This is a genomic window from Bacteroides sp. OM05-10AA (genome assembly GCF_003439055.1).
In the GTDB taxonomy this organism is placed as follows: Bacteria; Bacteroidota; Bacteroidia; order Bacteroidales; family Bacteroidaceae; genus Bacteroides; species Bacteroides intestinigallinarum.
Map to the genome: position 1 here is coordinate 1 of NZ_QSUR01000016.1, position 115,343 is coordinate 115,343.

Genomic DNA, 115,343 nt, shown 5'->3' on the forward strand with positions numbered 1-115,343 from the left:
AAAAGACTAATGACTAAAAAGGGATCATTAGCCTTTTTATTTTAATATACTATATAGAATCGCGGAGACGCTTACAAAAAGAGTGCATAAAATAGATAGTATTGTTAATTATTTCTTGGTTTGAAAACACAATTAAAGGAATAGCTATACCTTTACACTATCTTTTATAAAACACGTATTGTTATGGAACAACATCCGATAAAAATTAATAAAGTGCAGATACGCAATCTGCAAATAGAAGATTATGTACAGTTATCCCAGTCGTTTACCCGCGTCTATTCTGATGGTAGCGATGTGTTTTGGACTCGTGAGCAGATCCAGAAGTTAATTAAAATTTTTCCGGAAGGTCAGATCGTTACAGTAGTCGATGATAAAATAGTTGGTTGTGCTCTTTCCATCATTGTTGATTATGATAAAGTAAAGAACGACCATACGTATGCACAAGTGACAGGTAAGGAAACATTCAATACACATAATCCCGAAGGAAATATCTTGTATGGCATTGAAGTGTTCATTCATCCGGGTTATCGCGGTTTGCGCCTGGCACGTCGTATGTATGAATATCGTAAGGAACTATGCGAAACATTGAACCTGAAAGCTATCATGTTTGGCGGACGTATCCCGAATTATCATAAATATGCTGACAAAATGCGTCCGAAAGAATATATCGAACGAGTGCGTCAACGCGAGATTTATGATCCGGTATTAACTTTTCAGCTATCGAATGATTTTCACGTGCGAAAGGTGATGACCAATTATCTGCCGAATGACGAAGAATCGAAACATTATGCCTGTTTGCTTCAATGGGATAATATCTATTATCAACCACCTACGCAAGAATATATCAGTCCTAAAACTACGGTTCGTGTAGGATTAGTGCAATGGCAGATGCGTAGCTATAAAACGTTGGACGACTTGTTCGAACAAGTAGAATTCTTCGTGGACGCAGTATCCGATTATAAAAGCGATTTTGTTCTTTTCCCGGAATATTTCAATGCTCCTTTGATGTCGAAGTATAATGATAAAGGAGAATCACAGGCTATTCGCGGATTGGCAAAGTATACCGATGAGATTCGGGAACGGTTTATGAATCTGGCTATTAGCTATAATATTAACATTATAACAGGAAGTATGCCATACGTAAAAGAGGATGGGCTACTTTATAATGTCGGTTTCCTTTGCCGACGGGATGGAACCTACGAAATGTACGAGAAATTACACGTTACCCCCGATGAAATAAAAAGCTGGGGACTGAACGGTGGCAAACTTCTGAACACTTTTGATACGGATTGTGCAAAGATCGGAGTTTTAATCTGTTATGATGTGGAATTTCCCGAACTTTCCCGCCTGATGGCAGATCAGGGAATGCAGATATTATTTGTTCCTTTCCTGACAGATACCCAGAATGCCTACTCCCGTGTTCGTGTTTGTGCACAGGCGCGTGCTATTGAGAATGAATGTTTTGTAGTCATTGCCGGAAGTGTCGGAAACCTTCCCCGTGTGCACAATATGGATATTCAATATGCTCAATCGGGTGTGTTTACCCCATGCGATTTTGCTTTTCCAACGGACGGAAAGAGGGCAGAAGCAACTCCTAACACAGAAATGATTTTGGTATCGGATGTTGATCTGGATTTGCTGAACGAATTGCATACGTATGGTAGTGTACGTAACTTGAAAGACCGCAGGAATGACCTGTATGAGGTTAGATTCAAAAAATAAAAGAGTGACGCTATGCTGTCAAGATAGCGTCACTATGTGCCTTGGATAGCGTCACTATCCGGGGCATATAGTGACGCCCTTTTTATAGAATATTTTTTATTTGGAAGACGTGCCGCTCTCCAATATACTAACGATAGAAAACAGCGTAAAGCATATCGCTCCGAGTCCTGATAAAACACGTGCCGGAATGAAGTAATCTGCATTTACAGTGGCAAGCTCGAATACAAAAGCCGCCAAAAACAGACAAGCCAATGCAGTCAATACCGGAATTAAAGGAATACGATTGGCGAGTTTGAACTCATGTCGCCAGATTTTAGCCAAAAGAATGACTTTACTGGAAATACTGTAACAGACTAAACCTAGTCCAAGCATGATATATCCGGTAGTACCGTTGGCGCTGCCTGAATCGGCTAAGATTATAAAAAATCCCCAGATAAAAGAAATGGAGCCCATCAATAAAACGAGCTTGGGCCATTGTGAACGTTCTTTTTCCGAATATACATTGCGTATCTGACGGGCTATGGTAGCTACCAATGCAATCAGACTGGTACAAATGCAGGCAAGCCCTGCCATTACATGACCAGCTACAAAATAAGCCGGATGCACATGGCTGTTAGCCAATAAAACAAATGCCCATATCCATGCGATAAGAGAAATGAGAATGACAATGATTTCCAATGCCCGTTCCTGACCTAAAGAAAATGCGCCTTCAGGAACTTCATTGCCCGTGCCTCTGGAATTTCCCGGAATCAAAGAAAAACGGGTAGAGGAGGTGGCAGCAGTGGCTACACAACCTGTAATAAAACCTACACCGGTTATTACATGGCCTGCCACAAAAGCTGAAGTACCGTCGGCATTACTGAAAACACAGATACCTCCGATTATAGTCACTATAGCTGCCAGATAACCGAGTATCGGTAAACCGTACTTCGCAGCTTGATTATATGTATGTATGATTTGCCGGATAATAGTGGCAGCCGTGCAGAACAGCGCAATGCATATCATACCTAATGAGAATATCACAGGGCCCGCTACAACACGACCGCCGGCATCTCCATAACCATAAATGAACGCTCCGTATCCGAAGCAAAAAATAGCCATCACCAAAGGGATTGCCCTGAATAAAATACTAATTCCATAATTCATAAGTTAAGTGTTTTTAGGTTTCCCACTAAAACAAGGAGATACCTGTTTTGTTTAGGCCGTAGGCGGTTTATAATCGTTAACTTCACACGAATCCGATTAAAAGTCTTAGCTTTTTGCTCAACTAAACAAATGTTTTTGTAAATTTGCACCCTTAAAAATGGGGATACCCCTCAAATTGTAAATTGTAAATAGTAAAATCGTAGACAGCTATGGGTAAGAGATTTACTGAATATTCGCAGTTTGACCTTTCGCAGGTAAACAAAGATGTGCTGAAGAAATGGGACGAGAACCAGGTTTTCGCCAAGAGTATGACAGAACGTGATGGCTGTCCTTCGTTCGTGTTTTTCGAAGGACCTCCCTCGGCTAATGGTATGCCGGGTATTCACCATGTAATGGCTCGTACCATTAAGGACATTTTCTGCCGCTACAAAACGATGAAGGGTTATCAGGTGAAGCGTAAAGCCGGATGGGATACGCACGGACTGCCTGTGGAACTAAGTGTAGAAAAAGCATTAGGTATCACAAAAGAAGATATTGGTAAGAAAATCTCTGTTGCCGACTACAATGCGGCTTGCCGGAAGGACGTGATGAAATATACCAAGGAGTGGGAAGACCTGACTCATCAGATGGGATACTGGGTGGACATGAAGCATCCTTATATCACGTATGATAATCGTTATATTGAAACACTGTGGTGGCTATTGAAGCAACTGCATAAAAAAGGTTTATTATATAAAGGATATACGATACAACCGTATTCACCGGCTGCAGGAACAGGATTGAGCTCTCACGAGTTGAATCAACCGGGCTGTTATCGCGATGTAAAAGATACAACGGCCGTTGCCCAATTTAAAATGAAGAATCCTAAACCGGAAATGACGGAATGGGGAACTCCTTATTTTCTGGCTTGGACAACTACTCCGTGGACATTGCCTTCAAATACGGCGCTCTGCGTAGGACCGAAAATTGATTATGTGGCTGTGCAGTCTTATAATGCTTATACCGGAGAACCTATAACGGTGGTTCTGGCAAAGGCTTTATTGAATGCGCACTTTAATGCAAAAGCTGCTGATTTGAAGCTGGAAGATTATAAGCCGGGTGACAAGCTCGTTCCATATAAGGTGATTGCCGAATATAAAGGTCCGGATCTTGTCGGTATGGAATATGAGCAGTTGATCCCTTGGGTGAAACCGGTTGAAGTAGCGGAAGATGGTAGCTGGAAGGCTAGTGATAAGGCTTTCCGTGTGATATTGGGAGATTATGTAACTACAGAAGATGGTACAGGTATCGTTCACATTGCACCTACCTTTGGTGCGGACGATGCGAATGTGGCACGTGCTGCAGGAATCCCGTCACTGTTCATGATTAATAAGAAAGGTGAAACTCGTCCGATGGTAGACCTGACAGGTAAATTCTATCTATTGGATGAATTGGATGAAACCTTTGTAAAAGAATGTGTTGATGTAGATAAATACAAAGAATATCAGGGTGCTTGGGTGAAAAACGCCTACAATCCTGAATTCATGGTAGATGGTAAGTTTGATGAGAAAGCTGCACAGGCAGCCGAATCTTTGGATATCGCTCTTGCTATGATGATGAAAGCAAACAATCAGGCTTTCAAGATAGAGAAGCATGTCCATAACTACCCGCATTGCTGGCGTACAGACAAACCGGTACTTTATTATCCGTTGGATAGCTGGTTTATCCGTTCTACCGCTTGCAAGGAACGAATGATGGAATTGAATAAGACCATCAACTGGAAACCGGAATCTACCGGAACCGGCCGTTTCGGTAAGTGGCTGGAAAATCTGAATGACTGGAACCTTAGCCGTTCCCGTTATTGGGGTACTCCATTGCCTATCTGGCGTACGGAAGATAATACGGATGAGATATGCATCGAATCTGTAGAAGAACTTTATAATGAAATCGAGAAATCGGTAGCAGCCGGATTTATGAAATCCAATCCATACAAGGATAAAGGTTTCGTGCCGGGCCAATATTCGGAAGAAAATTATGATAAAATAGATCTTCACCGTCCTTATGTAGACGACATCATATTGGTATCAAAAGATGGCCAACCGATGAAGCGTGAATCAGACTTGATTGATGTATGGTTCGATTCGGGTGCTATGCCTTATGCGCAGATACATTATCCGTTCGAAAATAAAGAACTGTTGGATAGCCGTCAGGTATATCCGGCTGACTTTATCGCAGAAGGGGTAGACCAGACACGTGGTTGGTTCTTTACCTTGCATGCTATCGCTACGATGGTATTTGACAGTGTGTCATACAAGGCTGTTATTTCTAACGGTCTGGTGCTCGATAAGAACGGCAACAAGATGTCTAAACGTCTGAATAACGCTGTCGATCCGTTTACTACGATTGAGAAGTATGGTTCCGACCCGTTGCGTTGGTACATGATAACCAACTCTTCTCCGTGGGATAACCTGAAATTCGACGTTGAAGGAGTGGAAGAAGTGCGTCGTAAATTCTTCGGCACTTTATATAATACGTATTCATTCTTTGCACTTTATGCAAATGTAGACGGATTTGAATATAAAGAAGCGGATGTGCCGATGGCAGAACGTCCGGAAATCGACCGTTGGATCTTGTCTGTATTGAATACATTGATAAAGGAGGTAGATACTTGCTATAATGAATATGAGCCGACAAAGGCAGGACGTTTGATTTCTGATTTTGTGAATGATAATTTGTCCAACTGGTATGTCCGCCTGAATCGTAAACGTTTCTGGGGTGGTGAATTTACACAGGATAAATTGTCTGCTTATCAGACATTGTATACTTGTCTCGAAACAGTTGCCAAATTGATGGCTCCTATATCTCCGTTCTATGCAGACCGCTTGTATACGGACTTGATTACAGCAACAGGACGCGACAGTGTCGTTTCTGTCCACCTTGCCGAATTCCCGAAATATCAGGAAGAAATGATAGACAAGGAATTGGAAGCCCGCATGCAAATGGCACAGGATGTTACATCTATGGTGTTGGCATTGCGTCGTAAGGTGAATATCAAGGTACGCCAACCACTGCAGTGTATCATGGTTCCGGTAGTAGATGAAGAGCAGAAAGCTCATATCGAAGCTGTGAAGAACCTGATTATGAACGAAGTGAACGTGAAAGAAGTCAGATTCGTTGATGGTGCGGCCGGTGTATTGGTGAAGAAAGTGAAATGTGACTTTAAGAAACTGGGTCCGAAGTTCGGCAAGCAAATGAAAGCGGTAGCCGCCGCGGTTGCAGAAATGTCACAGGAAGCAATCGGTGAATTGGAGAAGAACGGAAAGTATACATTAAATCTGGATGGTGCGGAAGCTGTTATCGAAGCATCAGACGTCGAGATCTTTAGTGAGGATATTCCGGGATGGTTGGTTGCCAACGAAGGTAAACTGACTGTAGCACTTGAAGTTACTGTTACCGAGGAATTGCGTCGTGAGGGTATTGCCCGTGAATTGGTGAACCGTATTCAGAATATACGTAAGTCAAGCGGCTTCGAGATTACAGACAAAATAAAAATAACAATCTCGAAAAATACGCAAACAGATGATGCGGTAAATGAATATAATACTTATATTTGTAACCAGGTTTTAGGCACATCTCTGGAACTTGTAGATGAAGTGAAAGACGGAACAATGCTGGAGTTTGATGACTTCTCACTGTTTGTAAACGTGATAAAAGACTAATACTATATTGATTAACCTTTTTAAAATTGTAAAATTATGGCAGAAAAGACTAGATATTCGGATGCGGAACTCGAGGAATTCCGTGCCATTATTATGGAGAAACTGGAATTGGCACAACGTGACTATGAACAGTTGAAAAAAAGTTTGATGGGACTGGACGGTAATGATACCGACGATACATCTCCTACGTATAAAGTATTGGAAGAAGGAGCTAACACGCTCTCCAAGGAAGAAACAACCCGCCTGGCACAACGTCAGCTGAAGTTTATCCAAGGATTACAAGCTGCTTTGGTACGTATTGAGAACAAAACGTACGGCATTTGCCGTGAAACCGGAAAATTGATTCCGGTAGAGCGTCTGCGTGCTGTTCCTCATGCTACATTAAGTATTGAAGCAAAGAACAGTGGTAAAAAATAACAGATAGCAAGTAGGCTACAGGTAACGAGCTACAAGTAGCTGCGCAAAGTTTACGCACGGCACTTGTAGCTCGTTATGTTTAATTTATAATAAACACATGAAGAAACTATTCACGAAGGGGAGAATTGCCCTTCTCGTTATCTTTTCCGTATTGATTATTGACCAGATCATCAAAATCTGGATTAAAACTCACATGTACTGGCATGAAAGTATACGTGTGACAGATTGGTTTTATATCTATTTCACCGAAAATAACGGAATGGCTTTCGGTATGGAGATTTTCGGCAAGCTGTTCCTGACAACATTCCGCATTGTTGCAGTGGCATTGATAGGATGGTATCTTTATAAAATAATAAAGAAAGGGTTCAAAACAGGCTACATTGTCTGTGTGGCTCTTATTCTGACCGGTGCTTTAGGAAATATCATAGACAGTGTGTTCTATGGAGTTTTCTTCAATGAAAGCACTCATTCGCAGATTGCCAGTTTTATGCCCGAAGGCGGTGGATATTCTACCTGGTTTTATGGAAAAGTGGTGGATATGTTTTATTTTCCGATTATAGATACAAACTGGCCTGCATGGATGCCGTTTGTGGGCGGAGAGCATTTTATATTCTTTAGTCCGATCTTTAATTTTGCAGATGCCGCTATCAGTTGTGGTATCATTGCCCTGTTACTTTTTTATAGTAAATATTTGAATGAGTCATATCATTCGCTGGATAAAGATAAAAAGGAAGCTACGGATCATGAAAAGTAAATTTCGGTTTCATCTGTGTCTCATCTGCATGTTCGCTTTTGCAGTAGCCGGGTGTAAAGTGAAAAGGCCCAGTGATGTAATCTCGGAATCGAAGATGGAGAATTTGCTGTATGATTATCATGTGGCAAAGTCTATGGGAGATAATTTGCCTTATAGTGAGAACTATAAGAAGGCATTGTATATCGACGCCGTTTTTAAGAAATACGGGACTACGCAGGCTGCATTTGACTCATCCATGGTTTGGTATACACGTAACACAGAGATTTTATCGAAAATTTATGATAAGGTGAAGAAGCGTTTGAAAGACGAACAGGAACTTGTGGGTGACCTGATAGCCAAACGTGATAAGAAACCGAAAATGACTAAGCAGGGTGACAGTATTGATGTCTGGCCGTGGCAGCGTATGATTCGTTTGACCGGTGAAATGATGAATAATCAATATGTATTTACTTTGCCGACCGACTCTAACTACAAAGACCGCGATACGCTGGTGTGGGAAGTACGCTATCGATTCCTCGAACCGATGCTTGCCGACTCTTTAAGAGGCGTTACGATGGCCATGCAGGTGATTTATGAGAAAGATACGATCAATCATTGGAAAACGGTGACTGAACCGGGTGTGCAACAGATTCGTTTGTTTGCAGATACATTAGGTCCAATGAAAGAGATAAAAGGCTTCATTTATTATCCGGCAGATAGTCTGGAAAAGGGAGGAGCATTACTGGCTGACCGTTTCATGATGACTCGTTATCATTGTACGGACACAGTTTCGTTTGCTGTCCGCGATTCTTTGAACAAGATAAAAGCTTTGAAGGCGGATTCTTTGAAGAAGATATCTGCAAAAGAAAATGCCGACTCTTTGCATAAAATCATAGACAAGGAGAAAGATGATATGCAACGTCTGACACCGGAAGAAATGAACCGTCGTCGTACGGGAACTCATCGCGAGAAGAAACCGGAACAGATTGAAGTGGAACAACATATCCAGAAGGAAAGAATGGAGCAAAGAAAGGAACGTCAGATGAATCAACGCAGGCAGCAACAACAAAGACGCCAAAATCGCTGATCGTAATGAAACGTTTTGCTTCTCATTATTTGCTGATACCTGCTGTAGGATTTATGAAGCAGCAGGTGGTGGAGATCACCGGTGAGGGAATTGTTCGAGATGTATTTCCACTGACTGAAGAGATTGAATCGGTCGAATGGATGCCGGGAGTGATTGCACTGCTTTCTGAAAATCAAATGGAAGAAATAAAAAACACTGGGATGATTTTTAAAAACATCCCAGTGTTTTCATCCAATCTTCCCAATGTTCCGAATCAATCTTCCCAATGTTTGATGGAGTATCTGCATGAAGCGGAAAGGAAGGGGGAAGCCCTATTTCCTTATTTATTTTATCCTTTTGATTTTACTTCCATGCAGCCTGTCGACGGAACTCGGCACAGATTACTGCGGTAGCGATGGCTACATTAAGAGACTCGGATGTCTCTTGACCTTCCGGATAATTGGGAATATATAATTTTCTGTTAATCAATGCAGCGACTTCTTTTCCTATACCATTTCCTTCATTTCCCATCACTATCAGGCCATTGGCAGACAATGGTTGCTCATACATATTTTTTCCGTCCAGGAAAGTTCCGAATATAGGAGTGTCTCCGAGTGAACGGATAAAATCGGGGAGGGAAGTATAATGCACTTTCACCCGGGCAATTCCTCCCATTGTGGCTTGTATGGTTTTAGGGTTATATACGTCTACCGTATTCTGTGAGCAGATAATATGCTCGATGCCAAACCAATCGGCCAAGCGGATAATAGTACCGAGGTTTCCGGGATCTTGCACATCATCCAATGCAAGGCAAAGTGATTGGTGCACGACTTCCGGATTCAACGTATAGGATGGCTGTTCGAAAATGGCAAGTACCTGTTGGGGAGTTTTCAATAAACTGGCCCGTGAAAGATCTTCCTGTGAAACTTCTACCAGTTCACTTGCATCTATATCGGGATGTTCCTGAAGCCAGGAAGAAGTGGCTGCTAAAAAACGACAAGGAAAATGTCCGAGTAAATCACCTACCAATTTAGGACCTTCAGCCAGAAATACTCCTTCTTCTTTGCGTATTTTCTTCAGTTCCAGCGAGTGGATATACTTTATTTTGTTTTTACTTAGTGATGCCATAAATTTGATATTCTTTTGCAAAGCTATAAAGATATTTCCAATCTATCCTTACTTTCCTCTCTTTTTCTTAATTTATTTTTCCCGTCGGAAAATATAATTTATCTTTGTAAGCGCATTTTTTATGCTATCGATGTAAAACCGTATGAGGAGAAATTTTCTTTATTTACTTGCTTCTGCTGCTGTCTTGTCACTTGCTTCGTGTACTACCACTAAGTTTGTGCCGGATGGTTCTTATTTGCTGGATGAAGTTAAAATTCGTACGGACCAGAAAAACATACGGCCTTCTTCCTTACGTATGTATGTTCGTCAAAATCCTAATGCCAAGTGGTTCAGCCTGATAAAGACTCAACTTTATGTCTACAATCTGTCGGGACGTGATTCAACCAAATGGGGAAACAAATTTTTAAGAAGGATAGGGGATGCTCCTGTAATATATAGCGAGGACGAAGCGAAACGCTCTGAAGAGGAGATCACTAAGGCTGTGCATAATATGGGATATATGGCGGCAACTGTGAAGCGTTCGACTAAAATAAAAAAGAAAAAGATTAAGCTGTATTATGATGTAACGGCCGGCAAACCCTACGTTGTTCAATCTATCAAATATGATATTTATGATCCTAAAATAGCCTCTCTTCTCAAACAGGATTCTGCCAGAAGCTTGTTGAAGGAAGGAATGTATTTGGATGTGAATGTATTGGATGCGGACAGACAACGTATCACGAATAAGTTGCTTCGGAATGGCTATTATAAATTTAATAAGGATTATATCGGATATACGGCCGATACGGTTCGTAATACTTATAATGTAGATCTGACTCAACATTTGCAGATGTATAAAGCGCATGCGAGTGATTCGGCAAGGGCACATCAGCAATATTGGATCAATAAGATTAATTTTATTACAGATTATGACGTTTTGCAGTCTTCTGCCTTGAGTAGTGTGGATATTAATGATTCGGTTCATTATAAGGGATATCCGATTTACTATAAGGATAAGCTCTATTTACGTCCTAAAGTGCTTACGGATAACCTCCGGTTTGCTTCCGGTGATTTGTTTAATGAGCGTGATGTGCAACAAACTTATTCCAGCTTCGGGCGTTTGTCTGCATTGAAATATACAAATATCCGTTTTATCGAGACTCAAGTTGGAGATTCAACCATGCTCGATTGTTACGTGATGTTGACTAAGAGCAAACATAAATCGGTATCTTTCGAGGTAGAGGGAACCAATTCTGCCGGTGACTTGGGAGCGGCAGCTTCCGTATCTTTCCAGAATAGGAATCTCTTTCGCGGATCGGAAACGTTTATGATAAAATTCCGTGGAGCGTATGAGGTTATTTCCGGGCTTCAGGCAGGCTATTCAAATAATAACTATACGGAGTATGGGGTGGAAACGAGTATCAACTTTCCTAATTTCCTGTTCCCATTCATTTCCTCTGATTTTAAACGGAAAATCAGGGCTACAACAGAGTTTGGTTTACAGTATAATTATCAGTTGCGACCGGAGTTCTTGCGTACGATGGCTTCTGCTAACTGGAGTTACAAGTGGACACAGCGTCAGAAGATACAACACCGCATTGATTTGATAAATATTGCTTTCCTTTATTTGCCCCGTATCTCTGAAAGGTTTAAAGAAGACTATATAAATAAAGGACAGAACCATATATTCCAGTATAATTATCAGGATCGACTGATTATAAATATGGGATATAGCTATAATTATAATAGCGTGGGAGGATCGATTATCAATAATACGATTGCTTCTAATTCATACTCCATCCGTTTTAATTTCGAATCGGCGGGAAATGTAATGTATGCTCTGTCAAAGGCTGCAAACATTCGGAAGAACAGTAATGGTGAATACGCTATTCTGGGAATTCCTTATGCTCAATATCTGAAAGGGGAGTTTGATTTTGCTAAGAATATCAGAATCGATTATCGTAACTCTTTTGCGTTTCATGCCGGTGTGGGAATAGCTGTACCTTATGGAAATGCGAAGACTATTCCGTTTGAGAAACAATATTTCTCCGGTGGAGCCAATAGTGTCCGCGGATGGAGTGTTCGCGATTTGGGACCGGGCTCTTTTGCAGGAAATGGGAATTTGCTCGATCAATCCGGAGATATTAAACTGGATGCCAGTATTGAATACCGAAGCAAGTTATTCTGGAAGTTTCAGGGGGCGGTATTTATTGATGCTGGTAATATCTGGACCATCCGGAGTTATGCCAATCAACCGGGAGGAGTTTTCAAGTTTGATAAGTTTTATAAGCAAATAGCAGTGGCCTACGGATTAGGTCTCCGCCTGGATTTGGATTTCTTTATTCTGCGTTTTGATGGAGGTATGAAAGCTGTCAATCCTGCCTATGAAACGAGGAAAGAGCATTTCCCCATCATTCATCCTAAATTCAGTCGTGACTTTGCTTTCCATTTTGCTGTGGGATATCCTTTCTAATCAGCCATTTATTATTTACTCTTACTAACTCGAGCGTATCTTGCAGGGAACTTACGTATTCCATTTTTCCTCCGATAGGATGAATGACGAATGCATTTTTGATTTGGCAGACAACCGACGCTTCTTCTAAATTAGCATCTATCTCACTTGAAATAACAGAAACTTTTGCAGCGCCTCGTGTTTTGAGTTGCTCCAGATGGGTTTGACCGACATTGGATGCCAAGAAACTAAGATAAGATTGGGAAGAAGGCGTGCTCCATTCTTTGGCGACCGGATAATTGAAATTATAAAAGGCTTCGCAGAAATCAATGGCTGTCTGTTCTATTTGAGTTTGAGGAGTTTGTTGCTGACAAGATAGACAGGTGAAGATTAGAACAGAATAGATAAGTGTATGTAGTTTATTCATAGTACAAAAGATTCTTGATAGAAGAAGATAAGGTTGAAAAAGGAGATGAAACTCCTATATGATGTTTCATCTCCTTCGTATTTGTTTTCATTTTTAGCGGGCGGCAAACATAAAATTGCTCATTGTAGCCTGGCGTGCTGCCAGCATGCCTTGAGCATCCAGCGTTACATTCATCTTTTCGCCATTTGGCAAGAACAAATCAGCAGTGCCATCATTGTTCATTTTTACTAATTCAGCGCTTTCACCGTTTGCAACGACATTCCATGTGTTGGCTTCTTTGTTGTAGATCAAGTCCATTGAAGCAGTTTCGCCCTCTTTAGTAATGGAATATCCATTCTCAAGAGTTTTCACCATGTAGTTGCCGTTTTCTCCTTTTACTTTCTTTACGTCACCTACATTAGCCATCGGATTGGAGCCACTCCAGAATTCGATTGAGTTGATAACTAAAGCATCAGCCAGGTAAGCTACACCATAAACCGGAACAATGTTGAAAGCAAGGAATACGAGTTCGTTTACAAACTTGTTTCCAACTGATTGATTCCAGGAAGACAGGCGGTTGAATAAACCAAATGATCCTACACAAGAACTGAATAATAAGCTACCACTAAGTACTACTGCGACTAAAGTCAGTTTCCCTCTTTTCATGTTAAAATGTTTTTGATTAATAAAAAATATTGATAATTTCTCTCTTATGTGTATGCAAATATAATATTTTTTAATTAATCGGGGCTATTATTTCTAATTTTTGTATGCTCTTGACTTCCGCCGTGACAATTCGTTTCCTATGATATGGTCTATTGAAAATTTACCGGGACCGGCAATATACATTAATATAAATACAACTAAATAGGTGAAAGCTAGCTCTTTAACTGCAAATACGTCATTTGCATGAACTACAAAGAAGGCTACTATCATTGTGAAAATCATCGGGATCATTGCTAAACGATACAGGAATCCGATGATAAATGCCATCGAACATACAAGTTCGCCAAAAATTGCTAATCCGAGAGATAGGGGACTTCCTATTCCAAGCGGATCAGGAAATACTGCTGACATCTCCTGGAAGTTACTCCATTTCTGGATACCGTGGTTCATTAATAATATACCGAAGATGATCCGGACAGCCAATAGCAACAAAGATACTTTCGTTGTATTCGATTTTGTGGGAAATAAAAAACTATAAATCATAAGTTGTTCTATTTTTAAGTTTATATCTATTTATATAAACATAAAAAATCTTGATTTTGTTCTCTATTGATAGCAAAATTTGTTTAGACCTTATTCTTTATTTAAAACATAATGGTCTGCAAGTTCTCCGGTTATTTCTTGTTTATCCATTGTTAGTTTGCGTAAATGATTTTCTCCTACTTTATAATAAGAAAGTTCTCCGCCTTCTTCTTTAAGAGTCAACAGGTTGTCTTTTAAAGTATATGTACCTTTTTCGTCAAATGAGCTGTCTCTATCGATATATACGGAATGGAGGCTGAATGTTTTGTCCGGATTTAATGTCAGGGTTGTTTCAATGCCCGGACAATCGGCAGCGGGGAAAACTCCTTTATAAGTTCCTTCGTAATCAAGTGAATTTTCCGCATTATGGATATCAGTTACTTCGATTGAGGTACTGTCTGCACCGGCACTCTTGTTTGTTTTCGCGCTATTGTTGCATGCTGCCAAAAGAGCACATGAACATACTAAAATGAAAATTTTCTTCATAATTATTGCTTCTATTAGTTAGTCTAATTGAGTATATTGGACGTAAAGGTATAAATTTAAAATGGAATCTTTATAGTAAAAAGAAACGAACAACTTTATTTATGAATAAATAAACTTTGTATCTTTGCGGAAAATTCTAAAGATATGGCACAACATACTTATGACAATGAAGCTGTTCAGGAATTATTGAACTGGGCAAAAAAGATGATTGAGACAAAGAATTATCCAACAGAAAGATATCAGGTCAATAAATGTACTACCATTATTGATGGTAAATCGTATTTGGAATCTTTGATTGCAATGATTTCCAGAAACTGGGAGAATCCGACTTTTCATCCTACTATTGAGCAATTATGGGAGTTTAGGGAAAAGTGGGAAAATAAAGAAGCGTAGTAAATTGTGATTCAATGTTGAATGTAAATCATTTATGAATATAGAAATGCACTCTAATCATGCCAGATAAGAGTGCATTTTTATTTATTAGTTTGAGATTTATCAGCTTCTTAGAAAGGCAGCCATCTTTTCTTCTTTTTCAGGGATGTTTTTTCTTCTTCTCCGCTTTGGCTATAGATATCTGCAAACGTCTTTTTCTCTTTAATCATTTCGTAAATGACTCCCCAGTCTGGTAAACCACCCAGATTTCGATCGTCAATGAACATGTCGGCTTTCAACTTTCGAGAGAATCCCTGATGGCCTTTCTGCTCTTCAGGATAATCCTTATTAACGGCATAAAATTCTAAACCTCTGGCTTTACACCATTCGACAGCTTCGTCCAGAAGTGCTCCTTCACGCACACTCCACAGTATTAAACGATGCTTTTCTTGTTGCAATAACTTCAATGTGTCAACAGCGAATGGAATCTCTTCACCAATGCGTGGATAACGATGTTCTACAATCGTTCCGTCAAAATCAACAGCTATAATCATAGTTTTTAATTACCTAATTTGGAACAAAGATACGGACAGTAAGCCAAAAAAACGTATCTTTGTCTCAAATTAACATTTTAATAAAAATATAAATACATGAACAATTCCCCTCAGCGTGCTGCTAAAGGCTTTACGAGAGCATTTTGGGTCAGCAACACAGTCGAACTGTTTGAGCGTATGGCATATTATGCCGTTTTTATCGTTCTCACTATTTATCTATCTTCCATTTTAGGTTTTAATGATTTCGAAGCAAGTATGATTTCCGGGCTTTTTTCCGGTGGATTGTATCTGCTTCCTATTTTTTCCGGTGCTTATGCTGACAAGATCGGTTTCCGGAAATCAATGATTATAGCATTTTCCTTATTATCCATCGGATATTTAGGGTTGGGTGTACTGCCCACTTTACTGGAAGCTGCCGGTTTGGTTAGTTATGGTGCCACTACTCAATTTAATGGTTTGCCTGATAGCTATACCCGGTGGATCATCGTGCCGGTTTTGTTTGTGCTTATGGTGGGAGGTTCTTTCATTAAGTCCATTATCTCCGCTTCTGTGGCTAAAGAAACAACGGAAGCAACCCGTGCCCGTGGTTATTCCATATTTTATATGATGGTAAATGTGGGTGCTTTTACCGGTAAAACGATTATCGATCCTTTGCGTAATGTTATTGGTGAACAAGCGTATATCTATATTAATTATTTCTCCGGTGCGATGACAATAGTTGCTTTACTTGCTGTTATTCTTCTTTATAAATCGACGCATACGGCAGGTGAAGGAAAAAGTCTCCATGAGATTGGACAGGGATTTATGCGAATCATCACAAACTGGCGTTTATTGATTCTTATTTTGATTGTTACTGGTTTCTGGATGGTGCAGCAGCAGCTTTATGCCACTATGCCTAAATATGTGATTCGTATGGCTGGCGAGACGGCAAAACCGGGTTGGATTGCCAATGTGAATCCGTTTGTGGTGGTTTGCTGCGTTAGTTTTATCACCCGTTTGATGGCCAAACGCAGTGCGATTACTTCGATGAATGTGGGAATGTTTTTGATTCCTATTTCGGCATTACTGATGGCATGTGGAAATTTGTTGGGTAATGATCTTATTACAGGTATGAGTAATATTACTCTGATGATGATTGCGGGTATAGTTGTACAGGCGCTTGCCGAATGTTTCATTTCACCGCGTTATCTGGAATATTTCTCTTTACAGGCTCCTAAAGGAGAAGAAGGAATGTATTTAGGATTCAGTCATTTGCATTCATTCCTTTCTTCCATTTTCGGTTTTGGTCTGGCGGGGATTCTGCTCACTAAATATTGTCCGGATCCGGCTTTGTTCGAGACGCGGGAAGCATGGGAGGCAGCTAGCGGAAATGCCCATTATATATGGTATTACTTTGCTGCTATAGGCCTGATTGCCGCTGTAGCGCTACTATTATTTGCAAAAATCACCGAATCCATCGACAAAAAGAAGGAGGCTTCTCGGTAATTCTCTGCTTTTTTATGTATATTTGCCGTCACTTTGCTGTAAAAGTTGACGGCATTTTGCATTTTAATAAAGAGGATAAAACATGAAAGTAAAATTTATAAGCCTGGCGAGTGGCAGTAGTGGGAACTGTTATTATCTGGGCACTGAAACCTATGGGATACTGATAGATGCCGGAATCGGCATACGTACTATCAAAAAATCACTGAAAGATTATAATATCTTGATGGATAGTATTCGTGCGGTATTTATAACGCACGATCATGCTGACCATATTAAAGCAGTGGGTAATCTGGGAGAAAAAATGAATATTCCTGTTTATACAACCGCACGTATTCATGCTGGAATCAATCGTAGCTATTGTATGACGGAGAAACTTAGCTCGTCAGTTCGTTATCTGGAAAAGCAAGAGCCTATGACGCTGGAAGATTTTCACATCGAATCTTTTGAAGTGCCACACGATGGAACGGACAATGTGGGGTATTGCATTGAAATTGATGGCAAAGTCTTTTCTTTCTTAACCGACCTTGGAGAGATTACTCCTACAGCTGCTCATTATATCAGTAAAGCCCATTATCTGATACTTGAAGCCAACTACGATGAGGAAATGCTCAAAATGGGGCCTTATCCTCAATATCTGAAAGAACGGATTGCAAGTAAAACCGGCCACATGAGTAACTCTGATACTGCAGAGTTTCTGGCGGAAAATATTACTGAACATTTGCGATATATCTGGTTATGCCATTTAAGTAAAGACAATAATCACCCGGAGCTGGCTTATAAAACGGTGGAATGGAAATTAAAGAACAAAGGTGTTATTGTAGGCAAAGATGTGCAACTACTTGCTTTAAAGCGAAATACGCCTTCCGAGCTTTATGTGTTCGAATAAAGACGAAAAAAAGATAGTAAAAAAGCTGCATGATTGTTTGGTCAAATAAAATAAAAGACCTACTTTTGCAACCGCAAACGAGGAATTAAGCACTCTTAGCTCAGTTGGTAGAGCAACTGACTCTTAATCAGTGGGTCCAGGGTTCGAATCCCTGAGGGTGTACAAATTCAACGTTGCAATAAAAATAAAATGTTGCACTCTTAGCTCAGCTGGTAGAGCAATTGACTCTTAATCAATGGGTCCAGGGTTCGAGTCCCTGAGGGTGTACAAGCCGAAAAGGAAGAACTAAGAAAAGCTCTGAAAATCAATGGTTTTCAGAGCTTTTTCAATTTTAAGACTCCTGCAAAATATAGCGTTTTATAGATATAAGAATGGGCTTATCCGTGGGACTTTTTTTAAGTCCGAAAAAAGCCCACGAATTGCATCATACTTCATTGTTTTTCAATTATTTGCATCGCTTCATTTTTGAGTTTACACATGTATATTTGTAACATCTAAATTGATGCGTTTATGACAAAGATCCAAAGAGAAACAATGAGTATTTTGTTCTTCATTAAAAGAGCTAAATTACTTAGGAATGGAGAAGCTCCTATTTGCGTGCGAGTAACTGTAAACAAGCAGGCGGTGGAAATTAGAATCAAACGGAGTGTTTCTATCGACAGATGGTGCCAAGCTAAAGGATGCGCCAAAGGAAAAGACAGGGAATCAAAAGAGTTGAATAGTTTCTTGGATGCTGTGCGTTTGAAAATACTTCAAATTCATCGTGACATAGAATTAGAAGCCCAATCTCCCGTTTCGGCTACAGCTATCCTAGAACGTTATTATGGTAAAGACAAAAAGATGTTGCTTGAAGTATTTAAGGAACATAATGACAAATGTCGCGCTTTGATCGGAAAAGAATATGTTGAAGGAACAATTCGTAAGTTTGATACATCCCTTTTGTATATGAAGCAATACTTGTTGGCACAATACCGCAAAGAGGATATGCCCCTGCAAGAGATTGATCAGGAATTTGTCCGCAATTTTGAGTTCTTCCTTAAAACTGAAAAACTCTGCCAAAACAATTCTGCCCTGAAACATATTAAAAACTTCCGAAAAGTGATCCGGATTGCTATTGGTAATGAATGGATAAAGAAAGATCCGTTTTATGGATTGCACTTCAAAGAGAAGGAAGTGAATGTAGGCTTTCTCTCTGCTGAAGAGTTGAATGTAATCCGTTCTAAAGAATTCGGAATCCCTCGTCTTGAGTTAGTCCGGGATATATTCGTCTTTTGTTGCCTGACCGGTTTGGCTTTTGTGGATGTTTCACAGCTTACTGCTGATCATTTGGTGAAAGATGCACAAGGTAAATTATGGATTCGCAAGCCGAGGCAAAAGACTAAAGAAATGTGCAATATTCCTTTGCTAAGTGCTGCTAAAGAGATTTTGGATAAATATAAAGAATACGCTTCTTCAAATGGAAAACGATTATTGTTGCCGGTATTAAGCAATCAGAAGACAAATGCCTACTTGAAAGAAATTGCTGATATCTGTTACATAAATAAACGCTTGACCACACATGTGGCCAGACATACTGCGGCTACAATTGTATTTCTAGCGAATGATGTTTCTATGGAAAATGTGGCAAAGATTCTCGGCCATGCAAACATGAATATGACAAGGCATTACGCTAAAGTTTTGGATCAATCCATAATGAAGGATATGGTGAATGTAGAAAAGAGTTTTGCCTAACTCCAACAGTTCTGGAGGCTATATCTCAAAGAAATATAGCCTCCAATTACTAAAATGCTTCTACCCGATTCTTTAAGAGCAACTGTTCAATATCTGATTCTCTATAAAGAATCTTTCCTCCTATCTGATAGAAAGGCAATTTACCGATATTACGATACTCCTGTAAAGTCCTTTTAGTTAACTTTAGATACTGGGATAATTCGGTATCGGTCAAGAAACGCTGTCCATCCAATATGGGCTTGTAGTTTGCCATAAGCAGTTCAATGGATTGGGATAATTGATCTACTTCTTTAAGAAACTGAATGACCTGCTCGTTTTCACATGTGATTATCAAGCTCATATAATACTAAATTAATGGTTTATTCATCGCCTCCAGTAATGCCAGAATATCTTTTTTATTATAGTATATCCTTCTCTCAATCTGTGAATAAGTTATTTTCCTGCTATTACGCAATGATTGCAAAGTACGCGGTGATATATTAAGAATGGAACATACATCCTGATTGTCCATCCATTCACTTAAACCTTTGTCTTGCTGCAAATTGTACAATCGCTGTATTTTCTGATTAAGGGAAGTAAATGCATATTGCATCTTCTCATATGTTTTTAACTCAATACTCAAAATTTCCATAGGCTTTCGTTTTTTTGTTTGATACAAAGATAAAGCGGATAAATATCTGTAACCAACTCTCTGTCAGTAGATGTCGTGAAATGTCATCAGGTGTCAATCCTTAAAGATTGAGGTGTAAACCTTCTTGTCAACTGTAAAGCGACTTTACACCTTTAAAGTTTACACTTGATGATGAGGAATTTATTTATCCAATTTTTATCTAACACATAATCAATTAATTGCAGCATATTGGTAATTTTCGTGAGCTGCTTGGCACACCATTTTCACTATCTATATCATATACTCTTGTAGTGCGCACAGGAAGGGTATCAAAATAATCACCTTTAAAAATAGGAGAATATACTATGTATATAGATAATGAGATACTCGAAAAAATGATTCTCACCATCGTGGAAGGCTTTGACCGCATTGAAAAGAAACTGGATCGTATAAACCGTTTGAAGGATTGTTTGGAAGGCGATACTTTATTGGACAACTGTGATCTTGCTAATCTGCTTGGCGTAACGCAACGTACCATTGCCCGCTATCGGGAGAAAGGTTTGATTCGCTATTACCATATAGATGAGAATGGAAAGAACTTTTATCGTAGTTCGGAGATACAGGAGTTCTTGCAACAGAGAGGTAAAAATAAATAAGGTATAAGAGGAAATAGTGAACCAAAGAAGAGAAACCATGCAGGATATATCAACGGGATATTTCTGCATGGTTTTGCATGATATAGATCATTATACCGGAATCGGATTCACCCGCAACGTATTCAGATTGACATAAGCTCCTCTATACGCAAGCCTCCCTTCCTTGAACATCTTCCACAGAATATCGCATCCCACTTGTGCAAGCATGGAATTGATAAACAAATCCTGTTTCCTCAACGCTTCCGCCAGCGAACAACTCGGACCGGAATCTTTTTCCTTTATTGTGGAATAGCTCACCTCCTCGGTGATTACATTCATCTTTGGTATTGGAATATGTTTGTCGGAAGTAGGCTGACGGATTTTGTTGCGAATTGTCCCGACCAGCACCTGTCCGGTATTTTGCGTATTGCCGAAATCCATCCAGTAAAGAGGAGTCTTTTCATTGTTGATACTTATTTCCCGATGGTTTTTGAGGAATCGCCACAGAGCCAAACGGGACCGGACATTGTCCGTGCAGGTGATAATGATGTTAGCCAGCATGGGACTCTCTTTGTTCCGGCTTCTCCCCAACGGATAGTGGCAGCATTCAGCCCCCCATGTATAACCGAAGAACCGGTTGATACGGGTGACGAGAGCCATTGCCTTGTTTTCTCCAAGCTCCGATTCACTGAACAGTTGCCTTCCGATATTCGCTTCCGTGACAATGTCAGGATCGAATACGGTGACGTGCAACCCCGGATGTCCGATTGCCTGCAATGCCATGTTCATGCGTGCCAGGTTGGTGATGACCTGTGATCCTGTGCCTCCCGCACCGATAACGAATATCGTCACCGGATGTTGGGGGGAAAGCAGGTAAGGTTCCGTATAATGTATCTTGTTCATTGCAGTATCTCCTTTAAGCATTTATTAATAGGTTTGAGTTCCTCTGTATTGAACGGATAATTGCGCGCGTTTTCCGTTACACTGACCAGATTACTGTGAGTGGGATTACCTCTGTTACCCAAGTGCGAGAATTCGCTGAGCCAGAAACGTTTTTCCCAGTACTCTGTCAGTGAGACAAAATCGGGATCTGCCGGTTTTTCCAGTGAGGAATTTCCCAAACAGACACTGGCACCACTTACATTGAAATAAGGGGCATAGTAGAGTTTGGTAGAGTCTTTCGGCTTTTCCCCTATAAAGGCAAAGACATCCAAAAGGCCGCTACGGACGAGGTAGATAATTCCGGGCATACTGAATACTCCATCGGGAATGCCGAGGGACTTTCTAAAATACATCTGCCGCTTCTGTGGCGGATTGTACCAGATATATTTCTCCCGACCTTTTCTGGTGTCGCACCAAATCATATTGGATGGCATACGTCCATGAGGAATCCCGCTCATTTCCTCGGTATAGGACTCAAGCAGGGTATTCATGAATTGATAGGTAACGGGAATGCCTGCACCCATCCGCCCTTCTTTATTGATGGGACGGAGTTCAAGGTAATTCTCCGATCCGGAGTAGTTGTTCTGTTTGTACTCGTAGGCTATCAAAGCAGCTCTGGGTATCATGATCTGCTGGATATCTTTTGTCAGTTCATTCATATTCAGGTGTGTTTAAAAGTTGTTTGATACGTGTTTTAAGAAACGCCCCATCCAGTCGGACAACCTTTCAGGATAATTGTCCATACTGAAGAGTTTATCCGTTTCCGGTGTCAGATAGAGGCAAGTGACGGGGGTGATGGCATACGATTCCTGACAGTCCGAATTGAAGTAGGATTCCATTTGTTCACACAAGGCGTCGTTTGCCGAGTAACCCAGCATGACTTGTGTTTCCAGCCCTATGGGAGTAAAATCTGGTGACTCCTCATACGCCCAGTCGTAATAATACTGCATGAGGTGCGGACTTTCAGGAGTAATCAAGGCCATGCCTTCTTTGATCAATTCCAGCAGTTTTTGTTCATTCGGTTTCTCCGTTTGGTATTTTTGTAGATTCCCGGTGAAATCTTTGCAGAAATGCCTGCCTTTCATACGGTTCAACGTCCGGTGGATGGTTCCTTTCTGATAACTTTGTGCCAGACGCGCACTCTGTCTGATTTCCATTGCATCCGCTTCCTCATTGTAGTTTTTATAATCTTCCAGATAGTCAATCGCCATTTCGTAATAGCCGGTTTCTGTAATATCCTGCAATCCGTGGTGACGGACGAATCGCAGAATGAACTCCTGCGTGATTCGTCTTAATTGACGGGAAAGTTTGCGTGTAAAGTCCAGCGGTATCCAGAACAGTGTGAAGTCTGGCCAATCGTGAAACCTGTACAGGCAGAAATGGAGTTTTCCATTTACAACTTCAAGGTTGATATGTTCGGGCAGCAGATTGTCCATCTCCTTGTACAGGTTGATGATATTCATCCGGGTATTACCCCCTTTCTTTTTACGGAAAGGGAGTTCCACGTTCATCAGTCCGGTATATCTCAATGCCGAATGATAGAGATAATCGAAGTTCTCTTTCGTTGTCACATTGACCGGCTCCTCCGTCCGGCAAGTATCTATGCAATACCCGGGAGCGAAAGGCTGAATCTTTCCGGTCAGAAAACCATTACGCTTCCTGCCAGGGGCAATCTTCTTTTCTTGTTGCGGTTTATCCCCCGACTGATGTCGGTGGATTCGGTTTCGTTGATAATCAAACGGGCCAATGCCTGAGTTTGAGATTCTGAGAGCTGTTTGCATGATTCTTCCTCCTTTTCTTTTTTGAGTTTCTTTGCCATATCATTACCCTTTTACGCCGATTGTCGTTTTGAACTGATAGACTGCCCGGTCATTCTCTATTTCCGGTCCCTGTACGGTTGCTGTTGTCAGTTCGGGGTAGTTCATGGAATAGAAGTCCATAACTTCGTTGAGTGACAGGTTGCTGTCCGGATCGTCCAGCTCCAGGGTGTTACTTCCTCTCTTTAGCCGGAATACTCTTTTAAGTGCGTTGATTTCAAGTGCCATATTCTTTTTTATTTTTAGTTTAACAACATACCAGTTCCATTTGCGCTTCGTCTTTCATCCTGCATTCCAGAGGGAAGTCGGGATATTCGGCGTAAGGGTCTTCACGCAGGAATTCCCTGTCACTCTCGTCATCCTTATCGAAGCTGAGGGGATCACTGCTTTGAGGTTGGGAATGATACTCCCTTCCTGTATTATTGCTCGATACCATCTGCATGGTCGTAACCTGCGGCTGCTGCGGAACGGGTTGCTGCCATCCCTGCCCGTTCATTTGCGCTCCGTTCTGTGGGGCTTGCCCGGTCAGTTGGTTAATGTACATTTGTGGTTGGCCCGGATATTGTCTGGCGGGTTCATAGTTTGTCGGCTGTTGCCATTGCGGATTAGGTGCCTGTGGCTGTCTTTCGGGGATGTAAGCAGGTTGTGGAACGGTTGCCGGCTGTTGCCATTGAGTTTGAGCCTGCGGATGCTGTGTTTGTGGAGGTTGCGGTACAGATTGTGGTGTCAGTTGGAATTCTGGTTGGGATTGCTGCATTATCCTGCCTGTCGGACACTCCTCGAACATTTGCATCTGCTCTCCGGGACGCGGCTGCATCGGGACGTTATTTGCAGGCTGTTGTGACTGGTAAGGTTGCTGCGGATAAGGGACTTGTACCTCTTGCACCTGAGGCATCTCCATTGTCTGCGGTGCGGCTTCCTCCGCGAAAAGGCTTCCTTCCGAAACCTTCTTCTGGATCGCTGCCATCTGCGCGTCTATATCTTTCTGCCTGTCGGGCGTAGCCAATACCTTCGCCTGTTTAAGCCACATCATCGCTTCCGAATGACGGTTGGCTGCGGTAGCTTCCTCCGCTTTCTTGAGTAACTTTTCCATCTTCTCACGCTTCTCTTTGACCTCTTTCGATTCCTTTTCTTCGGTTGCCTTGGCCGCCTTACTTTGTGATGCTGCCTGCTGCGCCTGTTTCTCGAATATTTCCAGATTGGTCAGAATCCCCTGCGCTTTCTGTACCGGGGTAATGATGGCTTGCAGGAATCCTGCATCCAGTTCCTCCGGATGTCCGCTGAGTATTAACGGAACCATCAGTTGCTGCGCCTCATCTTTCAGGTTGGCACGTTTGGGCAAGACTGCCACCGTTAGCTTGTTGTCTACTCTCTTGATGTTGATGCTCAGGTCTGTGCCTGCCGCAATCATTTGATGAATGGATTGAAAAAACATAATGATAAAGTATTAAAGTGTTACACATAAGTTTCTTTGAAGAATTCCTTCAGGATTCTTTTCCGGTCGGGATGGCTGGCGATACTGATAAGCGGTTCCAGATAATAGCCGATTGACCGTGGCTCGTCTACCGTATTGGGCAGTCGTCTCCGAGCTGGTTTGATGGTGTGTACCGATGGCCATACGGCAGGCATGACCGGTGCTTGCGGGGTGAATGTTCTTGTTTCCATAACTTCTTTGTTTGAGGATTTATATGAATATACCGATTACTAGCAGTACGATGAGAACCTTTACCACCAGCGACAGCATTCTGAAAAACAGACTGATGATTCCTCCTGACAGAAATAGCAGTACGATTGTGTAGACCGGGATGATACCTTTGCGACAGAGCAGGCAGATTCCAATGAGTAATACCAGCGTGACCACCTGTTTGCAGAGAGTTTCGATGAGTTGTAGTTTCATATCCTTTAATTTTTTAATGAATGAATAATCCCATCGGGATATGTTTTCCCGATTTTATAGGCTCTCGGCCCTTGGATTGCCTTTTTGCGCAAGGCTTGGCAAAAGAAAATACCGGAGCAAAGCGAGGATGATTTTCTTTTGTTAACCAGCCCGTAGGGCCGCCTTGCGGCAAATAATGAGGCAATCCAAGACCTTTGCCGCTTAAAAACGGAAAAACTTATCTGTTGCTTTCATCTATCGGATTGATGACCATTTTTGTATCGTATTTTTAATGCTATTGCAATCCGATCCAATTGGTTGATAATCAGTGTTAGTTATGTCTGCATACCACAGTCCGTCACTAAGGTAAGCACAGTGACGGACTGTGCCACCCTCAGTGACGGACTGTGGTATGCTTGATGACGGACTTTCCTTGTTTTATAGTAAATATGTAAGGACTTATGAATGAATAAGACTCTTAGATGTCCGGTTCCCAATCTGTTTAATTGGCATATTTCCGGAATATCTCCTCCGTTACTTCCCCTGCCAGTTCCAGTGCCTTGCCGAGAAACTCCTCCTGTGTGAGTTTTCCTTGCTCCATGCGTGCCAGTTGAGCTTCCCAACCGGAAGTCAGTGCGGCATTGGCTATTTTCATACCTCGTACTGTTTCATACATATAAAGTCCTTTGCGTGTGGGAATGATGTATTTGCCCGAATAACGGATATACTTGCGGTTAATCAGCGTCTGGATGATGTTGGCACGTGTGGCTACGGTACCCAGTCCGGCATTGTCCATATAGTCAATCAGTTCGGCATCCGTATAAGGCGATACGGGAAGTGCTTTCTTATGTACCAGATTACATCCGGCCACTTTCAGTATCTCGCTGTTTTCCAGTTTCGCTAGCTCCATCGGCTGATAGCCTTCCGGTGCAATCGTGCTTTCCCGTTCAAAGATATTGAACCATCCTTTTTCTAGAATGTGGTATGCCTGCGTGCGGAATCTGCGTGCCCCGCATACGGCATCCACTGTAGTATATTCCACTTTGCAGACCGGCATGAACGCCTCTAGCATCCGCCCGATAATCAACATATAGACCTGCATCTCCTCTCGATCCAGTCCTTCGGGGTACATATTGGTTATCAGGATGGCGTGATGCTCCGTTACCCGATCTTCGTCGATAACGTTTCTCGACAGATCGAAGAGATTGATACCCATCGTCTTTACATACGGTCTGAGGTGTTTCCAGGTCAGTATCTTTTCCATAATGGACGGTAAGGTGTTGAAGACATCCTCCGAGAGAAAACGACTGGAGGTGCGTGGATGGGAAATCAGTTTTTTCTCGTAAAGCCTCTGTGCGATTTCCTGCGTGCGTCCGGCTGTGAGGTTATAATAGCGGTTTGCGTCTTTCTGGAGTTCGGTGAGGTCATAAAGTGCCGGAGGCTGAATCTCTTTCACTTTGCGATGGATGGATAGGATGCGTGCCTGTCCCGAAAGTTTACAATCCTCGTAAAGTTGTGCCGCCGTTTCCTTGTCGGAAAACTCTTCCGTGCAACGCATCTTGAACAACTTTCCATTCTTGCTGGCAGATATAAATACCGGCCAGCTATCTACCGCGATGAAATTCTCCCTTTCCCTGTAACGGCTGCTGATGGCTGCCAGTATAGGTGTTTGTACACGTCCCAGAGAGTTGTTTCCCATTCCCGTAGCATAGCAAATGGCGTAACTCGCATTCAATCCCAATAGCCAGTCAGCCTTATTTCGACTGTCCGCAGCCAGATACATGGCATCGTAGAGGCTGTCCGGTCTGAGATTTTCTATTCCGGTACGTATAGCTTCATCTGTCAACGAGGAAATCCATAAACGGTAGCAAGGCTGCTTGCATTTTAAATATTGGTACAGATAACGGAACACCATCTGCCCTTCGCGTCCGGCATCGGTTGCCGCAATAACGGTGTCGCAAGCCGCGAATACCTTTTCAATGACTTTCAGTTGTAGCACAGCTTCAATGTCGGGTATCCATCCCGTATCGGTTTTTACGTGCTTCACCATCAAGCGGAAGGGGACGGGATTCAGTGGAAAATTCTCCCGAGCTATTCTCGTTGTTCCGTAATCTTTCGGCATGGCAAGGGAAAGCATATTCCCAAATGTCCATGTCACCATGTAACCGTTGCCCACCATATAGCCGCTCTCGCACTTGTGTGCACCTACTATTCTTGCTATCTCTCTGCCCACATTGGGCTTGTCTGTCAATATTGCGATCATATTCTTTTCTTTTTTATGCACTCCGCACAGCATGGGGACAATGCGGAGTGACAGGTTGAACTTTATCAGGGAATTACAGAACTGCATCGGCACTCAGACCGTTGATTTCTACGATGGGGCTTCCATTTGCTCCTTCTGCCAGTTTCAACGTGGCGTCCGTAGTCATAGACAATACAGCCGTGCGTATCTTCAGAGATACTGGTTCCGTTTCTTCTCCTTGCAGAAGCAGTTCCAAATTGCCGCCTTCTTCCAGTTGCTTCCGATTGATGCCGATTGCCTCCAATTGTTTCCAGTCAAGGTCTTCTGCCTTGAACACATGATTGATATTCTGATTCATATCCGTGGGGATTAAATAATGGTTGAATGATGTTTCTTTCTCTTTGTTACAGGTTCTTGCTTTACACAGCTTGCTTGGCACTTCTTCTTTGTTCCTGCTGCTGATTTGGACTGTTATCCGCCTGTGCCGTACGCTGCGAAGTATTGCGGCGTATGTCCGGATTCTCCTGGAAGTACTGCAACTGCCCGGTGTTGGCATTCACTTTCAGATACGAACTGAATGTCTTGTTGTTGGCACTCTTCAAATCGGAAACCAGGATAGCCTTGCCGTCCTGAAGGTTGGCGCGCTCCTGTGCGGAGAATACATGCCCATAAACCTCCGCCGGGATTTTAGGAGCCTGCTGCTCGTTAAAGCCGTCCGGTGTCCGTGAATACTGTTGCCGCCCGGTTACTTGGTCTATCTTGACAAAGGAAGAAAACTCTTCCCCTTTGCGGTTAATCATGTTTTCCAGAAATACCGGTTGCCCTTTCCGTAGGGCTTCCTTGTCTTCCGGTGTCAGTTGTACGTTGCAAATCTCTTTCGGAATATAGATTTCTCCGGTTTCAGGATTGTGACGGCTGTAGTTTGGCCGTCCGGTCACCTTGTCCAGTGTGACAAACGAGGAGAACTGCTCGCCGTTGGTACGCTTCATATCTTCCACAAGAATGGTGTGTCCTTCACTCAGCAGTTTAATCTGATTCGGAGACAATGGTACACCACCCAGTGTCTGCTGATTAAAAGTCTGTTCCTTCGGGAAAATGAATTCCAGCCCTCTGCGTTCAGCACTATATTGGAGTGTTGCGCTGAATTCTTTGCCTTTGGCAGAAGTCATTCCGTCTACAAACACCGGTTGCCCTTCTTTCAGTGCCTTGATTTCATCCGCAGTCAGCCGGATGCCTTTCACCTCATCGGGCACATAGACATTCTCTTGGCGGACAGCCACCAGTTCATTCGTATTCTTGTCGATGGAAATCAAGCAGGGATCATACGCTCCGCCACGCAGATTCAAATCTGCTACACGCCCCATGTTTCCAGTTTCCCGCAGGTTCTTTTTGTCCTCTTCGGTGAAGATATGTCCGAAATAAGGTCTTTCCAGTTCCGGTTCCTTGCGGATGCCATGAATACCCAGTCCGATCTGCCCGTCCTGCTGGTTGATAAACGATAGCTTCGCGTCCAGTCTGACGGTGGCACATCCGAGGGTAAGGGTGAGTGGCACCAACTTGTTTGTCTTGTACCCTTTCAACATGGAGTCAAGCAGTCCCTGCTGTTCGAGGGATACTTTTGAAACACCCATCTTTTCCAAAGCATCCCAGTTTATCATGTTTTCATTGTAACGGTAGCGGGGAGCTTGTTGCTCTTGCGGTTGTTGTTTCTTTGCCATAGTTGTTTCTTCTTTTTCGTTCTTACTCTGTTCCTTCTTGTTTTCTCTCGGTCGGATTTCGTAGCGTTTGAGGAACTCTTTCACTGCGTCCGTTTCTTTGCCTTGCGACAAATCCTTGATAGCCTCCTTATTCTGCTTGTAATCATGGATGGTCATCCGTATCAAGCGGAAATGGGTAGGTTCTTTCAGTTGGCTCCAGAAATTCTTGATGAAGTTTTCGAGGATACTGGAGTTCTTATCGAACTTCAGAAATGAGTTTTCATTCTTTTCATCCGCCGGAACTGTCTTAATCTTTCCTTTTTCATCAATCTCACTGACTGCCTGTACACCCGCTTTCGGGTCACTTTTGTTGTGGACCAATACCAATTCGTTAAGTTGTTCCACATACGGTTCTTCTTTTGCAGACTTTTGCGTCTTCCGTGTCCGTTTGTTTTTTTCGTTGATGTCTTTTCCTTGTGCCATACTTATCACTTTTTGAAGTTAATACACCTGTTTGACGATTCAAATGTATGGGCTAAATTTGAATAAAATACTGATTTTCAAAAAGGTGGCATCACGTGTCATCAGATGTCATCAGATGTCACGACGAAAAGATAAGAAGGAGGGAAAAAAGCGGAAATAAGAGAAAAAAGGAGTGAATCACACACTATTAAAATAATGCAGAGCAGAGAGAACTGAAGTCCCTCATTTTCATTCTGAAACAAATATTTCCAACTGCGTACAAATGTTAGAAACCGGATTTTCATTGTATCATCTGTCAGCAATCCGATAAAGAAGTAGGCTCATGTATTTAAAACGCCTATGCGTCACGTCGGTCACAGTGAGTCCCTATAATAATCCATCAAATTCCAAACGTAGTCGGAGCGTTTTTTCCAAATGAATTTTCTTCGACTTTAGTCGCATAGAAAATTCTTTTGGAAAACCAGCGGCTCGAACGTGGAGGCAAAACGTTTGGGATTTATCTTTATTATAGGGAATCAGTTTTTAACTACACTTATTTTTAAGCCACAAACGAACTAATTTACAGATATTTTGATTATATATAGGCTTATGATATTGAGTACTAAGTTTTAATTTGAAGAATATGATAACGTCTATAACGATAAAGTTTAGAAAATCGAAAGTGAAGCATAGACAAGGCTCCTGCTTTATACAACTGATTCATAAGCGTAAGATGACTACGTTAACCACCGGAGTAAGGTTGGATGAAAAAGAATGGGACTGTTCAAAGGTATGTGTGTCTTTTAGAAAAGCTACTCCGAAAAGAGCTAAAGAGTTACTAGCCATGCAGGAACATCTGGAGAAGATGGTGGCTAGTTTGGAAAGTATTGTAGCAGAAAAAGAGCAAGAGCAAGTCGATTTTACAGTCGAAATGTTAGTGGAGGAATACAAGGGTTTAGGACTCACCAAGAGTTTTTTCTCCATGATGGAACATCGTATCCTGCTGTTGGAAGAGGCAGGTCAGAAAAGAACCGCTTCCAATTACCGGGGAACGCTTCGTATGTTCAAGGCATTTCGGAACGGCCAAGATATACCTTCGGATCATATTACGGCATTGTTGATGGAAGAATATGAGATGTACCTCAAGAAAAGAGGTAACGGGCTGAATACAATCTCTTATTATATGCGGATATTGAAAGCTGCTTATAATTATGGACTAAAAAAACGATGGATAAGTAACTAAGCAAAATTAAGCAGCATAATGTTTGAAATTAATCGAGAGTCCTTTGCCAATATCCGCCAACGCTCTGTTGACGGAATAGAAAAGTGTGTCTTTCGATATATAATCCTGCGGTCTGATCCATTTACCCTTGAGGATTCTCCAAAGAGTTTCGGCAATGTTCAGTTGGGGAGAATATGGTGGAAGATAGAACAGAAACAGTCCTCGTCGCTCCCAAATACTACGCAGCTCTTTTATTTTTCTGTTTCGGTGAACAGAGGCATTATCAAGAACCACGAATGTATCTTTCTCTATTTTGAGCGAGAGCCTATCCAAAAAATCAATGACTTTATCTGCATCGATGCTTTCAGTTGTGCAGAATCCGTCGTACCGATTATTGCGATCTATCATTCCGAAGATGTTGAGTCTGCCTGCCTTCGAGGAAGGGATATGCACATCTTCGTCGCTAAACTGCCATCCGTAGGGAACATACCCTTCAGTACAGACGTGACTCTCATCGGCAAAGTACAGATTGATCCTACCATCTCTTTCCAGTTGTTCAAGTTCTTGCAACTTCTCAGTTTTGTACTCATAAAGCTGCGGCGAGGGAATTCCCCTTGGGCGTTTTTTTATTCGCTTATATCTTGCGCCAATGCTGATAAAAAACGCTTGAAAGTCCAGTCGCTCGCTTCTTTTCCTGTTGCATTCTGCCAATCTTCCCTGGCTTTGCTCACGCTTTGTCTGTCCTCTTCGATAGCCTTGCGAACCGCTGCTTCGTCTGTACAATCCATGATAGGTTTGCGCCCACGCCCGGCACGAGTATGCAATCCTGTGATACCATATTGTTCGAAACGCTTCACCCATGAATTGACGGATATATGTGACATCTCCGTTTGCTCCCCAATCTCTTGGCTTGAAAGCCCTTTCGATTTCTGGAGTACGGCACGGCAACGCATTCGAAAACAATGCGAGCAACCGTTGCGGAAACCCTCTTCCAATGCAAAACGCTGTGTATCCGTCAATATGAGTATTTTGATCTTGCCCATTACTTGCTGTTTGATGATATGTGGGCAAAGTTACAAATCTCCTATTGTATAAACTAATTATGCTCACTTACTTAAAAGAAAATAAATACCCGTTTCTGAATGTATTCACGGGTATTGAAAAAACAGCCAAGCGTGCGGTGGATGAAGAAGTGGTGCAGAAATTGGAACATTTGGATTTACGAAATAAGCCTATGTTAGAACTCGCCAAAGATATATTTTTTTTCAGTGTCTATACTCGTGGAATGAGTTTCATTGACATCGCATACCTTAAAAAAGAGTATTTGAGCGGAAATGTTTTAGTTTATAAACGGCATAAAACAAATCAAAAGATAGAAGTAACTTTACCCGATTGTGCTATGCAGATTATAAAGAAATATGTCCTTGTAATGACTGAATCGGACTATGTATTCCCACTACTGTATTCACCGGGGAGAAAGAAAATGACGGTCTATTCAACTGCGCTGCATAACCACAACGACCGTTTGAAACAGATTTCCAAGCTACTGGGACTATCCGCGTGTCTTACATCCTATACTTCTCGCCATACATGGGCCAGTTTGGCTAAAAAGAACGGTGTAGAAACTTATATTATCAGTGAGGCCATGGGACATACTTCGGAAAATACGACACGCATTTATCTGGCATCTTTGAACAACACGGTTCTAGATAAAGCTAACGAAATTGTTATTAAATCAATTCAAATGGTAACAAATTATACAAATAGGAAGCTGTAATTTAAATAAATCATTTATATTTGTAGGGAAAACGTCTTGAATGTCTTTACAATACCTCTCTTGAAGAGGGGTATAAAGAATATAATTAGAAGCTATATTACTGATAATAAAAAGATTAATAATCCAATAGTAATTCCATTTAAAACACTATTCAAAACAAATGAAGTTGAAGATGCATTCTTCTAAATTTATAATAGTTCATTAATTAGGTATTTCTTGAAATTTATTGTTGGCAATTACGCTTTTCATTTTAAAACAAATTTAAAACATTTAGCCTATGAGTCTGTTTTACAGGCAGGAACATACTACCTGCTACAACTATCAGCTACAGCCAGAAGCCACTTTCAAAGTACTTCAATTCAAAAAAAGTCAGAAACTCCAGCTTCTTGAAGTCGAGCATTCCGTAATCGTTTTCCTGCTCGAAGGAGAAGCTCTTATAACCTGCAATAGTTACAAAGATCAAATTCATAAAGCGGGAGAGATAGCATTACTTCCAAGAAACAGTTGTTGTTATGTCAGTCTATTGAAAGATACTACAATCCTGAGCTGTTCTTTCGTGCAAAATATCGATTTTTGCAGCCGCTTCTCTTTTGAGCATCTTTTAGATTTTCTTCCGAAAAAGTATGTTTATAATTTCAAGAAACTACCCGTTAGGGAGGTTCTGAACCTATTTTTCACCCTTGTGAAACGATGTCTTGATGACGGATTAAACTGCGTACATTATCACGAACTGATGCAAAAGGAATTATTTATCATACTGCGTGCCTATTATACAAAAGAAGAACTGGCGACTTTTTTCTATCCTTTGTTAGGCAAGGGCATGGGGTTCAAAGATTATGTTATGACGAATTATTTATCAATGAAGGATATACCGGACTTTGCCCAGCAAATGAATCTGAGTGTTGATACTTTCAAACGTCGTTTTAAAGAAGCCTTCGGCGAGTCTGCGCACAAATGGATTTCTCAGCGAAAATCAGAATTGATTTACAGGGACTTGGTAGTATCAGAAAAAACACTCACTGAAATTACTACCGACTATGGATTCTCTTCACAAGCTTACTTGAGCACGTTTTGCAAAAAATATTTCGATAAATCACCACAAGAATTACGCGATAAGGGACTATAAGCACCTTACTTTCTCCGTAAACGATCACTTTGCACTAAAACTATAAAAGTTTGCACTTTTTTTGTAAAGTATAAACTCTCAAGAAGGAGTAACTTTGCAGCAGAAAGAGGAAGATGGATTTTTCTCCATCCTCCTCTTCAAGAGAGGCGTATGTTTTAAGTCATTGATTTTAAATAAAGTGAATGACTGTTTTTTCCCAACAAAACAATTAAGGTATCAAACAATAGGTAAATAATGAGAAAAATACTAGTCCTTATATTATTTATAGCTGGGTTATCTGCCACTATTTCCGCACAGGAGGTAGCTGTGAAAACCAACGGTCTTTACTGGCTGACAACCACTCCGAACGTCGGCATGGAATTGGGTTTGAGCAGAAAAGTAACCTTAGATATCTCAGGCGCATACAATCCGTGGACATTTAAAGATGATAAGAAAATGCGTTTCTGGCTCGTACAGCCGGAAGTGAAGTATTGGTTCTGCGAAAAGTTTGAAGGACATTTTGTTGGCTTGCACTTGCACGGCGCACAGTACTTCGGTGGATTTAAGGATAAACGGTATGACGGTTATCTGGCCGGTGGCGGATTTACCTACGGTTACAACTGGATACTCTCGCCGCACTGGAACCTCGAAGCCGCTATCGGTGTCGGTTACGCCCATCTATGGTATAAGGAAAGCGAACGCATCCCTTGTTTGAAATGCTACAAAAACAAGCATAAGAATTATTTCGGACCGACCAAGGCTGCCCTTTCACTCATCTACATTTTCTAAAGCATTGAAATTATGAAAAGGAATATACAATATATTACACTATTCACCGCGTCGCTCGGATTACTTGCGGGATGCGCGTCGAACCGACAAGCCGGAAAGGTCGTTACGGCTACACCTTCTCCCTGTGTGTTGACTCCCGACAGCACCAACCGGGTACGGATGGAAATGCTTTTCCATGTACCGGAGAATTATTTTTCCCGTAGAAGCCGCTTAATCATCACGCCCCAGTTGATTACCAATGGCACCGTGAAAGAAGAATATATGCCTCTGGTATTGGATGCACCTATATATAATAAGAAGATAAACCGGAAAAAAGTACTGGATAACTATATAGACCCACTCGAAAGCAGAGCCGTGAAAACCGACAAGGCTTCACGCTCTTTCAGCCTTCCTTATAAAGAAACGGTGCAATTGCCCGAGGGAACGGAAGAGGGACGCTTCGTAGCTGTGGTTTCTACCGATGGTTGCGGCGAATGTACCGGAATTGACACGATAGACATAGCTGCCATCAGCAATCCGGTCACCTTGATGGAAGACGTGAAGGAAGTGTTGCAACTGTCATGGATAGAGCCGGAGTTTGTGATTCGTCCGAAAATCATGGAAGGAAAGGGAGTCGCTAATTTGCAGTTCGGCATCAATAAGGCGAATATAGACCTTTTGATGGGAAATAATCGAAAAGAGCTTGACGACATGGTACATACTCTTTCACCTGTCCTGAAAGATACACTGGCTACACTGAACTCCATTACCATCGTAGGTATGGCTTCGGCTGACGGTTCATTAGCATTCAACACTTCGTTGGCACGCAACCGTGCGGCATCCGCCAAACAATGGTTGGTTGGCCAATTAGATATTGAGCCAAAGACACAACGGTTAATCTCCGTCGATTCACGTCCTGAAGGTTGGGAACCTGTTCTTACGGCAATGGTTGCCGATGGAAATGCTGATGCAGCGGCAGTAAAGAATATACTCGAAAAATATAAGAACGAGAACGACGATGTACAGGAACGGCACATCCGCCGCCTTCCCTGCTGGAACGAGATAAAGAACAAATATTTGCAAAAAGACCGCAAGGTGGAGTATGTATATACCTATATATTGAAAAGCTTTACAAGCGATGCTGAATTACTGAATATGTACGGCAAGCGTCCCGATGCGTTCAATGAGGAAGAATTGTTGAGAGTAGCTACTTTGGCGGATTCTCACGACAAGAAGAAAGAGGTCTATCAAACCATACAGAAGTATTTCCCCGGATCGCAGATTGCCGCCAACAACCTGGCTGTACTCTATCTGCGTGAGGATAAAGAGGACAAGGCCCGTGAGGTGTTGTCGGCATTGACCGAGCATTCTCCCGAAGTGCTCAACACACTCGCAGCAAGCTACGTGTATGCCCATGATTATGAGAAAGCCATAGAACTATTACAGCATGTGGAACTTCCCGAAGCCCGTTACAACTTGGGATTGCTCCAGGCAAAGAAGCGCCAGTTCAATGAAGCTTATGAACTTCTTCGCCCGTTTGCCGACGTGAACAGTGCTATCATCGCATTGAGTGTCAATAAGAATGAGGATGCGAAGGCAATCCTTACACCTTTAAAAGATAATACTCCGGTGGCAGAATACGTCCGTTCTATCACAGCGGCTCGCCTACAAGAGAACGAACAGTTCTACCTGCATATCGGTCCTGCGTGTAAAGATACGAAATTACGTAAACGTGCGGTTACAGAGCCGGATTTCTACCGTTATCATGCCGATGACAGGTTTCAAACATTGATAAACAAAAGATAAGGTCATGATGAAGATAAAAATAACATACCTCCTTTTGGCGTTCACCCTATTCGGCACGAGTTCGTGTGTGCGTGACGAGATACTTCCCTGTCCACCGTTGCAAGTCAATGTCACGGTGAAAGACAAGAATTATTTCAATGTGGATAAAGTGGCGCTGGAAGAGAGAAAGAGTGAAGATCTCGCTTTCAAAGCGTATGTACCTACACTCTATTACCAGCTTCGTGATGCCATCACGGGTGAAGTAGTAGAAGAACAGGGTGTATTCGAGGTTACGGGAGATGAAAAGGCTTTTCCTATCACCTTTTGCGATTGCATTCCGCATGGCAAGTATGTACTGACCGTGTGGGGAGGACTGAAAGACAACACGCCACTGGGCGATGATTCGCTTTCGGCCATATTGCACGCAGAGGAACAAGAAGGCGACGATTTCTATCTGACCAATGACACACTGGTTTATGATGCATGGAACTACGATTATACGGTGGAAATGGAACGCACCAAAGGCAAGCTTGTCATTCAGGTGGAGAACCTGCCGGAGGAGGTGAACTATTCAGATAAAACGGTAGGTGGATTATTTCAGAATTTGGATTGTGAGTTCAATTATACCAATCAGACAATAGTACAGACAAAAGCTGAATGGGAAGCAATACCTGTAGTCGTTACAAAGACGGTACTCTCTCCATCAGTTAAAGAGAAAGGGGCAATAGTTAGTGTGAACTTCTACGATGACCCGCAGCGAATTACGCCGACACTGACACCGAAAGACGTGAATGTTACGATGAAACGGAATGAACTGACGGTACTGAGGTATGTATATGATGATGGGAAATTTGTCATTTATATATTAGTAAATGATAATTGGGAAATGCTTCATGGTATGGAAATCGATTGATTTTAGACAGATATTTTTTAAATTAAATTTTTAACAAAATGAGAACAAAAAATTATTTATTAGGTGCATTAGCAACCGGATTGTTGCTATTCACAGGGTGTAGTAATGATGAAGATATTACTACTGGTAATGGAAATGAAAATGCGGCTCAAGCATTTGTACTGCAAGTGGCAAGTTCAGGAGATGGACTCAGCACCCGTGCGGGACGTCCTATGCTTAGTTCGGAAGCAAAACAAACGATTGAGAATGTCAAGATTATCATCTGTAGTGGTTCCACAGTGAAGTATGCTAAAGATATTGCGGATTGGAATACTTCAGGTTCAACAGCTTACACGACCGGAGGTCATGGTCGTGAAAAGACTATTGAAATCCCAACCGCAAATAAATTAGCCGCAGGAACTTATATGGTGTACGCTTTTGGCTATAGCAATAGTAGTGATTACGATTTGGCAGCTATAACAGCTATTGGTGATGGCGCTACATCTGGTACTTTTAATGCTAATACGACTCTTTCCTTTAAAACAGATGCAACGAATAAAATTGGAGAAGAAATCTTTGCAGGTTCTTATGAACTGACAGTTGTAGAGGGTAAAGGATTTAAAAAACCGGTTGTTTTAAACCGTCAGGTTGCAGGTACATTTGGTTATGTAAATGAAATACCTTACATGGCTGATGCTGCAAAGTTGCGTTTGGTTGCTTCCGACAAAAATCAGCAGTTGGTTTTAGGTCAATTTGCCAACTTTGACTTAATCGGTAATGGTACAGGAAATGACGCAAACGTAAAATACGTCATTAATGGTACGTTATCCAATAGTGATAAGGTAGTATATAGTATTAATTTAGCAGATTGGTTTACCACTATTCAAGATACTAATAATGATGGTATAATTGATGACACAAGTTGGGCAGTTTCTGCTGCTTATACTGGTATTAAATTCGCTAAAGGTTCTGTTTTTGCAGGCGAATTCCTAATTCCGTTTGCAAAGACAGCTGGTCAAACGTTCAAACTTGAATTGACTAAAGCAGATGATACTGTTTTGAGAAGTTGGAATGTAAATCTACCTACTGCCGATGGTCAACTAACTGAATATGATTTGGCAAAATGGAATGGAACAACTGCTTTTGAAACAAGTAAAGCGACTGATACAAAGAATAGTTATAATGTTGTTCGTAATCACTTGTATGGAATTGGTACAAGAACTTTAGATAATCCTACAGAGCCTGGAAAACCGGACATTGACGATCCTGAATCTCTGAATAACAAGCAGGAGTTGACTCTCCGTGTAAATGACAATTGGGAAGTAATCCATAGCATGGAGCTTGAATAATTTTTCCCGAAACGCCCAATAGTGTTTCTTCCCCTCTCCGAGACTTCCCGAAGCCCTCAAAATAGCTTCGGGAGCTCTCCGGTATTTTGAAAATCTTCCAAGATTTTCTATTCAATTTTTATAGATATTAAAGATGTAATAGAGATGAAAACGATACATTACTTACTAACTTTTATACTTTGCCTGTTAGTGTTATCTTGCCAGGATGAGGACATTATGTCGCTACCTGATGGTAAACAACCCTCTTCACAAGATCCATCTACTCGTGCTACGAAGATTACTTCTAATCTTACGCAGGATGTTAACGGTTATTGGGTGGCCGGTCGCAGAGTTCCTCTTGTTGGTAAGGGGCGTATCGTTGATAATATATCGGACGCTTTGGTTAGTGTTATCGGCTGGAAAGAGAATGTGGGACACATGGTAGATATTGATATCGCCAATTCAACTTCATTTGCAGGAGTCGCAGCAGCGGATTTAATTGCCAATCAAATTGCTTCGGTACGTGATATGGCACGTACTTATGCAGGCGGACAAACAGCTGGATTTGTTTACAAAATAAATAATACCAGTTTGTTGACCTTAACTGTATTAAAAGGTTTTTGGATTCAAACCTTTCTTAAAGGAGTAGCACAAGAAAGACTAGGAGGAAACACTGCCGGTGAAACATTGGAACTAAACTTGCTGAGTGCAGCAAATAATGATGGGAAACAAGCTTTGTCTATTTCCACTTCATTCACTAAACCATTTGATGAAATCAGAATAGGTATGACTGGTGTATCTGCTGAGGTACTGAATGCATTGAGTTTGTATTATGCTTTTGTTGGAGATAATCCAGAACAAGCATGTACAACAGATAACACATATTTTCCTGATGGAGTGGAAATACACAAAAACGGATTATTAGATCTAGGATGGACTAGCATAGTTGGTGCTGATAAGATTATTGATGCTGATCTTACAAACGGAGCAGGTTTTGGTACAGTAGGTGGATTGCTTTCTGATCCTCATGTTACCGTAAACTTTAAAACTGCCATACCCATTGGTACTGAAGTCGGCTTCTGTTTTACGGATGCAAGCCTATTAGATTTAAGTTTGCTGACAGGTACAGTGCTTGAAACTTATGATGCAAATAATCAAAAGGTAGACGCAGTAACAATAAACTCTTTGTTAGGGCTTTCGGCTATAGGAGGTGGAAAGAAGCAGGTCAGTTTGATTACCTCTAAACCTTGTACGCAGGTTCGGATAAAGTTTACAGGCGTAAATGTCAATTTGGGAGCTACCGTTGTTAATTATGCTTTCGTTCGTGAACCGGTGGAAATAGATGCCTCCAGCTTTCTTTCTTTAACCAATACCACCATCGCGGGCAATACTTATCAATTTCCCGCTCCGCAATCGGGAACCATGCAGTGTCAATTGTTGAGTTCTCCTAACGGAGCAACAGCCCAGATAACGGCTGATAATAGAATAACTGGTATGACAGTGGATGGAGATTACGTAGTATTAGTGACTTATACAGCTGGGGATGGTACAACTTATTCTCAAACAGTAGTTATTACCCGAAAGGCCCAAATAATGAATGGAGCGGATTGTAATACGCTGATAACAACTAGTAAAAATAAAGCTATAGCTTACACTCCAAAGGGAGGAGGTAGCTTAATCAGTATAAGTGATATAAAAGGAGTAGACAATATTCTGGATGATAATCCAGATAATTACGCAGTCTATACAAAAGGAGTTACTGTAGCCGGTAATATTGGAATTCTCGGTATAACAACATCCGATGGTAGTACTCTGAATACAGCTGGTCGTGAAATTCGCACTGGATTTACGGTACAATCTACCTCCTCGCTTTTATCGTTAGACGCATTAACTTTTTTCCGTATCCGATTAAAGAAGAATGGTGCATATCTTAGTGGAAATAGCTTAACGGAAGATGGTAATGCTGTTTCTGCCGGGCTGATAGGAGATGACGGTACAAAGATGCGCTTGAGTATCGTTACAGATAAAGATTTTGACTCTATGGAGTTATGGACATCAGGAGTAGCTACGGTAAATTTGGAACTAAAAACATTCTATATTTATAATGCATTTTGGGAGCCGACAAGTTCTACTTGCTATAGTGGCAACATAGGTGATGCTTGTCTTGAACTCTTGACGGCAGGTAATCATGGTGCAGAAATCAATTATGATGAGACCAAAGTCGGGAGTGTAGCTTCTGTGGGTTCTTCATTCAATAATTTGGGAAATCTCTTAGACGATGACAGGACATCTGCCGCAACTATAACTAATACCACAGTGGCGGGGGGAGTTACGGTAGCCGTTAAATTCAATACAGTCAGAACGAAAGCCCAAGTTGGATTTATGATGAAAAAAATAACTGGATTGGCCGATGTCGATTTACTTAATAATATACAGCTTTCGGTATATAGTGCAGGAGTCAAAGATGATAATTCCAAAAACTCATGGGGCGTGTTAGGGGCAGATGTCATCGGTTCGGGTGATTATACCTATATTTCAACGATTCCTGAAGTCAGTGAATTTGATGAAATACGCATATCTTTTAAAGGTGTAGCGCAAGCTTTAGAAAATGTCTTATTAACTGGTGTATTTATTCGCCCTGATACAGATGGTGATGGCATCCCTGATTGTGCTGAACCGGATGCTAATAATGATAATCCTATAAATTCGGCTGTTGCAACTCCCGAACATATATGCGTAGGAAATCCTGTGACAATTAAGATAACAGGTACTGATGCTCTTCCTACAGGCGACTATACACTCAAGTTTCATGATGTAACTTCAACTAATACAGTTGCTGACAAAACGATAACTTTGGCTGCCGATTACACGTTAACGGTGAATGATTTACCCGCAGGTGATTATTATATCAACATCCAAAGTGTGACCAACGCTAATGCTTACTATAATGGTGTTCATGTAACTGTTCATCCTAAAGAAACCACTTGGAAACAAGATGCAACTTCTACCGATTGGAATACATGGGAAAATTGGAGTCAGGGTATCCCTTGGGATTGTACAAATGTTATTCTTCCTTCCAACTGTACCCGTTATCCGGAGCTAACAAGCGGAGCGGACAACTATTGCCATTACGTTCATTTCTCTCCTCATGCCGAACTTGTAAACACGCACTATCTGCATTATCAGAAAGCGTGGGTAGAATTTTCCATAACTCCGGGGCGCTACTATATGCTTTCCGCCCCTCTGAAAGAGATGGTGACAGGTGATATGTTTATCCCCCAAAGTTTGCAGGGTAATCAGGGTACTGTTTCTAAATTTACGAACTTGGAAGCAACGAATTCTCCCGAGAATCGTTTTAATCCACGCATTTTGCAACGCTTATGGGGCAATAGCGCACCGGGTAGGAAATTGAATGGAGAAGTTACAGTAGCTATAAATGAAACAAACTGGACACCACCGTTTAATGCATTAAAGCACCCATATACAGCAGCAAACGGGTTCTCGCTAATGGCAGACAAGGGTAACTTGGCAAGCAATACGATGACTTTCCGTTTCCCTAAAGAACATACTACTTACAGTTATGTAAATGCCTCCGGCAATCCCACCGGCATCACCGAAAGTATAGCCCGAAGTGCAGCAGTAGCAGGACGTTTCATCAATGAAGGAGTTGATGGGAAAGTAACTTTTCCTCTGACAATGAGTGTTAGTAGTCAAAAGCCGAGTTCTACTTTTCTGGTAGGTAATCCATTCATGGCACATATTGATATAAAGAAATTTATGACAGCCAATCCCACTATTACATCTGTCAAAGTATATGACGGTAATAGCAATAACTCACTTATCAAGGTGGATGGACAATTAATTTCTAACGGAGATGGCTACTGGTATATCGCTCCTATGCAATCGGTTTTTGTCACAGTAGGAACAGCTGGAACACAGTTGTCCGTCATGTTCAATGAAGATATGCTGTGCCAGGTACCGGGAAGCAAGTTGCGCAATACAAGTACACGCTCGGCAAGTAGTCGTAGTACCAATATCTCTTCCGCTTTATCTATTACAGCAACTTCCGGGGGGACTTCGGCAACAGCATTATTGATTATCAAATCGAAAGCATCTGCTGCCTATGTGCCGGATGAAGACACCGAACTCTTGCTCGACAATGAAGTGCCACCTGCAATAGCAGTATTCAGTGTAGCCAGTGGCAAGGCACTTGATATTCAACAGTTAAATGCGTCTGCCCGTCGCATTCCACTGGGATTTAGCTTGAAGAAAGCCGGTCGTGTTACGCTCAGCCTTTCGCATATAGTGGGCGATAACTGGAGCAAATGGGCATTAGTAGATACAGAAACCGGAAAACGTAATTCATTGGCACAACAATATGAAGTGACGCTTGATGCCGGTATTCTTCAAACACATGCAGGACGCTTTTATCTGGAAAAGAGTGAATAAATCTTGCTACTAATCGTAAAGAGAATGAATAAACAGATGATAAACAATCTTATGAGATGCTGGTCGGTGGCAATCGTCAGCCTATTGCTGCTAGCAGGGTGTAGTAAGGAAGACAGCCTGGAAGAGATGACCGGCGTAGAAAATGGGGGTGAAGTAACCCTCATCTTTACTGCCAGCAGCGGGATCACGACTTCCTCACGCACTGTACTTCCCGGCTCGGAGAACGCGCAACACGTAACAGATGTGCAACTCTATATCTTCGATCCTACAGGTAGTTGTGTGGCTTCCGAAAATGTGGGTTGGACAGAACATTTCACAACAGGAGGAGGACAACTTCCTACCACTACTGCTGAGATGCATTATAGAGTGAAATATAAATGTACACCGGATATCACCTATACTTTTTTGGCAGTGGGGCGTGACGGTGCATCAAGCACAACTTATAATTTTCCGGGTGCAATCACAGTGGGGACCTCACTAAACGGCTTGAATGCCACGCTTGGGGCAGGTGTAGACTGGAAGAATATGCGAGAATCCGAATTCTTCACAGGAAAAACGGAGTTGACTCCTACGCAAAGTGGTCTGACTGGTAAAGTCGATCTTTATCGTCGGGTAGCCGGAGTGATGGGCTGGTTTACCAACGTGCCAACGGCTGCAACAACTATTCAGATTGTACTTTATCAAAATCAGAACAAGAGTGTACCTCTTCTTCCTCTCGAGCAAAGTCCGATATTCAAAGACTTTGTAGATGATAAAATAACTGAAGGAACAGGTAATGTACTGGTTGAAATTCCCGTGACGGCAGGACATTCCAATACAGATCGCTTCTCTAAAGGATCGTATGTGCTTCCGGTAGCTGCACCTCCAGCTGTTGATTCAAATGACTATACCCTAAAAGTCTTAGTAATGGATGCAGGTAATAACATACTTAGCACTCGCCGCGTGAAACTAAAGGCAGATGATTCACTTGATTCTTCTACCGGCAGTGGTACTGGTATTATTGATACCGAAGGGGCGTATCGTTTCCCCATCATCGCTAATCATTTTTATGGGATCGGCACGGCATTAGCTCCGGTGGATTTGGGAGGAAATGATCTTGTGGTAACAGCAAATCTGGATTGATAAGGAGTAGGTGGAAATATACCATTAGAATAAAATGAGGAATAAATATACAAGAAAATTATTGTCATATTTGACGATTGTACTCTTGTCTGTACTGTTATTCTCTTAAAGATGATTCAATCCTATTTGCTACTTTTAATTGTCCTGATTTGTCACCATCAAACAAAAATGTAACGATAGGATGGGGTACTCAAGAAGTACAGTAAGATAAAAACAGTATATTTTTTTTGTTTTATAATGAGTTAGCGTAATTAAAGAAACTTCAGTAACCAAATAGAAATATTCGAGTGGATCAAGTACTAGTTTGCTAACGAAATGTTCAAAGGGTTGTAGGCTAATTATGTCTGCGGCTTTCTACTTTATCAATATTTTGTTAGATCTAGAATAGGAGTAATAGCCTTAATGTGAAATAAATTTGAAAGAGAAATCGCTAACTATCAAAATTTTATCCGGCTATCTTATCGTGCTGGCACTTATTGGCTGTGTGATACTTATCTTATTGCATGAAAGACAACGTTTGCATGAAATTGAAGCCGGCGTAGCAATTAATCGGGAGCTTCGACATGATATAAGCTCTGTACACCGCAATTTTACTGAACTCGCCACTCTTGGTGAATTTGCTATCAGTTGGGAAAAGGCAGATTATCAATCCTATCGTGCAAAGCGATTAGAAACGGATAGTTTACTTCAAAAGCTACAAAATCATTGTGCGAAGTTTATCTGTTCCGAGCAAATAGACACTCTATGTGGATTGCTTGCAAGTAAGGAGCAACATCTGCTTCATATCATGCAAGCGTTTCACAAACAGGAAAAAATAGATAGTCTACTCATAAATCATTTACCCGTTGTAGCCAAACAAGCTACACATACCAATGAAATAACCCGAAAAAAGAAAGGACTTGCCGGATTATTTGGCAAAAAAGAGACCGTACAGGTTGTTGCTCCTGCGAAACCTCTCCATGAGTTAAATGAAAAATTGATAGAAATGCAAAAAGAGCATAGGCAAGATTTGGAAAATTATACAGATATGGTGAGGCGAAAGAATAAGGAACTCAATAGCGAGCTAATGAGTCTGATTTCTCAAATAGATGGTCTAATACAAATAGCTTTCCGGGAAAAAGATAAACAACTGGAAGATATGCGACAGAAATCATTCAGATTAGTAGCTTATGTACTGATTGTTGCTGGCGTACTGCTGTTCATATCTTACCTGATAATTCAATGGGATCTTCGTCAAAAGGAAAAGACACGCCGGACATTGGAAGATTGTATCTTACAGAATAAGGCCCTTCTTGAGATGCGTAAGAAAATCATCCTGACTATCTCGCATGATATACGCGGACCTCTGGGAAGTATCAATGGAAGTGCGGAACTGGCGATAGATACGCGGGATAAACGAAAAAGAAATACCTATCTGGAAAATATACGTACTTCATGCAGGCATATCTTGCATTTGGTGAATAATCTGCTGGATATTTACCGGATGAATGAATGGAAAGAAGCAAGAAATGAAGTTGTATTCAGGCTGGATAAACTGATCGAACGGATAGTGAATTTATATTCTCAAGCCAGCAATAACAAGGGGCTGCTCTTCACTACCCAATTATCAGGAGTTGGGATTACGGCTAAAGGAGATGCGGACCGTATTGAGCAGATATTGGACAACCTGTTGGTAAATGCCATCAAATTTACTAAATCCGGTGAGATTTGTTTTATTGTGGCTTATGGAAATGGACAACTGACAATGAGAATTCGAGATACCGGCATTGGAATGAGCGAGGAAACATTGTCCCGTATCTTTGAACCGTTTGAACGCGCTGCCCAAGAAGTAAATTCTGAAGGCTTTGGTTTGGGGCTTTCTATAACGAAAGGACTGGTCAATTTATTAAATGGAGAAATTTTTGTTGAAAGCACTGTCAGTAAGGGTAGTGTCTTTTCTGTAGTTCTGCCACTTACGGAAACCTGTGAAAAAGAAACAGAAGACATTAAGCCCAATGTCGGAATGACAAGGTTACCCCGGCAAGTTCTTGTCGTGGATGACGATTCCCTTCAACTTGGAGTAATTAAAGAGATGTTGGAAAGAAATGGTGTATTCTGTGAAACTTGTAGCAATGCCAAAGAAGTAGTGCAGGCACTTCGAAAGCGTGATTTTGATTTAATATTGACAGATGTTCAAATGCCAGGAACAGACGGGTTTAATCTATTGAGACTGTTGCGAAATTCCAATATAGGAAACTCCCGGACAGTACCTGTAATAGTCATGACGGCACATGGAGATCAAGAAGCGCATAATTTTATAGAAGCCGGATTTCTTGATTGTATTTACAAGCCATTTTCTACCAAAGAGCTTTTATCCTCTATCTCTTCAGTTGTCGAGAAAGAAAAGATTACAGAAAGTGACATTGATTTTAAAACATTGACCTCCGAAATAAGTGATAAGAAAAAGATATTGGAACTTTTTGTGGAGGAGTCTGAAAAGAGTATCGCTGAACTGGAAAACTTTCTGGAGGCAGCAGACCGTATACGGTTACGTGGTACAATTCATCGGATGCTTCCTGTATGGGAGTTATTGCAAACAGATGATACACTAATAATATATCGGCAGATGTTGCATGATGAAAATACGGACAATGAAATAATCCGTAAAGAAACGGAAAGGATAATAGCCTATGCGCATGAATTGGTTGTGAAAGCTAAAAATGAAATGATTGATCTGAAACATGAAACATAAGATATTGTTAATTGAAGATAATGTGCTTTTGTCACAGGTACAAAAAGAGTGGTTGGAGAAATCCGGTTATGATGTGGTGACTGCCATGACTGAACCGATAGCCCGTGTTATGATACAGAAACAATCGTTAGATCTCATTTTATCTGATGTGCGGCTACCAGAGGGGAACGGCATTGCTTTGCTGGAATGGCTTAACAAGAAAAACATCCAGATCCCATTTGTGATAACGACTGACTATGCCTCTTTTTCAGACGCAGTACATGCAATCAAACTAGGTGCTAAAGATTATTTACCAAAACCTATATATAAGGAAAGGTTGCTTGACCTTGTCCGTGAGCTTTTGAAACCTTTGTCTGTTATACGGAGAGACAAAATGATACTCCGGCGGATCAGTCCAAAAGCTAAAGAAGTGGAACGCCTTGCATTATTAGCCGCTCCGTCAGACATTTCTGTGATGATATTAGGAGCCAACGGTACAGGAAAAGAATCGGTGGCTCAAAGTATACATCAGAATAGTGACAGGTATGACCATCCCTTCATTGCGGTCAATTGTGGTGGAATACCCAAAGAACTTGCCGCATCATACTTTTTTGGACATATAAAAGGAGCGTTTACAGGGGCGGATAAAGATAAGAAAGGTTATTTTGAAATAGCGGAAGGCGGAACGCTCTTTCTGGATGAGGTCGGGAATATGTCACTGGAATTGCAGGCCATGCTACTTCGTGTATTGCAAGAACATACTTATTCTCCGGTAGGCGGACATCAGGAGCAGCGTGCGGATGTCCGTATCATTTCCGCCACCAATGAAGATTTGAATTTAGCCATATCAGAAGGAAGATTTCGTGAGGATTTCTTTCATCGTCTTTGTGAGTTTGACCTTTGGATGCCCTCCCTTTCGGAATGCCGGGAAGACATTTTACCTTTTGCCGAGTTTTTCCGTGAACAGTATGCCAAGGAATACAGAAAGGAGGCGATGGGATTCAGTGATGAGTCGAAGGAATTTCTACTGAGTCATTCTTGGTCGGGGAATATCAGGGAATTGAAAAACCGTATAAAACGGGCTATAATCATAGCGCAAAATGAGTATTTGTCTGTAGCTGATTTAGGATTTGATAAAGAGAATGCGGCTGCTGTCAATTTAAGAAGCGCATCCGCAATAATGAAACTCAAGGATGAGGAAAGGGATAAAGAACAGATAATACTCGCCCTTCAAAAATCGGGAAATAACATAACGCGAGCAGCCAGATTGCTTGGTATCAGTCGACAGGCTTTACATGCCAAATTAAAAAAGTATGATTTATAATAGTTTTTTATGTTTCCAATATACCATGTGGCAGATACCATTTCGGTATTGTTTGACTTTATGGAGTGACCAATGACAAGGGGATACATGTTTCATAATATGTATTCCTTTGCCTGTTGTTACGGGAAGAAGATATACAATTATTTCGTCCACGATATGATACAGGAAAAGTCCTCTCAATAGTTCAGCGCTATCTTTATCTGAAATTTCTGCATGATAGATGAAAGAATCATCAGTTCTGTCTTTATTGCAGACCAAATCTAAAAGGGGATAGCCAGGAAATAAAGGATAGGCGCATTCTTCCTTCCAACGGGAAAATCCTTTTTTATCGGTTTTTACCCATTGCATCAGGTTTTCACTATCTTCTGGAAGAAACCCGTCAAGGGTTATCGCCATTACAATCCGGACTTTTGCCATACCTCTGCTCTTATAACTAAAAGAAGCGTGAAACCCACGCAGTTCCGGACAGAGGCTCTGGTAAGCCCAATAACAGAAACATGCATGAGCCCACGCTATAAGATATAGCACAAGCCTCACGCAATAGTCTCTATTATTTTGAAATTTACCAGATTTCTGTCCGAGACGTCTTGCGACTTATGTATATAATCGGCAGTAACTATCCTGTTAACTACCGCTATATTTGATTTTAACGTCCAAATATAGCCATTATTCGTAAAATGTCGGATAATTCCGCCGGTTTATTTATCATCGTTATCTGGTTTTCCTCCTTTTTCATCTTCCAGCCCCAACCGTTTGCAGAGTTCCGGATCGCTTTTGATACGGGTCATCTCTTCGTTGATAATCGCCTGCGCATCCGCCTTTATCTGGTCATAGTTCCGCCCGATCTGCTGCATCATGATGTCGTCCCCGTTCTCATCCTTAAACCCATTGATAATAGGAATTTTCTTGTAGGCTTTCGTTTCTGCATCCACCTTTTCATGGTCTACAATGATTTCAGCATGGAAGATTTTTTGGTCTATCTTTTCTCCGAAATTGTCCGACACAGCTCCTACAAATGTCCCCTGCGAGAGGTTCGCAATCTTGGAAGCCGGAATGAGTGAGTCCAACTGCGTGTTGATGGAAGTGGAAACATCCTGACGATTGATAGAGATGGACTGTCGTTTTTGAAGCACCTTCCCGAAACGTTCACTAAGTGTTTTCGCTGTCTCTCCAACTACCTGCCCACTAAAGATATTCCCCACTGTATTCTGGATAACTTTTGACTCTTTTTCACCGTAGTCACGGTTCAACTGGCTGTAATCCTGAAATCCTAAACAGACCGCTACCTTATTGCTTCGTGCAGTAGCAATCAAGTTGTCCAGCCCCCGGAAATAGATGGTAGGCAACTCGTCAATGATGACCGTACTTTTGAGTTGTCCCTTCTTATTGATGAGTTTCACAATGCGGCTGTTGTATAGTCCCAATGCAGCTGAATAGATATTCTGACGGTCGGGATTATTGCCGACACATAACAATTTCGGCTCCTTCGGATTATTGATATCTAAAGAAAAATCATTACCGGTCATAACCCAGTAAAGCTGTGGTGAAATCATGCGAGTAAGTGGGATTTTTGCTGATGCTATTTGCCCCTGGAGCTGATCCATCGCTCCCCCTTTCCATGCATCCATAAAGGGTGAAAGATAGTTTTCAAGTTCCGGATAAGAGGTTAATATAGTAAACAAATCGGTGTATGGCTTATTAAGTAATTCCACCGCATGAGGGAAGCTACAGTAGATGCCGTTCTTATAGATTTTGAGATACCAGATGATAGCCGCCAGCAAAATAATGGGTGATTCGACAAAGAAATCCCCCTGTTTTTCAATCCATGTGCGATTCAAATTTAGCATAATTGTATAGCTCGCTTCGTATGCGTCAGATATGTCCGTCATGAATTCTGGATTAATCGGATTACAGCGGTGCGACTTCTTCGGATCATCAAAGTTGATAACATAGAAATGGGGCTTCACCTTATATCCATCTATGTGGTTAAGTAAATGATTGTAAGCTATTTCAGATAAATCAGGAAACTTGTAATCGTACAGATACATCGCGAATCCCTTTTCTATTTCCTGCTTTATAAACTGATTTACAACAGCATAAGATTTTCCGCTGCCTGGAGTTCCAAGTACGGTACATGCTCGAAAAACGTTCACAACATTAATAAAACCGTTGTACCATTGCCTATTATAGTAAAATCGGGTGCGGAGATTTACAGAATACTCGTTTTCAATCAAACGAGTTTCTTGCATAAAACTTTCATTCTCAGTATTGAAAACGTCTGTCATCAGATTAGATTTGTACAAACGACTTATCCATAATCCCGCCATCAGCAGACAGAGATAACCGGAAGCCAAAGTGAATATGTACAGAGCCGAAACTGCCGCATGAGGCAGGGATAATTCCAGAATCCACCAATTGAGAAAGAAAAGAATGAATCCGGCAACCAACGCTGCATAGATCTGGGACCAGGTTATCTTTTCTCCCTTAACACCCTTCGTCCCCAGACAGGAGATAGCCAGCAATAGCAGAATCGCCAGTTTACTCCATAGGATGCAATTGAAAATTCCCGTTGTTCTGTTGAAGTTAATCAATATTTTGTCTACCACTCCCAACTGTACGCCCCATTCGAGGATACTGGGATAACAGTAGGCATAAACATGTACCACCAAAAGAAAAATACTCACTGCCCGCCCGAATTCCATTATTTTGGCAAGCGCTCTTAAATCATCTTCCTGTTGCATAAGAATCTGTATAAATAGGGTTAATAATCAGTTTCTATTAAATGCCGCGTGACCTGCGTTTCGCCTTCTTCTTTTTCTTCATGCGGCGTGCGAAGGCTTCTTCCTCGTAATCTCTCGGATTGGTATCTATGGAGAAGATACCCGCAGCTTGCTCCAATGCGCTTCCTGTTTCCACTTTGTGACCATAGTGCTGCCAAAGTTCCTCTCCGGTATACGCCTGCCTCTCTTTGGTAGGTATGCCGTCCCACCAGTTGAAAAGTTCATTGAATACATTCGCGGAAAACTCTTTGCCCATTCGTGAGCCGTTGAACGCTTCCCGGTTGTTATGATCGATGAACGTGACGCCATAGATACGTCCTTGTTCATTCTCGCGGAATACCACATCAATGTTATTCTTTCTCAGCAGTTCCACCATTTCTTTGCGTAAACGCGCCTGTTGCATGGCAGATGCGACTTGCCTTTGAATCCCCGGCATCCATTTACCGTCCTTAAAGTCCTTGGTGTGTAAAAGCATCTTCTTCTCCAACCATTCGTTCCCGAAGCGTTTGCCGAACCGGGCACTCTTGAAAGGCGGACTGACCACTTTTCCTTTATTATCGGTGGCTGAATAGATAATTCCGGTATAGGGTTCTCCCTTGTATTCTCCCCGAACCTGCTTAGCTTCGATATTGAGTGTGGAAAGCAGTGCGCTGTATTCCCCGAATGTCCGGAAACGGTAACTCTCCAATACCGCCTTTAGCGTATTGCCTATCTGATGGCGTATATCACCGGCAGAGGCTTCCACCTTTTTCAGTTCCGCCTTCTGATTCCGCTCTTCCATGTCTGCACCGTTGCGTAGTCCGAAATCAATCTCCAACTCCCGACAGGCAGCCATGGAACGACGATATTCGTAGGAATCGCTGATTTTCCGTCCTTCTTCATCTACACAGGTACTGATAATATGGATATGCGGATTATGCGTATCACCATGTCTATATACAATAAACGGTTGGTTTCCATATCCCATCTTCTGCATATACTTCTCTGCCAGTTCCGCCAGTTGCTCATCGGTCAGTTTGTCCTCCGGCGCAGGATTGAGTGAAATATGCAGGATAGGTTTCTCTGTATTCCTGTTTGCCAGCAGGTAATTTTCAAAAGAGAGTAATGCCAAACGCATATCTTCACTGGGTAATCCTACACGGTCGGAAACCATCCGGTTGCCGGATAATATCTCCGCTTTTCCATTCTCCACCTTTTCATGGTTGTAGGCAAGTGCCCCGTACAGGCTTGTTCCATGACTTATTTTTGCAACCATTTCTTCTCGTATTCCTGTGTGAGTGCCATGACCTTTTTTGTCAGCAGCATCAGTTCGATGGTTGCTTTTTCTAATTGGTAAAGCAGCGACATGGCTCTTTTCTCACCGAAATTAGTCTTCACGGCATGTACCACCTGATTGTAATTGTTGCCAATTGCCTGGAATTGCTTATGAAATTCCGTCAGTTTGATGTAGTAATCCAACGTCGCCTTGTCGATTTTCACTACCTTAATCTGACCACCGAAAAGTGCCTTCTTGATAAAAAGTGTCCGGTCTTTAGCTTCCGCATCGGCAACCAACTGCTCAAATTTGGTATTCTCCTCAGCGTTCAGACGGAAACTATACTTGTAATCCGCCGGATCATTCTTGGGCTTTCTGCCCGTTCTTGTTCTAGTGTCTTCCTTCATACTCTTTCGTATTTATGGTTCGTACTCTTTCTCCATCAGAATTTGCGACTTTGGAGCAAATTCCCCCGACCATCGGGAGGGCAAGTTGGTTTTGTCGGACAGGATACTTCCTGTCGGACGAAAACACAACTTGCTATGTTCGGTTGAACATAGAATCCTCCTTCGTCGGATTGCTGCGCGACGTTCACGGCGTGCTGTGGTCCGATGAAGCCTGTTTCCTCCGCTGTCTCATTCTGATTTTGCAAAGTTAGGGCGGATTAAACGGCTGGTAAATAGACGGATGTGTGACAGGTGATGACATCTGATGACATGTGATGTCAGGTGGTTCCGATTTTGATGATAGTATCAAAAATAGCCTCTACTTTTGAAGTGACGCAAGGCTTCAGGTGCTAGATAGACTCATTGGTGAAAGTACTGCCCGGTATCTGAACGTGCGACTTTGTATGGATACATTGCTCCCATGGAAAATGGATTGCCTGTCAGGGCTTGATGTAAGAGAGTCATGCAGACTGAAAGGTACAGATACATTCATACAGGTACTTAACGATACCTTACGTCGAGGAATGTAGCGAAGTAGGTTAATCCGTCATGTCTGGCTGCTAGAGGTACTGCCATGCTCCGATATACAGTAAGATGTAATGTATGGATATCCTTTGTCCGGTCATGTAGCGATACATGGTTTCCGCAGGAAAAAGAATACGGTAAACCGGATATTGTACCCATACAGACAGGCAGAATGTGAGACACTGCACGGTGTCACTTGATGCAAGCATATAAGCGAAAAAAGAAAATAAGTTATTAACCCCTAAATTCAGAAAGTTATGAAGAAGGAATTTTTAGTTGCTACCCCGAAGGATAAGAAGGGTGAAGCAGAAAAAACAAGAGTTACAGAAAATGAGTATTTTAATCCGTTCAGAAAATGGCGGGAAAAGAAAGCAACGCCACAACCTGCAGCCGGCGATGTTCCTGAAGGCAAGGTCAAAGAATACGCAGCCGTTTTCCTTGTCCGAAAAACCCCGGCATCTCGCAAGCAGACTTATATCAGTAATGAGATATATACCAAGCTGAGTTGCGTCCTACCCCTTCTCAGTGACGGCATGACTATCCCAACCTTTTTGGATAATGTGCTTACAAATCATTTGGAAATTCATGCGGAAGAGTTTAGAGAACTGCTTAACTGTAAAGTCAAAGATTTCGAGCTGAAAAAAGAGCAAGTTATTGCTCCTGTCTTTCGGGACAAGACCGGAGAATATGTGGACACTTTCCTTACCTGAAAAGAATCAGTACATCGCAGACAGACTTATATTAATCATGGGACCTATACCAAATTGGCCTGCGTTCTGCCCCTGTTCTGTGATGGTATGACCGTTCCGGTCTTTCTGGACAATGTGCTGGGCCATCATCTGGAGACTTACGGTCAGGAACTTGGCGGATTAATTGACCATAACATGAAGAATATTCGGTTTTGAGTACTCGGATGTGAAGCATTACCGGCTCCTTTGTACGAATACAATGCCTAGAAAATGCCGGTCATGTATTGATCTCTCAGTACATGACTGGCACCGGTACAACGGAGCTTATATTGTACCAATACAGAGCAGCAAGCTACACTCCGTTATTTTGCCGCATGGCATATAAGCATACAATCAAAAAAAGAAAATAAGTTTTTAACCCCAAATTCATGAATTTATGAAGAAAGAACCTTTATTTGTCGCCCTGAGTAATCAAAAGGGTGGAGTTGGCAAATCAACATTCACAGTGTTGCTTGCCAGTTATTTCCACTACCTGAAAGACAAGAATGTACTTGTAGTGGATTGCGACTATCCCCAGCACAGCATCAAGTCCATGCGCGAGTGGGATGTGAAGAACGTGGAGAAGAACTCACGTCTGCAAAATCTGCTGGTGGAGCAGTTCGGTGATACCGGTAAGAAAGCCTACAACATTCTGACTTCTACCCCAGAGAATGCCAGAGAGACGGCCTGCCAGTTTATCGACCGTTCGGAAATAGGCTACGACCTTGTTCTTTTTGACCTGCCCGGAACAGTCAATACGGCAGGCGTACTCCAGTCCATTATCAATATGGACCATGTATTCACTCCGATTATACAGGAGAGGATGTCGATGCAAAGCAGCGTGAGTTTTGTCCTTGCCATCCGTGAATTTATACTCCATCACAAGGAAGTCCCCCTGCATGACATCCACATGTTTTGGAACAGGATGGACAAACGGGTATCCAAGGATTTATACAACGCATACTCGGAAATCTTCCGTTCATTGAAACTTCCGGTATTGGATACGACCATTCCAAGTGCGGAACGCTACAACAAAGATGCTGGAGTAAACGGGCAGATATTCCGCAGCACGCTGTTTCCCCCATCCGCCACCTCGCTGAAAGGCAGCAGCCTGGATCTGCTTGCCGGTGAAATGGAAAAGATTCTCAAATTTTAATCCATTACAGTTATGGCTAAGAAGAACAATTCCGTCTATGTAGACGAGGACATGCTTAAACGCATGGTGGCCGGAGACACTTCGGCATTGGAGAACATGAAAGGGCAGGAAACGCAATTGGAAGAAAACACTCCACTTTCAGAACCATTCGGGGAAAAAGAGGATAAAGTAGTTGTTATTGAAAAGAAAGCATCTGCCGGCAAGAAGAGTTCGAAAGAAAACGATTTTGATGAATACCGGAAACGCTTCCTGCAAATGAAGCTGACCGGAACGAGAAGGCAGACCTATATTCACGATTCCCTGTATAAAGCATTTGCCAAAGTGCTACCGGTTATTGCACCGGAGATGTCCGTACCTACTTTTGTGAACTGTGTGCTGTCCGACCATCTGGAAAAGTATCGGGGTATACTCAATGCGATGTATAATGAGGAAGCGACTAAAGAAGCGATATAATGGAAGAAATAGTTTATTTGTTGGTACGCCTTGCCTGTGCTTCCTATATATTGTATAAGATATGGGGACAGAAAAAGAAGGTGCGTGAGATATGTGATCTGCTGTATGTAAGAGCCCCGTCTGCTGGGGAGAAAAGTAAAGAAACGGGAATCGTCCTGCTGCAGCAGACTGATGAGTCCGATGTCATGGGCAGTACCCGTTTTGTCTATCTGGATGAGAATGCCGGAAAAACTGTTGCCCCTTATATGAGCCAGCCTTTGGAAATAAACACAGATTATATAGGGGAAGACGAAGATATTCCGGAAGAGGAAGTAGAATGTAACTTATCATTGGATGAAATGAAAACATTGAAAGAAGAGCAACAAGAACTTGACGAAACATCCCCAGAAGTGGATTCGATTTCACAAGCCGTAACGCCTGCTGACCTAAACAATGCCGGTGATGTATTATTCAAGTTGAATGACGCGGACAAGGATGAAGAAAAATCCCGGCGTGCAGCCCTTACCCTACATGCTATCCGTGAAACGGATCTGTTTGAGATATTTTCTTCTCAGGTTGAGAATAAGAGTGTCATTGGAAACCTGATGGGGAAGTATCTGGATGAGAACGGTGAACCGCTGTCACAAAAAACAAAGGTTGTTATTCCAACTTCGAACTGGGAACAATATTTATAAATACCTTCTGTTTGCTAAGAAACACATTTCAATGTGTTTCTTAGCCCTTTTTATCATAACTTGCTATAGAAAATAATAGTTCAAATGCCATTTGTTGCATATTATTGGTGATTTCTAAAATTTGACTGTATATATCAACCCAATACTTAAAGTAATCCAATTTATGACAACTGTATAGATCTTGATAATTTACTATTTGAGTTTTTAAGTCATTAATTTTTAGTGTTGAAAAATAAATACGTTCATTGAGAATCGAGAACTGAACATCTTTTGCGAATCTATATAGGAATGTGCTTTTATTTAATAACGAATCATCTTCAGATAATGCCTGTTGGATTAAAGTGTCAAATCCTGATTCCTTAACACTGTTAACAAGCATATTATCTAATGAAGGCTGTTTTATTAATGCTCTTATTATATCATCCTCAGTCTGAATGTCACAGTTGAATATTTTACTTACTTCTTGATGAAACATTAGCAATATATCTCTTTGAGATTCCAATACAGGAGATGATTGTATATTTGTGTCTTCAGAAACTTCAAATAAGTAATCTGATACCCTCATTAACTTTTTAGATTCTACGATTTCTTGTGGGGTACAATAATCTGGATTTTCGACAAGATCTATACCATGTAAATGAAATGCTTGTGTTACTAATCTGGTACAAAATGTTCTATCCTGCTTGTGTTTTCCATTACGTGCTGTTTGAACTAAACGAGCTTCTTCTGTACTATATTCCATGCCTGACCTCGAACGTATCCAAGTTGTTATCATGGAGATTTTATCAAGCACTTGATTATCTCTTAAACGAAGAATCATACATTTTTGAGGATCTGCAAATATAAAACGATCACATTGATTAGCTTTTACAGCGAGTCCATCAGCTTCTATACAAGTAATTCCACCAGCAAAATACATTACATGGTCGAACTTGCTTCTCATCATTTTGGCCAATCTTTCATTTTCATTAATCAAGATAATATCACCTTCTTTTAAGAGTCTGTAATCTATAACATACTTTGCCATAATAATACTTATATTTTTAATAGAGAACAGTCAAAATGACTATTTATCATAGAATCAATACTCTACAATCAAACCAACTTACGAAACGTTATACTTTATTGTACCCAATATTGTATTTAATAAACTACTGCTTTATATAGTCAAGTCTTTATATTCTATAATAGCTACACTAGGTAAAAGGCTTTTAATCAATTTTTGTATCAACGATTTTTGTCGTTGTGATATTCTCTCACCTAAAATAATTTCTTTTATTTTTATTTTCACATAAGAATTATTATTTTCAGTAAATACTCTGACTTCATTTTCATATCTCCAACTTTCATGTTTATAGCTTAATATTTCTTTCGCTGTACGATTTGCATCTATGCAATCTGTAATAGTAGGAGAACCTGTATAAATAATATCTTTTATATCAAGATTATGTCCCGTAACATCAAGACCAATATTGATACCTCTACTACCATTAGCATAATGCGACCATAATAATGGCTCATTTCTTTCTTTAGATAATGAGCATATTTTAAATCTTTCTTTACCGTTTTTAATTCCTTTTAATACGCTGGGTTGCAAACCGTAATGATAGTATATGCCTTCCATTGCATCATTCATATTTTCATAAGAAGTTGCATATAAACGTTCATTTAAAAGTATATCAATAAAAAACTCGAAGTTCTCTAAGCTTCTATATTTGTAAAAAGTGCCTCTTGTCATAATTCTGTTTGTTATCAGTTGTTACTTTATCTACAAAAATAAGATATTAATTTGAAATATAGATGAGTATATTAACTTTTCAAAGGTTTTGCCCTAATTTTTATCTATTGGTCCATCTTTTTTACATCTTCAGATTCACTATTTTAGCAATTAAAATATTTTTGTGCTTTTTTACTTCACTCTCTGACATCTGATGACATCTAACGACACCTGATGAAACACTTGCTTCCCAGCTATTTAATGCCTATATATTTGTAGTCGAATTCAATTTTATGTCTCACCTAAATGATTCGACAATGAGAAAGAGAATCCTTATTTCAGTTCTGAGCGTGTTTGCCGTGGCAACCGCTTTCGCGCAAGGCCAAGGCCTTGCAGGTATTAATGAAGCGACCAGTATGATGACTTCGTATTTCGACCCTGCGACGAAATTATGTTACGCTATCGGTGCTGTTCTTGGCTTGGTCGGCGGTATCAAAACCTACAGCAAATTCAGCAGCGGTGACCCCGATACCAGCAAGACAGCCGCAAGTTGGTTCTTCGCCTGTATCTTCCTGATTGTGGCAGCTACCATCTTACGTTCCTTCTTCCTCTAAGGTTATGAAATATCCTGTCAACAAAGGTGTTGGAAGGTCGATAGAGTTCAAAGGCTTGAGGTCGCAATACCTCTTCATTTTTGCCGGAGGGCTTGTCGTGGTGTTCCTGCTGTTCGTCATCCTGTTTGTTGCCGGTGTGAACCAATGGATATGTATTCCTTTCGGTGTCATATCCGGCAGTCTGCTGGTCTGGCTGACTTTCAAGCTGAATGCCCGGTATGGAGAACACGGACTGATGAAACTGCTGGCAGAGAAACGCCACCCCCGCTATCTGATCCACCGCCTGAGAGTTTTCCGATTACTGACCAAAAGAAAAAAGAAATGAGAAACGTACTGAAAGCTGAAACACTGGAACGCAAGTTCCCCCTGCTGTGTGTGGAGAACGGATGTATCGTGAGCAAGGACGCCGACCTGACCGTAGTCTTCGAGGTGGAACTGCCCGAACTTTACACCGTCACCTCCGCAGAATACGAGGCTATCCATAGTTCATGGATCAAAGCCGTCAAGGTACTGCCCAACTACTCGGTAGTCTGCAAGCAGGACTGGTTCACGAAGGAAACTTACCGTCCGGATTTCGGGACGGAAGAACAAAGCTTTCTCTCGAAAAGCTACGAACGCCATTTTAACGAGCGACCGTACCTGAACCACAAATGTTACCTGTACCTGACGAAAACCACCCGTGAGCGCAGCCGCCAGCGAAGCGATTTCAATACGCTCTGCCGTGGCTTCCTGTTGCCCAAAGAAATGACCGACAAAGACACAGCCGGTAAATTCCTCGAAGCGGTAGACCAATTCGAACGTATCGTGAACGATTCGGGGATGGTGAAGTTGCGCCGCTTGGAAACCGATGAGATCACAGGAACCAAAGAGCGTACCGGATTGGTGGAGAAATACTTCTCTTTGTCGCAGGAAGAAGAAACTACCGTGCTAGAAGACATCTGTCTTGAACCCGCTGTGATGCGTATCGGTGACAAACGCCTCTGCCTGCACACCCTTTCGGATGCGGAAGACCTGCCCGGCAGCGTGAATACCGATATGCGCTATGAACGGATGTCCACCGACCGGAGTGATTGCCGCCTGTCTTTTGCCGCACCCGTAGGGCTGCTACTCTCCTGCAACCACATCTATTCGCAGTACATCTTCATTGACGATGCACAGGAGATCCTTCTGAATATGGAGAAAACCTCCCGTAACATGCTTTCACTCTCCAAGTACAGCCGTAGCAATGCTGTTAATCAGGAATGGACGGAAATGTACTTGGATGAGGTCCATACCAAAGGTGTATTACCCGTCCGTTGCCATTGCAATGTCATGGCATGGGCGGAAGATGAAGAAGAAATCCGCCGGGTGAAGAACGATACGGGCAGCCAGCTCGCCATGATGGAGTGTACGCCCCGTCATAACACGGTCGATACTCCGGTGCTGTATTGGGCGGGTATTCCGGGCAATGCAGGCGATTTTCCTGCTGAAGAATCGTTCTATACCTTTCTGGAACAAGCCGTCTGCCTGTTCACCGCCGAAACGAATTATCGTAGTTCGCCAAGCCCGTTTGGCATAAGGATGGCTGACCGGCAGAACGGTATTCCCATTCATGTGGACATCAGTGACCTGCCCATGAAGCGGGGCATCATTACCAACCGAAACAAGTTTATCCTCGGACCCAGTGGAAGCGGAAAGAGCTTCTTTACCAACCATTTAGTCCGCCAGTATTACGAACAAGGTACGCATATCCTGCTTGTAGATACGGGTAACAGCTATCAGGGTCTGTGCCGGATGGTCAATGACAAGACCCATGGAGAGGACGGGATTTACATCACCTATGAGGAAAACAATCCGATTGCTTTCAATCCCTTCTATGTGGATGACGGGCAGTTTGATGTGGAAAAGCGAGAGAGTATCAAGACACTGATCCTCACCCTGTGGAAACGGGAGGACGAAGCCCCGAAACGTTCGGAAGAGGTAGCGCTGTCCGGTGCGGTAAACGCCTATATCCGAAAGATCACGGATGACAGAACCATCCAGCCCGATTTCAATGGCTTCTATGAATTTGTCCGTGATGACTATCGTCGGATGATTGAGGAAAAAAAAGTACGTGAAAAAGATTTCGACATTGACGGCTTTCTGAACGTGTTGGAACCCTTTTACCGGGGTGGTGACTACGATTTCCTGCTGAACTCCGACAAGGAACTGGACCTGACCAACAAACGGTTTATTGTATTCGAACTGGATAACATCAGCAGTAACAAAGTACTGCTTCCGGTGGTGACGCTGATAATCATGGAAACCTTCATTTCCAAGCTAAGAAAGCTCAAAGGAATCCGTAAAATGATATTAATAGAAGAATGTTGGCTGTGACATGTAAGTCTTGTACATGATTGTTTGACGTTCCATTCCACGGGTTGGAAATAGAATGATCAAACCTGTTGTTTCGTCAACAGTAGCCTATGGAAACGTGCGATAGTAAGTAATGAATTCGTATGACCACTACAACTGACAATGAAGCCCTTCTGAAAAGAGAAGTCTGAACCGTGAGGGAACGACAACTGCCGTTAGTATCAAATGGCTAGGGAGCTAGGCTGAATGGTATGAATAACATAATGTGAACCGTTGATAAACGTCGTAACTTCGAATGAGCTGCTAATGATACTGGGCTCTAACCCAAAAGGGACGCAGTCGGATAATTCCCTCCAGCATGGAATTACACGAACATAATGACTGCCGGCGGATAGACGGATTCTAACCCATTCATTTGTCATGTACAAGAAACATGGTAAACCCGTATTTCTCCTGTGTAACAACAGGTAAGCAGACCGTAAGCGAAGCCGAATGGAATGCGGGCAGAGGAATGCGGAGAAAGCGAACGCCGTTCTGTAATGGAATGGATAGAGGTTGTAACATTACCTCACACGAAAGTGGGCAAACTTCCGCAAGGTGACTTTTTACAAGAAATTTATAGGACTTATTAAAGGAGAAAAGCAAATGAACGAAAGTAAGACATCGTGTGCATCTACTGACCAAAAGTGGAACACTTGGGAAAGCATAGACTGGACTAAATGTGAAATGGAGGTTAATAAGCTACAAACACGTATTGTAAAAGCTCAGAAAGAAAGCAGATATGGCAAAGTGAAAGCTTTGCAGTGGACGCTGACGCATTCGTTTTACGCTAAGGCATTAGCTGTAAAACGTGTTACATCAAATAGTGGCAGTAAAACTGCGGGTGTTGACCTTGTATTATGGTCAACTCCTAATTCCAAATTTAAGGCAATCAGTGAACTGAAAAGAAGAGGCTACACACCTCAACCATTACGAAGGGTTAATATTAGAAAGAGTAACGGTAAGTTACGCCCGTTAGGTATCCCGACAATGAAAGACAGGGCTATGCAAGCACTTTATTTACTTGCATTGGAGCCTGTTTCGGAGACAATGGCTGACAATAACTCATACGGATTCCGTAAAGAAAGAAGTGCCGCAGATGCGATTGGACAGTGTTTCTGTGCATTAGCGAAAGACGCTTCCCCCCAATGGATTCTGGAAGGGGATATAAAAGGCTGTTTTGACCATATCAGCCACGAATGGCTACTGAATAATATCCCTATGGATAAAGTGATGTTGCGAAAATGGCTCAAATGTGGTTTTATATTCAATAAAGAATTGTTTTCGACAGAAGAGGGTACTCCACAAGGTGGAATTATATCTCCAACTCTTGCTAATATGACTTTAGATGGCATGCAAACAATGCTTGCAGAAAAGTTCTACAGGAAATCCGTCAAAGGAGAAGTCTACTATCCTAAAGTTAATTTAGTTCGATATGCGGATGACTTTATTATCACAGGCAGAAGTAAGGAAGCTTTGGAAGAAATCAAATCCTTGGTTACGGACTTTCTAAAAATTCGCGGATTAACTTTATCCGAAGAGAAGACTCAAATAACTCACATAGATGAGGGTTTCGACTTCTTAGGGTATAACATCCGTAAATATAATGGAGTACTTTTAATCAAGCCGTCCAAGAAAAGTCTAGAGAAATTCATGGTGAAAATTAGAGGAGTCATTGATTCCAATAAAGGTAGTAAGCAGGAATCTCTTGTAAGGCTCTTGAACCCTATAATAACTGGATGGGTGAATTATTATAAGAACTGTGTAGCATCAGAAACATTTAGAAAAGCTGATTATCTGATTTTTGAGAAATTATGGCAATGGGCGCAAAGAAGACATCCAAAGAAAGGAAAACACTGGATTGCAGCCAAATATTTTACCAAGATAAAGAATCGAAATTGGTGCTTTGTAGCAAACTTTAAAAAGGGAAATGTCGATGACAAAATTGCCCTTAAAAGATTATACGACACCAAAATAACCCGATATGTCAAGGTAAAAAGCAAAGCTAATCCTTTTGACCCCGATTGGAAAGAGTATTTTGAAAAGCGTAAAACTTACAAGATGCTTCAGTCTTTCAATGGTAGAAAATCGTTGCTGTACATGTGGGAGAAACAGAATCATGAATGTCCCATTTGTGGAAAGCCCATAGACAAGGAACACCCGTGGGGAATTACTGAAAAGGTTGTAAGCGGCAAAATGGAAAAATGTCTTGTACATGACAGTTGCCGCAGACGATTAATTCAACTAAAAAGATGTAGCAATGAGCTGGTTTCTACAAAATAGAAACTTAAAGTTGCTTGAGCCGTATGATTGGAAACTTTCACGTACGGTTCTTAGGGGGGAAGGAGGCAGTAATGCCTCTGACCTACCCGGCAAAGCCCTGATGTCCGCTAATATGAGTGAATATATTAAGTATCTTTTTAAGACAGTCAGAAAGTATTTCGGTGAGGCAGTGGTAGTTACACAAGAGGTGGATGACATCATTTCTTCCGAGATTGTGAAAGAAGCCATCATCAACAACAGCGATTGTAAAATCCTGTTGGACCAACGGAAATACATGAACAAGTTCGAACATATCCAGAAACTACTGGGACTGACGGATAAGGAAAAAGGACAAATCCTGTCCATCAACCAGGCGAACCATCCCGGCAGATTCTACCGCGAAGTCTGGATCGGACTCGGTGGTACCCATTCGGCGGTCTACGCTACGGAAGTGAGCGAAGAAGAATATCTGGTGTTCACCACGGAAGAATCGGAAAAGATGGAAGTCCAGAAACTCGCAGGCGAATTGGGCGGCAATCTGGAACTCGCCGTCCGAAGGCTGGCGGAAGAAAAACGGGCAGAGCATAAACAAGTATCAACCCCTAAATGAAAGATATGATGAGAAACAAGCAAATACTGAAGTTGGCGGCCTGTCTGATAGGCATGGCTTCGCTGGTGCTACAAAGTTGCACGGATGTGAAAACTACAGATTGTGACAAGCTGTGCGGTTCGTGGACAAGTGTGGGAGGCAAACCGGACGTGCTGGTCTACAAGGAAGGTAAAGCCTATAAAGTGACGGTCTTCGGCCGTAGCGGTATGTCCCGAAAACTGAACCCCGCCACCTACCTGTTGGTAGAGGAAAACGGCAACCTCTTTATCAATACGGGCTACCGCATTGACGTATCGTATAACGAAGCGACGGACATCCTGACCTTTTCTCCGAACGGGGACTACATCCGTGCTTCCGGTATAACTACTAAAAACAAGCAATCATGAGAATAAAGACACTGATTATTTGCAGCGCCTTTGTGCTCACCTCCATGCAGGTGAGCGCACAATGGGTGGTAACCGATCCCGGCAACCTGGCACAAAGTATCATCAATATGTCGGAGAACATTGCGCATACCTCCAAAACAGCGGTCAGCACCGCCAAGAGCTTTACCGAAACGGTGAAGATTTATGAGCAGGCAAAGGAGTATTATGACAAGCTCAAAGCCGTGAACAACTTGGTGAAAGATGCACGCAAAGTTCGTGAAATCATCCTGATGGTAGGTGATGTATCGGGCATTTATGTGAATAACTTCCAGAAGATGCTGGCCGATGAAAACTTCTCCCAGAAAGAATTGGATGCCATTGCTTTCGGTTATACCAAACTGCTGGAAGAGAGTAACGGAGTGTTGCAGGACCTGAAACAGGTAATCAACATGAGTACCCTGAGCATGACGGACAAGGACCGCATGGACGTGGTGGACGGATGCTACCGTGACATGCGCCGCTACCGGAACCTGACAAGCTATTATACGAACAAGAACATCGCCGTGAGCTACCTGCGTGCCAAAAAGAAAAACGACATGGACCGGGTGATGAAACTGTACGGCAATGAAACCTCCAAATACTGGTAGCCTATGATGCTGATGTCGATAGATTTCGCGAACCTCCATACGATTCTGGAGAGTTTGTACAATCAGATGATGCCGCTTTGCGAAGATATGCTGGGCGTGGCGAAAGGGATTGCCGGACTGGGAGCCTTGTTCTACGTGGCCGTCCGTGTCTGGCAGTCGATGGCCCGTGCCGAACCGATAGACGTCTATCCGCTGTTACGTCCCTTTGCGCTGGGCATCTGCATCCTGCTGTTTCCCACACTGGTACTCGGCACGATGAACAGCATCCTCAGCCCGATTGTACAAGGCACACACAAGATGCTGGAAGGACAGACGCTTGATATGCAGCAATATCGGGAACAGAAGGACAAGCTGGAAAAGGAAGCCATGATGCGCAATCCCGAAACGGCCTATCTGGTGAGCGACGAAGAATTTGACCGCCAGATTGACGAACTCGGCTGGTCGTTGCCGGATATCGATACCCGAATGAATATGTATATGGAAGTAGGCATATACAATCTGGAAAAGAATATCCGTGACGCTTTCCGCAGCCTGTTGGAACTGCTTTTTGCAGCCGCCTCACTGCTCATAGACACGGTACGCACCTTCTTTCTGGTTGTCCTCTCGGTACTCGGACCGATTGCCTTCGCCATCTCGGTATGGGACGGTTTCCAGTCCACGTTGAGCCAATGGTTCACCCGGTACATTTCCGTCTATATGTGGCTTCCGGTCAGCGACTTGTTCAGTAGCCTGCTCGCCAAGTTACAGGTACTGATGCTCCAGAACGACATTGCCGAATTGCAGGGAGATCCCAATTATTCATTGGACAATTCAAATAGTGTGTATATAATTTTCATGCTCATCGGCATCATCGGGTACTTCACCGTACCTACCGTTGCCGGATGGATTGTACAGGCCGGCGGTGCCGGAAACTATTCCCGTAACCTGAACCAGGCGGCTACCAAGACCGGAGGATTGGCGGCAGGCGGTGCCGGTGCGGCATTGGGAAATATCGGAGGGCGTATCCGTGGAAAATAGAGAGCATAGTACAGTATACGACCGCACTTTTCCACCATCAAGTATGAACCTACTAACCCCATTCATTTATGGAATTCAAGTCATTAACCAACATTGAAAGCGGCTTCAAACGTATCCGCCTTATGCTGATAGCCTTTGTCTGCTGCTGTACCCTCGTCACCGGCTATGCGCTGTGGAACTCCTACCGCTTCGCCGAGAAACAACGGGAGAAAATCTACGTGCTGGATGGAGGCAAATCATTGATGCTCGCCCTCTCGCAGGATTTGACACAGAACCGTCCGGCAGAAGCGAGGGAACACGTCAGACGCTTTCACGAACTCTTTTTCAGCCTCTCCCCACAGAAAGACGCCATTGAGCACAACATCAACCGTGCCCTGCAACTGGCGGACAAAAGTGCCTACCACTATTATGTGGATTTCGCAGAGAAAGGCTATTACAACCGTTTGATTTCGGGCAATATCAACCAAGTGTTGCAAGTGGACAGCGTAGTCTGTGATTTCAGCAGCTATCCCTACCGCACGAAGACGTATGCCCGGCAGATGATTATCCGTGAAAGCAACGTGACGGAACGCAGCCTGATAACCGGTTGCGAGCTACAGAACACGGGAAGGTCGGACGACAACCCGAACGGGTTCATTATCGAGCATTTTACCATCCTGGAAAACAAAGATGTAAGGAGTATCGAACGATGAAAAGAAAACGCGATTTAGTAAGACGGGCAGACCTGCGCATACGCAAGTACTGCCGGAAACTGACCGGAAAGCAGCGGAAACAGATCGTACTGACAGCATTCACGCTGTTCGTACTGGGCTGCCTGTATGTAATCTTCTCCTCCCTGCTCAATTTCGGGCATTCCGATAAAGGGTTGGAGATAGAGCACATCCGTTCACCCGACGGACTGCTCAAAGAGAAAACAAATGAAGAAGACAATCACTTTAAAGACATTCAAGATTATGGACATCCAGAAAATCAAAACACGCCTCGGCCTGTCGCCTGACAAGGATAAACCGTTGTCACCCGAAGAAAGGCGCAAACGTGCGAAGTTCATCATTTATCCCGCTATGGCTGTGCTCTTCATCGGCTCCCTCTGGTTGATTTATTCCCCGTCGGGAAAAGAAAAAGAGGCAGACATAAAAGGTAAAGGCTTCAATACGGAAATGCCTTCCCCCGAAAAACTAAAGATGGAAGGCAACAAGGTGAACGCTTATGAGCAAGAGGAACTGGCGAAAAAACAAAAAGCCCGCAAAGGTCTGTTTCAGGAAGCCACCTCACTGTTTGCATCAAACGGAAAAGAGAATGCCGATACGGTTCATCTGCCCGATGCCGACAGCGGACTTTCGGAAACAGACACTCCGGTAGCCTCTTCCGGTTTCGCCGGCACCGTCCGTTCTTCCGCCAATGCCTACCACAGCATTAACAGCACGTTGGACAATTTCTACCCCCCGGCAGACGATTCCGAGAAGCAAGAACTGCTCCGAAGGATTGAAGAACTGGAAAGCCGGGAGAATAGCGAAGCCGCCCAACAACCCGAAGCCAATTCAATGGAAGAAAAGATGGCGCTGATAGAGAAATCCTACGAGCTTGCCGCCAAATACAACGGCAAACAGACGGCAACAGTTTCTACCGTGAGAGACAAGAAAGACCGGACGGCAGTGAAACCCGTCAAGCGAACCGGGCATCAAGTAGTATCTTCCCTAGCGCAGCCCATGAGCGATGAACAGTTTATTGGCGGATTCACGGAAGAAAGAAACCTGAGCTTCCAGACACCCGTCGGGAAAACGCTTACCTCTGAAAGGAATACCATTTCCGCCTGTGTGCATGGCACGCAGACTGTAACTGACGGACAGGCATTACGCATCCGTTTGCTGGAACCGATGGCGGTGGACGACCGCTTCATCCCCAAAGGAACGGTGCTGACGGGCGGCACACGCATTCAGGGTGAAAGGCTGGACATTGTTATCAGTGCGGTGGAATACAAAGGCTCGGTTCTTCCCGTAGACCTGGAAGTCTATGACGCTGACGGCCAGCAAGGCATACTGGTACCGAACTCAATGGAATATGACGCGGCTCGTGAAATAGCCGCCAACATGGGTACCTCGATGGGAAGCAGTATCAACATCTCCACCGATGCCGGAGCGCAAATCGCCTCGGATGTGGGCAAAGGAGTGATACAGGGTGTATCGCAATACATCTCCAAGAAAATGCGTGCCGTGAAAATCACGCTAAAAGCAGGGCATAAACTACTGCTCCATTCACCGGAAGAATAAGAAAAAGAATAAGAAAAAAGAAACAAGAAACAACGATTATGAAACCATTATTCACCAATTTATCGGATATGAAGAAGATTCTGATGTTTTTTGCCCTGATGATGGGCGTAGTGGCTACCTATGCGCAGCAGAGTAGCGGAGATCATTTTGGAGGATTGAGCCGCAATATCGGTTTCAGCCAGATGATACCGCCTCACGGTCTGGAAATCACCTACGACAAGACGGTGCATATCATCTTCCCGGCTTCCATCAAGTATGTGGACCTGGGTTCCACCAACCTGATTGCCGGAAAAGCGGACGGCGCCGAGAATGTAATCCGTGTAAAGGCCACCACCAAGCACTTTAAGAAAGAGACGAACATGAGCGTCATCACCGAAGACGGCAATTTCTACACGTTCAATGTCAAGTACGTGGATGAACCGTTGTTGCTCAATGTAGAGATGTGCGACTTTATCCATGACGGGGAAACAGTGAACCGCCCGAACAACGCGATGGAAATCTACTTGCAGGAACTGGGCAACGAATCTCCCCGTTTGGTACACCTTATTATGAAATCCATCCACAAACAGGACAAACGACACATCAAGCACATCGGTTGCAAGCGTTTCGGCGTGCAGTTCCTGCTCAAAGGGCTCTATTCGCACAACGACCTGCTCTATTTCCACACACAGGTAAGAAATGAAACGAACGTACCTTTCGACGTGGATTTTGTGACCTTTAAAGTTGTTGACAAGAAAATCGTGAAACGTACCGCTATGCAGGAACAGGTGGTTTATCCGCTGCGTGCCTTCAACTATGTCACCCGTGTAGACGGCAAGAAAAATGAATGCACCGTATTCGCATTGCCCAAGTTCACCATTCCTGATGACAAGAAGCTAGTCGTTGAGATGTATGAGAAAAGCGGTGGCCGTCATCAAACCTTTGAAGTGGACAACGAAGACCTGATACGTGCCGAAACCATTAATGAACTGAAAGTACGATGAGAAGAACCACAAAATCACTATTGCTATTCGTAGCCATGCTTGCCCTTACCATAGGGCAGGTAGACGCCCAACGATGTTTGTCGGGCATGAAAGGCGTACAGTTTACAGCGGATATGGCGGACGGGTTCTATAGCAAGTCCAGCCGCAATGACGCAGGATTCGCTTTCGGGCTTTCCATATCGACTTATACGAAAAGCGGTAACCAATGGAAGTTCGGTGGTGAAATCATGCAGCGTTACTATCCTTACCGCAGCACACGGATTCCTTTGGTCCAATATACGGGCGAAGGCGGTTACTACTACAATGTCTTTTCCGATCCGAAAAAGACGTTCTTCCTCCATATCGGTGGTTCTGCCTTGATGGGCTACGAATCGGTAAACAATGGTAAGAAGCTGCTCTCCGATGGTGCCACCCTGCGAAAAACGGAATCGTTCATTTATGGCGGGGCTTTGACACTGGAAGCTGAAGCCTATCTTTCAGACAAGGTAGTGCTACTTTTCCGGCTTCGTGAACGTGTGCTTTGGGGCAGTTCCGCCAATAAATTCCACACCCAGTATGGTCTGGGAATCAAGATAATTCTATAACCACTAAATAGATACGCAAATGAAAAAGATATTCGATTACATGATGATTGCCTGCTGTTTGACAGCCTCCTTTTTTTGTTTTAGTGCTTGTGACAGCGAGCTGGATGTTCAACAGGAATATGCCTTCACGTTAGAAGCCATGCCGGTGGCTGATAAGATAGTCAATAACGAAACGGTGGAGATCCGCTTGGATATTAAAGAAGAAGGCAACTTCACCGGAACGGTGTACACACTTCGCTACTTCCAACCCGACGGAGCCGGGATCGTAAAAATGGCGGACGGTACGGTGCTGAAACCCAATGACCGTTACCTGCTGAATGAAAAGAAATTCAGAGTGTATTACACGTCCAGAAGTGCCAACGAAGCACAAACAATTGATTTGTACATAGAAAATAATTGGGGAGGCATCCGGCAGTTAACCTACGACTTTAATGCGAAAGACAAGGAAAGTGAAGAAGATACTCCCCAAACGAAAACTTTTACCCATGAGAGCGAATGATAAAAACCTTACTGTTATTATCGGGATTTATGGTTCTGTTGTTCATTTGTCCGTCACGCCTTGCAGCGCAAACTCCGGTTGATAAGAAATTGTTTGAGCGTGCCGTCGCTTGTATCAAGTATTTTGAGGGGTGGCATACTGCCCGTAACCATCCGTATATAGGCTATGGACACAAACTTCTTCCCGGAGAGAAGCTTACCTCCAATCTGAGCCGGGCACAGGCTGATTCCCTTCTGAGGGCTGACTTGCGGAAAAGATACGTTACATTTCGTAGATTCGGAAAGGATGCCTTGTTATTGACTGTTTTGTCTTACAATGTCGGTGAGTATCGCTTGATCGGTTCAGGTAAAATTCCGAAAAGCAATCTGATCAAGAAATTAGAAAAAGGGGACAGGGATATTTATAAGGAATATATATCTTACCGGAAATATAAAGGCAAGGTAGTCCCAAGCATAGAGAGAAGGCGAAAATGTGAGTATGTGCTTTTATATATTCCTTGATGCATAATTATAGAATAACCGTAAGCAGAACATTTGGAACTCCGCTTACGGTTTTCTTTTTTATTCGAAACATTCTTTTTGCATTGTTTCGTGAATCATCCGAAGTTCCTGAACGGATAATTCTGATATAGACAGGTAATAAGTATAAGTTGAAACAGATACACCGGTGTTTGAAACGCAGATTTCTATCATTTCCTGACTGGTCCGTGTACTTCCCGGAACATAATAGTTTAATCTGTTTTCTTTAATAGCTTTCCTATAAGTCTTTTCGGTGATATACAAGGTAGCTGCAAAAGTATGGGAATGGTATTCTCCGGTTGTTTTGCTTCTTAGGATATCATCTATTTGGTAGAGTAATTTTTCTTTTGGGGTTGCTGTCATCTTCTAATCCTCCATGATTGTTTTAGCTCAACTGTTTAGAGATATACTCATCGGTTGAGTGGTAGCGGTTTGGAATATTGGCATTTTCATTAAACCGGTTCAAGCAATGAAGCAATGCGGCCTCCAACGTCACATACCTCCGGTCGAAATTCTGATTGTTGTCCAAGCACCAGGCATTCAATACGTATCTGAAAGGCTTGTAAAGGGAATCGTCTTCTTTGGTGATTACCACATACCATAGAAAGGTGAGTTGCAGTTTGAAACTTTCCGTTTCACCTCTCTTCATCAATTTTTCTTCATCAAGTATCCTTTTCACCAGCAGGTGGTCAAGTAGCGGAGTAGCACTTTCTTTATAATATTTGATGAGACAGGTATGATGGGCAAAACGATCTGTATTCTCTTTCTTAAATCTGTAATCGTCCCCATAAAAATCAACGACCTCTTTCCCTGTGACGGAAATGTTTTTTCCTTCTATTTCATATTCAAAGGTCTGCCGTTCCATTGTTTCCCTTTTTGTCAGCATGGCAAAGCCGTAGCACTCTGTCACAACAAAGTCTTCTTTACCATGCTCTGCCAATGAAAAAAGACCATTCAAGCTATTACAATAAAAGAATATATCCTCCTCATCCGCGCCGGAATCGGCTGATAACATGATTCTTGTATCGCAATACTTTCGGTCATCTTTCCATACAATCCGGCAATTCACATAGTGTGGTTCACTTTTATTTGCCGTAACAAATTCACTGTATCTGGTATCGATGGCTTTTTTAACCTCATCTACATCCGTGAGAACTGTTCCTTCTTTGCAATCATTGCACCATCCATATAGAAAAGACTCATCCGTATAATGGTCAAACTCTTTTGTATTGGGATTAATCACGGCTTCACACGTAACCTTTGTTCCACCACATTTACAACATAGTATGCTCATAATTTTGTTTTTTAAGATACCTGCCGGAAGTTGTTTATCCGGCAGGTATCGTTATTAAATGTTGTTTTAAAAATAGTACACAGGTTAGTTGGCTTTCACCCGGTTCATCAGTTGCCCGGATATTTCATGCAGCTCGCGGCTGCGTTCCGGTTCCTGTTCACGGGCAAAGGCGGTGATGCCTTGTGTCAGTTTCCAAAGGGTGGCACCGCCGGTTACTCCATCATCGGGATTGTTGTTCATCAATAGTTTCTCTACCTCGCGTCCCTCATTCTTGAGCAAAGCGCCTTTCTGAACCAGGCTTTTCAGCTCCTTGTCAAAATCGACATCTATTTCCGAAGCTCCCTGTATCTCGATGGCCTTGTCCATAATTGTCTCCCGGCTATACAGCCCTTTAGTGAGGTCTTTGATAGCGGAAACCGTAGTCTTGGTATCCAGTTCATACGTTTTCTGCGAGAGAGCGATGGAGTCCGGAAGGCGTGATCCCAGATGCACTTGTCGCATGACCGATTCGCGTACCATTCCGTTCAGACAAGCACCATTCAATAGGAACGAACGCATATCCACCGAGCCGTTTCCGTAATCGGATGTAGAGAAACGGGCACCTGCGAATATGGTTACCATGCCATTTTTCCGTGTGGGGATTTCAATCGGGGTTGGCAAGATCGTCTCACACCATACTTTGGTGTCATTCATATAAGCGTCCGACATGACCGCTCCCTGTACACTGGCTTCCTGAATGAAAGCGGTAATAATCTCCACAGAGTTTAATCGCCTGTATGAATCGGACAGCACACCCCGCACTTCCATTCCGACGGCACGGACGAGTACGCGCGTGCGCTGTGTCCATCCCGAATGTTCATTCAGAATCGTGGCACAGAGTTGCTTTTGCCATTCATCACCCATAGCCAGTTCCCGCAGGTACTTGGCCGGGACACCCATCTTTTCTGATATCTGGCTGATCGCATTGCCGTGCAGGTTAAAGTTTCCTTCCGGCATGGACATTCGTACATGGGCATCCGCAGAGAATGAGATTGTCGGTTGCCGGTCATTCTTTTTTAGATTGGCACCGATGGGAGCGATAAAATCCTGCGCAATCCTACCTTCTTCGAGCAAGCGGGTGATGGCGGCATTTACTCCGGGCTGTTTTCCCTCAATCATTCTTTGTACTTTGTTGATGACTACCTGATTCAATCCTTGTTGCTGCGTTCTTTGTGCCGGAGCAGCGTTCGGCATTACTGTTACTTCCATAATCGTTTTATTATTAAAGTTGATAAATAGTTAGCATATAGACAGTATACCTATAAAATAGGTCGCGAATTCGTATTCCAGTCCGAGGTTGTTGCACGCCTGTTCCATGTCATCGTATCTGAAATCATCCAGTTCTTTCAACTCCCGGAGGTTGCGGATTTCATCATCCAGATATTCTTGTGCTTCCTGTTCGTTGCAACTGCATGAGTTGCAGATTCGTTTGATAATTGAATTTTCCATGTGAATCTGTTTTAAATTGATTGTTACATATTGAGGGTTGCTTGCATCGGAAAAGTGCCACGCACATTCCGGCGCTTGTCACTGCCACCACCGGACACCGTTTTTTGTATCGAATAAGGGGATAGAGGTAGGTCTCGGCTTGCCTGATATTCCTCCATACTCATCTTTTGGATGGTAGGTATTCCCGTTCGTGTGAGGACCGGATTAACTTTCCAGCCATCCACAAAGTTCTTTAGATTCAGGCTGTCATGGCAAATTACCTCTCCGACACAGCCGTGTATCAGCATATTGCATACGGTCATCAGACAGCAGGTACGGTTGATGTCTTCTCCTACCAGATAACTTCCTAAATGACGCACATGATAAGCCAGCAGCAGCCTGCCACTACCGCAAGTGGGATCATTCATTTTTCCTCCCGTCTTTTTTTCTCCGTTGTCGGTACACAGCACCATGAGGTCACAAATATGTACCGGGGTAAAGAACTGTCCTTGCGCTTGCTGGGTACTATTGGATGCCAGCGCCATATATAAATCTCCAAACGGATCAAACCAGTCCGTATCTTCCTTAATCTGTCGGTTCATGATCTGTGTCCACTCTGCAACCATTTGCATGAATACCATATTATGCTGTCGTTTGTATTTCCAACTGTGTAATGGAGGAGCACCCGGGGAGAAACCGTGAATGATAAAGGTGAGAAAATCGTTGAATACATGGATAGAATCAAATCCGTTTGTGTAGGAGAAATCCACAATCAGCTTCTCAAGCGGCCGGATTTCAGAAGGAGTGTCATATTTTGCCATAGCTTATTTCTTTTTATAGATAATTACTTGATGATTTTCATGGTTTGTGCGTATTTTCACGGAGAACGTGCCGAGAAATGAAAGGTGGATACCGGCTTTTATCCCGTTCCATTCTTTTACTGACAGGTATTTCCACTCCATACGATACCCCCACAGGACAAGCGAGTTACGGTATATCCCGTCGAACACTTCCCCGTGAAGTAACTGTACCAGCCTGTTGAATTCTGTTTCCGAGTAAACCGTGAATCCATCACCCGTATAGGTGAATTCTCCCGGTTTCTCCGGGTCCGGCAGTTTGCTGATGAAGTATTTGCTCCATTCTTTGGTGGTATATTTCCCGAAGAGAGGTTCGGGTTCCGTGTATTTCCATACTCGGACAAATGTCTTGAAGTAGACCGCTCCGCTGGCGCACCTGCCACAGTGTCCCCATGTCTTGAATAACTTGGCTTTGATTCCGGCCGGCTCCAATGACAACTTATCAAGATGAGTCCACGGCCCTCCGCCGGCATTGAAACGCGCCAGCCCTGTGTCCTCGTAACAGAAAGGGACGTAGGCCGACAGGCAGATTTCAGGACAACCGTCTTTGATGCGTTCGATATGCGCATGGGTATAATAATCACCGCTCCGGGTGGTATATTCTATCATATCACCGGCAACGGGTTCTTCACGACTGTCTCTTTCCTTTTGGATGAATGAGATAAGGCGGTTTACCTTGTCCGAATCACTTTGAGAGACATCATACCCATAATCGTGGGAGTTATTGAGGTATTGCAGTGTCTCAACGGTATAAAAATTACTGAATTCCATAAGACTGGCGGTTTTGTTGGTACAACTTGACTTGTATGGCAACCATGTTACAGAACTTCTGTCCGTTTTCGCCTTCTCCTCTGAAATAGGCGATCATATCCCATAGGTTCCGGTTGAAATAATGTATCCATTTGTCGTAGTAATGGTTTCCGTACATATTGCCGAATGTTTCCTGAAAGAGCTTCAGTGTCAGCCCCTCGTACTCATAGTGGTTGTATTGCCACAGGTAAATGAGCAGTAGCTGGTTATAATTGAGTTCCATAAAACAAGGGTTTTGAATATCCTTTTGTAGTAACTCTAGCACAGCGCATTTCATCAATTCCGAGGGTGTGGATATATTCTTCCAGATAATCCTTATCCACCAGTTCCTGATAAGCGGACAAGACGTACTTGTAGACGGGAGAATGGTTGTAGAAGCCTTGGGGACGGCTTTTTGTAGGTATATTGATTTCCGAAGCCACCGCCATGAGGTTATCGGTTATATCCCACGGCTTTCTCATGAAAAGGTCGAATATCTGATAGTGTATGGTTGTTGCGCACTGCTTCCGGTAATATTGGAGTTCCTCTTCTTCCGTGAAGTTGAATACCGAATCGAGTAGCTGACATTTCATGAATCTGAAATTCCGACCTCCTCTGAGCAACAAGGTGATGAACTGTGACAAATGTATGCTTTCGCAATAGCCGGTAATCCAACCATAATGGGCATGGAGTTCCGTATTCCCTTTTACAATCCGGCAACCTTTCGCTCTTTTCTTCAGTTCGGTCGTATATCCTTCCGGACTGAATATCCCCGCTATTTCCGCATAAAGTCTTTTCTTCTTTCTGTACTCGTTCTTTTCTCGGTAAACGTGTCCCCAATTGAGTTGGATTTCTATGCGGTAAAGCATATCCTTTTCGTATTCCGCATTGCCGTACCCGAATCCGTATGTCCTGCCGCTTATAGTACCAAAGATGAATCCGTCCGGTGTGTAGATTTCAAGTACATGCAATAGCTCTGCCAACAGGCAGTCCACTTCTTTGCTTTGCCACCAGTCAGCTTTCGAATCATCCTGCGCATGGACAGGAAGGTAATTCATTAGCTGGAGGTATTCGGGTGTATCGCTGATAATCTCCATTATCTTGCGGACCGCTTCCGGTTTGTCTTCCAATGTGAACAACACCGTTTCCGTATCTGCGTACAGCTTGTTCAGGGTTCTTTCGTCTGTAATCATGACTTTTACTTTTTAAGTTGGACATCCGCCTACATGGGTAGGCATTTTTATTTCTTGTTGGATGTGTTGTCTGTTTGTCCGTGATTGCGGCAAGGATTGGCGAAAGAAAATACCGGAGCGCAGCGAGGATGATTTTCTTTCAGCCAACCAGCCCGTAGGGCCGCCTTGCGCATTCATCGGACAAACGGCTATCTTTGCAGCAAGAAATGAGAATGCGGAATCCGGCTTGTTATTTCCGAATTCCGCATCCATGTTCCCTGACTTTCCGTTCAGCCGTTTCTTCAGGTATGTATCTGCCATCCTATGGTGGGTGTCATGGTGACGGCGAATGATTCGTCCGGTGAACCGTGATAAAGAAGTCCTCCGACGATACCTTCGTTTCCGGTTTCTACATACCGTTGTACAAAACCGAAGGAATACGGTGCCCGGTCATAATAGAGTTCAATCTCACAAGGGCGATTTTTATTTTCCTCCCATCCTTTGAGGCGTTCCAGACATTTTTTGAGAGAAGTGTCATTGATTGATTTGGCATACTGCATTACTTTGTCGTAATGCTCCTGACTACACATGATTTTCATGATCATTTGTTTTTTTATGGGTGAATAATAAATGATTTGTCTTAGTCAATCCAGAATGTACCGCAATGGGGACATTTGCTTCCGCATGGAAAATCATTGATATAGAATGTATTCCGGTGACGTTTGTAATTCATGTCTCCGAAAGTGCATTTCCCTTCACGGAAAGTCTTTTCATACGCGGTTTCCTGTAATTGGTGTTCCGTCATCGTACTTGTCGGTATGTGGCTTTTTGACCGCTTCATACTTGTTTCCCACAGAGTGGAGTCGCACCAGTCATTACTCATGCCGCATATTTCATCCGCATATGAATAATGTACCTGCGAGTCAACAAATAGGTTGTCTCTTTTAAATGGGAATGTGATGTCTATTGGCAATGTAATGTCATAACCGGAACCGTTGCGACTATCAGCTATGGCTACCACTACATCGCCATGAAAACGTATCGTACGGAAATCTGCATCCTGATTGTGGGTAAGCAACTTATCGAACATGGCATTGAAATAGATACGCAATTCACCGCCATACGAAGCGTTTTGGACCAGTTCCAGTATCTCATCATCGTATTGCCCTTTTTTTAGTTTCAATGCGCGTCTCACTTTGTAACAAGCCATCGCTTCTGATTCCCCGCGCGTATTGCTACATGCACTGTATCCATCTATTTCCACTCCGAGGGAATAAAACAGATTGGTAACAGTGGAATGTCTGATAAGATCTTCGGTCGGGTCGGTATCGTTACGCTCGTAAATCAGGTCGCTGATTTCTTCCGCATGTTCTTTAAACTCCTCATACCTTCCATCTTCCGACATCTTCCTTTCAATCTCATCAATCGTATCTGTCAGATTCTCTCTTTCCTGTTCCATATACCAGTCGAACACCGCTTCATGAATGACATCCAGACTATTCTTCCGGATACATTGTTCCTGCAAGTCCTCATGTTCGTCCAGATCTTTCCGGTGGTCCACATGGTAGAGGCTTACCGATGGCGGTACAAAACTTTGCCAGGATTGATTTGCTGTGTTCATGATCTTTGATGCTTTAGTGAGTGGGTTCTGTTCATGCGGTATCTCCAGGATTCTTTCAGGTAGTTCTTCGTACCTGAAATACTTCCATGTATCATCTCAAAGGAGTCGTTGTAGAGATAGCAGGAATCCAATACGCCGGGAACGCCGTCCTTATCCGCTATCATTTGCAATTCAATGTCATGCCTGACGGATTCCGCTTTCTCTTTTTCTACTCTCCGGGTGATTTCTTTACGGACTTCTCCGATATGCGGGGCGGTGAAACCAATGGCACCCGAAAAGAATACGAATTGATATTTTTCCATATGCCAGTCATTTTATTATTGTAGTGATGGTACAACCTTGTTCAACTCCGCAGTTGATTCCTTCCATTATTTCCTCATCGGTCAAATAGTTGAGATCTTCCCTTGTGAGGTAATGGCAGATGCTCTCATGCAGTTCTTGCGCTTCGGTATCGCTTTGAGCCATTCCGTCAAGAAGTGCCTTCTCCAATTCGGGTACGGAAACAATATAAATTCCATACGTGTCTTTAATAGTTCGGGCGGGATATTCCCTCTGCTTGTATTCTACGATTTCCGGTTTTCCTGCTTCCGGTGGTAACTTGGCAGCAATTACTTTGTAATATTCCGGTGCCAATTCCTGTAACTTCTTCCGGTTGAAAGAGAACAGTTTAAAGCCGTTCCATTCCGGTAATTCCGTATTGGGAACCGCTATTCCGTATCGCATCAGGAATTCGTGTGCGCCTTTGTTATAATCCCGGCTATCCACATAAGCGTGGAAGGGAGGTAAAGAGAATTGGTTGATGGTAAGGTCGGTAAACGGTTCCCAACCATCTTCCACAGTTTCACACGGACAGATCAGTCCGACATATAGATTATCGTTATCGGCATAAGTTGCCAATGTCAATTGTACCTCTACGCGTCCATCCGGATAGAGATCGGATTGCCAGTATAGTTTATTGGCTGTATTTTCTGTAGTCATATTCATTTTAGTTTAATTCGGCCAGTTCTGTTTTTACCAATCGGATTTTTTCTTTCAGTTCATCTTCCTTACGAAAAGAGGGAGTACATTTTGTACATCGCATCCCGGTACCCCAACCGATATTATTCATTACTTGCGTTGTCCTTGCCTGTTCCTTTGATAGGGAAGATTCCAAACGGGCAAGTCTGCGCTCTAAAACTTCTTTCTTTTTACTCATCGTCTTATCTTTTTTAGTGACAATAAACAAGAATGGCGGCAACCGTTTCCAGCCACCGCCATTCCCTTGTCGGACATTTATGGATGCTCATTGCTTCCTGTTTTTATTTCTGTTTTTTCTCGCTTGACATTCCTTAGCTTGCAGAGCAAGTGCTGAAACAACTCCCGGTCGTAAATCCGGTAAAAGAACGTTTCTCCTGTTTCCTTTATGCTTCCGGTGAATGAAACCGATTCGTGGTTTATGGGAAATTGAAAGAATCTGCCGTTTGCCAACAAGGTCTGTTTCTCATAGTTTACTTCATCCAGAAACTTTTCGATGTCATCCTCTCCATGGTTGTCGGAGAAATAGAGAAAGTGATGCTTACGCAGGCTGAGCAGAATATCAGCCATCTCTTTTCTTGCCCTGTGAAGATCTCCGGCATTATTTTGTTTAGCTACCATGTTGCAAATGAAGCGTTCATTACCTTCCGCATTGAGAAAAGAATAAGGGGTTATCAGCGTATCCCCGTTTTTCTTGTCGGTGATTACCTGAGTGGCTCCCTTTATCACTTTACTTTTGAACGTAATTTGAAGGTAATGACTGTCGATGATCCTCTCCAATTTCTCCTTCGGTGCTCTTGCGGAATACAATCCTTTGAAATACCGTCCTCCTACGTTGAAACAGAACGGATACAGATTACCGGAGTAAGGCTCACCGACAAAAAAGTAACGTCCGGTCAGGCGGATGGGTGGCAATACGTTCATACTATCGTAGTAAGTTTCCTCCGTTATTTCACGGAATGATCCACAAAGGGACTTCTCATAGATACGAAGCCTCTTGTCCAATTCCTTCCCCGATACTGAAATCAGATAAGGGTTGCGCTCGCTGATTCTCAGTTCTTCTAACGTTTCACCTCCATAATCGGAATGTGTGCCATCGGATAGAGAAGTAAGGCAATATCCCCGGAAGAACCGGGAGTCAATGACATATTTAATTTGTTCGTTTCTCATGGTTCAGCTATTTGGAAGGTTCAATACTCTTTTGGCCGCATAGACGGCATTACTCGTCAGCTGCCTTTGCCATGCCTGGTTTCGTGGCGACCATCGGAATCCGGAAGATTTCAGTTCCTTGCGCTTGCTCTCTTCCGGGATATCATCAAACAGGATTTGCAACCGGTCTTCTCCGTAATTCCAGACCAGCGTTCCACCCTCGAACTTTAACTCTTTGTTTTCTTGCTCCTTTACCGTTTGAAGCTTTTCCTTCATGCGTTGTGCTATTTCAGGAAGTTGGAAGAACTTGTTCCGTGCGGTAATAACTGGCTTTTTTACACTGGAATTATACTCAGTAATGAAATCCACCGCTTTTTGAACGATTTCCACCTCGCCATGATTGGCAAATGTGCCGACCTTATTCAGAATACTGCTGACAAATAATGCCCGGTCATATCCTCTGACCTTACCTGTGTCAATCTCGTGAATCGTTTCTGCACTACCGACAATATCACGTTTCAGTCTGTTCCATGCCTCTTCCTGTTTCTCTTCTTCCGGTCGTGCCACTTCCTTCACCCGCCGCATGGCCTCAAGAAATCTTTTGCGCCATTCGTGGAATTCATTGTACTTGTTGTCGCAGCTTCTGTTTGCTTTCTCATTCCGCTTATAATTAAAATTGGCAGAACCGGTTATCATGGTACTGGCACAATTGGAAAGACTTCCGAGTAGGGAAGAGAATTTCTGTTTATAGATCGCTATATATTCCTCCTGCTTCTTTTCCGGTATTTGAAGTAAGTCCTCCAGTAACTGCTTCTCATATTGCATAATCTCCGTTTCACCCCTTACATCCGGGCTAAAGGAACTCCAACGGTAGGCATCATAAGCCCTTCCCTGATACTCTTCCAAATATCCCGGATATCTGAAAGCCACCGCTTCCCATTCTTTGAAATCACCAGGATGTAATTCTTTCTTCTCCTTTTCATCACCATACAAATGGGCATAGCAGTTCATTCCCGAATGTAATTTTCTGAAATGAAAAGGGACAGGATCCCCGTCTGTCCCTATCCGTTTGATTGCTGTTACCCGATAGGCATTCTTTTTGGTTAATGGAATGGCAGGTGGGGTTTCTGCGTTTCCAACTTGGTTCACTACGTTTTCTTCGTGAACCATTACTTCTTCTTTTAGCTCAGTCATACTTTCAACTTTTTAAATGATACATGACCGGCTCTGTGGAGCCAGTATTTTAATTTCTTACCTGCCTGACTGCCTTGTGCCGGGATTGTGCAAGGCTTGGTGAAAGAAAATACCGGAGCGCAGCGAGGATGATTTTCTTTCATCCAACCAGCCCGAAGGGCCGCCCTGCTCAATCCTTAAGGCACGGGGCTATCTTTGCGGGGAAGAAGTTGAAATATTGACGTTAACTATAAAATATGGTTTGTTTTACTTTGGTTTTCACAATTTCTAAAAAACAATTATTATAACCATTTGATTTTAAAATAGATTGTACTACCTTTGTTCTTAATAGAAAAGCATTTGGTTCTAATAATAAAAAATTATGCTGCATATAGAAATGCTACAAGCACTCCATGGTGATGCCTTCATCCTTCATTGTAAAAAAGGAAAAAATGAGGGTGTCGTAGTAGTAGATGGTGGGCCAACTCAAGATTCTTTCAAAATTGTGAAAAGGCTTGATATGCTAGGCACGATTGATCTTATGGTACTTACGCATTATGATGATGACCATATTGGAGGTATATTAGCTTATATAAAAAGACACAAAGATGACAAACCTTTTCCGGTTAAGGAAATGTGGGTGAATTGTGCTTATCAAGTACCCTTTAAAACCTCACCAAACATATCAATGATGCAAGCAAAAAAACTAGCAGATGAACTGGAATGCATCAATCACGACTTAATTCAATCAGGACATCCTGCTATAAGATGGAGAAAACCTGTTATCGCTGGTGAGGAAAAACATTTACCATTTGCCGACTTTCAAATATTGTCACCATTTGAATATATAAAAGAGTTGAATGACGCTAATTTTAAAAAAGAAATTGCTAATATCTCAAGAAATAATAATCGTCAAAAGGGTGACTTGGAAATATCCTTAATAGAATTGTCTCGAAATAATAAAAAATCTCCTAATGAAACTAGTAAACAAGAAGTAGTGAACTGGTCATCCATATCGTTTATTCTAAATTGCGACAATTATAGCGCTTTGATGCTTGGTGATAGCTATCCCTGTACAATCATTGATAGTTTGAAACGGAAAGGCTACAATTGTGATGACCGTAAATTAGTTGTTGATTATGTTAAAGTCTCACACCATGGTAGTTGTAATAATATAAGTAATGAAATGCTAGATATGATAGAATGTAACAAGTTTTTAATATCTACAAATGGTGGTACTGGACGTTCATGTCATCCTGACCGAGAATCTATTGCCAATATCATATATCATACAAAACGAGATAAATCAAAACCTATTCACTTTTATTTTAATTATGAAAAAGAGAAGATTGAGAAGAAAGGTTTTCAATTTATAAAAGAGGGTGAAGAAGATGAATGTCTCTTTACAATACATGATGGTATACAATTATTTCCTTAAATAAAAAAAATGTCATTAATCGATCAAATATGTTGTATTTCTGTCGAAATTCTATGTAGTGATGAGGCAGATAGCTCTTTAGGAACGGGTACCATTATTTCAGATGGAGTTTCTTACTATGTTATGACTGCTGGGCATTGTATAAAAAAAAACAGTAATGGGGCAGCATTTGATATTAGTGATATAAAAGTTATATCATATGATAATGATGTATCACACGAAATAAACGTTCTTGCAATAGATAACTATAATTTAACTGAAGAAAAAGATTTTGCCATTCTTCATATTGCCAATCCTGATATCAGCTTTGATTTTATGAATAATGTTAAGAGATGTGATGATATAATTGATGAAGAAAAATATTTTTTTTATGGTTATACTGAATTATCAAAAACGGGACGAATATATGAATTGCAACGTAGAGGTAAGTCGCAATGGCATCTTAAATCTGATAATATGGTTAATCAACCCAAAGATGCGATAACGCTTATGGGAGGGAATTCCGGAGCTGGTGTGTTTTTTAGGAAATTGGATATTTTTTATTACGTTGGATATGTGAAACAACTCCTTGATGAGGATGGAAATCTTAATGATGTTATTGTATATCCTTCATCAAGATTTGATAATTATCTTTCACCTGTGACTAAAGACGAAAATTTTTTCAAATTGGTCAAAACGTGGACAGATATGGAGAATAAGGAGGAAAATGAGGAACTGAGACGAATATATCAGCAAGAAAATGTGGAATACACAAAGAACTTGGAAAGAAAAATGGATGTACTGTTTTCACATCCTAAAGAAGCTTCTGATAAATCCATTTTTTATCTTGACCAGTATATTCGTGGTCTTAGATTAAATAATGAGATAAACAAGATGCCTTATGTAGCAGAGAAACTTAGAGAGAAAGATCAACAAGCATTTATGGAAATTCAAGAACTTAGAAGTAAATATTTTATAGCTGATATGGATGCAAGAAAAGACTTGAAAGAAGTCAAAGATAAAATAATGGAAGCCGCATCTAATATTCTCTATACAGATGATAAAGATAAAACGCTTTCCAAAGGATATGCTAATTATAGCATTGCAGAAAAGTTATTGATATGTTCGCTTGACTATATAAAAGAAAATTCATGATTACCAAGATTTTTACTCCAAAACCGAGCCCAATTCGGACGGTATCAACATCATTATATAAAATTGTTGCAATCATGTTGATCACAAAAAGATTTGAAAATCTATCTATACCTAAACTCCAAGTATATATGTGGGGATTGCAGTATAGAGAAAATTTGCAGAAACTTAAAATGTGGAAAATACAAAATAAAGTGACTGAAGCACCATGGCTACTTGAAAATGACATTATTCCCATTATATCTCAGTGTATCTCTAATCATTTTTTGAAAATAGAAACAAATAAAAGTAAGAAAGTAACTGTTGCTCTTGATTCTGCAGCTAACGATTTCCTACAAGCAATAAATGAGGTGGAACTGGTACAAGAACTAAATGATTGTTTAAATGAAATTGGAAAATTGACAGATAAAATGTTGGAAAATATCGAATTTGATTTTTAATAATTATGATACATATTGATAAGATTAATATTTCTATATCTGCTCACGCCTATGATGATCAGAATAATATTAGACAATTTGGTAGAGTTTTGAATTTTCAAAATGGACTGAATCTTGTTGTTGGAGATAACACTTCTGGTAAAACAACCATTGTAAGGTGCCTCTTTTACTGCCTAGGAATGGAGGAACTCATTGATGGTAAATCAGGGACAGGAGCAATGGATAAGTCAGTGAAAGATGTCTTCAAATATGATGATTCAAATCATAGCAACCAAGAATGGAATGTGCTTTCATCATATGTGATGCTTCAGTTGTCCAATTCTATTAATGAAGTTATTACAGTGCGTAGAAATATCAAATGTGATGAGTTAAGGGATAATGTTTTATATGTATGGAAAACTCCGATGGTAGATGATATGCAGCTTAGTGATAGTAGAGAATATTATGTGCATAGAACGGATGATCATAATATAGAATTTACTGTTGGATTTTATGCGCTTCTCTCTGAGTTTGCAGGATTGCCATTGAAGACTGTTCCAGCTAGAAATACAGATAAGGGTACAATACTTTATATGCAAACATTATTTGCCCTGACTTTCATTGAACAAACACGTGGATGGTCTGACTTTTTTGCCAATATACGCTCTTTTAACATTGTAAACCCAAAGCAGCGTATAATAGAGTATGCCATGGGGTATGACTTTGATAGCGAATTGGTTACTGCAAATAAACTTAAAGAGAGAAGAAAAGCGTTAGAAGGAAATTGGAGTTCTGTAACAAGTGATTTTATTAGTTATCTAACTTATAACAAGCTCTTTGTAGTAGGTTTAAATCCTATATTGGCCAAACAGAAAACTGCTCTCGCGGAATTACGCTATGGAGTGCGCGATACAGATTGTGGGTTGAATGATTATGTTATTCAATTGCAAGAGCGTGTTTCTTATTTGGAAACTAAACAAAATAATAGCCAAATAATTGAAAGAAATAATGGTTATTTGTTAGCTCTAAAGAACTATAAGGAGCATAAGGTAGAATATGAGAATTTCTGTATTAGCTTAGTTGCCGAAATTGAGAAATTGGATAATATCAAGAAGCAGGTTGAAACTATTGAACATGAGATTAAAAGATATTTAAGTCTAGCTCAAGTAAATAATGTTGTTAACAATTTAGACGTGGAGGAATGTCCGACTTGTCATCAGTTTCTTCCTATAAATAATACTCAGCAATTTACAATTTCTCCCGAACAGATAGAAGAAAGTAAAAATGTGTTGAATATGCAGAAAAAGTTTCTTGCTCCAATGATAGATGGATTAGAAAGATCTATTAAAAATAAGGAACTAAATAAGCTATATTTAGAGAATCAATTGTCAATAGAACTAGATCAGTTGAAAATAATGGCAGAATTAAATGACGTGAACTTAAATCCGCTTTCTGCTACTGAACAGTTTGAACTTGTAAATGATAGGTCAAAGATCGCGGTTCTAGATAGTGTAAAATCTCACATTGAGAATGTGATTGGACGACTCAAGACTATAAAAGTTAACTATGATTCAATATGTGGTGAAATAGTATCACTGAAAAACCGTAATGTAATAGAAAATCCTGTCAGTATTCAACTTAGTCAATTTAAGACATACCTCAATAAATTCAATTATACTAGCAATAATGTAATGAATCAAGTGTTTTTTAAAGAAGAAGATACCACTTATAAATATTTGCCTGTAGTTCAGCATGGTGAAAATATTGAGGAAGAAATCAGATCTGATTCATCTGCATCAGATTTTATCAGAAGCTTATGGGCGTATTACCTAACATTACTTGCAATTGGACCAAATCATCCAGGTTTCCTTATTATGGATGAACCTTGCCAACACTCTATGAAAGAGCAAAGCCTTCAGAATCTTTTTAGAGAGTGTGCGAGATTAACTGATAAGCAGATAATCTTGTTTTGTTCTTCACAACCACATACAGAAGAACACCCTCAAAATAATGAGGAACAGAGAATTTCTAGAAATATTATTGAGTCTTTGGTGATGGGACTCCAAGGTGTGCAAATTAAATATTGTGATATTGACCCAAAGGCTATAATTGCAAAAGAGTAGTATAGTAATATCCGTTTATGCATCAAAAATGAAAGCATAATAATGTATCTATAAAATAGCAGTAAATAAAAGTGAAGATGTTATTTATGTAATTCACTTTAGTTGACTGAATATATCTATTTTAAATTAAAGTTTAAGTATTGAATCAATTATGAAATGGCATTCTACTCATAAAAAGCATAAGAAGAAAAGGACTAATAGAAAAAAAGGAGTGAAAATATCTAGAATCTTTGCTCTACTTAATAGTAAGTCAGATTTAGTCAAATCGTCTTCCACAAGCAGTGATATTATAATAGAAAGACATAAAGATCCATTAGAATTGTTTGGTCATGTAGATTTAGATGATTTTGCTCGTCCAACAAAAAATGATACACTTTTTAAAGAGCCTTTAGATTATAATGATTTGTCAATAATAGGCAGGTTTGTCGATAGAAATGATTTTATGATAATCAGTGGTTTTTATGATGTTGCAATTAATTCTCTGCAAATATTGAAAAATAAAGGTGTTAGAGAAAAGGATTCTCATATATATCCAATCATCTATAATTACAGACATTATTTAGAACTAATAATTAAACAAACTATAAGATATTTTAGATTGGCCGAAAACGAAATTACGAATGACGAAGTTGGTTATGAATCTGGTCACTGCCTAAAGAAACTATGGAGCATTTTAAAAACATATTTAAGTAAAATCGAAGATGTTAATCAACAGGAAACAATAGCATTTGATAAGTTACTTAATGAATTAAATGATATTGATGAAAATTCATTTGCCTTTAGATATCATTGTGATAAAGGAAAAACAATACATGATAAAATCAAATTAACTATTTCTGAATCAAAAGATATATCTTTAAGTAACCTTGAAGTAGTCATGAAAAAAATGCATTGTTATATCGAAGGAATATCTTGCCTGGTTTATGATAGGTACAAAAGTTATTGTGAGAAAAATATAAAATGATATTTTATTTTTGAACCACCAATTGGGTTCTTTTGATTTTTTTTTCTATATTTGTGCCCGTTAAGCGAAACAAATAGTTGCAAAACTATGAAATAGAAAACGTCCTTATATGTGGGACCTTGAAAAAACAGATTCGCAAAACCTTGAAGTTCAAGAAACTAAAAATATAGTTCGACACCCTGAGGGTGTACAAGGATTATTAAAAGGAGAACTTAAAAGGTTCTCCTTTTTTGTTAAGAGCCTTTTTGTTGTTACAGTTCAGCTGTAGGAATAAAAAATACCGCTACTCAAAGCTATATTCGACTTTGGTAGCGGTATTTTTTTATAGTGTAACTACTATCTATTAGAACTTGAAGAAGTTCTTGGCATTGTTGTAGCTGATATCTTCAATCATTTGGTTTACACGATCCATTTCAGATGCCGGAATTTCTCCGTTTTCTACGTCACGTCCTACCAGGTTACACAATGTACGGCGGAAATATTCATGACGCGGGTAGGATAGGAAGGAACGAGAGTCTGTCAGCATACCTACGAAGCGGCTCAAAAGACCGAGTACTGACAAAGCATTCATTTGTTTTTCCATACCATCCTTTTGGTCGAGGAACCACCATCCGGAACCAAATTGGATTTTTCCCGGGATAGAACCATCCTGGAAGTTACCCAGCATTGTGGCAATCACTTCGTTGGCGCATGGGTTCAGGTTGTAAAGGATTGTTTTAGTTAATTTGCCATTAGTGTTCAGGCGATCAAGGAATTTAGCCATTGCTTTGGCGGTTGTAAATTCACCGATAGAATCGAAACCTGTATCAGCACCCAGTAATTTAAACATCTTCGTGTTATTGTTACGAATAGCGCCGTAATGGAATTGTTGAGTCCATCCTTTTTCCCAGTCCATTTCACCGAAGATCACAAGCATTGCCGATTTGAATTTCAGAATTTCTTCTTTGGTCAATTCTGCGCCACCATATACCTTATTAAAGATGGCTTTGATTTCAGCATCTGTATAATCTTCTGCGTAGAATTCTTCAATACCATGGTCAGACAGACGGCAGCCTTGTTCTGCGAAGAAGTCATGACGTTTGCGCAAAGCAGCGATCATATCATCAAAGTTGGAGATGGTAACACCACTTACCTCTGCCAGTTTTTCTACATAACTGCGGAAATCTGCAGGGACTTCTACAGCCATAGCCTTATCAGGACGCCATGTTGGTAACATCTTGATTTCAAATCCGCTTTCGCGTGTTTTGATATGATATTCCAATGAATCGATAGGATCATCCGTTGTGCAAACGGTTTCTACATGATAACGACGCATCATTCCACGAGCTGAATATTCGGGTTGAGACAGTTTCTCGTTACATTCATCGTAAATTTCACGTGCGGTTTGTGGATTCAATATTTTATTGATACCAAATGCCGTTTTCAGTTCAAGGTGAGTCCAGTGGTACAAAGGGTTGCGGAAAGTGTAAGGTACTGTTTCCGCCCATTTTTCAAATTTTTCCCAGTCTGTGGTATCTTTTCCCGTACAGAAACGTTCGTCTACTCCGTTTGTACGCATTGCACGCCATTTGTAGTGGTCACCGCCCAGCCAGATTTCAGTTAGTGATTTAAACTTGTAGTCGTCAGCTACCATTTGAGGGATAAGGTGACAGTGATAGTCGATGATCGGCATTTTAGCCGCATGCTCGTGATACAACTTTTGCGCAGTTTCTGTTTGCAGCAAGAAGTTTTCGTCCATGAAGTTCTTCATTATTACTGTGTTTTAAGTATATAAAATTATTACTTTCTGTATTTATACCTATATAGTATTGATTTTAAAGCTAATAGGCGTAAATCTCGTTTTAGTTTTATTAACCGTTATCGAACACAAAAATAGAAAATTTACTTGGAGTAACAAAATAATTCGTATATTTGCAGCGATTATTTATAATATTTAAGTTTTAGCACTATGGAGGACCAGAACTATACCATTAAAGACATTGCCCGTATGGCCGGTGTTTCCGCCGGAACGGTTGACAGGGTGTTACACAATCGCGGTGACGTGTCTCCCAAAAGCAAAGCCAAAGTACAAAAGGTGTTGGATGAGATTCATTATCAGCCCAATGTGTTTGCTATCGGTTTGGCTGCTAAAAAGAAATATTCTTTCCTCTGTTTGATACCTTATTATATAGAGCATGATTATTGGCATTCGGTAGTAGGGGGGATTGAGCGTGCCCGGCAAGAGTTGCGTCCTTTTAATGTGAGTATAGATTATCTGTGCTATCACCATGGGGATGAGAAGAGTTATCAGGAAGCCTGCCTTTCCATAAAAGAAAAGAATGTGGATGCGGTATTGATTTCTCCGAATTTTCGGGAAGAGACACTGGCGCTGACAGCCTATTTACAGGAAAATAAGATCGCTTATGCTTTTGTCGATTTCAATATGGAAGAAGCGAAAGCGTTGACATATATCGGGCAGGATTCATATAAGAGTGGATATATCGCAGCGAAAATATTGATGCGCAATTATTCGGCAGGAGAAGGCCAGGAGTTGGTTTTGTTTTTAAGTAACAATAAAGATAATCCGGCTGAAATACAGATGCAACGCCGTTTGGATGGTTTTATGAGTTACATTGCCGAAGAATATAATAACTTGGTAATCCATGAGGTAGTACTTAATAAATCCGATCAGGAAAGTAACCAACAGACATTGGATGAGTTTTTTCAGGCGCATCCGAAGGCTTTACTGGGAGTTGTATTTAATTCCAGAGTGTATCAGTTGGGAGAGTATCTTCGTCATGCGGGACGTAGCATGAAAGGACTGATAGGATATGACCTTCTGAAAGCAAACGTAGATTTATTAAAATCCGGTGATGTGCATTATTTAATCGGGCAACGTCCGGGTTTGCAAGGATATTGTGGGGTGAAGGCTTTGTGCGATCATGTCGTGTTTAAGAAGTCTGTTGAACCTGTAAAATACATGCCTATTGATATCCTGATAAAGGAAAACATTGATTTTTATTTTGAATTTGTATAATATCAACTTTATAAATTACAACTAACATGAAAGCATTAAACAAAGAAACTGCTCCTAAAACACAACGTCCGGAGCGTATTATCCAATTTGGCGAAGGTAACTTTTTGCGTGCATTTGTAGATTGGATTATTTATAACATGAACCAGAAAGCTGATTTCAACAGCAGTGTAGTAGTGGTTCAACCGATTGATAAAGGAATGGTCGATATGCTGAATGCACAAGATGATCTTTATCATGTAAACCTTCAAGGATTGGATAAAGGAGAGGCAGTTAACAGCTTGACAATGATTGATGTAATCAGTCGCGCTTTAAACCCATATACTCAAAATGACGAGTTTATGAAGTTGGCAGAGCAACCTGAAATGCGTTTTGTTATTTCAAACACTACGGAGGCTGGTATTGCTTTTGATCCGGCTTGTAAACTTGAAGATGCTCCTGCTTCATCTTATCCGGGTAAGTTGACTCAATTACTCTATCATCGTTTTAAAACATTCAATGGTGATAAGACAAAAGGTTTGATTATTTTCCCTTGCGAGCTTATTTTCCTGAATGGTCATAAGTTGAAAGAAACAATTTATCAATATATTGAATTGTGGAACTTGGGTAATGAGTTTAAAACTTGGTTTGAAGAAGCTTGTGGTGTATATGCAACATTGGTAGACCGTATTGTTCCGGGATTCCCACGCAAGGATATTGCTGCTATCAAAGAAAAATTGCAATATGATGATAATCTGGTTGTTCAGGCTGAAATTTTCCATTTGTGGGTGATTGAAGCTCCGCAGGAAGTTGCAAAAGAGTTCCCGGCTGACAAGGCAGGCTTGAATGTATTGTTTGTACCGTCAGAAGCTCCTTATCACGAACGTAAGGTTACTTTGTTGAATGGCCCGCATACAGTTCTTTCTCCGGTTGCTTATCTCTCGGGAGTGAATATTGTGCGTGATGCTTGCCAGCACGAAGTGATTGGTAAATATATCCACAAGGTAATGTTTGACGAACTGATGGAAACTTTGAACTTGCCGAAGGATGAGTTGGAGAAATTTGCAAATGATGTATTGGAACGCTTCAACAATCCGTTCGTGGATCATGCAGTAACCAGTATCATGCTGAATTCTTTCCCTAAATACGAAACTCGTGATTTGCCGGGATTGAAGACTTATCTGGAACGTAAAGGTGAACTTCCTAAAGGACTGGTGCTTGGATTAGCTGCTATCATTACTTATTATAAAGGTGGTGTACGTGCTGATGGTGCTGAAATTGTTCCGAATGATGCTCCTGAAATCATGAACCTGCTGAAAGAACTTTGGGCAACAGGTTGCACAAAGAAAGTTGCTGAAGGTGTTCTGGCTGCAGATTTTATCTGGGGAGAAGATTTGAATAAGATTCCGGGATTGACAGAAGCCGTAAAAGCTGATTTGGATTCTATCCAGGAAAAAGGAATGCTTGAGACCGTTAAAGGTATTCTGTAAGATATAACCTAAGGTTGATAAAAGTAGAGGGCATTTTGGTAGAGTATACAACTATCAAAATGCCCTTAACTGTTAGATAATTAAGAGACGGTAAGTTATTAATTGTTAAAGATCAAATTTGCATTCTTCGTATTTTTTATTTCCATAACCTTCTTTTTCTTCGTTTTCACGGTTTGAAAAGGCTCAAATCCTTAATGACCAATTTTGTCTCTTTTTGTATGAATTATTGTTCTACTTTTTTGTTTTATAAATGCTTGGTTTATAAGGGGAAAACGAATTTGATATGATGAATATTGCATAAAAAAGTCATCTGTAAAATACAATGAATCAAGACCTTTTTTACCATGTTAATCTTGCTTGTAAATCTCGTAATGTGTTCATACCTTTGTTGCGAAGTCAATAGTGTGGCTTCCTAATATTGTTTAACTTTTTAATCTTAGGCGTATATGGCTATCAGATATAAAAAGAAAAAAATCACCTTATGTTTCGATAAGGAAAATAAGGTAGAAAAGTATGTTGCAGCAAACGTTCTAGTTGGGAGCATCAACTATAACAAGTTATGTGATGAAGTAAATCAGCGGACAGGCGTTCATCGGGCTATGGTGGATGTGGTACTGAAAGGAGTGCAAGATACTATGGTGTCATTTTTAGAAGAAGGATTCTCTGGAAAGTTGGGAGAGTTCGGTTCATTTCGTCCAGCTATTAATGCCGAGAGCCAAGATAAAGCTGAAGACGTGAGTGTTAATACCATTATTAGGAGGAAGATAGTCTTTACTCCGGGAGGTGCATTCAAGGAAATGCTTGGATCAGCTAGTATAGAGCTGTTTGGAGATAACGTAACCAATCTTAACGGGGATAACGGTGGAGAACCTAGCGAAGGAGGTGGCTCTTCTGGAGGAGATTCAGGAGAAGCTCCGGATCCGGCAGCTTAATTCTTACTAAAAAATAACTTTAGATAGGGAAGGTTCTTTCAGGAGCTTTCCCTATTTTTTTGATATTTCGGGTAGAAATGCTCTAATTCGCCGTTGGGCAATGGTGAATTTGTGGTTGCCTGACGACATTTTTGCCGTTGCCCAACGGTGAATTTACTGTTAGGTGCAAAATTTTAGTAAGATTTGTATGCGGAAAGTAGGATTTCTACTGGATTTATAATTTGTTTTCCTATCTCTTTTTATCACCTATTTTATCAAAAAGTAAGAAGTATCTTGATTTTTCTTCTGTTAGCTTCCTCTAGAAAAATTATTTGTGAAAATATTTTTAATCTTTGCCGCGTTATAGCAGTAGATTGTTCAAACGCGTATTATCCTCAAGATACAATGAAGATAATTAATCTTCAATATTGCTTTTCATCTCATTTTATCCCAAATTTGCAGTCTCAATACCCCAAGAGTGTTGTTTATGCGAAATATTTTCTATCTTTGTAGCGTTGCAGCAATAGTGTTTGCATGTGCAACATTACATATTAATAGATGAAAGTGTTTAGCTTTTATCCTTGTTAGGAAATCTGGTAAATTTCAATTGACATAAGGATAGCAATAACACTCATCACTTGTATAGTCGTGTGTAATTTTATATTGCATATATATACGAGTGTGGGGTATTGTTTATTTATGTCAAGGTTTTACCAGAACCTCCTAACAGATAAACTAACGACTCCACACTTTTTTTATAGACTTACCACTGCTAAGGAGTTGAGGTGGCGACAAAAACTCTAATAATTATGATGAAAAAGACAGTATTCTTTTTCTTAATGATTGCAGCTTTAAGTACTTCATTCTATAGCTGCAAAACAAACACTAATGATTTATGGGATAGTATTCATCAATTGGATGGCAGGGTAACTTCACTTGAAGAACTCTGTAAACAGATGAATGGAAACATTGGGGCGTTGCAAACGTTACTACAAGCTTTGCAAAGTAATGTAAGCATCACAAAAGTAAATCCTGTTACAGAAGGTGGTAAGACGGTTGGTTACACTATTTCTTTTTCAAAGGGAGATCCCATTACTATTTATCATGGAGAAAAGGGGGATAAAGGTGATACGGGTATTGCCGGTAAGGATGGAGTAACGCCGGTGGTTGGCGTGAGACGAGATACGGATAATGTTTATTATTGGACGTTAAACGGGGAATGGTTAATTGATGATGCTGGGAATAAAGTAAAGGCAGTAGGTGAAGATGGAAAAGATGGAGAAAATGGTATAGATGGTAAACCTGGTATGGATGGCATTACTCCACAATTGAAAATAGAAAATGGTCGTTGGTGGCTGTCGGTGAATAATGGCAGTACGTGGTCGAATATAGGGCAGGCTACAGGTGATACTGGTAAAGATGGAGTGGATGGTGACGATATGTTTAGTGATATAGATTACACTTCCAGTCAGGACTTTGTTACTTTTACCTTGTCGAATGGAACTGTTATAAAACTGCCGACTTGGTATGCTTTTGGCGAATTGCAAAGCTTGTGTGAACAGATGAATACTGATATTTCGTCTATACAATCAATCATTGAAGCACTACAACAAAAAGATGGTATAACTAATGTGGTACCTTTGAATGATAATGGGAAGGTGATTGGTTATAAACTTTATTTTGAAAAACGTGAACCGATAACCATATATTATGGTAAAGATGGGGCAGATGGTAATGATGGTCAAGACGGTTCGGATGGCAAGGATGGGGTGACACCTGTTGTCGGAGTGAAGCAGGATACCGACGGTATCTATTATTGGACGTTGAATGGAGATTGGATGAAAGATGATAATAGTAATAAGATAAAGGCGCAAGGTGTTGACGGCTCGAATGGAAATGATGGACAAGATGGTACAGACGGTAATAACGGTGTTACTCCGCAATTGAAGATAGAAGAAGACGGTTATTGGTATATATCTTATGACAATGGTTCAAACTGGACAAAACTTGGAAAAGCGACCGGTGCGGATGGAACAAGTGGAGACGCTTTCTTCAAGAATGTGACGGAGGATGATGATTATGTTTATTTGGAGATGCAAGCCGGAAACATTATCTCCGTACCCAAACACAAAAAGCTGTCTATCACTTTCAATGAAACGGAGGATATACGGGTATTGGCCAATCAGACTTATCCCATTCAATATACTATTACGGGGGCTACAGATAAGACAGTAGTGAAAGCTTTGGCGCAAGATGGTTTCCGTGCTGTGGTAAAATCCTCGGGTAATGCTTCTGGAGTAATTGAGGTAAGTACACCGGGAACGATACTTAGTAGTGAGGTATTGGTTTTCGTCTCCGATGGTGAGGAACGGACTATCATGCGTTCTATCAATTTTGTGGAAGGAGTGATTAATATCACCGATCGTTCTTATACAGTTCCTTATACTGGTGGTACAGTGAGTGTGCAGCTTTCCACTAATATCGATTATACCATAGAAATTCCAGAAGCGGATAAAACATGGATTTCTATCGCTCCGACATCACGTGCCATAATGCGGGATGAAACGATTGCATTTAATGTCCAACAGAATAATAATACTCAATTGCGTTATTCAATTATTAAATTAGTTGACAAATTGGGAGTTACTTCTGAAACAATACAGATTACTCAGCGTGGAGGAAGTTCACAGGATATTTACGTAGCAACAGCAGGAACTTTGGAACAACAAATCAATAGTGAAGACGCTAAAATTTTAGAAGAATTGAAAATCACAGGACATCTGAATACCTTTGATTACGAGTTTTTAAAGACTATGCCTAACTTAAAAACGGTAGATCTTTCAGAATTGGGTGATGTAAGTATACCTGCTAGTGCCTTTAATAGTTCTAAAGTTTCTACGGTGTTGTTACCTTTGAACTTGAAAACAATTTCAGATAGAGCGTTTTATAATAGTTCTATTACTTCCGTTTATATACCTCAGACAGTAGAAAGTATTGGTCAATATGCTTTTGCGAATACTTCTAAATTAACAGGGAATATTGTAATTCCTCAAAAAACTGTAACAATTGGAGAACGTGCTTTTGAATATTCTGCTTTTAACGGGACTTTGATATTAGAAGAGGGAGTGCAGAGTATTGGAACAGCAGCATTCGCTGGTTGTAGCAAAGTAACAGGAGACTTAGTAATACCGAATAGTGTAACAAGTATGAAAGGGTCTGCATTTCAATCTTCTACTTTTACAGGTTCATTGAGTATAGGAAATGGGTTAACAGATATTCCGACTTACGCTTTTCATGGTTGTAGCTCTTTTAAAGGAGAAATTACTATTGGAGAAAATGTTAAGAGTATTGGCGATCATGCTTTTGAAGGATGTAGTGGATTTACTGGTAACTTGATAATTCCTAATAAGGTTGAGACTATGGGTATTTATGCTTTTTATGCTTGTATTGGATTTGAAGGATATTTAAGTATCGGGAATTCAATAAAATCTATTGGAAAGTGTGCATTTGTAGGGAAAGAAGATAAAAAAACACATACTGTTGTAGATGGTGGCAGAGAAAAACAATATACTAGCTATTCTTGGACTCGTATTTTTAATAAAGTATATTGTAAGGCTCTAAAATCACCAACATTAGGAATGGTAAATTTAGCAGATGGTGATACATATACGTCTACTGTTCCAGTCTATATCGTTTTTGGAACAGATAGTACACGGAAATATTATGGATTTAGCTATATTGCAGATCCGATCATGTGTGGTAAAAATTATCCTCAATATCTATTTATTCCAATAAATGCTTCAGGATATAATATAAATGGATGGGGAGGATTTGAAATTAAATCAGAAGTCGAATTTTAAACTATATAATTATGTGTAACTCAAGTTCAAATCCTTGCGACCAAATCTGTAAGAAACAAGCCGCATATGACAAGGCTGTTGAATCCTACCAGTTCCATGTACAACGTTATCACACATGGGTTAACTATTACGCCATTTTCGTCGGTGCTTTGTTTGTGGCATTTTATACCATTATACCGCAATCAGAAAATGTTCAATACGGTCCTTGCAGTGGAACTATTTTTTCATTTTTAGATAGTATATGGCTACCACTTTTGATTATTACCTTAGGATGGTTTGCTTCTATGTGTTGGCTGGCTAGTATTATTGGGCATTATGAATGGATGAAGAGTTGGATACGAATCGTGAAAAAGAGAGAGGTCGATTTCTTTGAAACAACTTCAAGTCAACCATCCAATATCTCACCGGTTTCATCTGAAATATTTGTATATGGAAAAGTTATGAGAGAACCGGATAGAAGTGTACCTAATAATATGCTGCCCAAGTTTATCTCAACTCAAAAAGTAACTCAATGGTTTGTATGGAGTGTTATTTTAATGTGGATAGCAAGCTCTGTTTTTCTTTGGAGATTTGTAGACTGTTATTGGTGGATTCCCTCTTTCGGTTATTCCCTTCTTACGGCTATAATTGGATATTGCCTTTATGGGAAAGCTCATAAATTGTATTCTTCGGAACATCTGGATATAGCTTGAACATAAAACAATGAAAAAAGGATAGGAATATTACCAATATATAGATTCCTATCCTTTTTTATTTCTGTTCATATTAGTAATGCCATTTAATATGAACTAGAATTGTACTTCCTACGAATCGAATGATTCAAAAACAATAAAAAGAAGATTAAACTTTATCTGTTTCCAGATATATTCATTAACTTTGTAATTAGCTCAAATTAGCTTTATACAGGATTTAATATGGAAAATCTGATTGAATTATCACATACTGAAGTGACATTAGCATTTGTAGCGTCCTGCATTGAAAGTACGGCACGCCGATTAGGTAAATCATATCAAGAAGTTTTTACCCGCATGAAGCGTGTAGGTATGATTGAGAATTACATCTTGCCTTGCTATGATGTATTACATACCGAGAGTCGCGAGCATGTGACTGATAATATGATAGAATGTCTGACAACTTGGGAGGCAAAACGATGAAAATAACAGTATATCATGGAGGAACGGAACGAGTTGATGTTCCTATTTGTCGTTTAGGAAGGGAGAATCTTGATTTTGGTCGTGGATTCTATGTTACAGACATCAAAGAGCAGGCTTGTCGTTGGGCTATTGCAACGGCTAAGCGACGCAACACCCAAGCCATTATTAATATTTACCAACTTGATAGAGAACTTGTTTTGGAAAAGGCTCGTTGTAAGGTGTTCAAAGCTTACGATTCGGAATGGTTGGAATTTATTGTAGCCAGTCGTCGTGGACTGAATCCAGCGGCAAATTATGATTATATAGAGGGAGGTGTCGCGAATGACCGGGTAATTGATACGGTAAATTTATATATGTCTGGTTTGATGAGTGCTGATGTGGCATTACAGCGTCTTGCTCAACACCAACCAAATAATCAGATTTGTTTGTTAAACCAAAGTATTACGGATAAATACCTTATTTATGATGGAACAGAACTGGCAGAATGATCCTGTAAAGTCTCCTGAAATTCAAGAGATAATATTAAGTAATCGTATCGGTATCATTGCTGCCGAACTTTCAAAACGCTTGGAAATTACTCCAGTCAGAGCATTGCAATTGTTTTATGAAAGCAAGACTTGCGCTGACTTGCATGACAAGGAAACAGGGCTTTATCTTTATGGTAATCTCTATATCGCTGATGAATTCATGCGAGAGTATCAAAATAAGTTATAAGTTCATTCAGCCGTATGCAAAATAAATGTGGTAGCTCCAATTGTCACAATAGCGCCATCTTCAATACGTACACGGTCTTTATCTCCCAGAATTTCATTCATAAGGAAAGTACCTGTGAGACTAGGAGCATCTCGTAATGTGTAGACTAGCTTTCCTTGCTTATTACGCTTTATATTAATGATGCAATGGCGTCGATCCATGCTCATATCACCGCTTTCAATGGGAGTATTAATGTTTGTTCCTACGCAACGGCGGCCTATGACATTGTCACCTTCTTGCAAGGGAAGTAACTGTTTAAAACCAAATACATTTTCGATTACAGTGATATATCCGAACTCTTCTTTATGAGATTCAGCTTCTTCTTCCAGGTTTTCTTCCTTTCTAAGAGCCTTAACTTTACTTTTTCCTAGCCGGATACTGAATTGCTTGCCACAATGTTCGCATTCAAATACTAGTGATTGGCCTTCACTATACTTGGTTTCATCAAAATAAAGATAATTCTCACATTTAGGACAAAGAACTCGTTTCATGCTTTTTAAAAGGGATTTTTATTTAGCCAGTAACCAGGCATTCTTATAAGTTTCGTTTTTTCTTAGCTCAAGTAATTGCTTGGTCGCTTCATCACGGTTGTTGAATGAACTGATACTGACACGTACTTTACCATCAGTGTTGAGAGCTTTTGCATCTGCAAATCCTTTTGATTTTAATTGGTTCGCAATAACTTCTGCATCTTTCAGGCTGATTCCTCCTGCCACAATGATATGAAAAGGATGATTTGCACTTTCTTGAGATTTCACCGCAGGAGCAGGAGCCGCTGTTTCCTGTTTTACCACTTTCACTTCTCTTACTGCGATCGGTTTGGAAGTCTTGGCTTTATCCGTTGTATGCTTTTTAGCAGATGAAGTTTTGGTTGAAGTGGAAGAAGCAGAAAGCTTCTTTGCTTGTTGCGCAGCATCGTTCTTAACATAAACAGGAGTTACTGCAACCGATTGCTTTTCTATTTGCTCAAAAAGCTCGCTGGGCAATAACTGTGCATAATTGTTCTTTTGAACGTCGGTATTCTCTACCGGAGTTGAAAAGGCAAAGAACAGTACGATAGCAGCAATCATTGCTGCAGCATTGCGGAGATACGCGCGGTTGATACTAATTTCAAAAGTCTTCTTTTCCTTTTCCTGATAAGTCGGTACCAATACTTTTTCTTTCTGCTGCAGAGCCGAAAGTTCATGTATTTCAAAAGAGTCGAGACCATACAATGAAGGAGTTGTTATCTTATAATCATAAGGAACGAACTCGTAGTTACCATAAATGTTATAATGAATCTCGCCTATATTATCCAGATGGGCTTTCCCTTCTTCATGAAGGAGACCGATAAATTCGTTTACTTCTTTTTCTACTATACGGCTGGCGTCAGCAAAACTTGTGTCGTATGCTGACATATAAGATTGCACCAGTACACCGTCATTCAGTTTTAATTGAGGATTAAAACCGATTATACGGGTAGGAGGTAAAAATATATTTTCTTCCTTTACGCGGGTTGCGGGCGAATAATGTGCTACAAAACCACCAAATCCCGGAACAATGACGCAGTCGTTTTCCAGTAGTAAAGTCTCTATATGTTGTGCCAATTCAATCATGTCTGCAAAATTAAGAGATAAATTGAATATATCCCAGAAAACTTCGAAAAATTCACTACTTTTGCATCGTTTTATTTATCACTATCAATAATGAACTATATACAGACAGAAATAGACGGAGTATGGCTGATCGAGCCTAGAGTTTTCTCCGATGAACGGGGCTATTTTATGGAAGCCTATAAGAAAGAAGAGTTTGAAGCCAATATTGGTCCCGTAAACTTTATACAGGACAACGAGTCGAAATCATCTTTTGGTGTATTGCGTGGATTGCACTATCAAAAAGGAGAACATAGTCAGGCGAAACTGGTTCGTGTTCTTAAAGGAGAAGTGCTCGACGTTGCCGTTGATTTGCGTAAATCATCGCCTACGTTTGGAAAGCATGTTTGTGTATTGCTTAGTGAAGAAAACAAGAGACAATTTTTTATTCCCCGTGGTTTTGCTCATGGCTTTGCTGTCTTGAGTGAAGAAGCTGTTTTTACATATAAGGTAGATAACAAGTATGCTCCGCAGGCAGAAGCCTCTATTTTATATAATGACGAAGCATTGGGGATCGACTGGCCGTTGGCAGAGTCGCAAATGTTATTATCTGCGAAAGACAGAGAGGGAACTGCTTTCAAAGACGCCGTTTATTTTGAATGAATTTCTAAACAAACAATAGATTAAGTATGAAAATTGCAATCGTGGGAACAGGGTATGTGGGTCTGGTGTCAGGCACATGTTTTGCCGAAATTGGCGTGAATGTAACGTGCGTAGACACGAACAAAGAGAAAATCGAATCTTTGCAAAAGGGGAACATTCCAATTTATGAAAATGGATTGGAAGAGATGGTACTCCGTAATATGAAAGCAAAGCGATTGAAGTTTACTACCTCATTGGAAAGTTGTCTGGATGAAGTGGAAGTTATATTCAGTGCAGTTGGAACTCCTCCGGATGAAGATGGCAGCGCTGATTTGAAATACGTATTGGAGGTGGCCCGTACCATTGGTCGCAACATGAAACAGTATAAATTGGTAGTTACCAAAAGTACTGTTCCGGTAGGCACTGCCAGTAAGGTTCGTGCAGTTATTCAGGAAGAACTGGATAAGAGAGGCGTGAAGGTTGATTTTGATGTGGCTTCTAATCCGGAATTCCTTAAAGAAGGAAATGCTATCAGTGACTTTATGAGCCCGGACCGCGTGGTAGTGGGAGTGGAGTCGGCACGTGCGGAGAAATTGATGTCCAAACTATATAAACCATTCTTATTGAATAATTTCCGTGTGATTTTCATGGATATTCCGTCTGCGGAAATGACTAAATATGCGGCAAATTCGATGCTGGCAACCCGCATTAGCTTTATGAATGATATTGCAAACTTGTGCGAGATTGTTGGTGCGGATGTGAATATGGTGCGTAGTGGGATAGGTTCGGATACCCGTATCGGACGTAAGTTTTTGTACCCGGGCATCGGGTATGGTGGTTCCTGCTTCCCCAAAGATGTGAAGGCATTGATTAAAACAGCAGAACAGAATGGTTATACCATGCGGGTACTTACGGCTGTGGAAGAAGTGAATGAGAACCAAAAAAGCGTCTTGTTCGAAAAGCTAATGAAACAGTTTAATGGTGATTTGCAGGGTAAGACTGTTGCTTTGTGGGGATTGGCATTTAAACCGGAAACGGATGATATGCGTGAGGCTCCGGCATTAGTCCTGATCGATAAATTACTGAAAGCAGGCTGTAAAGTACGCGCATACGATCCGGCTGCCGTGCAAGAATGTAAGCGCAGGATTGGTGATACTATCTATTATGCTTGCGATATGTACGATGCCGTACTGGATGCTGATGTGTTGATGCTGGTTACCGAATGGAAAGAATTCCGTCTGCCTTCATGGGCCGTTATCAAGAAAACGATGTCCCGGCAGATTGTGTTGGACGGACGTAATATATATGATAAAAAAGAGATGGAAGAACTCGGATTTATTTATCACTGTATTGGTAAATAAAAAAATAAGAGTATCTTTATACAAAAACTAAAATAGATGATGAAAAATGTGGCTGTATCGTTAATGGCAATCTTTTTCGCGGCATGTAGCGGCAATAAGAATCCCCATTCTCTTCAACAAGAGAAGGAGGATCTTAGTGCAAAAGGGCTACTGCAAGGAATTTGGCTGGACGATGAAACGGAGAGCCCGTTGATGCGTGTAGAAGGAGATACTATCTACTATGCAGATGTACAAAGTACTCCCATTGCATTTAAAATAATACGGGATACTCTTTATACTTATGGAAATGATACTACTTATTACAAGATTGATAAGCAGGCAGAACATATATTCTGGTTTCATTCCATAACGGATGATGTGATTAAGTTGCATAAATCCGAAGATGTCAATGATTCAATCTATTTTGTCCGTCAGGAATTAGTAATTCCGGCATATACGGAAGTAACCAAACGCGATAGTGTAGTGACCTATAATGGCACTCGCTATCGCGCATACGTATATATTAATCCTTCTAAAATGAGAGTCATCAAGACGACTTATTCCGAAGACGGGATTAGCATGGATAATGTATACTATGATAATGTGATGCACATTTGTGTGTATGAAGGTAAAAAGAGCCTGTTTGCCAGCGATGTTACCAAACAGATGTTTGACAAAGTACTTCCTGTCGATTTTCTGGAGCAATCCATCCTGTCAGATACAAAGTTTGTGAAAGTAGACCGGAACGGTTTTCATTATCAAGCTGTCCTGGCCATTCCGGAAACTTCCATATATAGCATTGTAAATATGGAAGTAAGTTTTAAAGGAGATTTGACTATTACTTCATCCAAATAAAAAAGCACCATACATTCAGATCGTATAGTGCCGGATTAAAAAGCCTTGCTTTAATTTTGTCTGGGGGGAGACGGACGGTTATTTCTCTTTCCTCCGTTATTATTATTCCTTTTTCCCCGGAAATCTTTTCTTTTGTAGTTGCCACCCTTACCCTTGCTAAAAGAACGTGGCTTATATTCCGGAGCTTCTCCCAATTCTTCAGGAATAGGAATCTTATAAATCTCTTTTTCCAGGAAGTTCTCAATACTTTTGAAGTTGCTTTGCTCTTTCTCGCTGATAAACGTAAGTGCTACGCCATCATTGTTGGCACGTGCCGTACGTCCGATACGGTGTACATAATCCTCGCTGTCATGAGGTACGTCGAAGTTGATAACCAGTCGAATATCATCAATGTCGATACCACGTGCAACGATGTCCGTAGCTACTAATATATTGATTCGTCCGGCTTTAAACTCATGCATAACAGTTTCCCGTTGAGCCTGTTCCAGATCCGAATGCATTTCCCCTACGTTCAGTTTCATGGATTTCAAAGCCTTGGCTACTTCCTTGACCTTGATTTTAGAAGATGCAAAGACAATCACACGTTCCGGAACTTCATCCATAAAAAGACTGCGTATGATTCCCAGCTTTTGATTTTCGTAGCAAACGTATGCCGCCTGAATAATCTTTTCTGCAGGTTTGGAAACTGCGAGCTTTATCTCTGACGGATTATTTAAGATTGTGTTTGCCAATTGCTGAATCTTTGCAGGCATTGTTGCAGAAAACATGATTGTCTGTCGTTCCTTCGGCAGATATTTCGCAATTTGCATGATATCTTCATAGAATCCCATGTCGAGCATCCGGTCTGCTTCATCCAGAATAAAATAAGAAACCTTGGAAAGATCTACATATCCAAGGCTTAAATGGGCGATCAGACGTCCGGGAGTAGCAATAACAACATCAGCTCCTAAAGTGAGTCCTTTTTTCTGTTGTTCGAACAATATTCCATCATTTCCACCGTATACGGCAACACTCGATACCGGCATGAAATAGGAAAACCCTTCCATTTGCTGGTCGATCTGTTGGGCCAATTCCCGGGTAGGAGACATGATGACACAATTAATCGCATCTTCCGGATGTTTACCTTCAGATAATTTATTCAATACAGGCAGTAGAAACGCGGCCGTTTTACCTGTTCCTGTCTGTGCTACTGCGATCAAATCTTTACCCTCAAGTATGATTGGAATTGCCTGCTCCTGTATAGGCGTACATTCGTCAAATCGCATGGCATCAAGCGCCTCAAGCACATTTGCATTTAATTGTAGTTCGGAAAACTTCATTCTTTTATTTAATTTGTCAGCAAAGATAATCTATTTTTTGGTCTAATTACATATTCAAGTAAGAATCTTTGAATCCGAGGAAATAGAGCACTCCATCCAGCCCGATGGTGTTGATCGATTGCTTGGCATTTGCCACCACTTTAGGCTTTGCGTGGAAAGCAATTCCCAGTCCGGCAACCCCTAGCATAGGGAGGTCGTTAGCTCCGTCTCCTACGGCTATGGTCTGTGCAATATCCACCTTTTCCACTTGTGCAATGAGGCGGAGCAGTTCGGCTTTCCGTTTTCCGTCTACTACATCTCCCAGGTAACGTCCGGTCAGTTTGCCGTCAATAATTTCCAGTTCGTTGGCATAGACGTAATCTATACCGTATTTCTTTTGCAGGTATTGACCGAAATAAGTGAATCCTCCCGAAAGGATGGCGATTTTGTAACCGTACTTCTTCAATACATACATCAGCCGTTCTACGCCCTCCGTGATAGGCAAGCTCTCGGCTATTTCCTGCATTACCGATTCGTCCAGCCCTTTCAATAGTGCTACACGGCGGGTAAAGCTCTCTGTAAAGTCTATTTCTCCACGCATGGCGCTTTCTGTGATGGCCTTTACTTCGTCACCTACACCGGCACGGATAGCCAGTTCGTCAATCACCTCTGTTTCGATTAATGTAGAGTCCATATCAAAACAGATCAGACGGCGCATACGACGGTACATATTATCCTGTTGGAAAGAAAAGTCCATTTCCAGTTCGCTGGCCAACTTCATCAGCTTCTCCTGCATCGCAATGCGATCTTTCGGAGTACCTCTCACTGAAAATTCGATGCAAGCCCTGGTGCGTGCATCTGCCTGACATTCATCCAACGGGATACGACCTGTCAGACGTTTGATAGCATCAATATTCATGCCCTGCTCGGCCAATATGCTTGTAGCGGCAGAAATCTGTCGGGCGGAAAGCTTGCGTCCCAGAACCGTCAGGATATAACGGTTTTTCCCTTGCATACCTACCCAGTTTTCATATTGCTCGGTGGTGATAGGTTCAAACCGGATGGTCACTCCCAGAGAAGAAGCCTTGAACAACAGTTCCTTCATAATGAATCCGGAATGTCTTTCTTCACTCTTGAACAGGATACCCAACGATAATGTATTATGAATATCTGCCTGGCCGATATCGAGAATCGTGGCATCATATTTGGCAAGGATTTCGGTCACGGAAGCAGTCAGTCCCGGGCGATCTTCGCCGGTAACTCGAATCAGAATCAATTCAGTATTTGATGGTTGCATAAAAAATAGACTTTAACTCTGCAAAAGTAGAGAAAAAAGTTCGTTTTTATGCTAAATAACATAAAAAGTTATACCCAAAAAGTGAGATTTTTGCTTATTTGCTTGGAAGTTAATTTAATATTTACTTACCTTTGCACCCGGTTTCAAAAATAAAGGCTCTGATAATCAGCGGATTCCTCTTCGCCTGATGCCTGAAAAGACAATGTTTCGGGAAGAAACCACTGTTTAAGGACAGTCCCGGATAGTATTAACTAAAACCGAATTACATGAAGCATGTAAAATGGATTTTTGTTGTATTACTGATTTGTTCCTTGACCGCTTTCGTTGAGAAAGACAAACCTACCGGAGGTTTGAGTGAGGGTGACGTAGCCCCTGATTTTAAAATCGAATCTACGTCAAACGGGCAACCCGCCTTTAAATTGGGAAATTTGAAAGGTAAATATGTGTTGCTAAGTTTTTGGGCAAGTTATGACGCGCAGTCCCGGATGCAAAATGTAAGTTTGAGCAATGCGCTTCGTTCTTCTCATAATGTGGAAATGGTTTCTATTTCATTTGACGAATATCAGTCAATATTTAAGGAAACCGTTCGTAAGGATCAAATAGTTACGCCCACTTGTTTCGTGGAAACAGAAGGCGAGGATTCCGGCTTATTTAAGAAGTACCGTTTAAACCGGGGATTCACTAACTATTTATTGGATGGAAATGGTGTAATTATAGCCAAAAACATCTCTGCTGCAGATCTTTCTGCTTATGTAAAAGAAATCGGTTAACGATTTTAAGAATGTAAGGAGAAAGAGGGATTTTCCAAATCACCGTCAGGTGAAAACAATGGAGAATAGACAAAAGAGGAAATGGATACAACAAAAAAGTTCCGCCTACACTTGCATTAGCAAGAATAGGCGGAACTTCTACTTTTATACTCTTCGTTTGTCCGGTGCATTCAAAGCCTTGTGACAATTAATGTATAGAATCCGTGAAGGCTGCGGAAGGCTTACCTACCTTTTTATTTAGGCGCCTTCTGGTACAAGAAGAATGCGATAGCCGCATAAAGGATATTAGGAATCCAGACTGCAACGGCAGGCGGCACATTTCCGTTCACGGCAAAGGTGGAAGTAATCGTTTGGAACAGGATATAAGAGAAACTTAACCCTAATCCGATACCCAGATGAAGCCCCATACCGCCTTTCGTTTTTCGGGACGAAAGCGATACACCGATGATGGTAAGGATGAAAGAGGCGAACGACATGGCAATTCGTTTGTGATATTCAATCTCAAACTCCTTGATGTTGGCAAATCCTCTTCGTTTCTGTTTGGCGATATAATCGCTTAATTCGGGACTGGTCAGCATTTCCTGCTGATTTTTCATGATAAGAAAGTCAGAAGGTTCCATGTTGATGATAGAGTCTATCCGGTCTCCTTTAGTGATTTTTTCCTTTAAACCATCCAGTTCGCGTACCATATAATCGTGGATCGTCCATTTATGAACAGTGGTGGTATCATAAGTGATCCGTCGTGCAGTCAAATGTGAAACCAGCTTTTTATCCACAAATTTGTCCAATGAAAAGCGGTTACCGGTTTTCATTGCGTTGTTATAGTTGTCGATGTAAGCAATTACTCCGCTATCCACTTCCAGCTGCACATTGCTTACCGAGTTTTGTTTCTTTGGTTTGATATACCGGTCTTCAAAATTCAGACGCGTAACACTTCCTTTCGGAATCACATACGAACTTAGTGTGAAAGTGACGAGAGCGATGATAGCGGCAGAAATCATATAAGGGCGCATCATCCTCTTAAAGCTCATACCGGTGGAGAACATCGCGATAATTTCGGAGTTTTCTGCCAGTTTGGAGGTAAAGAAAATAACAGCAATGAATACGAACAACGGACTGAACAGATTGGAAAAATAGGGGATAAAGTTCATGTAGTATTCAAAGATAATTTTATCCCATGGAGCTTCATGCTCCATTAGTTTGTCCATCTTTTCGTTGAAGTCGAATACCACTGCAATAGAAATGATTAGTGCAATAGCAAATACGTATGTCCCCAAGAACTTCTTGATGATATACCAGTCCAGCCGTTTTATAAATCGATTGCTTTTCATTTCTTATAATCTAGTTGATACTCTTTTGACCATCATCGGCTTCCAGGTCGAGAAATCTCCGGCGATAATATGCTTTCTTGCTTCCCCTGCCAGCCACAGATAGAATGCCAGATTATGTATGGAGGCAATTTGCATAGCCAGTAGCTCTTGCGCATGGAAAAGATGGCGCAAATAAGCCTTGCTGTACAATGTATCCACGCAAGAGGCTCCGTCGGCTTCGATGGGAGAGAAGTCTGTTTCCCATTTCTTGTTCCGCATATTGATAATGCCATCTTTGGTGAACAACATGCCATTTCGTCCGTTTCTTGTAGGCATAACGCAGTCGAACATATCCACGCCGCGTTCTATTCCTTCAAGAATGTTGACAGGAGTTCCGACGCCCATCAGGTAACGGGGTTTGTCTTTGGGGAGTATTTCATTGACAATCTCGATCATTTCGTACATCTTGTCTACCGGTTCGCCTACCGCCAAACCGCCGATAGCATTCCCGTCAGCACCTTTGGACGCTATAAACTCTGCAGATTGTTTGCGCAGGTCAGGATAAACACATCCCTGTACGATGGGGAAGAGAGACTGACTGTAACCGTATTTAGGTTCTGTCTCGTTAAAACGTTGTATACAACGGTCGAGCCATCTGTGGGTTAATCCTAATGACTTTTTGGCATACTCGTAATCCGAGTCACCCGGAGGACATTCGTCAAAAGCCATCATAATATCCGCACCGATGGTACGTTCTATGTCCATCACCTTCTCCGGAGTGAAGATGTGCTTGCTTCCGTCGATATGCGAACGAAATTCGGCTCCTTCTTCACGCAGCTTTCTGATTCCGGCTAATGAGAATACCTGAAAACCACCGCTGTCAGTCAGCATGGGGCGGTCGAAACCGTTGAAACGGTGCAGCCCGCCTGCTTTCTCGATCACGTCCAGTCCCGGACGCAAATAGAGGTGATAGGTATTACCCAGAATAATCTGTGCCTGAATATCTTCTTTCAATTCGGTCAGATGTACTCCCTTTACAGTGCCCAATGTGCCCACCGGCATGAAGATAGGTGTTTGTACCTGCCCGTGGTCTGTTGTTATCAGACCGGCACGGGCATTACTTTTAGTGTCTGTATATTGTAACTCAAATGTCATTCCTGGCTGGGTTTCTTAACAGATAAATCGATAGGATCCGTTACTTTCTCGTTGGTCAATGCAATAGCGAATACCTCTTTTATATCGTTTACATAGTGGAAAGTCAGTCCTTTCAAATAAATATCCTGAATTTCATCTATGTTCTTTTTGTTCTCGGCACTCATGATGATTTCCTTGATTCCGGCACGTTTGGCTGCCAATATCTTCTCCTTGATGCCACCCACAGGAAGCACTTTGCCGCGAAGAGTGATTTCTCCCGTCATGGCAATGTTGGCTTTCACTTTTCTTTGAGTCAGGGCAGAAGCCAGTGAAGTGGCCATCGTGATACCTGCTGACGGACCATCTTTCGGAATAGCCCCTTCAGGAACGTGAATATGGATATTCCAGTTATCAAAAATCTCTTCATTCAGACTAAGGACAGAAGCATGCGCCTTGATATATTCAAGTGCCAGCATGGCAGATTCTTTCATCACATCTCCCAAGTTACCGGTCAATGTAAGACGTCCGCCCTTGCCGCGGCTCAAACTGGTTTCTACAAATAAAATTTCGCCTCCGACGGCCGTCCATGCCAATCCGGTGACTACACCTGCGTAATCATTTCCCTGATACTTGTCGCGTGTATATTCCGGTGCTCCGAGGAAATCATACAAATCTGTCGGTTTGATTTCCGTCTTGGCAAAATAACCATCCGTAGCATATTGGCGAGCCGATTTGCGAAGAATCTTACCGATCTTCTTTTCCAGTTCACGAACACCGCTTTCACGGGTATATGATTCGATTATAGCTTCCAGCGTATCTTTAGGAAGCTTGATATCCGTCTTTTTGAGTCCATTGGCTTCCAGCTCTTTGGGCAGCAGATGCTTGCGGGCAATCTCTACTTTTTCTTCTGTGATGTATCCGCTAACTTCAATCAATTCCATACGGTCGAGCAATGGACCGGGGATTGTATTCAGGTTATTGGCTGTTGCAATAAACAATACCTTGGAGAGATCGTAGTCTACATCCAGGAAGTTATCATGGAAAGAAGTATTCTGTTCCGGGTCGAGCACTTCCAGTAATGCAGAAGAGGGGTCTCCCTGGCGGTCGGCACTAACCTTGTCTATTTCATCCAGGATGAAGACAGGATTGGAAGCACCGGCTTTTATCAAACTCTTGATGATTCGTCCCGGCATAGCGCCGATATAAGTCTTACGATGACCGCGAATCTCTGCTTCGTCATGCACGCCGCCTAAAGACATACGTACATATTTCCGTTTGAGCGCAGATGCGATGGATTTTCCAAGAGATGTTTTACCCACTCCCGGAGGGCCATACAAGCAGATAATCGGTGATTTCATATCACCTTTCAGCTTCAATACGGCTAAGTGTTCCAAAATACGCTCTTTTACTTTCTCCAGTCCATAATGGTCTTTGTTCAACGTCTTTTCTGCGTTTTTGAGGTTCAGATTGTCAGTTGTATAAGTACCCCATGGGAGATTGAGCATCGTTTGCAGATAGTTGAGCTGTACGCTGTAATCCGGAGATTGCGGGTGAGTGCGTTCCAGTTTGGCAAGTTCTTTCATGAACGTGTCTCTGACTTCTAAATTCCAGCGCATTCTCTCTGCTTTCTGGCGCATTTCCTCTATTTCCTGCTCCTGGCCGCCACCACCCAGTTCATCCTGGATAGTCTTGATCTGCTGTTGCAGGAAGTATTCGCGTTGTTGCTGGTCGATATCTTCGCGGGCACGCATTTGGATGGATGCCTTGATTTCTGCCAACTGCACTTCACGGTTCAGAATTTCCAGTAAGTGATAAGTGCGTTCACGCAATGAGTTGATGCTCAACAAGTCCATCTTCTCATCTTTCTTGAACGGCAGGTTTGAGCAGATGAAATTGACCAGGAACATTGAGTTGTTGATATTTTTAATAGCAAACGACGAATCCTGATGCATCACATCTGACGATTTGATGTATCTCATTGTCAAGTCCTTGCAAGTTTCTACCAGGGCTTGAAACTCTTTATCATCTTTGCCAGGGACATCTTCCTCCAAAAGTTCTATTTCACCTTTCAGGTACGGATGAGTTTCGATGATGCTGGTCAGACTTAAACGTTTCATTCCTTGAAGAATGACGGTCGTTGTCTGATCGGGCATTTCCAATATCCGCACAATTCGTCCTACGGTACCGATACTGTGTAAATCTTCTAGTTTCGGATCTTCCGTGTGTGCCGATCTCTGGCATACTACTGCAATATCTTTATGTTTCTTGTCAGCATCTCGTACGAGTTTCAGAGAAGACTTACGGCCTACCGTGATCGGCAGGAATACTCCAGGAAACAATACCATATTACGTAAGGGGAGTACCGGAAGAATTTCACCAGATTTCACATTTACATCAAATGCTTGTTCATCGTTCCCATCATAGTCTGTGATTAGCGAGAAGCTGTTATCACCTCCATCTTCCAATAAATATCTTTCTTTCATCTTTTCGTTTTAATTTAGTTTATGTCATACTGATATGCATAAATCGTTTGCAAAGTTAATTGATTCTCTCTAATAATAAAGCACTGCGTAGAATAAAAACACAAAAACAATGCCAAAATATCGGCTTGTAAAGGGAGTATTCCATAATTATTATTTATTTTTGGCGATTTGCAATAAAATAATAGTATAAAACGGCTTTAAGATAAACGGATAAAATGTCGAATCCTTATTTTCAATTTAAGCAATTTACGGTATGGCATGATAAATGTGCCATGAAAGTCGGTACGGATGGGGTGCTTCTGGGAGCTTGGACTCCCGTTGAAAGTGCGCACCGGATTCTGGACATTGGGACGGGAACTGGGTTGGTAGCTTTAATGTTGGCGCAACGCAGTTTGCCGGATGCAAATATTGTAGCGCTGGAAATAGATGAAGCGGCTGTCGGGCAAGCCAGGGAAAATATCATTCGTTCGCCCTGGAAGGAGCGGGTAGAGGTGGTGCAGGCTGATTTTAAGAAATACAGGTCTTTGGATAAATTCGACGTAATTGTTTCTAATCCTCCTTATTTTGTCGATTCGCTGGAATGTCCGGATCGTCAGAGAGCCGCGGCGCGTCACAATGATTCTTTGACCTATGAAGATTTGTTGGAAGGAGTAAGCGGATTATTGACAGAAAACGGATTTTTTACAGTGGTGATTCCGGCAGATGTAGCTGAACGGGTAAAAAAGATAGCTTCTATAAAGAAATTATATGCAGTCCGTCAACTGAATGTAATCACTAAACCCGGTGGCATTCCGAAACGTGTTTTGATTACTTTTTCTTTTTCCAATCAAGAGTGCATTGTAGAAGAACTATTGACAGAATTGGCTCGTCATCAATATAGTGAGGAATATATGACGCTAACCCGGGATTATTATTTGAACATGTAAAAGGGTGACGCTATCCGGTAAGGATAGTGTCGGTATATGACGGCGATACCGTCACTATCGCAAGCACATACCGTCACTATTTATCGTCTTGCATAAAAACAAAAAAAGCCAATACAAATTGTACTGGCTTTTTTTTGTGAATCTTTAAAACCCGCGCACCTGCTTTGGGAGCAGGGTGTCGTTTTTTTATGGATTAGGAAAATTGTCATTCAATTTTCGAGGTAAAAAGAGCCCCTTGATGCAATTAGGATTACGAACGCAAATTTGGATATGATCTTTTTCTCTAAATTCCGCACCTGGATATAATTGCTCTCCTTCCCAAAAGACACCTTTTACAGAATCAAAAGTTCTTTCCTCCGCTTCTTCGTTAATTTGATGTGCTGTCTCTATGACAGCGCAATCCAATCTTCTCATAAGTTTGTCTTTTGATTTTCCAATATCTGTATTTTGAGGTAAATCAATACCTGCAAGTTTACATGTGTCAACTAATGTGTGATAGGCTTCCTTGAGTTCTTCCAGATAGAGTGTATCGGTTAAATCCATGCAATAACCGAGATCGATAACTGCACCTATTACAGCTGGTTCTTTTATAGAAGAACTACCTCTTTTGAGCATTTCATTGGCATATTGCAATGCCCTGGTTTCATTGTTCTCCCAAAAATAAACTCCATGCCCCAGCCAGTCATAATCATTAGTACTAGCTATCAAGCTATCTTCACCTGCGATCACTTTATCTACAACAGATTTATCGCAACCATGAAATCCGATGACTAAATTTGAGCGCCTTGAGTATAAAGCTTCTTTCATTTATAAACTTTGGATAAAGTTCCCGCTCTATTAACAATACCTGCTTTCTTTAAAAAAACTTCAGCGTTTTTCTTATTTGCAGTTATTTTTTTAATGGCTTGAGCCCTGCGTTCTGCGCGGCTTTTTGCAGTATTATATATTGCCATAAATAACCTCCTTTCTAATTTTCTCTATGCAAAGATAACATTTTATGCTGACTTATGGTTGCATTGATGCTGTTTTATATAAATAAAAAAGCTGATACAAACTGTATCAGCTTAATTCTACTAATTTATCTTTCTTTCTGTCGGGGTAGCGGGATTCGAACCCACGACCCCCTGCTCCCAAAGCGGCGTGATAATAAAGGATATTCAGCTACATATCAGTTAATTATAATGATGCGAGCTAACCATTTCAAAGATAGTTCAAAGAACGCTATTTTGAGGGCTTTATTTTAGCCCTTTCTAACTCATGATTCAATAAAGCAATTTCTTGCTTTTGGGCGCTGTTTTCTCGCAGTACTTTCCGGAGCTGTTGCCGGAGAGCAACGATTGTTTTGTCTTTATCTTCCATATATTTATTTGTTGGTTTATCCGGTTATTTTTTGTCGTCCGGCTACTTGCACTTTCTTGTTTTCTTTATTATCTATACAAGGAAAAACAATAGGTATACTAAATCTTATATTTGTAGCTGACTTAGCTTGTCCTTCAATTTTGGTATTACTACCGAATCCCCAAGCACCAAAAGTAACTCCAAAGCCAACTTTTCCACCTTCACCGGACATATTAGCCAATGATACCTCGAATTCAATATTCTGAACACTGTATAATTTTCCTTCTATTTCTACATTGTTCTTACTGTTACTTTTCCGAGGACTTACAATAGCCCCACTGGTTTCAACTCTTTTTTGAGCAGCTGTTATACCATCAACGATTTGGGAAATTGCTTCCTCTACAAACTCCTTGAGTTCTATTACCTTTGGGGTATTCTCTGGTTCCATTTATATTTTAAATTAAAAGTTATGTTTAAAAAGTTACTTTACAATTATCGTATGCGTAAACTACGCAAATATTATATTGATTATACAATGAAACATTCATCTAATTCCATTAATGCATTTTGCTATGAACGAGATGACGGTGGGCTAGATGAGGTTGCCATTAGGTATATTGAAAATATATGTAATTATATTGTAAAAGGTATCCAATAGGATGCCTTTTAGTGTATTCTACATTTTCAATTAACTGGACTTCATGATGTTATATGATCATTGTTTCTCATAGAATAGCAGTCCGACACGATCTATATGCTCGCCAAAAGGAGTACCTATATTCTTACTGTAATCAACTATATCTACTTTGTATAGTAATCCCAAGTCCTCTATTTGAATATTTATATCCAACAGTTCATTGAAAGATATATTTTGCCCTATAAGGGCCAAATCAATATCTGATCCTTCGGTATAGTTGCCTTTAGCTCTAGAGCCAAATATTAATACCTTGTCAATATTGGGATGTTTTTTTAATACATCACTAATATCTTTTATAACTTCATTACTTAAACCAAACATATTATGCGAATAATCCTGTGATTTCACTTCTTTCATAACCAAGCCGAACAGCTAATTGTTTTAGCAGTATAGAATACTCAGTGTAAATCTTTTCGACTATCTCACTTGCTTTGCCATCATTGTATGTATGCGATGTTATATTTCTAGCCTTCGACATTCTACGCCAAGCATCATGATCTGATATTAAACCATCTTCAAATGATTTCTGTAATACAGGATTTGGACCTGTTATATCCTTATATCCTTTATACTCTAAGAAATCCTGCAAAACTTTCCAAGCCAACTCGAAAGTATATTCAAATCTTTGTACAAGACCTTCCATTTCCAGTTCGGTTAACTCATAGGGTTTTCTTTCGGATTCCGTAACCAGTAATACTCTTTTGCATGCCTTGCAATAACTATCATATCTTTGTAACCAACGTATATCTTGTTCCATAGTTGCTAAATTATAGATCAATTATTTGAGTTTGATTTCTCCCTTTTTTAAAATCATCATCCCATTCTATTTTTATTGTAAAATGTGGCCTTCTTCGAAACAATATGTATCGCACTTCAAAAGATTGTTGGGGAAGGAGTATTGGATAAGGTAAATAATTGTCTGGCATATTTAATGATATGTTCTCCTCAGGATCATCAAGAATTGCAAAATTTACATTATATGCCTTCGCTTGTCCTTTGTTGTAAATTTTTAAAATATTCATTTCTCCTTTGCTGGTTTTAATAACATTGCACTCAATAGAAGCTTTTTGACTTTCTTCTTCTTCTTCTGTTCTTCTTTTTTCTATTTCTTTTTTCTTTATAATCAAATCCAATTTATGGATTTTCCTACCTGTATACCAAGAATA

The 115,343-nt window shown here is 41.3% G+C and carries 118 protein-coding genes, 2 tRNA genes and 2 pseudogenes (1 of these 122 running past the window's edge); 64 read left to right on the forward strand and 58 right to left on the reverse strand.

Annotation, left to right across the window (positions count from 1 at the left end):
- Positions 1–183 precede the first annotated feature (183 nt).
- A complete protein-coding gene (locus DXB58_RS13560) occupies positions 184–1,722 on the forward strand; it encodes a carbon-nitrogen hydrolase family protein (RefSeq protein ID WP_074558559.1) in 1,539 nt (512 codons plus the stop codon).
- A gap of 96 nt (positions 1,723–1,818) precedes the next feature.
- Here DXB58_RS13560 and DXB58_RS13565 read toward each other — a convergent pair whose 3' ends face one another.
- Positions 1,819–2,868, reverse strand: coding sequence for a DUF2776 domain-containing protein (locus DXB58_RS13565; RefSeq protein ID WP_074638299.1), 1,050 nt, complete (start codon positions 2,866–2,868; stop codon positions 1,819–1,821).
- A 209-nt stretch (positions 2,869–3,077) separates the two neighbouring features.
- On the opposite strand from DXB58_RS13565, the gene ileS reads away from it, so the two are divergent.
- From ileS to DXB58_RS13590, 5 genes are all read left to right on the forward strand, one after another.
- Positions 3,078–6,566: an isoleucine--tRNA ligase gene (gene ileS / locus DXB58_RS13570; RefSeq protein ID WP_122137096.1), complete on the forward strand. Its 3,489-nt coding sequence runs from the start codon at positions 3,078–3,080 to the stop codon at positions 6,564–6,566.
- Between the two features lie 36 nt (positions 6,567–6,602).
- The gene (locus DXB58_RS13575; RefSeq protein WP_099147030.1) at positions 6,603–6,983 is read left to right on the forward strand and encodes a TraR/DksA C4-type zinc finger protein; all 381 of its coding nucleotides are present in this window, start codon (positions 6,603–6,605) and stop codon (positions 6,981–6,983) included.
- 97 nt (positions 6,984–7,080) lie between these two features.
- Positions 7,081–7,737 (forward strand): lipoprotein signal peptidase, encoded by a 657-nt coding sequence (locus DXB58_RS13580; RefSeq protein WP_122137097.1) that lies wholly within the window; start codon positions 7,081–7,083, stop codon positions 7,735–7,737.
- Positions 7,727–8,803, forward strand: a complete 1,077-nt coding sequence (locus tag DXB58_RS13585) for a DUF4296 domain-containing protein (protein WP_122137098.1) — start codon at positions 7,727–7,729, stop codon at positions 8,801–8,803. The genes DXB58_RS13580 and DXB58_RS13585 overlap by 11 nt, the downstream gene beginning before the upstream one ends.
- Positions 8,804–8,808: 5 nt before the next feature.
- Positions 8,809–9,195 (forward strand): hypothetical protein, encoded by a 387-nt coding sequence (locus tag DXB58_RS13590; RefSeq protein WP_122137099.1) that lies wholly within the window; start codon positions 8,809–8,811, stop codon positions 9,193–9,195.
- Here the strand turns inward: DXB58_RS13590 and DXB58_RS13595 are convergent.
- Positions 9,146–9,910 (reverse strand): RNA methyltransferase, encoded by a 765-nt coding sequence (locus DXB58_RS13595; RefSeq protein WP_117937901.1) that lies wholly within the window; start codon positions 9,908–9,910, stop codon positions 9,146–9,148. The two genes, DXB58_RS13590 and DXB58_RS13595, sit on opposite strands and share 50 nt — an antisense overlap.
- A gap of 142 nt (positions 9,911–10,052) precedes the next feature.
- Here DXB58_RS13595 and DXB58_RS13600 point away from each other — a divergent pair, with 142 nt between their 5' ends.
- Entirely contained in the window at positions 10,053–12,362 is a 2,310-nt protein-coding gene (locus tag DXB58_RS13600; RefSeq protein WP_008998266.1) for a BamA/TamA family outer membrane protein, read from the forward strand.
- Here DXB58_RS13600 and DXB58_RS13605 read toward each other — a convergent pair.
- The 4 genes from DXB58_RS13605 to DXB58_RS13620 form a co-directional block, all read right to left on the reverse strand.
- A complete protein-coding gene (locus tag DXB58_RS13605) occupies positions 12,316–12,768 on the reverse strand; it encodes a hypothetical protein (RefSeq protein WP_008647912.1) in 453 nt (150 codons plus the stop codon). The genes DXB58_RS13600 and DXB58_RS13605 overlap by 47 nt on opposite strands.
- Before the next feature lie 93 nt (positions 12,769–12,861).
- On the reverse strand, positions 12,862–13,413 hold the full coding sequence (locus DXB58_RS13610; RefSeq protein WP_004295891.1) for a DUF3332 domain-containing protein: 552 nt from the start codon (positions 13,411–13,413) through the stop codon (positions 12,862–12,864).
- A 93-nt stretch (positions 13,414–13,506) separates the two neighbouring features.
- Entirely contained in the window at positions 13,507–13,956 is a 450-nt protein-coding gene (locus tag DXB58_RS13615) for a DoxX family protein (protein WP_122137100.1), read from the reverse strand.
- A 90-nt stretch (positions 13,957–14,046) separates the two neighbouring features.
- Positions 14,047–14,481 (reverse strand): copper resistance protein NlpE, encoded by a 435-nt coding sequence (locus DXB58_RS13620; protein ID WP_008998265.1) that lies wholly within the window; start codon positions 14,479–14,481, stop codon positions 14,047–14,049.
- 144 nt (positions 14,482–14,625) lie between these two features.
- Here DXB58_RS13620 and DXB58_RS13625 point away from each other — a divergent pair, with 144 nt between their 5' ends.
- Positions 14,626–14,874 (forward strand): hypothetical protein, encoded by a 249-nt coding sequence (locus DXB58_RS13625; protein WP_004295894.1) that lies wholly within the window; start codon positions 14,626–14,628, stop codon positions 14,872–14,874.
- A 110-nt stretch (positions 14,875–14,984) separates the two neighbouring features.
- Here DXB58_RS13625 and DXB58_RS13630 read toward each other — a convergent pair whose 3' ends face one another.
- Complete coding sequence (locus DXB58_RS13630; RefSeq protein ID WP_117937911.1) at positions 14,985–15,407, reverse strand: BT0820 family HAD-type phosphatase; 423 nt, start codon at positions 15,405–15,407, stop codon at positions 14,985–14,987.
- A 96-nt stretch (positions 15,408–15,503) separates the two neighbouring features.
- Between DXB58_RS13630 and DXB58_RS13635 the strand changes: the two genes are divergently transcribed.
- The 5 genes from DXB58_RS13635 (at position 15,504) to DXB58_RS13655 (ending at position 19,509) form a co-directional block, all read left to right on the forward strand.
- Entirely contained in the window at positions 15,504–16,892 is a 1,389-nt protein-coding gene (locus DXB58_RS13635) for a peptide MFS transporter (protein WP_004295896.1), read from the forward strand.
- An 82-nt stretch (positions 16,893–16,974) separates the two neighbouring features.
- Positions 16,975–17,778: an MBL fold metallo-hydrolase gene (locus tag DXB58_RS13640; protein WP_004295897.1), complete on the forward strand. Its 804-nt coding sequence runs from the start codon at positions 16,975–16,977 to the stop codon at positions 17,776–17,778.
- An 89-nt stretch (positions 17,779–17,867) separates the two neighbouring features.
- Positions 17,868–17,940: transfer RNA gene (locus DXB58_RS13645), tRNA-Lys, on the forward strand.
- 32 nt (positions 17,941–17,972) lie between these two features.
- Positions 17,973–18,045, forward strand: a tRNA-Lys gene (locus DXB58_RS13650).
- Positions 18,046–18,288: 243 nt separating this feature from the next.
- Positions 18,289–19,509 carry a site-specific integrase gene (locus DXB58_RS13655; protein WP_122137101.1) on the forward strand — a complete coding sequence of 407 codons (1,221 nt, stop codon included), beginning with the start codon at positions 18,289–18,291 and terminating at the stop codon, positions 19,507–19,509.
- 49 nt (positions 19,510–19,558) lie between these two features.
- Here the strand turns inward: DXB58_RS13655 and DXB58_RS13660 are convergent, their stop codons facing one another.
- Together DXB58_RS13660 and DXB58_RS13665 are read right to left on the reverse strand one after the other, a co-directional pair.
- On the reverse strand, positions 19,559–19,849 hold the full coding sequence (locus DXB58_RS13660; protein WP_122137102.1) for a helix-turn-helix domain-containing protein: 291 nt from the start codon (positions 19,847–19,849) through the stop codon (positions 19,559–19,561).
- 6 nt (positions 19,850–19,855) lie between these two features.
- Complete coding sequence (locus DXB58_RS13665; RefSeq protein WP_122137103.1) at positions 19,856–20,140, reverse strand: helix-turn-helix domain-containing protein; 285 nt, start codon at positions 20,138–20,140, stop codon at positions 19,856–19,858.
- A 344-nt stretch (positions 20,141–20,484) separates the two neighbouring features.
- Here DXB58_RS13665 and DXB58_RS13670 point away from each other — a divergent pair, with 344 nt between their 5' ends.
- Positions 20,485–20,775, forward strand: coding sequence for a helix-turn-helix domain-containing protein (locus DXB58_RS13670; RefSeq protein ID WP_122137104.1), 291 nt, complete (start codon positions 20,485–20,487; stop codon positions 20,773–20,775).
- A gap of 90 nt (positions 20,776–20,865) precedes the next feature.
- Here DXB58_RS13670 and DXB58_RS13675 read toward each other — a convergent pair whose 3' ends face one another.
- The 10 genes from DXB58_RS13675 to DXB58_RS13725 form a co-directional block, all read right to left on the reverse strand.
- Positions 20,866–21,657 (reverse strand): PRTRC system ThiF family protein, encoded by a 792-nt coding sequence (locus tag DXB58_RS13675; RefSeq protein ID WP_122137225.1) that lies wholly within the window; start codon positions 21,655–21,657, stop codon positions 20,866–20,868.
- Entirely contained in the window at positions 21,654–22,355 is a 702-nt protein-coding gene (locus DXB58_RS13680; RefSeq protein WP_122137105.1) for a prokaryotic E2 ligase family D protein, read from the reverse strand. The genes DXB58_RS13675 and DXB58_RS13680 overlap by 4 nt, the downstream gene beginning before the upstream one ends.
- Positions 22,356–22,367: 12 nt before the next feature.
- The gene (locus DXB58_RS13685; RefSeq protein ID WP_122137106.1) at positions 22,368–23,477 is read right to left on the reverse strand and encodes a hypothetical protein; all 1,110 of its coding nucleotides are present in this window, start codon (positions 23,475–23,477) and stop codon (positions 22,368–22,370) included.
- 42 nt (positions 23,478–23,519) lie between these two features.
- Positions 23,520–23,741 (reverse strand): PRTRC system protein C, encoded by a 222-nt coding sequence (locus DXB58_RS13690; RefSeq protein ID WP_122137107.1) that lies wholly within the window; start codon positions 23,739–23,741, stop codon positions 23,520–23,522.
- A gap of 19 nt (positions 23,742–23,760) precedes the next feature.
- Positions 23,761–24,948, reverse strand: a complete 1,188-nt coding sequence (locus tag DXB58_RS13695) for a PRTRC system protein E (protein WP_122137108.1) — start codon at positions 24,946–24,948, stop codon at positions 23,761–23,763.
- 20 nt (positions 24,949–24,968) lie between these two features.
- On the reverse strand, positions 24,969–25,178 hold the full coding sequence (locus tag DXB58_RS13700; RefSeq protein WP_122137109.1) for a hypothetical protein: 210 nt from the start codon (positions 25,176–25,178) through the stop codon (positions 24,969–24,971).
- Between the two features lie 19 nt (positions 25,179–25,197).
- Complete coding sequence (locus tag DXB58_RS13705; protein WP_122137110.1) at positions 25,198–25,410, reverse strand: hypothetical protein; 213 nt, start codon at positions 25,408–25,410, stop codon at positions 25,198–25,200.
- A 481-nt stretch (positions 25,411–25,891) separates the two neighbouring features.
- Positions 25,892–27,652 carry a DNA topoisomerase gene (locus tag DXB58_RS13715; protein WP_122137227.1) on the reverse strand — a complete coding sequence of 587 codons (1,761 nt, stop codon included), beginning with the start codon at positions 27,650–27,652 and terminating at the stop codon, positions 25,892–25,894.
- A gap of 73 nt (positions 27,653–27,725) precedes the next feature.
- On the reverse strand, positions 27,726–27,989 hold the full coding sequence (locus DXB58_RS13720; RefSeq protein WP_122137111.1) for a DUF4099 domain-containing protein: 264 nt from the start codon (positions 27,987–27,989) through the stop codon (positions 27,726–27,728).
- 61 nt (positions 27,990–28,050) lie between these two features.
- The gene (locus DXB58_RS13725; RefSeq protein ID WP_122137112.1) at positions 28,051–29,811 is read right to left on the reverse strand and encodes a DUF3945 domain-containing protein; all 1,761 of its coding nucleotides are present in this window, start codon (positions 29,809–29,811) and stop codon (positions 28,051–28,053) included.
- Positions 29,812–30,433: 622 nt separating this feature from the next.
- Here DXB58_RS13725 and DXB58_RS13730 point away from each other — a divergent pair.
- Complete coding sequence (locus DXB58_RS13730) at positions 30,434–31,033, forward strand: phage integrase SAM-like domain-containing protein (protein WP_122137113.1); 600 nt, start codon at positions 30,434–30,436, stop codon at positions 31,031–31,033.
- Positions 31,034–31,039: 6 nt separating this feature from the next.
- Here DXB58_RS13730 and DXB58_RS13735 read toward each other — a convergent pair whose 3' ends face one another.
- A complete protein-coding gene (locus DXB58_RS13735) occupies positions 31,040–31,723 on the reverse strand; it encodes an IS630 family transposase (RefSeq protein WP_233527303.1) in 684 nt (227 codons plus the stop codon).
- Complete coding sequence (locus DXB58_RS13740; protein WP_199487969.1) at positions 31,639–32,055, reverse strand: helix-turn-helix domain-containing protein; 417 nt, start codon at positions 32,053–32,055, stop codon at positions 31,639–31,641. The genes DXB58_RS13735 and DXB58_RS13740 overlap by 85 nt, the downstream gene beginning before the upstream one ends.
- Before the next feature lie 59 nt (positions 32,056–32,114).
- On the opposite strand from DXB58_RS13740, the gene DXB58_RS13745 reads away from it, so the two are divergent.
- From DXB58_RS13745 to DXB58_RS13790, 10 genes are all read left to right on the forward strand, one after another.
- On the forward strand, positions 32,115–32,789 hold the full coding sequence (locus DXB58_RS13745; protein ID WP_122137114.1) for a site-specific integrase: 675 nt from the start codon (positions 32,115–32,117) through the stop codon (positions 32,787–32,789).
- 277 nt (positions 32,790–33,066) lie between these two features.
- A complete protein-coding gene (locus tag DXB58_RS13750; protein ID WP_122137115.1) occupies positions 33,067–33,915 on the forward strand; it encodes a helix-turn-helix transcriptional regulator in 849 nt (282 codons plus the stop codon).
- 234 nt (positions 33,916–34,149) lie between these two features.
- A complete protein-coding gene (locus DXB58_RS13755; RefSeq protein ID WP_122137116.1) occupies positions 34,150–34,683 on the forward strand; it encodes a DUF3575 domain-containing protein in 534 nt (177 codons plus the stop codon).
- Between the two features lie 12 nt (positions 34,684–34,695).
- Positions 34,696–36,468: a hypothetical protein gene (locus tag DXB58_RS13760; RefSeq protein WP_122137117.1), complete on the forward strand. Its 1,773-nt coding sequence runs from the start codon at positions 34,696–34,698 to the stop codon at positions 36,466–36,468.
- Positions 36,469–36,472: 4 nt separating this feature from the next.
- Positions 36,473–37,360 (forward strand): hypothetical protein, encoded by an 888-nt coding sequence (locus tag DXB58_RS13765; RefSeq protein ID WP_233527299.1) that lies wholly within the window; start codon positions 36,473–36,475, stop codon positions 37,358–37,360.
- Positions 37,361–37,398: 38 nt separating this feature from the next.
- A complete protein-coding gene (locus DXB58_RS13770; protein WP_122137118.1) occupies positions 37,399–38,688 on the forward strand; it encodes a hypothetical protein in 1,290 nt (429 codons plus the stop codon).
- Between the two features lie 144 nt (positions 38,689–38,832).
- Entirely contained in the window at positions 38,833–43,116 is a 4,284-nt protein-coding gene (locus DXB58_RS13775) for a hypothetical protein (protein WP_122137119.1), read from the forward strand.
- 36 nt (positions 43,117–43,152) lie between these two features.
- Positions 43,153–44,238, forward strand: a complete 1,086-nt coding sequence (locus tag DXB58_RS13780) for a FimB/Mfa2 family fimbrial subunit (RefSeq protein ID WP_158571568.1) — start codon at positions 43,153–43,155, stop codon at positions 44,236–44,238.
- Between the two features lie 415 nt (positions 44,239–44,653).
- Positions 44,654–46,969: an ATP-binding protein gene (locus DXB58_RS13785; protein ID WP_122137121.1), complete on the forward strand. Its 2,316-nt coding sequence runs from the start codon at positions 44,654–44,656 to the stop codon at positions 46,967–46,969.
- On the forward strand, positions 46,959–48,272 hold the full coding sequence (locus tag DXB58_RS13790; RefSeq protein WP_122137122.1) for a sigma-54 dependent transcriptional regulator: 1,314 nt from the start codon (positions 46,959–46,961) through the stop codon (positions 48,270–48,272). The genes DXB58_RS13785 and DXB58_RS13790 overlap by 11 nt, the downstream gene beginning before the upstream one ends.
- Here DXB58_RS13790 and DXB58_RS13795 read toward each other — a convergent pair.
- From DXB58_RS13795 to mobA, 4 genes are all read right to left on the reverse strand, one after another.
- A complete protein-coding gene (locus DXB58_RS13795; protein ID WP_122137123.1) occupies positions 48,267–48,689 on the reverse strand; it encodes a hypothetical protein in 423 nt (140 codons plus the stop codon). The genes DXB58_RS13790 and DXB58_RS13795 overlap by 6 nt on opposite strands.
- A 281-nt stretch (positions 48,690–48,970) precedes the next feature.
- Positions 48,971–51,013 carry a conjugal transfer protein MobC gene (gene mobC, locus DXB58_RS13800; protein WP_122137124.1) on the reverse strand — a complete coding sequence of 681 codons (2,043 nt, stop codon included), beginning with the start codon at positions 51,011–51,013 and terminating at the stop codon, positions 48,971–48,973.
- Positions 51,014–51,050: 37 nt separating this feature from the next.
- The gene (gene mobB / locus DXB58_RS13805; protein ID WP_199487968.1) at positions 51,051–52,307 is read right to left on the reverse strand and encodes a conjugal transfer protein MobB; all 1,257 of its coding nucleotides are present in this window, start codon (positions 52,305–52,307) and stop codon (positions 51,051–51,053) included.
- Complete coding sequence (mobA, locus tag DXB58_RS13810; RefSeq protein ID WP_122137125.1) at positions 52,292–52,714, reverse strand: conjugal transfer protein MobA; 423 nt, start codon at positions 52,712–52,714, stop codon at positions 52,292–52,294. The genes mobB and mobA overlap by 16 nt, the downstream gene beginning before the upstream one ends.
- Before the next feature lie 386 nt (positions 52,715–53,100).
- Between mobA and DXB58_RS27620 the strand changes: the two genes are divergently transcribed.
- From DXB58_RS27620 to DXB58_RS13830, 6 genes and pseudogenes are all read left to right on the forward strand, one after another.
- Entirely contained in the window at positions 53,101–53,283 is a 183-nt protein-coding gene (locus tag DXB58_RS27620; RefSeq protein ID WP_147338730.1) for a hypothetical protein, read from the forward strand.
- A gap of 252 nt (positions 53,284–53,535) precedes the next feature.
- Complete coding sequence (locus tag DXB58_RS28205; RefSeq protein WP_233527300.1) at positions 53,536–53,988, forward strand: DUF3408 domain-containing protein; 453 nt, start codon at positions 53,536–53,538, stop codon at positions 53,986–53,988.
- 15 nt (positions 53,989–54,003) lie between these two features.
- Positions 54,004–54,183: pseudogene (locus DXB58_RS28210) on the forward strand (DUF3408 domain-containing protein); the annotation flags it as partial.
- A gap of 220 nt (positions 54,184–54,403) precedes the next feature.
- Complete coding sequence (locus DXB58_RS13820) at positions 54,404–55,162, forward strand: ParA family protein (protein ID WP_122137126.1); 759 nt, start codon at positions 54,404–54,406, stop codon at positions 55,160–55,162.
- Positions 55,163–55,174: 12 nt separating this feature from the next.
- Positions 55,175–55,615, forward strand: a complete 441-nt coding sequence (locus DXB58_RS13825) for a DUF3408 domain-containing protein (protein ID WP_122137127.1) — start codon at positions 55,175–55,177, stop codon at positions 55,613–55,615.
- On the forward strand, positions 55,615–56,289 hold the full coding sequence (locus DXB58_RS13830) for a DUF4122 family protein (protein ID WP_122137128.1): 675 nt from the start codon (positions 55,615–55,617) through the stop codon (positions 56,287–56,289). The genes DXB58_RS13825 and DXB58_RS13830 overlap by 1 nt, the downstream gene beginning before the upstream one ends.
- Before the next feature lie 40 nt (positions 56,290–56,329).
- Here DXB58_RS13830 and DXB58_RS13835 read toward each other — a convergent pair whose 3' ends face one another.
- Positions 56,330–57,316 carry a hypothetical protein gene (locus DXB58_RS13835; RefSeq protein WP_122137129.1) on the reverse strand — a complete coding sequence of 329 codons (987 nt, stop codon included), beginning with the start codon at positions 57,314–57,316 and terminating at the stop codon, positions 56,330–56,332.
- Between the two features lie 132 nt (positions 57,317–57,448).
- The gene (locus DXB58_RS13840; RefSeq protein WP_122137131.1) at positions 57,449–58,027 is read right to left on the reverse strand and encodes a DUF2971 domain-containing protein; all 579 of its coding nucleotides are present in this window, start codon (positions 58,025–58,027) and stop codon (positions 57,449–57,451) included.
- A gap of 272 nt (positions 58,028–58,299) precedes the next feature.
- Between DXB58_RS13840 and DXB58_RS13845 the strand changes: the two genes are divergently transcribed.
- The 15 genes and pseudogenes from DXB58_RS13845 (at position 58,300) to DXB58_RS13920 (ending at position 70,727) form a co-directional block, all read left to right on the forward strand.
- A complete protein-coding gene (locus tag DXB58_RS13845; protein ID WP_233527302.1) occupies positions 58,300–58,620 on the forward strand; it encodes a DUF4134 domain-containing protein in 321 nt (106 codons plus the stop codon).
- A gap of 4 nt (positions 58,621–58,624) precedes the next feature.
- Positions 58,625–58,945 carry a DUF4133 domain-containing protein gene (locus DXB58_RS13850; RefSeq protein WP_122137135.1) on the forward strand — a complete coding sequence of 107 codons (321 nt, stop codon included), beginning with the start codon at positions 58,625–58,627 and terminating at the stop codon, positions 58,943–58,945.
- Positions 58,942–60,969, forward strand: a pseudogene (locus DXB58_RS13855) (TraG family conjugative transposon ATPase); the annotation flags it as partial. The gene DXB58_RS13850 and the pseudogene DXB58_RS13855, both read left to right, overlap by 4 nt.
- 630 nt (positions 60,970–61,599) lie before the next feature.
- Positions 61,600–63,276 carry a group II intron reverse transcriptase/maturase gene (ltrA, locus tag DXB58_RS13865; RefSeq protein ID WP_122137140.1) on the forward strand — a complete coding sequence of 559 codons (1,677 nt, stop codon included), beginning with the start codon at positions 61,600–61,602 and terminating at the stop codon, positions 63,274–63,276.
- Positions 63,254–63,865 carry a TraG family conjugative transposon ATPase gene (locus DXB58_RS13870; RefSeq protein ID WP_122137142.1) on the forward strand — a complete coding sequence of 204 codons (612 nt, stop codon included), beginning with the start codon at positions 63,254–63,256 and terminating at the stop codon, positions 63,863–63,865. The genes ltrA and DXB58_RS13870 overlap by 23 nt, the downstream gene beginning before the upstream one ends.
- Positions 63,866–63,873: 8 nt before the next feature.
- Positions 63,874–64,251 carry a DUF3876 domain-containing protein gene (locus DXB58_RS13875; RefSeq protein WP_122137237.1) on the forward strand — a complete coding sequence of 126 codons (378 nt, stop codon included), beginning with the start codon at positions 63,874–63,876 and terminating at the stop codon, positions 64,249–64,251.
- Positions 64,248–64,877 carry a DUF4141 domain-containing protein gene (locus DXB58_RS13880; protein WP_122137143.1) on the forward strand — a complete coding sequence of 210 codons (630 nt, stop codon included), beginning with the start codon at positions 64,248–64,250 and terminating at the stop codon, positions 64,875–64,877. Before DXB58_RS13875 ends, DXB58_RS13880 begins: the two co-directional genes overlap by 4 nt.
- Before the next feature lie 3 nt (positions 64,878–64,880).
- Entirely contained in the window at positions 64,881–65,894 is a 1,014-nt protein-coding gene (gene traJ / locus DXB58_RS13885) for a conjugative transposon protein TraJ (RefSeq protein ID WP_122137145.1), read from the forward strand.
- A 68-nt stretch (positions 65,895–65,962) separates the two neighbouring features.
- Positions 65,963–66,586, forward strand: coding sequence for a conjugative transposon protein TraK (gene traK, locus DXB58_RS13890; RefSeq protein ID WP_122137147.1), 624 nt, complete (start codon positions 65,963–65,965; stop codon positions 66,584–66,586).
- On the forward strand, positions 66,583–66,891 hold the full coding sequence (locus tag DXB58_RS13895) for a TraL conjugative transposon family protein (protein WP_122137148.1): 309 nt from the start codon (positions 66,583–66,585) through the stop codon (positions 66,889–66,891). The genes traK and DXB58_RS13895 overlap by 4 nt, the downstream gene beginning before the upstream one ends.
- A complete protein-coding gene (traM, locus tag DXB58_RS13900) occupies positions 66,848–68,161 on the forward strand; it encodes a conjugative transposon protein TraM (protein WP_122137150.1) in 1,314 nt (437 codons plus the stop codon). Before DXB58_RS13895 ends, traM begins: the two co-directional genes overlap by 44 nt.
- Before the next feature lie 68 nt (positions 68,162–68,229).
- Positions 68,230–69,144 (forward strand): conjugative transposon protein TraN, encoded by a 915-nt coding sequence (gene traN, locus DXB58_RS13905; RefSeq protein ID WP_122137239.1) that lies wholly within the window; start codon positions 68,230–68,232, stop codon positions 69,142–69,144.
- Positions 69,141–69,728, forward strand: a complete 588-nt coding sequence (locus DXB58_RS13910) for a conjugal transfer protein TraO (RefSeq protein ID WP_122137152.1) — start codon at positions 69,141–69,143, stop codon at positions 69,726–69,728. Before traN ends, DXB58_RS13910 begins: the two co-directional genes overlap by 4 nt.
- A 19-nt stretch (positions 69,729–69,747) precedes the next feature.
- Positions 69,748–70,227 carry a DUF3872 domain-containing protein gene (locus DXB58_RS13915; RefSeq protein ID WP_122137153.1) on the forward strand — a complete coding sequence of 160 codons (480 nt, stop codon included), beginning with the start codon at positions 69,748–69,750 and terminating at the stop codon, positions 70,225–70,227.
- Positions 70,228–70,256: 29 nt separating this feature from the next.
- Positions 70,257–70,727 (forward strand): glycoside hydrolase, encoded by a 471-nt coding sequence (locus DXB58_RS13920; protein WP_233527304.1) that lies wholly within the window; start codon positions 70,257–70,259, stop codon positions 70,725–70,727.
- A 60-nt stretch (positions 70,728–70,787) separates the two neighbouring features.
- Here DXB58_RS13920 and DXB58_RS13925 read toward each other — a convergent pair whose 3' ends face one another.
- The 16 genes from DXB58_RS13925 to DXB58_RS13995 form a co-directional block, all read right to left on the reverse strand.
- A complete protein-coding gene (locus DXB58_RS13925) occupies positions 70,788–71,108 on the reverse strand; it encodes a hypothetical protein (RefSeq protein ID WP_122137157.1) in 321 nt (106 codons plus the stop codon).
- A 22-nt stretch (positions 71,109–71,130) separates the two neighbouring features.
- Entirely contained in the window at positions 71,131–72,039 is a 909-nt protein-coding gene (locus DXB58_RS13930; protein ID WP_122137159.1) for a hypothetical protein, read from the reverse strand.
- Between the two features lie 84 nt (positions 72,040–72,123).
- Entirely contained in the window at positions 72,124–73,287 is a 1,164-nt protein-coding gene (locus DXB58_RS13935; protein ID WP_122137161.1) for a hypothetical protein, read from the reverse strand.
- A 30-nt stretch (positions 73,288–73,317) separates the two neighbouring features.
- Positions 73,318–73,527: a hypothetical protein gene (locus DXB58_RS13940; RefSeq protein WP_122137162.1), complete on the reverse strand. Its 210-nt coding sequence runs from the start codon at positions 73,525–73,527 to the stop codon at positions 73,318–73,320.
- A 23-nt stretch (positions 73,528–73,550) separates the two neighbouring features.
- Positions 73,551–74,327: an N-6 DNA methylase gene (locus tag DXB58_RS13945; protein WP_122137163.1), complete on the reverse strand. Its 777-nt coding sequence runs from the start codon at positions 74,325–74,327 to the stop codon at positions 73,551–73,553.
- 3 nt (positions 74,328–74,330) lie between these two features.
- Positions 74,331–75,134 carry a DUF4121 family protein gene (locus DXB58_RS13950; protein WP_122137165.1) on the reverse strand — a complete coding sequence of 268 codons (804 nt, stop codon included), beginning with the start codon at positions 75,132–75,134 and terminating at the stop codon, positions 74,331–74,333.
- The gene (locus tag DXB58_RS13955; RefSeq protein ID WP_122137167.1) at positions 75,121–75,396 is read right to left on the reverse strand and encodes a hypothetical protein; all 276 of its coding nucleotides are present in this window, start codon (positions 75,394–75,396) and stop codon (positions 75,121–75,123) included. The genes DXB58_RS13950 and DXB58_RS13955 overlap by 14 nt, the downstream gene beginning before the upstream one ends.
- A complete protein-coding gene (locus DXB58_RS13960) occupies positions 75,380–76,345 on the reverse strand; it encodes a hypothetical protein (protein WP_122137169.1) in 966 nt (321 codons plus the stop codon). The genes DXB58_RS13955 and DXB58_RS13960 overlap by 17 nt, the downstream gene beginning before the upstream one ends.
- Before the next feature lie 12 nt (positions 76,346–76,357).
- Positions 76,358–76,645 carry a hypothetical protein gene (locus DXB58_RS27730; RefSeq protein ID WP_158571569.1) on the reverse strand — a complete coding sequence of 96 codons (288 nt, stop codon included), beginning with the start codon at positions 76,643–76,645 and terminating at the stop codon, positions 76,358–76,360.
- On the reverse strand, positions 76,627–76,923 hold the full coding sequence (locus tag DXB58_RS13965) for a DUF4120 family protein (RefSeq protein WP_122137241.1): 297 nt from the start codon (positions 76,921–76,923) through the stop codon (positions 76,627–76,629). The genes DXB58_RS27730 and DXB58_RS13965 overlap by 19 nt, the downstream gene beginning before the upstream one ends.
- 41 nt (positions 76,924–76,964) lie before the next feature.
- A complete protein-coding gene (locus tag DXB58_RS13970) occupies positions 76,965–77,945 on the reverse strand; it encodes a hypothetical protein (RefSeq protein ID WP_122137171.1) in 981 nt (326 codons plus the stop codon).
- A complete protein-coding gene (locus DXB58_RS13975; RefSeq protein ID WP_122137172.1) occupies positions 77,942–78,247 on the reverse strand; it encodes a hypothetical protein in 306 nt (101 codons plus the stop codon). The genes DXB58_RS13970 and DXB58_RS13975 overlap by 4 nt, the downstream gene beginning before the upstream one ends.
- A 7-nt stretch (positions 78,248–78,254) precedes the next feature.
- Positions 78,255–78,923, reverse strand: coding sequence for a DUF4313 domain-containing protein (locus tag DXB58_RS13980; protein ID WP_158571570.1), 669 nt, complete (start codon positions 78,921–78,923; stop codon positions 78,255–78,257).
- A 7-nt stretch (positions 78,924–78,930) separates the two neighbouring features.
- Complete coding sequence (locus DXB58_RS13985) at positions 78,931–79,140, reverse strand: hypothetical protein (RefSeq protein WP_122137176.1); 210 nt, start codon at positions 79,138–79,140, stop codon at positions 78,931–78,933.
- Positions 79,141–79,217: 77 nt separating this feature from the next.
- A complete protein-coding gene (locus DXB58_RS13990) occupies positions 79,218–80,129 on the reverse strand; it encodes a hypothetical protein (protein WP_122137177.1) in 912 nt (303 codons plus the stop codon).
- Between the two features lie 3 nt (positions 80,130–80,132).
- Positions 80,133–81,278 (reverse strand): hypothetical protein, encoded by a 1,146-nt coding sequence (locus DXB58_RS13995; protein ID WP_233527305.1) that lies wholly within the window; start codon positions 81,276–81,278, stop codon positions 80,133–80,135.
- A 385-nt stretch (positions 81,279–81,663) separates the two neighbouring features.
- Between DXB58_RS13995 and DXB58_RS14000 the strand changes: the two genes are divergently transcribed.
- The 5 genes from DXB58_RS14000 to DXB58_RS14020 all read left to right on the forward strand — a co-directional run bounded on the left by DXB58_RS14000 (position 81,664) and on the right by DXB58_RS14020 (position 87,356).
- Positions 81,664–82,719 (forward strand): ComEC/Rec2 family competence protein, encoded by a 1,056-nt coding sequence (locus DXB58_RS14000; RefSeq protein ID WP_122137179.1) that lies wholly within the window; start codon positions 81,664–81,666, stop codon positions 82,717–82,719.
- Positions 82,720–82,728: 9 nt separating this feature from the next.
- The gene (locus DXB58_RS14005; protein WP_122137181.1) at positions 82,729–83,853 is read left to right on the forward strand and encodes a trypsin-like peptidase domain-containing protein; all 1,125 of its coding nucleotides are present in this window, start codon (positions 82,729–82,731) and stop codon (positions 83,851–83,853) included.
- Complete coding sequence (locus tag DXB58_RS14010; RefSeq protein WP_122137183.1) at positions 83,850–84,290, forward strand: hypothetical protein; 441 nt, start codon at positions 83,850–83,852, stop codon at positions 84,288–84,290. The genes DXB58_RS14005 and DXB58_RS14010 overlap by 4 nt, the downstream gene beginning before the upstream one ends.
- Positions 84,291–84,295: 5 nt before the next feature.
- Complete coding sequence (locus DXB58_RS14015) at positions 84,296–86,392, forward strand: AAA family ATPase (RefSeq protein ID WP_122137185.1); 2,097 nt, start codon at positions 84,296–84,298, stop codon at positions 86,390–86,392.
- 151 nt (positions 86,393–86,543) lie between these two features.
- Entirely contained in the window at positions 86,544–87,356 is an 813-nt protein-coding gene (locus tag DXB58_RS14020; protein WP_122137187.1) for a hypothetical protein, read from the forward strand.
- A gap of 343 nt (positions 87,357–87,699) precedes the next feature.
- Here the strand turns inward: DXB58_RS14020 and uxaC are convergent, their stop codons facing one another.
- Entirely contained in the window at positions 87,700–89,106 is a 1,407-nt protein-coding gene (gene uxaC, locus DXB58_RS14025) for a glucuronate isomerase (protein ID WP_122137189.1), read from the reverse strand.
- A gap of 198 nt (positions 89,107–89,304) precedes the next feature.
- Here uxaC and DXB58_RS14030 point away from each other — a divergent pair, with 198 nt between their 5' ends.
- The 8 genes from DXB58_RS14030 to DXB58_RS14065 all read left to right on the forward strand — a co-directional run bounded on the left by DXB58_RS14030 (position 89,305) and on the right by DXB58_RS14065 (position 98,477).
- Positions 89,305–90,372 carry a substrate-binding domain-containing protein gene (locus DXB58_RS14030; protein WP_004303151.1) on the forward strand — a complete coding sequence of 356 codons (1,068 nt, stop codon included), beginning with the start codon at positions 89,305–89,307 and terminating at the stop codon, positions 90,370–90,372.
- Positions 90,373–90,398: 26 nt separating this feature from the next.
- Positions 90,399–91,838: a tagaturonate reductase gene (locus DXB58_RS14035; RefSeq protein WP_122137190.1), complete on the forward strand. Its 1,440-nt coding sequence runs from the start codon at positions 90,399–90,401 to the stop codon at positions 91,836–91,838.
- Between the two features lie 446 nt (positions 91,839–92,284).
- Positions 92,285–92,770 carry a DsbA family protein gene (locus DXB58_RS14040; protein ID WP_122137192.1) on the forward strand — a complete coding sequence of 162 codons (486 nt, stop codon included), beginning with the start codon at positions 92,285–92,287 and terminating at the stop codon, positions 92,768–92,770.
- Between the two features lie 788 nt (positions 92,771–93,558).
- On the forward strand, positions 93,559–96,609 hold the full coding sequence (locus DXB58_RS14045) for a PL29 family lyase N-terminal domain-containing protein (protein ID WP_122137193.1): 3,051 nt from the start codon (positions 93,559–93,561) through the stop codon (positions 96,607–96,609).
- A gap of 11 nt (positions 96,610–96,620) precedes the next feature.
- Positions 96,621–97,301 carry a hypothetical protein gene (locus tag DXB58_RS14050; protein WP_122137195.1) on the forward strand — a complete coding sequence of 227 codons (681 nt, stop codon included), beginning with the start codon at positions 96,621–96,623 and terminating at the stop codon, positions 97,299–97,301.
- A 222-nt stretch (positions 97,302–97,523) separates the two neighbouring features.
- Complete coding sequence (locus tag DXB58_RS14055; RefSeq protein WP_008017560.1) at positions 97,524–97,763, forward strand: DUF3791 domain-containing protein; 240 nt, start codon at positions 97,524–97,526, stop codon at positions 97,761–97,763.
- Entirely contained in the window at positions 97,733–98,251 is a 519-nt protein-coding gene (locus tag DXB58_RS14060) for a DUF3990 domain-containing protein (protein ID WP_122137197.1), read from the forward strand. The genes DXB58_RS14055 and DXB58_RS14060 overlap by 31 nt, the downstream gene beginning before the upstream one ends.
- The gene (locus DXB58_RS14065; RefSeq protein ID WP_122137198.1) at positions 98,226–98,477 is read left to right on the forward strand and encodes a hypothetical protein; all 252 of its coding nucleotides are present in this window, start codon (positions 98,226–98,228) and stop codon (positions 98,475–98,477) included. Before DXB58_RS14060 ends, DXB58_RS14065 begins: the two co-directional genes overlap by 26 nt.
- A gap of 2 nt (positions 98,478–98,479) precedes the next feature.
- On the opposite strand, the gene DXB58_RS14070 is transcribed toward DXB58_RS14065, so the two are convergent.
- Together DXB58_RS14070 and DXB58_RS14075 are read right to left on the reverse strand one after the other, a co-directional pair.
- On the reverse strand, positions 98,480–99,007 hold the full coding sequence (locus tag DXB58_RS14070; protein WP_117937916.1) for an FHA domain-containing protein: 528 nt from the start codon (positions 99,005–99,007) through the stop codon (positions 98,480–98,482).
- 18 nt (positions 99,008–99,025) lie between these two features.
- On the reverse strand, positions 99,026–100,111 hold the full coding sequence (locus tag DXB58_RS14075) for an SPOR domain-containing protein (RefSeq protein WP_122137199.1): 1,086 nt from the start codon (positions 100,109–100,111) through the stop codon (positions 99,026–99,028).
- 90 nt (positions 100,112–100,201) lie between these two features.
- On the opposite strand from DXB58_RS14075, the gene rfbC reads away from it, so the two are divergent.
- From rfbC to DXB58_RS14090, 3 genes are read left to right on the forward strand one after another with little or no spacing between them, the layout of a single operon-like run.
- On the forward strand, positions 100,202–100,750 hold the full coding sequence (gene rfbC / locus DXB58_RS14080; RefSeq protein WP_004295903.1) for a dTDP-4-dehydrorhamnose 3,5-epimerase: 549 nt from the start codon (positions 100,202–100,204) through the stop codon (positions 100,748–100,750).
- 26 nt (positions 100,751–100,776) lie between these two features.
- Positions 100,777–102,090, forward strand: a complete 1,314-nt coding sequence (locus DXB58_RS14085; protein WP_122137200.1) for a UDP-glucose/GDP-mannose dehydrogenase family protein — start codon at positions 100,777–100,779, stop codon at positions 102,088–102,090.
- A 36-nt stretch (positions 102,091–102,126) separates the two neighbouring features.
- Positions 102,127–102,924: a DUF4738 domain-containing protein gene (locus DXB58_RS14090; RefSeq protein ID WP_122137202.1), complete on the forward strand. Its 798-nt coding sequence runs from the start codon at positions 102,127–102,129 to the stop codon at positions 102,922–102,924.
- Positions 102,925–102,974: 50 nt separating this feature from the next.
- On the opposite strand, the gene DXB58_RS14095 is transcribed toward DXB58_RS14090, so the two are convergent.
- Together DXB58_RS14095 and serB are read right to left on the reverse strand one after the other, a co-directional pair.
- Complete coding sequence (locus tag DXB58_RS14095) at positions 102,975–104,243, reverse strand: DEAD/DEAH box helicase (RefSeq protein WP_004295906.1); 1,269 nt, start codon at positions 104,241–104,243, stop codon at positions 102,975–102,977.
- 46 nt (positions 104,244–104,289) lie between these two features.
- Positions 104,290–105,519, reverse strand: a complete 1,230-nt coding sequence (serB, locus tag DXB58_RS14100; RefSeq protein WP_004295907.1) for a phosphoserine phosphatase SerB — start codon at positions 105,517–105,519, stop codon at positions 104,290–104,292.
- A gap of 266 nt (positions 105,520–105,785) precedes the next feature.
- Between serB and DXB58_RS14110 the strand changes: the two genes are divergently transcribed.
- Positions 105,786–106,289 carry a thioredoxin-like domain-containing protein gene (locus DXB58_RS14110; RefSeq protein ID WP_122137204.1) on the forward strand — a complete coding sequence of 168 codons (504 nt, stop codon included), beginning with the start codon at positions 105,786–105,788 and terminating at the stop codon, positions 106,287–106,289.
- Positions 106,290–106,522: 233 nt separating this feature from the next.
- Here the strand turns inward: DXB58_RS14110 and DXB58_RS14115 are convergent, their stop codons facing one another.
- From DXB58_RS14115 to lon, 3 genes are read right to left on the reverse strand one after another with little or no spacing between them, the layout of a single operon-like run.
- The gene (locus tag DXB58_RS14115) at positions 106,523–107,620 is read right to left on the reverse strand and encodes an LptF/LptG family permease (protein WP_122137206.1); all 1,098 of its coding nucleotides are present in this window, start codon (positions 107,618–107,620) and stop codon (positions 106,523–106,525) included.
- A 3-nt stretch (positions 107,621–107,623) separates the two neighbouring features.
- The gene (tgt, locus tag DXB58_RS14120) at positions 107,624–108,754 is read right to left on the reverse strand and encodes a tRNA guanosine(34) transglycosylase Tgt (RefSeq protein WP_122137207.1); all 1,131 of its coding nucleotides are present in this window, start codon (positions 108,752–108,754) and stop codon (positions 107,624–107,626) included.
- Positions 108,751–111,216 carry an endopeptidase La gene (gene lon, locus DXB58_RS14125; RefSeq protein WP_122137208.1) on the reverse strand — a complete coding sequence of 822 codons (2,466 nt, stop codon included), beginning with the start codon at positions 111,214–111,216 and terminating at the stop codon, positions 108,751–108,753. The genes tgt and lon overlap by 4 nt, the downstream gene beginning before the upstream one ends.
- Positions 111,217–111,431: 215 nt before the next feature.
- Here lon and DXB58_RS14130 point away from each other — a divergent pair, with 215 nt between their 5' ends.
- Positions 111,432–112,142, forward strand: a complete 711-nt coding sequence (locus tag DXB58_RS14130; protein ID WP_122137210.1) for a tRNA1(Val) (adenine(37)-N6)-methyltransferase — start codon at positions 111,432–111,434, stop codon at positions 112,140–112,142.
- Between the two features lie 186 nt (positions 112,143–112,328).
- Here DXB58_RS14130 and DXB58_RS14135 read toward each other — a convergent pair whose 3' ends face one another.
- The 7 genes from DXB58_RS14135 to DXB58_RS14160 form a co-directional block, all read right to left on the reverse strand.
- On the reverse strand, positions 112,329–112,949 hold the full coding sequence (locus tag DXB58_RS14135; RefSeq protein ID WP_122137212.1) for a hypothetical protein: 621 nt from the start codon (positions 112,947–112,949) through the stop codon (positions 112,329–112,331).
- Positions 112,946–113,095 carry a hypothetical protein gene (locus tag DXB58_RS27955; RefSeq protein ID WP_199487967.1) on the reverse strand — a complete coding sequence of 50 codons (150 nt, stop codon included), beginning with the start codon at positions 113,093–113,095 and terminating at the stop codon, positions 112,946–112,948. The genes DXB58_RS14135 and DXB58_RS27955 overlap by 4 nt, the downstream gene beginning before the upstream one ends.
- A 268-nt stretch (positions 113,096–113,363) precedes the next feature.
- A complete protein-coding gene (locus DXB58_RS27960) occupies positions 113,364–113,501 on the reverse strand; it encodes a hypothetical protein (RefSeq protein WP_165861958.1) in 138 nt (45 codons plus the stop codon).
- A gap of 16 nt (positions 113,502–113,517) precedes the next feature.
- Positions 113,518–113,928: a hypothetical protein gene (locus DXB58_RS14140; RefSeq protein ID WP_049702751.1), complete on the reverse strand. Its 411-nt coding sequence runs from the start codon at positions 113,926–113,928 to the stop codon at positions 113,518–113,520.
- A gap of 267 nt (positions 113,929–114,195) precedes the next feature.
- A complete protein-coding gene (locus DXB58_RS14150) occupies positions 114,196–114,498 on the reverse strand; it encodes a nucleotidyltransferase domain-containing protein (protein ID WP_117980188.1) in 303 nt (100 codons plus the stop codon).
- Position 114,499: 1 nt separating this feature from the next.
- The gene (locus DXB58_RS14155; protein ID WP_117980195.1) at positions 114,500–114,934 is read right to left on the reverse strand and encodes a nucleotidyltransferase substrate binding protein; all 435 of its coding nucleotides are present in this window, start codon (positions 114,932–114,934) and stop codon (positions 114,500–114,502) included.
- Positions 114,935–114,944: 10 nt separating this feature from the next.
- On the reverse strand, positions 114,945–115,343 hold the 3' portion of the coding sequence (locus DXB58_RS14160) for a hypothetical protein (RefSeq protein ID WP_122137213.1). It continues 60 nt past the right edge of the window; 399 of the gene's 459 nt are visible here — the last part of the coding sequence; the start codon falls outside the window, past its right edge — the gene reads right to left on this strand; it ends in the stop codon at positions 114,945–114,947.

Bases quoted from the DNA above. Each gene is read 5' to 3' on its own strand.
- DXB58_RS13845 (WP_233527302.1), top strand. From the start codon at position 58,300: ATGTCTCACCTAAATGATTCGACAATGAGAAAGAGAATCCTTATTTCA.
- DXB58_RS13595 (WP_117937901.1), bottom strand. From the start codon at position 9,910: ATGGCATCACTAAGTAAAAACAAAATAAAGTATATCCACTCGCTGGAA.
- DXB58_RS13620 (WP_008998265.1), bottom strand. From the start codon at position 14,481: ATGAAGAAAATTTTCATTTTAGTATGTTCATGTGCTCTTTTGGCAGCA.
- DXB58_RS13615 (WP_122137100.1), bottom strand. From the start codon at position 13,956: ATGATTTATAGTTTTTTATTTCCCACAAAATCGAATACAACGAAAGTA.
- DXB58_RS13585 (WP_122137098.1), top strand. From the start codon at position 7,727: ATGAAAAGTAAATTTCGGTTTCATCTGTGTCTCATCTGCATGTTCGCT.
- DXB58_RS13965 (WP_122137241.1), bottom strand. From the start codon at position 76,923: ATGAAAATCATGTGTAGTCAGGAGCATTACGACAAAGTAATGCAGTAT.
- DXB58_RS27960 (WP_165861958.1), bottom strand. From the start codon at position 113,501: ATGGAAGATAAAGACAAAACAATCGTTGCTCTCCGGCAACAGCTCCGG.
- DXB58_RS14000 (WP_122137179.1), top strand. From the start codon at position 81,664: ATGCTGCATATAGAAATGCTACAAGCACTCCATGGTGATGCCTTCATC.
- DXB58_RS13700 (WP_122137109.1), bottom strand. From the start codon at position 25,178: ATGGAAACAAGAACATTCACCCCGCAAGCACCGGTCATGCCTGCCGTA.
- DXB58_RS14065 (WP_122137198.1), top strand. From the start codon at position 98,226: ATGATGGAACAGAACTGGCAGAATGATCCTGTAAAGTCTCCTGAAATT.
- DXB58_RS27955 (WP_199487967.1), bottom strand. From the start codon at position 113,095: ATGGCAATATATAATACTGCAAAAAGCCGCGCAGAACGCAGGGCTCAA.
- DXB58_RS13895 (WP_122137148.1), top strand. From the start codon at position 66,583: ATGAAAAGAAAACGCGATTTAGTAAGACGGGCAGACCTGCGCATACGC.
- DXB58_RS14085 (WP_122137200.1), top strand. From the start codon at position 100,777: ATGAAAATTGCAATCGTGGGAACAGGGTATGTGGGTCTGGTGTCAGGC.
- DXB58_RS13720 (WP_122137111.1), bottom strand. From the start codon at position 27,989: ATGAATCAGAATATCAATCATGTGTTCAAGGCAGAAGACCTTGACTGG.
- ltrA (WP_122137140.1), top strand. From the start codon at position 61,600: ATGAACGAAAGTAAGACATCGTGTGCATCTACTGACCAAAAGTGGAAC.
- DXB58_RS13870 (WP_122137142.1), top strand. From the start codon at position 63,254: ATGAGCTGGTTTCTACAAAATAGAAACTTAAAGTTGCTTGAGCCGTAT.
- DXB58_RS14155 (WP_117980195.1), bottom strand. From the start codon at position 114,934: ATGGAACAAGATATACGTTGGTTACAAAGATATGATAGTTATTGCAAG.
- DXB58_RS27730 (WP_158571569.1), bottom strand. From the start codon at position 76,645: ATGGCAGATACATACCTGAAGAAACGGCTGAACGGAAAGTCAGGGAAC.
- DXB58_RS14020 (WP_122137187.1), top strand. From the start codon at position 86,544: ATGAAATGGCATTCTACTCATAAAAAGCATAAGAAGAAAAGGACTAAT.
- DXB58_RS14035 (WP_122137190.1), top strand. From the start codon at position 90,399: ATGAAAGCATTAAACAAAGAAACTGCTCCTAAAACACAACGTCCGGAG.
- ileS (WP_122137096.1), top strand. From the start codon at position 3,078: ATGGGTAAGAGATTTACTGAATATTCGCAGTTTGACCTTTCGCAGGTA.
- DXB58_RS13875 (WP_122137237.1), top strand. From the start codon at position 63,874: ATGAGAAACAAGCAAATACTGAAGTTGGCGGCCTGTCTGATAGGCATG.
- DXB58_RS13685 (WP_122137106.1), bottom strand. From the start codon at position 23,477: ATGCAAACAGCTCTCAGAATCTCAAACTCAGGCATTGGCCCGTTTGAT.
- DXB58_RS13995 (WP_233527305.1), bottom strand. From the start codon at position 81,278: ATGGTTCACGAAGAAAACGTAGTGAACCAAGTTGGAAACGCAGAAACC.
- mobA (WP_122137125.1), bottom strand. From the start codon at position 52,714: ATGAAGGAAGACACTAGAACAAGAACGGGCAGAAAGCCCAAGAATGAT.
- DXB58_RS13675 (WP_122137225.1), bottom strand. From the start codon at position 21,657: ATGAACAAGATACATTATACGGAACCTTACCTGCTTTCCCCCCAACAT.
- DXB58_RS14050 (WP_122137195.1), top strand. From the start codon at position 96,621: ATGTGTAACTCAAGTTCAAATCCTTGCGACCAAATCTGTAAGAAACAA.
- DXB58_RS13915 (WP_122137153.1), top strand. From the start codon at position 69,748: ATGAAAAAGATATTCGATTACATGATGATTGCCTGCTGTTTGACAGCC.
- DXB58_RS13655 (WP_122137101.1), top strand. From the start codon at position 18,289: ATGACAAAGATCCAAAGAGAAACAATGAGTATTTTGTTCTTCATTAAA.
- DXB58_RS13970 (WP_122137171.1), bottom strand. From the start codon at position 77,945: ATGAACACAGCAAATCAATCCTGGCAAAGTTTTGTACCGCCATCGGTA.
- DXB58_RS13840 (WP_122137131.1), bottom strand. From the start codon at position 58,027: ATGACAAGAGGCACTTTTTACAAATATAGAAGCTTAGAGAACTTCGAG.
- DXB58_RS13835 (WP_122137129.1), bottom strand. From the start codon at position 57,316: ATGGCAAAGTATGTTATAGATTACAGACTCTTAAAAGAAGGTGATATT.
- DXB58_RS13660 (WP_122137102.1), bottom strand. From the start codon at position 19,849: ATGAGCTTGATAATCACATGTGAAAACGAGCAGGTCATTCAGTTTCTT.
- DXB58_RS14045 (WP_122137193.1), top strand. From the start codon at position 93,559: ATGATGAAAAAGACAGTATTCTTTTTCTTAATGATTGCAGCTTTAAGT.
- DXB58_RS13750 (WP_122137115.1), top strand. From the start codon at position 33,067: ATGAGTCTGTTTTACAGGCAGGAACATACTACCTGCTACAACTATCAG.
- tgt (WP_122137207.1), bottom strand. From the start codon at position 108,754: ATGACATTTGAGTTACAATATACAGACACTAAAAGTAATGCCCGTGCC.
- DXB58_RS14015 (WP_122137185.1), top strand. From the start codon at position 84,296: ATGATACATATTGATAAGATTAATATTTCTATATCTGCTCACGCCTAT.
- DXB58_RS13780 (WP_158571568.1), top strand. From the start codon at position 43,153: ATGATAAACAATCTTATGAGATGCTGGTCGGTGGCAATCGTCAGCCTA.
- DXB58_RS13795 (WP_122137123.1), bottom strand. From the start codon at position 48,689: ATGGCAAAAGTCCGGATTGTAATGGCGATAACCCTTGACGGGTTTCTT.
- DXB58_RS13985 (WP_122137176.1), bottom strand. From the start codon at position 79,140: ATGAGTAAAAAGAAAGAAGTTTTAGAGCGCAGACTTGCCCGTTTGGAA.
- DXB58_RS13920 (WP_233527304.1), top strand. From the start codon at position 70,257: ATGGTTCTGTTGTTCATTTGTCCGTCACGCCTTGCAGCGCAAACTCCG.
- DXB58_RS13590 (WP_122137099.1), top strand. From the start codon at position 8,809: ATGAAACGTTTTGCTTCTCATTATTTGCTGATACCTGCTGTAGGATTT.
- DXB58_RS13975 (WP_122137172.1), bottom strand. From the start codon at position 78,247: ATGGAAAAATATCAATTCGTATTCTTTTCGGGTGCCATTGGTTTCACC.
- DXB58_RS14090 (WP_122137202.1), top strand. From the start codon at position 102,127: ATGATGAAAAATGTGGCTGTATCGTTAATGGCAATCTTTTTCGCGGCA.
- DXB58_RS14115 (WP_122137206.1), bottom strand. From the start codon at position 107,620: ATGAAAAGCAATCGATTTATAAAACGGCTGGACTGGTATATCATCAAG.
- DXB58_RS13960 (WP_122137169.1), bottom strand. From the start codon at position 76,345: ATGATTACAGACGAAAGAACCCTGAACAAGCTGTACGCAGATACGGAA.
- DXB58_RS13945 (WP_122137163.1), bottom strand. From the start codon at position 74,327: ATGGCAAAATATGACACTCCTTCTGAAATCCGGCCGCTTGAGAAGCTG.
- DXB58_RS13850 (WP_122137135.1), top strand. From the start codon at position 58,625: ATGAAATATCCTGTCAACAAAGGTGTTGGAAGGTCGATAGAGTTCAAA.
- DXB58_RS14005 (WP_122137181.1), top strand. From the start codon at position 82,729: ATGTCATTAATCGATCAAATATGTTGTATTTCTGTCGAAATTCTATGT.
- DXB58_RS13730 (WP_122137113.1), top strand. From the start codon at position 30,434: ATGATAACGTCTATAACGATAAAGTTTAGAAAATCGAAAGTGAAGCAT.
- DXB58_RS13955 (WP_122137167.1), bottom strand. From the start codon at position 75,396: ATGGAACTCAATTATAACCAGCTACTGCTCATTTACCTGTGGCAATAC.
- DXB58_RS13610 (WP_004295891.1), bottom strand. From the start codon at position 13,413: ATGAAAAGAGGGAAACTGACTTTAGTCGCAGTAGTACTTAGTGGTAGC.
- DXB58_RS13990 (WP_122137177.1), bottom strand. From the start codon at position 80,129: ATGAGAAACGAACAAATTAAATATGTCATTGACTCCCGGTTCTTCCGG.
- DXB58_RS13725 (WP_122137112.1), bottom strand. From the start codon at position 29,811: ATGGCACAAGGAAAAGACATCAACGAAAAAAACAAACGGACACGGAAG.
- uxaC (WP_122137189.1), bottom strand. From the start codon at position 89,106: ATGAAGAACTTCATGGACGAAAACTTCTTGCTGCAAACAGAAACTGCG.
- DXB58_RS13980 (WP_158571570.1), bottom strand. From the start codon at position 78,923: ATGACTACAGAAAATACAGCCAATAAACTATACTGGCAATCCGATCTC.
- DXB58_RS13640 (WP_004295897.1), top strand. From the start codon at position 16,975: ATGAAAGTAAAATTTATAAGCCTGGCGAGTGGCAGTAGTGGGAACTGT.
- DXB58_RS14010 (WP_122137183.1), top strand. From the start codon at position 83,850: ATGATTACCAAGATTTTTACTCCAAAACCGAGCCCAATTCGGACGGTA.
- DXB58_RS13745 (WP_122137114.1), top strand. From the start codon at position 32,115: ATGCTCACTTACTTAAAAGAAAATAAATACCCGTTTCTGAATGTATTC.
- DXB58_RS13670 (WP_122137104.1), top strand. From the start codon at position 20,485: ATGTATATAGATAATGAGATACTCGAAAAAATGATTCTCACCATCGTG.
- DXB58_RS13775 (WP_122137119.1), top strand. From the start codon at position 38,833: ATGAAAACGATACATTACTTACTAACTTTTATACTTTGCCTGTTAGTG.
- mobC (WP_122137124.1), bottom strand. From the start codon at position 51,013: ATGCAACAGGAAGATGATTTAAGAGCGCTTGCCAAAATAATGGAATTC.
- DXB58_RS13755 (WP_122137116.1), top strand. From the start codon at position 34,150: ATGAGAAAAATACTAGTCCTTATATTATTTATAGCTGGGTTATCTGCC.
- DXB58_RS14070 (WP_117937916.1), bottom strand. From the start codon at position 99,007: ATGAAACGAGTTCTTTGTCCTAAATGTGAGAATTATCTTTATTTTGAT.
- DXB58_RS13705 (WP_122137110.1), bottom strand. From the start codon at position 25,410: ATGAAACTACAACTCATCGAAACTCTCTGCAAACAGGTGGTCACGCTG.
- traM (WP_122137150.1), top strand. From the start codon at position 66,848: ATGGACATCCAGAAAATCAAAACACGCCTCGGCCTGTCGCCTGACAAG.
- DXB58_RS14060 (WP_122137197.1), top strand. From the start codon at position 97,733: ATGTCTGACAACTTGGGAGGCAAAACGATGAAAATAACAGTATATCAT.
- DXB58_RS14130 (WP_122137210.1), top strand. From the start codon at position 111,432: ATGTCGAATCCTTATTTTCAATTTAAGCAATTTACGGTATGGCATGAT.
- lon (WP_122137208.1), bottom strand. From the start codon at position 111,216: ATGAAAGAAAGATATTTATTGGAAGATGGAGGTGATAACAGCTTCTCG.
- DXB58_RS13910 (WP_122137152.1), top strand. From the start codon at position 69,141: ATGAGAAGAACCACAAAATCACTATTGCTATTCGTAGCCATGCTTGCC.
- DXB58_RS13605 (WP_008647912.1), bottom strand. From the start codon at position 12,768: ATGAATAAACTACATACACTTATCTATTCTGTTCTAATCTTCACCTGT.
- DXB58_RS13690 (WP_122137107.1), bottom strand. From the start codon at position 23,741: ATGGCACTTGAAATCAACGCACTTAAAAGAGTATTCCGGCTAAAGAGA.
- DXB58_RS14140 (WP_049702751.1), bottom strand. From the start codon at position 113,928: ATGGAACCAGAGAATACCCCAAAGGTAATAGAACTCAAGGAGTTTGTA.
- traJ (WP_122137145.1), top strand. From the start codon at position 64,881: ATGATGCTGATGTCGATAGATTTCGCGAACCTCCATACGATTCTGGAG.
- DXB58_RS13635 (WP_004295896.1), top strand. From the start codon at position 15,504: ATGAACAATTCCCCTCAGCGTGCTGCTAAAGGCTTTACGAGAGCATTT.
- DXB58_RS13680 (WP_122137105.1), bottom strand. From the start codon at position 22,355: ATGAATGAACTGACAAAAGATATCCAGCAGATCATGATACCCAGAGCT.
- DXB58_RS14135 (WP_122137212.1), bottom strand. From the start codon at position 112,949: ATGAAAGAAGCTTTATACTCAAGGCGCTCAAATTTAGTCATCGGATTT.
- DXB58_RS13940 (WP_122137162.1), bottom strand. From the start codon at position 73,527: ATGGAAAATTCAATTATCAAACGAATCTGCAACTCATGCAGTTGCAAC.
- DXB58_RS13625 (WP_004295894.1), top strand. From the start codon at position 14,626: ATGGCACAACATACTTATGACAATGAAGCTGTTCAGGAATTATTGAAC.
- DXB58_RS14055 (WP_008017560.1), top strand. From the start codon at position 97,524: ATGGAAAATCTGATTGAATTATCACATACTGAAGTGACATTAGCATTT.
- DXB58_RS13715 (WP_122137227.1), bottom strand. From the start codon at position 27,652: ATGATCGCAATATTGACAGACAAGCCCAATGTGGGCAGAGAGATAGCA.
- DXB58_RS13560 (WP_074558559.1), top strand. From the start codon at position 184: ATGGAACAACATCCGATAAAAATTAATAAAGTGCAGATACGCAATCTG.
- DXB58_RS13830 (WP_122137128.1), top strand. From the start codon at position 55,615: ATGGAAGAAATAGTTTATTTGTTGGTACGCCTTGCCTGTGCTTCCTAT.
- traN (WP_122137239.1), top strand. From the start codon at position 68,230: ATGAAGAAGATTCTGATGTTTTTTGCCCTGATGATGGGCGTAGTGGCT.
- DXB58_RS13925 (WP_122137157.1), bottom strand. From the start codon at position 71,108: ATGACAGCAACCCCAAAAGAAAAATTACTCTACCAAATAGATGATATC.
- DXB58_RS14040 (WP_122137192.1), top strand. From the start codon at position 92,285: ATGGCTATCAGATATAAAAAGAAAAAAATCACCTTATGTTTCGATAAG.
- DXB58_RS13820 (WP_122137126.1), top strand. From the start codon at position 54,404: ATGAAGAAAGAACCTTTATTTGTCGCCCTGAGTAATCAAAAGGGTGGA.
- DXB58_RS13600 (WP_008998266.1), top strand. From the start codon at position 10,053: ATGAGGAGAAATTTTCTTTATTTACTTGCTTCTGCTGCTGTCTTGTCA.
- rfbC (WP_004295903.1), top strand. From the start codon at position 100,202: ATGAACTATATACAGACAGAAATAGACGGAGTATGGCTGATCGAGCCT.
- DXB58_RS13825 (WP_122137127.1), top strand. From the start codon at position 55,175: ATGGCTAAGAAGAACAATTCCGTCTATGTAGACGAGGACATGCTTAAA.
- DXB58_RS13665 (WP_122137103.1), bottom strand. From the start codon at position 20,140: ATGGAAATTTTGAGTATTGAGTTAAAAACATATGAGAAGATGCAATAT.
- DXB58_RS13695 (WP_122137108.1), bottom strand. From the start codon at position 24,948: ATGTTTTTTCAATCCATTCATCAAATGATTGCGGCAGGCACAGACCTG.
- DXB58_RS13760 (WP_122137117.1), top strand. From the start codon at position 34,696: ATGAAAAGGAATATACAATATATTACACTATTCACCGCGTCGCTCGGA.
- DXB58_RS14030 (WP_004303151.1), top strand. From the start codon at position 89,305: ATGGAGGACCAGAACTATACCATTAAAGACATTGCCCGTATGGCCGGT.
- DXB58_RS28205 (WP_233527300.1), top strand. From the start codon at position 53,536: ATGAAGAAGGAATTTTTAGTTGCTACCCCGAAGGATAAGAAGGGTGAA.
- DXB58_RS13770 (WP_122137118.1), top strand. From the start codon at position 37,399: ATGAGAACAAAAAATTATTTATTAGGTGCATTAGCAACCGGATTGTTG.
- DXB58_RS13950 (WP_122137165.1), bottom strand. From the start codon at position 75,134: ATGGAATTCAGTAATTTTTATACCGTTGAGACACTGCAATACCTCAAT.
- DXB58_RS14110 (WP_122137204.1), top strand. From the start codon at position 105,786: ATGAAGCATGTAAAATGGATTTTTGTTGTATTACTGATTTGTTCCTTG.
- DXB58_RS13880 (WP_122137143.1), top strand. From the start codon at position 64,248: ATGAGAATAAAGACACTGATTATTTGCAGCGCCTTTGTGCTCACCTCC.
- DXB58_RS13630 (WP_117937911.1), bottom strand. From the start codon at position 15,407: ATGATTATAGCTGTTGATTTTGACGGAACGATTGTAGAACATCGTTAT.
- traK (WP_122137147.1), top strand. From the start codon at position 65,963: ATGGAATTCAAGTCATTAACCAACATTGAAAGCGGCTTCAAACGTATC.
- DXB58_RS13935 (WP_122137161.1), bottom strand. From the start codon at position 73,287: ATGGAAGTAACAGTAATGCCGAACGCTGCTCCGGCACAAAGAACGCAG.
- DXB58_RS13580 (WP_122137097.1), top strand. From the start codon at position 7,081: ATGAAGAAACTATTCACGAAGGGGAGAATTGCCCTTCTCGTTATCTTT.
- DXB58_RS13575 (WP_099147030.1), top strand. From the start codon at position 6,603: ATGGCAGAAAAGACTAGATATTCGGATGCGGAACTCGAGGAATTCCGT.
- DXB58_RS14075 (WP_122137199.1), bottom strand. From the start codon at position 100,111: ATGATTGAATTGGCACAACATATAGAGACTTTACTACTGGAAAACGAC.
- DXB58_RS13765 (WP_233527299.1), top strand. From the start codon at position 36,473: ATGATGAAGATAAAAATAACATACCTCCTTTTGGCGTTCACCCTATTC.
- DXB58_RS13740 (WP_199487969.1), bottom strand. From the start codon at position 32,055: ATGGGCAAGATCAAAATACTCATATTGACGGATACACAGCGTTTTGCA.
- DXB58_RS14150 (WP_117980188.1), bottom strand. From the start codon at position 114,498: ATGTTTGGTTTAAGTAATGAAGTTATAAAAGATATTAGTGATGTATTA.
- DXB58_RS13565 (WP_074638299.1), bottom strand. From the start codon at position 2,868: ATGAATTATGGAATTAGTATTTTATTCAGGGCAATCCCTTTGGTGATG.
- DXB58_RS14095 (WP_004295906.1), bottom strand. From the start codon at position 104,243: ATGAAGTTTTCCGAACTACAATTAAATGCAAATGTGCTTGAGGCGCTT.
- DXB58_RS13790 (WP_122137122.1), top strand. From the start codon at position 46,959: ATGAAACATAAGATATTGTTAATTGAAGATAATGTGCTTTTGTCACAG.
- DXB58_RS13930 (WP_122137159.1), bottom strand. From the start codon at position 72,039: ATGAGCATACTATGTTGTAAATGTGGTGGAACAAAGGTTACGTGTGAA.
- mobB (WP_199487968.1), bottom strand. From the start codon at position 52,307: ATGGTTGCAAAAATAAGTCATGGAACAAGCCTGTACGGGGCACTTGCC.
- serB (WP_004295907.1), bottom strand. From the start codon at position 105,519: ATGCAACCATCAAATACTGAATTGATTCTGATTCGAGTTACCGGCGAA.